The organism is Streptomyces sp. AHU1, from assembly GCF_045343905.1.
GTDB classification, from domain to species: Bacteria; Actinomycetota; Actinomycetes; order Streptomycetales; family Streptomycetaceae; genus Streptomyces; species Streptomyces triticiradicis.
In genome coordinates, this window is record NZ_CP174283.1 from 2,282,501 (window position 1) to 2,396,110 (window position 113,610).

The following is a 113,610-nucleotide window of genomic DNA, read 5'->3' on the forward strand; positions in this document are numbered from 1 at the left end:
TCTCGGGCTTTCCTCCGGGCGCTTCCCTTCGGTCTTGCGTTTCCGACTCTATCAGACCGTTTCCGGATCCGATTTCCTCGGTGCTTTCCAGGTTCCGGCTTTCGCGTTTCCCTTTCCGGCGGCTCCGACTCTATCAGATCCTTTCGGGCCTGACTCCCAGTCGGCGGGGTTCGCCTTCCGGCCTTTCGGCGCTTTCGCGTTTCGTGGCCTTTCGACATTCACTACGTTAGCCGATTCCCTCAGCGACTCATAATCGAGTTCCGCGGGTTCGAATTCGGGCATGCGGGCACGCCGAATAAACCCCGCTGCGGGGAAGTCGTAGGTAGTGGTTTGGCCGCTCTCGGCTGCTGGCTGAACGCCGTAACCGGTTCAAGCGGCTCGGGCTACATTACGGATCGCCAAGGGGCGCGTCAAGTTGAACGGCGACGGGGCGCACGGGCCCTGTACGGACTCGCCGTCGGGTGGCCGGCGGTCCGGAAACACCAGGGGGACGCCTCCGTCACCGGAGGCCCCGGTGCGTGGACCGTCGCGTACCTGGTCGGAGGGTACGGGTGTCCCCCTGAGCAGTGTCAAGGGTGAATCCCCGGAGCCGCAGACCTCCGCTTCGCCGAGCGATCGGTCCACTCCGGTGCCGCCGTAAGGCGCGTCGGCCCTTTGGCCGGTTCCTTGCCGTATCAGGCCGGGAGTCGACGTTTGCGGACGCGGTCCGCGCCCTCGGCGAGTTCCCCGGCCCGGATCAGGTTCCGCGGGGCGGCCTGGCTCTCGGGCTCAGTCGGTACGCCGAGACCGTCGGATCACCGGCGAGGTAGAAGCGGTGCTCCCAGTCGTGGGCCTTGCTCACGCCCACCCGGGGACCGACCCGGATGAGCGCGGCGGGTACCGGCTCCCCCTCGGACAGCGCGACCGAGGTGCCCGCCAGGAGATCCGTGCCGTTGTGCTCCGCCGTGATACCGAGCGCCTGGCAGAGGTTTCCCGGCCCCCGCGCGAGACGTGCGCCCTCGGCCGTGCCCCCTCGCCGCCTGCGGGCCAGGTCCTCCCCTTCGATGACCCTGCCCGCCCGGACGAGGACGGCTGAAGCGGTGCCGTCCGTCCCGGTGACGACGTTGGCGCACCAGTGGAGACCGTGGGACCGGTACACGTACAGGTGCCCCGCCGGTCCGAACATGACGGCGTTGCGGGGTGTCATGCCCCGGTAGGCGTGGGAGGCGGGATCGGTCGCGCCGGAGTACGCCTCGGTCTCCGTGATGCTGATGCTCACGGTTCCCTCGGGGGTCTCGTGGGTGAGGACGGCGCCGAGCAGTCGGGGGGCGACTTCTTCGGCGGGACGAGCGAGATCCATGACGTTCATGCTGACCGACTGGGCATGGTGCGGGCGAGATGGGTGTGCGCATGGCCGGACGGGTCCGTCCGGACGCGTCCCGGCAGGTCGGGGGCGACGTCCGGGACAGGGCGGTCGAAGAGGTCCCGCCTCGGGGGCGTACGGTCAGGGGCCGCGATCATGGCGTACGAGCGTAGTCCCTCCGGCCTCACCGGCGGGGCGGAGTCCGGGCGGTCCGGACGGATGTCCGCCTGCGGGGTGGTCAGGGGCCCTCTCCCTTGTAAGGGTGAGGGCGCGGAACCGGCCGGGGCCGGATCGCGTTTGTAGGGATCAAGGGATCCAGACAGGCAGAGAACAAACAGGCATTGCCTGGGGAGGAAGTGACGACATGGGGTTCAAGCGGCTGCTCGCGAGCCTGGGGGCCGGTGGGGCTTCGGTCGAGACGGTGCTGACCGAGGCCAACACCGTCCCGGGCGGCGTCGTCCAGGGTGAGGTGCGGATCCAGGGGGGTTCGGTCGACCAGGCGATCGAGGGCCTGAACGTCGGCCTGCAGGCCAGGGTCGAGGTCGAGGGCCACGACGACCAGGAGTACAAGCAGGACATCGAGTTCACGAAGCTGCGTCTCGGCGGGGCCTTCCAGCTGCAGGCCGGTGCCGTGCACACGGTCCCGTTCGGGCTGGAGATCCCGTGGGAGACGCCGATCACCATGATCGACGGGCAGGCCCTGCGCGGGATGAACATCGGTGTGACCACCGAGCTGGAGATCGCCCGTGCCATCGACTCGGGTGACCTCGACCCGATCAACGTGCACCCGCTGCCGGCGCAGAAGGCGATTCTCGACGCCTTCATCCAGCTGGGCTTCCGCTTCAAGAACGCGGACATGGAGAAGGGCCACATCCGCAACACGCGTCAGCGGCTGCCGTTCTACCAGGAGATCGAGTTCTACCCGCCGTCGCAGTACCGCGGGCTGAACCAGGTGGAGCTGAGCTTCGTCGCGGACGACCACGCGATGGACGTCATTCTGGAGATGGACAAGAAGCCGGGCCTCTTCAGCGAGGGCAGCGACTCCTACCGCTCCTTCCAGGTGGGTCTGCACGACTTCCACGGAACCGACTGGGCCGGATACCTGAACCAGTGGCTGTCGGAGGTCGGCAGCAAGCGGAGCTGGTTCTAGGCTCGACGCACGGAATCCGCCGTTCAGGAGGTACTGACGTGACCGAGTCCAAGAGGCCGCCGCTCCCGCACGACTTCCATCCGCCGGTGCCGGCGTTCACCCTCGTCAGCGAGGACGTCGAGCCGGGCGCGGTGCTGAAGGACGCGCAGGTCTACGCGGCCGGGAACACCTCTCCGCAGCTGAGCTGGGAGGGCTTTCCGTCGGAGACCAAGAGCTTCGCCGTGACGTGCTTCGATCCGGACGCCCCGACGGGGAGCGGATTCTGGCACTGGGTGCTGTTCAACATCCCCGCCTCGGTGACGGAGCTGCCCACGGGTGCGGGCAGCGGCAAGTTCGAGGGCCTGCCCGACGGCGCCGTCCAGGTGCGCAACGACTACGGGTCCCGGGACTTCGGCGGCGCCGCGCCGCCGGCCGGGGATCCCGCGCACCGGTACGTGTTCACGGTGTACGCCGTGGACCAGGAGAAACTCGGTCCCGACGCGGACGCGTCGCCCGCCGTGGTGGGCTTCAACCTGCGGTTCCACACGCTGGCGCGCGCCCAGTTGATCGGTGAGTACGCCGCTCCCGCAGCAGACTGACGTTCACCGAACGTTTGCCCGCCCCTGGACTTGGAAGTGATCAGGGGCGGGCACTTTTTATTGCGTTGTCCATCTCGGCGTGCCCGGCCAGAGTTGATCCCAGCCCGCCGTCGGGGGGGCCGGTGCGCAATGGAGGTGGGCTGGATGCGGGACACGCTGGTACTGAACGCGAGCTTCGAGCCGCTGTCGACAGTGACGTTGAACCGAGCCGTCGTTCTGGTGCTGCAGGACAAGGCCGTCGTCGAACAGGCCCATCCCGAACTGCGCATGCGCGGTGCCGCGCTGGACATACCCGTGCCCCGGGTGATCAGGCTCTGCCGGTACGTCCGGGTGCCGTTCCGAAGACAAGCTCCGTGGTCGAGGCGGGGTGTGCTGGTACGTGACCGGCACCGGTGCGCCTACTGCGGGCGCCGGGCCACGACCGTGGACCACGTCGTACCGCGGGCCCAGGGTGGTCAGGACTCGTGGCTGAACACCGTGGCCTCCTGCGCCGAGGACAATCACCGCAAGGCCGACCGTACGCCGGAGCAGGCCCAGATGCCCTTGCTGCGGCAGCCGTTCGAGCCGACGCCCGCGGACGCCATGCTGCTGGCACTCGGTCAGGACGACTTCGACGCACTGCCGGAGTGGCTGGCCCAGTCGGCCGCGTAGCCCGTACGGCATGACGACGGGGCCCACCTCCCGCGGGAGGTGGGCCCCGTCGTCATGCCGTCATCGCCGTGGCGTCGTCCGTGTCAGTCCGTGATGGAGGGCTTCTCGCGGCGCTCGGAGCCGCCTCCGGAGCCGCCCGCAGGGGCTCCGCTGCCCGAAGCTCCGCCCAGCCCGCCGAAGTTGCCCATGGCGCCGCTGAGGCCCTTGAGGGCGTCACCGATCTCGCTGGGAACGATCCAGAGCTTGTTGGCGTCGCCCTCGGCGATCTTCGGGAGCATCTGGAGGTACTGGTAGGAGAGCAGCTTCTGGTCCGGGTCCCCGGCGTGGATGGCCTCGAAGACCGTGCGGACGGCCTGGGCCTCGCCCTCCGCGCGCAGGGCCGCGGCCTTGGCCTCACCCTCGGCGCGCAGGATCGCGGACTGCTTCTCGCCCTCGGCGGTGAGGATCTGGGACTGGCGGATGCCTTCCGCGGTGAGGATCGCGGCGCGCTTGTCGCGGTCGGCGCGCATCTGCTTCTCCATCGAGTCCTGGATGGAGGTGGGCGGCTCGATCGCCTTCAGTTCGACGCGGTTGACGCGGATGCCCCACTTGCCGGTGGCCTCGTCGAGGACTCCGCGCAGGGCCGCGTTGATCTCCTCGCGGGAGGTCAGGGTCCGCTCCAGGTCCATGCCGCCGATGATGTTGCGCAGCGTGGTGACGGTGAGCTGCTCGATCGCCTGGATGTAGCTGGCGACCTCGTACGTCGCGGCTCGCGCGTCGGTGACCTGGTAGTAGATGACGGTGTCGATGTTGACCACCAGGTTGTCCTGGGTGATCACCGGCTGCGGCGGGAACGGCACGACCTGCTCACGCAGGTCGATGCGGTTGCGGATCGAGTCTATGAACGGGACGACGATGTTGAGGCCGGCGTTCAGCGTCCGCGTGTAGCGGCCGAACCGCTCGACGATGGCCGCGCTGGCCTGCGGGATGACCTGGATGGTCTTGATCAGGGCGATGAAGACCAGCACCACCAGAATGATCAGGACGATGATGATCGGTTCCATCGATGCTCCCCGTACCCTTCTCCACTCGGCAATTCCAAAAGATCTTATGGGTGTTGAAGATCTTGCTGGTCGAGTCTGACAGAACGTCGCCTGCCACGTGGGGCGTTCGGTTCACTTGCGTCGTACGAGGTCACATCACGATCGCCGTGGCTCCGTCGATGTCCACGACATCCACTTCCTGGCCCACCTCGTAGGCCTGTGTCCTGTCGAGGGCCCGCGCGGACCAGATCTCTCCGCCGAGCTTGACGCGGCCGGCCCCCGAACCGTCCACCCGTTCCAGGACGATGGCCTGCTTGCCCTTCAACGCCTCGATCCCGGTGGCGAGTTCGGGGAGCCGGGCACGGTGCCGGGTCGCGATGGGGCGTACGACGGCGATGAGCGCGACCGACACGACGACGAAGACGAGCACTTGGACGACGACACCGCCGCCGAGGCCCGCGGCAACCGCACCCGCGACGGCGCCCACCGAGAGCATGCCGAACTCCGGCATCGCGGTCACCACGAGCGGGATGCCGAGTCCGGCCGCCCCGATCAGCCACCACACCCATGCGTCGATGTCGTCCACACGGTCATGGTAGGACCGCGCTCCCCCCGCGGACAGAGCGCACGATCACTTCGGACACACCGGTCGAGGGGTACGCGGGTGCGCGGGTGGGGCGGTTCAGCCCATCGGCAGGCCCTGCGCGGTCCAGCGGTCGCCGACCTGCTCGACGACGAGCGGGAGGCCGAAGCAGAGGGAGAGGTTGCGCGAGGTGAGTTCGAGCTCCAGCGGACCGGCGGCGAGCACCTTGCCCTGGCGGATCATCAGGACGTGGGTGAAGCCGGGGGCGATCTCCTCGACGTGGTGCGTGACCATGATCATGGAGGGGGCGATCGGGTCGCGGGCGAGCCGGCCGAGGCGGCGCACGAGGTCCTCGCGGCCGCCGAGGTCGAGGCCGGCCGCGGGCTCGTCGAGGAGCAGCAGCTCGGGGTCGGTCATCAGGGCGCGGGCGATCAGGGTGCGCTTGCGCTCGCCCTCGGAGAGGGTGCCGAACCTGCGCTCCAGGTAGTCGCTCATGCCGAGGCGGTCGAGGAAGGCGCGGGCGCGCTGCTCGTCGATGTCCTCGTAGTCCTCGTGCCACCCGGCGGTCATGCCGTACGCGGCGGTGAGGACCGTCTGCAGGACGGTCTGGCTCTTGGGGAGCTTCTCGGCCATCGCGATACCGGCGATGCCGATGCGCGGGCGCAGCTCGAAGACGTCGACCTGGCCGAGGGTCTCACCGAGGATCGTGGTGGTGCCCGTGCTGGGGAAGAGGTAGCTGGAGGCGACGTTCAGGAGGGTCGTCTTCCCGGCGCCGTTGGGGCCGAGGATGACCCAGCGCTCCCCCTCCTTGACCGACCAGGAGACCTGGTCCACCAGAGCCCGGCCCTCGCGGACCACGGATACGTCCACCAGTTCCAGTACATCGCTCATGAGCGCGTTGTCTCCCATTGCAGTCTTGGTCGTCGCTTACGTCTGTGGACGAAGCCCCCAGGGAAAACCTACGCCACCGGTCGGCCGCACCGACCCATCGGCCGGTCCTTAGGGTGGGAGCATGCTCTCGGAACCACGCTCAGGACAGCTGGCGGCATGGGGAAATGCCCTATTGGCCGGACTTGTTTCCCCGGATGACGCCGTGCTCGCCGTCGTCGGGGACGACGCGGTGCACCGGGTCGAGGGACTGCCCGGCGAGTCGGGGCCCGTCGGGCTCACGCTCGCCCTCGGCCGGCTGCGCACGCTCGGGGTGACCGGACTGCGGGTCGCGCTGCCCGCGCCGGGGCATCCGCTCGGACTCAGCGGGCCGCCCGCGTTCAACGCGCGCGCCCTCGACGCCGAGGAGGCCGTGGTCTGCCACGGCGCGGCGCTGGGGCTCGTGCCCGAGGTGCACGAGGCCGGGCCCGCCGGCGATGTGCATGTCGAGGTCGTCTGGCACTGCCTCGCCGTACGGGAGGCGCCGCCCGCCGACGTGCCCTCGCTCGGGGAGGCCGAGCGGGAGCTGGCGGAGGCGCTCCGCGAGGCGACGGAGGTGCTGTCGCGGCTGGACGTGGCCGGGTCGGGGCCGGTCGCGGCGGCGGCGATCGACGCGTACCGGGCGCGGGCCGAGCGGGGGCGGGAGGTGCTGGCCCCGGGGTACCCGCCGCGTGCGGTGCGCGTGCTGGAGCTGGCCCAACGGGTCGGGGCGCTGATCTCCGTGGCGTACGAGAGCGGGCACGGCGGTGCGGTGAGCGCGTCGGAGATGGCCGCGCGGGCCGAGGCCCTGCGGCCGGTGGAGCGGACGGCCCGGCGGGCGCAGGTGGCCGCGTACAACGCCTTCGTGGAGGAGCGGGAGCGCGGGGCGCGCTGAGGTTGCGCGGGGCGCGCCGGGTTTGTGCGGGGCGCGGGCGCGGTTCGGTGCCGGTGCGTCGTGGGGCGGGGCCGTGCGGGTTCGCTGCGCCGGCCGTCGCGGGTTCGGTCCGGTGGGGGTCGGGGCCGTGCCGGTACATCCGCCCGCATCCGGACGGATCTCAGCGGGGTTGAAGAGGTGCGGGTCGGTTCCGATCCGTCCGGCCTGCGGGCATTCGATGTACCGGCACGGCCCCTCCCGCCGGATCCCGACTGCGGGTGCGTGATGGCTTGGGCGCGGCGCCTGCGGCCAGATCCCGGCCGCGGGTGGTCGGTGGCTCGGGTGCGGTGCCTCACGGGCGTGGCTTTCAGCCCCTCCGGCGTTTGAGGAGTGGGGGTCCGAGGGCAGAGCCCCCGGGTGGGGAGGGTAGGGGCGGAGGGGGCGAAGGAAGTCTGTGCCGGGGACGGCGTTGCCCCGTCCGGGTCAGTCCGCGATTCCGTGTCGTACGGCCCAGAGCGCGGCCTGGGTGCGGTCGGCGAGGTCGAGTTTCATCAGGATGTTCGAGACGTGGGTCTTCACCGTCTTCTCGGAGAGGACGAGGGCGCGGGCGATCTCCCGGTTGGAGCGGCCGTCCGCGATCAGGCCGAGCACCTCCCGTTCCCGCTCCGTGAGCGAAACGCCTCTCCCCTGGCCCGAGGTGGCCTCCTCCTGGGACAGCAGGGCGTTCGCGACCTCGGGTTGCAGGACGACGTGTCCCGCGTGGACCGAGCGGATGGCTCCGGCCAGCGCGTCGGGGTCGACGTCCTTGTACACGTAACCGGCGGCGCCCGCGCGCAGGGCCGGCACCACCGTGCGCTGCTCGGTGAAGCTGGTGACGATCAGCACGCGCGCGGGGTTGGCGAGTTCGCGGAGCTTTCGCAGCGCGTCGATGCCGTCCATCCCCGGCATCTTGACGTCCATGAGGACGATGTCCGGCTTCAGTTCCTCGGCGCGGGTGACGCCCTCGGCTCCGTCGGACGCCTCCCCGACGACCTCGATGTCGTCCTGCACTTCGAGGAAGGTGCGCAGTCCCCGGCGGACGACCTGGTGGTCGTCGACGAGCAGCACCTTGATTGCGTCAGCCACCAGGGACCTCCATCTCGATCACGGTGCCCTTCCCGGGCGCCGACTCCACGGTGAGTGTGCCGCCGACCCCGCTCGCCCGGTCCCGCATCGACACCAGGCCGAGATGGCGGCCGGCACTGCGTGTCGCGGCGGGGTCGAAACCGCGGCCGTCGTCGCGGACGCACAGGACGGCGCCGGGTCCGCGCCGGTCCAGGGTGACGTCGACGCGGGTGGCGCCGGAGTGCCGCAGCGCGTTGTGCAGGGCCTCCTGGGAGACCCTGAGCACGGCCTCCTCCTGGGAGGCGGGCAGTGCCCGCACACCGTGGCTGGAGAAGGCCACATGGGCGGAATGGGCGCGGTCGAGGACCTGGATCTGGGTGCGCAGGGTGGCGACGAGACCGTCCTCGTCGAGGGCGGCGGGGCGCAACTCGACGACGGCCGCGCGCAGTTCCTCGGTGGCCTCCGCGGCGAGGGCGGCCACGTGCTGGAGTTCGCCCTTGGCGCGGGAGGGGTCCCGGTCGACGAGGGTGGCGGCGGCCTGGGCGGTCAGGCGCAGGGAGAACAGCTTCTGGCTGACGGCGTCGTGCAGTTCGTGCGCGAGCCGGGAGCGTTCCTCGGCGATGGTGAGTTCGCGGCTGCGTTCGTAGAGCCGGGCGTTGGTCAGGGCGATCGCCGCGTGCTGGGCGAGGATGGTGAGGAGTTCCTCGTCGTCCTCGGTGAATCCGCAGCGGCCGTCCGGCCCGGGGCAGGGTGCCGTGCCTTCGGGGCGCACCTTGTTCGCGAGGAAGAGCGCGCCGATGATCTCGTCGCCGTCGCGGATGGGCAGGCCCAGGAAGTCGGACATGTCGGGGTGGGCCGCGGGCCAGCCCTCGAAGCGGGGGTCCTTGCGCACGTCGGCCAGGCGCTCGGGGCGGGCCTCGCGCAGCATCGCGGCGAGGATGCCGTGCTGGCGCGGGAGCGGTCCGATGGCCTTCCACTGCGCGTCGCTGACCCCGTCGACGACGAACTGGGCGAAGCCGCCGTGGTCGTCGGGCACGCCCAGCGCCGCGTACTGCGCGTCGAGCAGTTCGCGGGCCGAGGCGACGATCGTCTTGAGGACGTCGCGCACTTCGAGGTGCCTGCTCATGGCCAGCAGCGCGGAACTCACCGCGGACAGGCCCGACCGGGGTCCGTGACTCATGACCCCAAACTACCGGCGGGATGTGACAGCGCGTATCGGCCGCCGACCTCGCCCACCGGGCCATTGGGCCTAGGACGAAGGGCCCCTGATCGTTGCGGCCCGCGTACGAGGCGCCCGGGCGGTCCCCGTTCCTACGGTGAGGGCATCCGCCGGGAAGGCGGCCGGAGCGAGGGGACGGATGTCATGCCGGTAGCGATCATCACAGGGGCCTCGAAGGGACTGGGGAGGGCGCTCGGCGCGGCGCTGGCGGAGCGCGGCTGGGACCTGGTGCTCGACGCCAGGACGGCCGGGGTGCTGGAGGAGACCGCGGAGGCGCTGTCCGCGTACGGGACGCGGGTGGAGGCCCTGCCCGGGGACGTGACGGACGCCGGTCACCGTGTCGAGCTGGTGGCGGCGGCCCGGAAGCTGGGCGGTGTCGACCTGCTGGTGAACAACGCGAGCGCGCTGGGCGCGGAACCGCTGGTGCGGCTGGATGAGCTGGACCTGGAGGGACTGCGGCGGGCCCTGGAGGTCAACGTGGTCGCCGCGCTGGGACTGGTCCAGGAGGCGCTGCCGCTGCTGAGGGCGGCCGGGGCGGGCGCCGTCGTCGCCGTCAGCTCGGACGCCGCGGTGCAGGCGTACGGGACATGGGGCGGCTACGGGGCCTCGAAGGCGGCGCTGGACCACCTCTCGGCGGTGCTCGGCGAGGAGGAGCCCGGTCTGCGGGTGTGGGCGGTGGATCCGGGGGACATGGGGACGGACCTCTACGCGGCGGCGGTACCGGACGACGGTGATCCGCGGCCGACGCCGGACAGCGTGGTTCCGGCCTTCCTGCGTCTGCTCGACGAACGGCCGGCCAGCGGGCGCTACGTGGCCTCGGACCTGCTGGAGGAGCGGTGACGACGGTGACGGGGGTCTCTCGGGCGGGGCACGGCCGGGAGTGGGGAAGCGTTCCCGAGGAATTGTCGGCGCGGGTGCCCGCGGAACAGCGCGGTCCCGGGCGTGACCGGGATTCCGTACGGCTGCTGGTGTCGCGCGGTACCGAGGTCTCGCACCACGCGTTCGTGGAACTGCCCCGGCTGCTGCGGGCCGGGGACCTGTTGATCGTCAACACCTCGGCCACGCTGGCGGCCGCCGTGGACGGGCGGATCGGGCACGCGCGCGTGGTGGTGCACTTCTCCACGCGCGGCGACGACGGACGGTGGGCGGTCGAGCTGCGGGATCCCGACGGGAGAGGGACCACGCGCGCGCGTGCGGGCGGGCCCGCGGGAACGGTGGTGCGTCTGCCCGGGGACGTGCGCCTCGTCCTGGAGGAGCCGCTGAGCGAGCGGGGGGCACGGCTGTGGTGGGGGCGGGTGCCGGACACGGACGTGCCGGCTCTGCTGCGGCGGTACGGGCGGCCCATCCGCTACGCCTACACGGACCGGGACCAGCCGCTGTCCGCGTACCAGACGGTGTTCGCGCTGCCGTCGGACGACGGGGCGGGGAGCGCGGAGATGCCGAGCGCGGCGCGCCCCTTCACCTCGCGTCTGGTGGCGGAGCTGGTGAGCCGGGGGGTGCAGTTCGCACCGGTCACCCTGCACACGGGGGTCGCCTCGGCGGAGGCGCACGAGCCGCCGTATCCGGAACGGTTCGAGGTTCCGGCGGTGTCGGCCCGGCTGATCAACGCCGCGCGGGCCGGCGGGGGCCGGATCGTCGCGGTCGGTACGACGGCGGTGCGGGCCGTGGAGTCCGCGGCCTCGGAGGACGGGCTGGTCCGGGCGGCGAAGGGGTGGACGGGTCTCGTGGTGACCCCGGAGCGGGGTGTGCGGGCCGTCGACGGGCTGCTGACCGGACTGCACGAACCGGAGGCCTCGCATCTGCTGATGCTGGAGGCGATCGCGGGGGGCGCGGCGGTCGACCGGGGCTACGCCGAGGCGCTGCGCAGGCGCTACCTCTGGCACGAGTTCGGGGACGTGCACCTCGTCCTCCCCCGGGAAAAGTCCTCACTCTGAGCATTGCTCACGCAACTCCACGTCAGAATGATCAAGGACCCCTGTGAGCCCTCGCATAGGGTCCAGGTCACGTACGAAGGAACATAGGAGATAAAAGGGACAAGATGAACTGGGAAGACGTGCCAGTCTGCCCCGATTTGCCCCATACGTGTCCACTATCCGACTTCGTAGGTCACATCTTTGCCAGGGCATTTTGCGGCCGCTAAGAATTGCTCATGTCGCTCAGCGCCTCGGGTTCTCCCCCGGGGCGTTTGTTCCGGAAACACAGTCCCGACCGGGACGAAGAGCGACCTCCGCGCTATTCGAAGAGGTCTATCAGTCATGCCCAAGAACATTGCCGTCCGTGGTCGTGGTCCGAAGCTGACCAAGCTCCACAAGCTTTCGGTCGCCGGTGTGGCCACCCTCGGTGCCGCCACCCTCGCTTTCTCCCTGGCGCCGAGCGGCTCCCACACCACCACCGACGCCGCCGCCCCCGCGGCACCGGTCGCCTACAGCGGGCAGCAGATCAAGGGCGTCGAGGCCGACGTCGCCGGTACGAGCGGCGCCGCCCTGAAGGCTCAGACCATCGCGGCCAAGCAGAAGGCCGCGGCGGACTCCGCGTCCGCGGCGAAGAAGAAGGCGGCCGCCCGGGCCGCCGCCGAGAAGAAGGCCGCCGAGAAGAAGGCCGCGGCCAAGAAGGCCGCCGTCCAGGCCGCCGCGAAGAAGAAGGCCGCCGCGTCGCGCGCCGAGGCCGCCACCGCGAGCCGCTCCACGCAGCGCATCCAGATGGAGACGGTCGCCGCGAAGACGTACCCCAACAACCTCGACGGCTGGATCCGCGAGTCCCTCGACATCATGAAGGCCAAGGGCATCCCCGGCAGCTACCACGGGCTGCACAAGAACATCATGCGTGAGTCCTCGGGCAACCCGATGGCCATCAACGACTGGGACATCAACGCCATCAACGGCATCCCGTCGAAGGGCCTGCTCCAGGTCATCCCGCCGACGTTCAAGGCGTACCACGTGGCCGGCACCTCGTGGAACATCTACGACCCGGTCGCCAACATCACCGCCGCCTGCAACTACGCCGCCGACAAGTACGGTTCCATGGACAACGTCAACAGCGCGTACTGAGGACTCGGCGCGGAGTCCCCACACAGACGCCGAAGGGCGGCACCCCGGTCAGGGGTGCCGCCCTCGCGCCGTTTCCGGGTGACTACTTGCGCATGACCTCGGGCTCGTGGCGGCGCAGGAAGCGGGCCACGAAGAAGCCGCAGGCGACACCGAGGACGACCAGCGCGATCATGTCCACGGTCCAGGCCCCGGCCGTGTGGTCCCACAGCGGGTCCGTGCTGGTCGGATCGTCCTGGTTCGGGAAGATGTTGTTCAGGTCCAGCGTCGCCCCGGACGCGGCCACCGCCCAGCGGGCCGGCATCAGGTACGAGAACTGGTTGACGCCCACCGTGCCGTTCAGGATGAACAGGCAGCCGGTGAAGACCACCTGGACGATCGCGAACATGACCAGGAGCGGCATGGTCTTCTCCGCGGTCTTCACCAGCGAGGAGATGATCAGGCCGAACATCATCGACACGAAGCCCAGCAGCATGATCGGCAGCGTGAGCTCGACCTTGGGCAGGCTCTTGAGGATCAGACCCTCGGACGGCACCTCGCGGCTGCCGAAGCCGATGGCTCCGACCAGCGCGCCCTGCAGCATGGTGATCACACCGAGGACGATCACCTTGGACATCAGGTACGCCGAGCGCGACAGACCCGTCGCACGCTCCCGCTCGTAGATCACCCGTTCCTTGATCAGCTCACGGACCGAGTTGGCGGCGCCCGCGAAGCACGCGCCGACCGCGAGGATCAGCAGCACGGTCGTGGCGGTGCCGTTCGCGACATGGGCGCCCGAGGGCAGGATCCTGTCGTTGACCAGCAGTGTCTTGCCGTTGTCGATGAGCAGGCTGACCGAGCCCAGGACCGCGGGCAGGATCACCGTCAGCGCCAGGAAGCCCTTGTCCGACGCGATCACCGAGACGTAGCGGCGCATCAGCGTCATCAGCTGGGAGCCCCAGCCCTGCGGCTTCGGCGGCTTCATCGCCTGCGGGGGCGGCATCTGCGTCGACTGCGGAGCCACCGCGTCGATGTCCGCCGCGTACATCTGGTAGTGCTGCGAGCCCTTCCAGCGGCCCGCCCAGTCGTAGTCGCGGTAGTTCTCGAACGCGGAGAACACGTCGGCCCAGGTCTCGTAGCCGAAGAAGTTCAGCGCCTCCTCCGGCGGACCGAAGTAGGCGACGGCACCGCCGGGCGCCATCACGAGGAGCTTGTCGCAGATCGCGAGCTCCGCCACCGAGTGCGTGACGACGAGGACCGTACGGCCGTCGTCGGCGAGACCGCGCAGCAGCTGCATGACATCGCGGTCCATGCCCGGGTCGAGACCGGAGGTCGGCTCGTCCAGGAAGATCAGCGACGGCTTGGTGAGCAGCTCCAGGGCCACCGACACACGCTTGCGCTGGCCACCGGAGAGGGAGGTGACCTTCTTCTCCTTGTGGATGTCCAGCTTCAGCTCGCGCAGCACCTCGTCTATGCGGGCCTCGCGCTCGGCGGCCGTGGTGTCCGCCGGGAAGCGCAGCTTGGCCGCGTACTTGAGGGCCTTCTTGACGGTCAGTTCCTTGTGCAGGATGTCGTCCTGCGGGACCAGACCGATGCGCTGGCGCAGCTCGGCGAACTGCTTGTACAGGTTGCGGTTGTCGTAGAGGACGTCGCCCTGGTTGGCGGGGCGGTAGCCCGTGAGCGCCTTCAGGAGCGTCGACTTGCCGGAACCCGACGGGCCGATGACCGCGACGAGCGACTTCTCGGGCACTCCGAAGGAGACGTCCTTGAGGATCTGCTTGCCGCCGTCGACGGTGACCGTCAGGTGGCGGGCCGAGAAGGAGACCTCACCGGTGTCGACGAACTCCTCGAGCCGGTCGCCGACCAGCCGGAACGTCGAGTGGCCGACGCCGACGATGTCGTGCGGGCCCAGCAGCGCGGAGCCGCCCTTGGCGATCGGCATACCGTTGACGTACGTGCCGTTGTGCGAGCCGAGGTCGCGGATCTCGAAGCGGCCGTCCGGCGTCGCGTGGAACTCGGCGTGGTGGCGCGAGACCTGGAGGTCGGAGACCACCAGTTCGTTCTCCAGCGCACGGCCGATGCGCATCACACGGCCCAGCGAGAACTGGTGGAACGTCGTCGGGCTGCGGTCGCCGTAGACCGGCGGTGCCCCCGCGCCACCACCGGGTCCCTGCTGCTGCGGAATGCCGCCCGCCTGCTGCGCGTTCTGCGAGGCCTCCGGCGCCTGCGGCGTCGGCGGCTGGGACCAGCCGGGGCCGGCGCCCTGCGCCGCGTACGGCTGCTGCGCCACCGGGGCCGCGGCACCGGCCACGCTCAGACGCGGACCGTCGGTCGCGTTCCCGAGGTGCACGGCCGAACCGGGACCGATCTCCAGCTGGTGGATCCGCTGCCCCTGCACGAACGTGCCGTTGGTGCTCCCGTGGTCGTCGATGACCCAACTGCGGCCGTTCCAGCTGATCGTGGCGTGGCGCCAGGAGACCCTGGCGTCATCGAGCACGATGTCCCCCTGCGGATCACGTCCGAGGGTGTGAGGCCTGGACGCGTCGAGCGTCCAGGTCCGTCCATTCAATTCCAGTACGAGTTCCGGCACTCCAGCCCCACTGAGTTGTCCCCCGAGTTACCCCCATCACAGGGAGTCTAGGGATGTCGAACATCGTGGGGAACTATTTCAGTTCAGGCCCCCTGACCGAAAGTCGGGCCTTGTGAAGGATGGCAACGGGCAGGTTGTCCACATCCGTTGACGGGGTTGAAACCGGGCCGGAGAGTGGTAATCCCACACGAGGGGGACATTCGCGGGATCACCGCGGCGCGGATCGGGGGGTCTGGCGATGAGCATCGGGACCACGCATCACGGCGGGAGCACCGGCGGGAGCGCCGACGGGGGCACCAGGAGTGTGCCGTGGGGGGACGTGCTGTTGACCGCGATCGCCTCCGTGAGCTGGGCGTTGATCGGGATGGCGGGCACCGCCGCGCTCGGTCTGCACCTGCTCGGGGCGGACGCGGCGGCCTCTCTCGGTCCCATGACCGCCGCGATGGTGGCCCTCGGGGCGAACGGCACGGTGACGCCGTCCGGCGACGTCTCCGCCTTCGGGCTGAAGGGAGCGCAGGCGCACACCGCCGTCCAGATCACGCCGCTGGGGGTGGGGCTGGTCGGCGCCCTGCTGCTGTCGTGGTTCTTCCTGCGCTCCCTGCGCGGGGCGGGGGTCGTCGTCGCGCCGGCCGAGCTCCTGGCCCGGGCCGGCGCGGTGATCGCCCTGTTCGTGGCGACCCTGGGCGGGCTCGCCTGGGCCGGACACGACGTCATCACGATCGACGGCGACAAGCTCCGGCTCGACAAGGTCACGGGCGGTGGCGGCGGGCCCGGTTCCATCACGGACAAGCTCCCGGGCGGCCTCGGGAATCTCGGGGACCTCGGGGACCTCGGCGGTCTGCTGCCCGGCAGGATCGGGGACCTCGTGAAGGCGAAGGCGGCCGTGGGGTTCTCCGTCGACACCGTGCCGACCCTGCTCGGCGGAGCCGCGTGGGCCGCCTCGGTCCTGCTGATCGCGCTGCTGGCCTCCCGGCGCACGCCGTTGCCGCACGGCTGGGACGCCGTGCACCGCGTGGTGCGACCGGCCGTCTCCTCGCTCGTCGCCGTCCTGCTGGTCGCCGTCCTCGCCGGACTCGCGGCGGCCGCGTACGCGGCGGTCGGAGACGCCCACCCGAAGCGGATCGCGGGAGCCGCGCTGCTGGGCGCCCCCAACGGTGCCTGGCTCGGTATCCCGCTCGGGCTCTTCGTTCCCTGGGACGGCAGGGCCACGGGCGAGCTCGCCAAGCTGTTGCCCGACCCCCTCGACAGACTGCTGACCGTCGACACGTCCCGGCCGGTCACCCTCGGGCGGCTCGCCGAACTCGACGGGCGCGTATGGCTGTTGGCGCTCGCCACCGCCCTGATGATGCTGTACGCGGGTGTCCTGACGGCCGCGCGTACGCCATTCGTACGGGGTGGGGGTGCGGCCGGCGGCGGAGCGGCGGGGGCGCCGGGTGTACGGGGTGACACCGCGCTGCGGTTCGCGGGGCGCTGCGCGCTTCGGCTGGGCGTCGTGACCGCGCTGGCGCTGCCGCTGCTCGTGTGGCTGACGGAGGTGTCGGTGGACGCCTCCTTGTCCGTGTTCGGGTTCGACGCGTTCGGGGCGGGGATCGAGTTGCGCGGGCGCTCGGGGGTGGCGTTGGTGCTGGGGGCGCTCTGGGGGGCGGGGGCGGGGGGCGTGGGGGCGCTGCTGGCTCGGGTCAGTGGGGCTGCGGGGCGGAGGGTTGTCGGGGGTGCCGGGGGTGCCGGGGGTGCCGGGGGTGCCGGGGGCGGTGAGGTTGTCGGGGGCGGCTGGGACGGCGGGGATGTCGGGGGTGTCGGGGGTGTCGGGGTGGCACCGGGTGACGAGGGGCTCGGTGCTGTGGGTGCGGGGGCGGGGGCGGGTGCGGGCGCGGGGCTTGGTGCTGGGCCGTATCGGCCTCGGGGGTCGTACCGGGCGCCCAACCCTGACACCAATCCGTACCTGAAGGTGCCGGACGCGTTGCGGGAGCCGGAGGACCGGGCGCCGGGGGATGTGTACGGGGCGCCCACCATGGTGGGGCCGATCGGGCCGTCGTCGAAGCGGAGGCCGGACGGGCCGCCGCCGTTGCCGCCGCCTCCGCCGCCGGTTCCGCCTTCGCCGGACGAGGGGCCGCCGTCTCCGCGTCGCCCTCGGCGCTGAGCCGGGTTCGGTGCGCTGGCCGTCGCGGATTCGGTTCGGTGGGTGGGTCGGGGCCGTGCCGGTACATCCGCCCGCATCCGGACGGATCTCAGCGGGGTCGAGAGGTGCGGGTCGGTTCCGATCCGTCCGGCCTGCGGGCATTCGATGTACCGGCACGGCCCCTCCCGCCGGATCCCGACCGCAGGTGCGTCGTGGTGGCTGTTCAGTCCCGTCCGGGGAACGTTCCAGCCCCGGACGGCACAATCCAGCCCCTCCGGCGTTTGAGGAGCGGGGGTCCGGGGGCGGAGCCCCCGGGTACGGGAAGGGTAGGGGCGGAGGGGGCGAAAGAGCGGTTGTGGGGGCGCGGGGGTGTCGTGGTGGGTGTCCCGGCCGGGTGGGTGGGTGTTCGTCATCCCCGGGTTTCCGGGGTGTCATCCAGTGTTCCGTGTCCGCTAGGCGGACCGGGCGGGCGGGAGGCACTGGGTGCCGGATACGGTGGGAAATACCATGAGCGCTTCACATACCCCTGATGTGCCCACTCTTCTTGTCAAGATCTTCGGCAAGGACCGGCCGGGCATCACCGCCGGACTCTTCGACACCCTCGCCGCCTACTCCGTCGACGTGGTCGACATCGAGCAGGTCGTCACCCGCGGCCGGATGGTGCTGTGCGCGCTCGTGACCGAGCCCGCCGCAGGCCTCGAAGGCGATCTCCGGTCGACCGTCCACAGCTGGGCGGAGTCGATGAAGATGCAGGCGGAGATCATCTCCGGCCTCGGCGACAACCGCCCGCGCGGCCTGGGACGTTCACTGGTCACGGTGCTCGGACATCCCCTCACCGCGGAGTCGACGGCCGCCATCGCGGCGCGGATCACGAAGACCGGCGGCAACATCGACCGCATCTTCCGGCTGGCCAAGTACCCGGTGACCGCGGTCGAGTTCGCGGTGTCCGGTACGGAGACCGAGGAGTTGCGCACCGCGCTGGTGACCGAGGCCTCGGCGCTCGGCGTGGACATCGCGGTGGTGGCCGCGGGTCTGCACCGGCGGGCCCAGCGTCTCGTCGTGATGGACGTGGACTCCACCCTCATCCAGGACGAGGTGATCGAGCTCTTCGCCGCGCACGCCGGGTGCGAGGACGAGGTCGCGGAGGTCACGGCGGCCGCGATGCGCGGTGAGCTGGACTTCGAGCAGTCCCTGCACGCGCGCGTGGCCCTCCTCGAGGGGCTGGACGCGTCGGTGGTGCACAAGGTGCGCGAGGAGGTGCGGCTGACGCCGGGCGCGCGGACCCTGATCCGTACGCTGAAGCGGCTCGGCTTCCAAGTCGGTGTCGTCTCCGGCGGGTTCACCCAGGTCACCGACGATCTGAAGGAACGGCTCGGGCTCGACTTCGCCCAGGCCAACACGCTGGAGATCGTCGACGGGAAGCTGACCGGCCGGGTCACCGGTGAGATCGTGGACCGGGCCGGCAAGGCGCGGCTGCTGCGCCGGTTCGCCGCCGAGGCCGGGGTTCCGCTGGCCCAGACCGTGGCGATCGGCGACGGCGCCAACGACCTCGACATGCTGAACGCGGCCGGCCTCGGGGTCGCCTTCAACGCCAAGCCGGTCGTACGGCAGGCCGCGCACACCGCGGTGAACTTCCCGTTCCTCGACACGGTCCTCTATCTGCTGGGCGTCACCCGCGAAGAGGTCGAGGCCGCCGACATGCACGAGGACGACGGTGCGCGCTGAGTGAGCGTTCTTCGGTGACGTAGGGGCCCGGCACCGTGGCGGTGCCGGGCCCCTACGTCATGGGGTCACTCCGTCGGAGCCCAGTATTCGGTCAGGGTGGCCGTCGCGGGCTCCAGGGACTTCCAGGGGCCGTCGAAGGAGAGCACCGCGAAGGCCGCGGTGTGGAAACCGTGGGCGTTCATGCGTGCGCGGGTGTCGCCCTCGGCCCGGCCCGCCAGGACATCGGTCAGGGCGTGCATGCCCGGGTTGTGACCGATCAGGATCACGTTGTGCGCGTCGTCCGGGGTCTCGTTGAGCACGGCGATCAGCTCGCCGGGCGAGGCCTCGTAGATCCGCTCCTCGTAGACCGTTTTCGGCCGGTGCGGAAGCTCCTGGACGGCGTGCTTCCACGTCTCGCGGGTCCGGATCGCGGTGGAGCAGAGGGCCAGGTCCAGGGGGATGCCGGCGTCGGCCAGTCTGCGTCCGGCGACGGCGGCGTCCATGCGGCCCCGGTCGGCGAGCGGCCGCTCATGGTCGGAGATCTGTGGCCAGTCGGCTTTCGCGTGCCGGAAGAGGATGATCCTGCGGGGTTCTGCGACGCTCATGCGTCCCAGCTTCGCACGAAACATGCCATGGGGCGCAGGGAGTTGATGCGGTCCCCCGGCGAAGGCGGCGCCCTGTCCCGTCAGGGGTGATGCCGTCCCTCCCGGGAGACCGGGTGTGCGGGCGGGCCGGGCCCCGTGGCTCACGGAGCGTTGTGCAGGACCGCTTGCCGGACGCTCTCGAACAGGTGGGTGATCGCCGGGTCGCCGGTCGCGGCGTGCGCGTCCGCCGGGTTGAGGATCATGAGCAGCAGGGTGACGAAGGCGAGCGTGGGCAGGGCGAGGGCCCACCAGGGCAGCCGGATGTCGACGCGGCCCGTGGTCGCCGGGTGGGGCCGGGTGTGCGTAGGGGCCGACATGCCGCCTCCGTGAGTCTTCGAGTGGTCCCCGGACCGCGGTTCGCGGTCACGGTTCGAAGCTACGGAATCCGCGGCTCCCGGCCCATCCGGTGATCCACCCACTTGACCCTGACACTCACCCCCTAGGGGACGGGGGGTTATCCCCACCCCCGGGTCCGGAGACCCGTCGGGGACGGGGGCGCGCCGTTCACGGGGACGCGATGGACGCGATGATGCCGATGATCACGGTGATGGCCAGCATCGCGCCGAGCACGAGCAGCAGCTTCTTCTGGCCGTTCTGGGGGTTCGGGTCGAGCACAGGCATGCGGCCAGTCTCGCACCCTTCGTCCGTCGCGCCGTCCCCGGGGCCCGTTTCCCGGGGACGGGGTCATCCGGCGGCCTCGTCCTCCACCGTGCGGTCGCGGCCCGCCAGGACGCCGGCCCCGATCTGCGGGATCATCAGCCCGGCCATCATCGCGAGGGGCAGGCCCCAGCCGCCGCTGTGCTGGTAGAGCACGCCCACGAGCAGGGGGCCCGGGATCGAGATCAGATAGCCGGTGCTCTGGGCGAACGCCGACAGTCCGGCGACGCCGGGGCCCGTCCGGGCCCGCATGCCGACCATGGTCAGGGCCAGGGGGAAGGCGCAGTTCGAGATGCCGAGCAGCAGGGCCCAGGCCCAGGCGCCCGCCGCCGGGGCCAGGTAGAGGCCCGCGTATCCGGCGAGTCCGCTGAGGCCCAGGGCGACCACTATGGGCCCCTGGCGGGGCAGGCGGGTGGCGAGGCGCGGGATGACGAAGGCCAGCGGCACGCCCATCACCATGGTGACGGCGAGGAGCAGGCCCGCGGTGCCCGCGGAGACGCCCGCGTCGCGGAAGATCTGCGCCATCCAGCCCATCGTGATGTAGGCGGCGGTCGCCTGGAGGCCGAAGAAGACGGCGAGGGCCCAGGCGGTACGGCTGCGGGTGATGCGCAGGCCGTCGCCGGTGTGCCCGGGACGGGTGACGGCGGCTGCGGTCGGTTCCGGGGGGCCGGCGGGGGCCGTACCGGGCGCGGCCGGTTCACGGTCGCCGGTGCCGGGTTCGGTGCCCTTCGCGCGTACCAGCAGGATCCACGGCAGGACGGCCGCCGCCGCGAGTCCCGCCCACACCGCGAGGCCGGAGCGCCAGTCGCCCCCCAGGGCGTCGGTCATGGGGACGGTCGCCGCCGCGGCGGCCGACGTGCCGAGGGCGAGGGCCATCGAGTACAGGCCCGTCATCGAGCCGACCTTGTCGGGGAACCAGCGCTTGACGATCACCGGCATCAGGACGTTGCTGACGGCGATGCCCATGAGCGCGAGCGCGCTGGCGGCCAGGAAGCCGGCCGTGCCCCCGATGTACGGACGCACGGCCAGGCCCGTGGTGATGGCGGCCATGCCCGCGCAGACGACGGCGGCGGGCCCGAAGCGGCGGGCGAGCCGCGGTGCGGTCACTCCGAAGACGGCGAAGCACAGGGGCGGTACGGAGGTGAGCAGTCCGGCGACGCCGCCGCTCATGCCGAGGTCGTCGCGCACCTCTTCGAGGAGGGCGCCCAGGCTGGTGATGGCCGGGCGCAGGTTGAGGGCGGCGAGGACGACGCCGGCGACCACGAGCCGGGTCGTCCACGCGCGCGGGTGGGGCGTCGCGGGTGTCGTGCTCCCGGTGGGGCGGCGTGTCGCGGGGGGACGCGTCGGCGTGCGGGTTTCCTCGGGGACCATGAGCCCCATCATAGAATCATGGGATGATTGGCTGTCCAATCCCGCTGCGTTAATCTCCGGAGCCTCCGGCCCCGCGCGAACGACCGCACCCGGGCCCGTACGAAGGACCGTCATGCCGCTGAGCCATCCCCGCCGTTCGGCCCTGTCCGAGCAGGTCATCGCCGAGCTGCGGAACCAGATCACCTCGGGCGAGTGGCCGGTGGGCTCCCGCATCCCCACCGAGCCGGAGCTCGTCGACCAGCTCGGCGTGGCCCGCAACACCGTGCGCGAGGCCGTCCGGGCGCTCGCCCACAACGGGCTGCTGGACATCCGGCAGGGGTCGGGTACCTATGTCGTGGCGACCAGCGAGCTGGCGGGCGTGATGCACCGCCGGTTCGCGGACGCCGACCCCCGCCACATCGCCGAGCTGCGGTCCACGCTGGAGTCGAGCGCCGCGAGGCTGGCCGCGGAGCGGCGCACCGAGCGCGACCTCAAGCAGCTGGACACGCTCCTCGCGCGCCGGGAGGAGGCCTGGGAGTCGGGCGACGCGGAGGCCTTCGTGGCCGCCGACGCGACCTTCCACCTGGCGGTGGTGGCCGCGTCCCGCAACGACGTCATGACGGCGATGTACGCGGATCTGGGCGAGGTGCTGCGCGACTGGCTGCGCGGGGACGTCGGCGAGGAGCTGACGCCGGAGTCGTACATGGACCACGCCCTGCTCGTCGACGCGATCAGGGCGGGCGACGCGGACGCGGCGGCCGCGGAGGCCGCGAGCTATCCCTTCCAGTGCCGGCCCGGGCCGGCGTAGGCACGGGGTGCCGTCCCCGGGCCGCGCCGGCCCGGGGGCACCGGAGCTCATTCCTCGTGGGTGATCCAGACCCTGCGGATCTCCTTCCAGCAGCGGCCGGTCAGCCGGACCGTCATCGCGGGTCCGACCTCGACCGGGGCGCTGTCGCTGTCGATGTCCCACCAGCGGGCGCACTCGACGTGCAGAGCGACGCGGTCGGTGCCCACATAGGGGTTGTGGCAGTACGCGACGACGTGGGAGCCGGTGACGGTGGTACGGCACTCGGCGCCGAACGGCTGGGGCACGGCGGGCCGGGCCCCCTCGCTCACACCCTCCGCGCGCGGGTGCGGCATCGCGTCGTGCGGAACGGCCATGACCAGGGCGACAGCGGCGAACACCGGAGCAAAGCGGTGGGACAGGCGCACAAGGGGACCTCCTCGGCCGTACGGCTGCGGGGCGGGCGGTGCGTACTCCCAGCGTGCCGCTCGCGGGGTCCGGGCCGCCCGGCCGACTGGGCCGAACGGGCGACGCCCCGCTCCCCGCGCGCTGCGGGGAACGGGGCGTCGGAACGAGGGTGGAGCGGTTACGCGCCGATGGCGTGCAGACCGCCGTCCACGTGGATGATCTCGCCCGTGGTCTTCGGGAACCAGTCGCTCAGGAGGGCGACGACGCCCTTGCCGGCCGGCTCCGGGTCCTTCAGGTCCCACTCCAGCGGGGCGCGGGTGTCCCACACGGAGGCCAGCTCGCCGAAGCCCGGGATGGACTTGGCGGCCATGGAGCCGATGGGGCCGGCGGAGATGAGGTTGCAGCGGATGTTCTGCTTGCCCAGGTCACGGGCCATGTAGCGGCTGGTGGCCTCCAGGGCGGCCTTGGCGGGGCCCATCCAGTCGTACTGCGGCCACGCGTACTGCGCGTCGAAGGTGAGGCCGACGACGGAGCCGCCGTTCTGCATCAGCGGCAGGCAGGCCGTCGTCAGCGACTTCAGGGAGAACGCCGAGACGTGCATGGCCGTGGCGACCGACTCGAACGGCGTGTTCAGGAAGTTGCCGCCGAGGGCGTCCTGCGGCGCGAAGCCGATGGAGTGCACGACGCCGTCGAGGCCGCCGAGCTCCTCGCCGACGACGTCGGCCAGGCGCCCGAGGTGCTCCTCGTTGGTGACGTCGAGCTCGATGACCTTGGTGGGCTTCGGCAGCTTCTTGGCGATGCGCTCGGTCAGCGTGGGCCGCGGGAACGCGGTCAGGATGATCTCCGCACCCTGCTCCTGGGCCAGCTTGGCGGTGTGGAAGGCGATGGAGGACTCCATCAGCACACCGGTGATCAGGACGCGCTTGCCCTCAAGAATTCCGCTCATGGTTCAGTGACCCATTCCCAGTCCGCCGTCAACCGGGATGACGGCTCCAGTGATGTACGAGGCTTCGTCCGAGGCGAGGAACCGCACCGTCGCGGCGATCTCCTCGGGCTGCGCGTAACGGCCCAGCGGCACCTGCGACACGATGTTCGCGCGCTGCTCCTCGGTGAGCGCCTGCGTCATGTCGGTGTCGACGAAGCCGGGCGCGACGACGTTGAAGGTGAGGTTGCGCGAGCCGAGCTCACGTGCGAGCGAGCGCGCGAAACCGACAAGGGCGGCCTTGGACGCGGCGTAGTTCGCCTGTCCCGCCGAGCCGAGCAGCCCGACGACCGAGGAGATCAGTACGACGCGGCCCTTCTTGGCCCGCAGCATGCCGCGGTTGGCGCGCTTGACCACACGGAAGGTGCCGGTGAGGTTGGTGTCGATGACCGAGGTGAAGTCCTCCTCGGACATGCGCATCAGCAGCTGGTCCTTGGTGACGCCGGCGTTGGCGATCAGGACCTCGACCGGGCCGTGCTCGGCCTCGATCTCCTTGTAGGCCTGCTCCACCTGCTCGCTGTCGGTGATGTCGCACTTGACCGCGAGGCACCCCAATTCCGTCAGGGCGGCCGGCGGCTCACCGGACCGGTACGTGATCGCGACCTTGTCGCCTGCGTCGGCGAATGCGCGGGCGATGGCGAGGCCGATGCCCCGGTTGCCTCCGGTGACGAGAACCGAGCGGCTCAACGGATCACCCTTTCGTTAGCGGACTGAAACCCCTGCAATACAGGCTCCTTCCTCGAAAACCTATCGGTCCGCCCGGCCTCCGGGGGAATCGGGCACCGACAGTGGGTTCGGGCGGCTGCTGTCGGATCCCTACAGAAAACCGAGGCCGTACGGCCGGATGACGGACGCCTCGTGACCGAAAGACGGGCCCGGTCACGGCAAAGGCGTGGTCGCCGGGCCCGCCCGCGCGACATGATCGGACCCGACGGGCCACGACAACAGGGAGACCTCGGTGCCTCATTCCATCGACGAAGCCTTCACGGCGCTACCGCTGCGCGCACTCGCCGACGCCGCGCTCGCGCGGGCGCGGGCGCTGGGCGCCGACCACGCGGACTTCCGCTTCGAGCGGGTGCGCAGCGCGTCCTGGCGGCTGCGCGACGCCAAGCCCGCCGGGTCGTCGGACACCACCGACCTGGGGTACGCGGTACGGGTCGTGCACGGCGGGACCTGGGGGTTCGCGTCGGGTGTGGACCTGAGCATGGACGCGGCCGCGAAGGTCGCCTCGCAGGCCGTGGCGATGGCGAAGCTGTCGGCCCAGGTGATCAGGGCGGCCGGGTCGGACGAGAGGGTCGAGCTGGCCCCGGAGCCGGTGCACTCCGAGAAGACGTGGGTCTCGTCGTACGAGATCGACCCCTTCTCGGTGCCGGACGAGGAGAAGGCGGGGTTGCTGGCCGACTGGAGCGCGCGGCTGCTGGCGGCCGAGGGCGTCAACCACGTCGACGCGTCCCTGCTGACCGTCCACGAGAACAAGTTCTACGCGGACACCGCCGGGACCGTGACCACGCAGCAGCGGGTGCGGCTGCACCCCCAGCTCACCGCCGTGGCCGTCGACGAGTCCAGCGGCGAGTTCGACTCGATGCGGACGATCGCGCCGCCGGTCGGGCGCGGCTGGGAGTACCTGCTGGGCACCGGTTGGGACTGGGACTCCGAGCTGGAGCGGATCCCCGGGCTGCTCGCGGAGAAGATGCGGGCGCCGAGCGTGGAGGCGGGGGTGTACGACCTCGTCGTCGACCCCTCCAACCTGTGGCTGACCATCCACGAGTCCATCGGGCACGCCACCGAGCTGGACCGCGCGCTCGGCTACGAGGCCGCGTACGCCGGCACCTCCTTCGCCACCTTCGACCAGCTCGGCAAGCTCAGGTACGGCTCCGACCTGATGAACGTGACCGGTGACCGCACCGCCGAGCACGGCCTCGCGACCATCGGGTACGACGACGAGGGCGTCGAGTGCCAGTCCTGGGACCTGGTGAAGCAGGGGACCCTCGTCGGCTACCAGCTGGACCGGCGGATCGCGGACCTGACCGGCTTCGGGCGCTCCAACGGCTGCGCCTACGCCGACTCCCCCGGGCACGTGCCCGTGCAGCGGATGGCCAACGTCTCGCTGCGGCCGGACCCCGGCGGGCTGTCCACCGAGGACCTGATCGGGGGCGTCGACCGCGGCATCTACGTCGTCGGCGACCGGTCCTGGTCCATCGACATGCAGCGCTACAACTTCCAGTTCACCGGCCAGCGCTTCTTCAAGATCGAGAACGGCCGGATCACGGGTCAGCTGCGTGATGTCGCGTACCAGGCGACGACCACCGACTTCTGGGGTTCGATGGCGGCCGTCGGCGGCCCCCAGACGTACGTCCTCGGCGGTGCCTTCAACTGCGGCAAGGCCCAGCCGGGCCAGGTCGCCGCGGTGTCGCACGGCTGCCCCTCCGCCCTCTTCAAGGGTGTCAACATCCTCAACACCACGCAGGAGGCCGGTCGATGAGCGCCCGTACGAGCAAGCCGCACGAGGTCGTCGAGCGCGCCCTCGAACTGTCCCGGGCCGACGGCTGCGTGGTGATCGCCGACGAGCAGTCCACCGCCAACCTGCGCTGGGCGGGCAACGCGCTCACCACGAACGGGGTCACCCGCGGGCGCACGCTCACCGTGATCGCCACCGTCGACGGCCGCGAGGGCACCTCCTCCGGGGTCGTCTCGCGCTCGGCCGTGACCGCCGACGAGCTGGAGCCCCTGGTGCGGGCCGCCGAGGCCGCGGCGCGCGGCGCCGGTCCCGCCGAGGACGGCCGGCCGCTGGTGACGGGCGTGCCGGAGTCCCCCGACTTCACGGACGCGCCCGCCGAGACCTCCTCCGCCGTCTTCGCCGACTTCGCGCCGGCGCTCGGCGAGTCCTTCGCCCGCGCGCGGGCGGGCGGGCGGGAACTGTACGGCTTCGCCAACCACGAGCTCGTCTCCAGCTACCTCGGCACGTCGACGGGGCTGCGGCTGCGGCACGACCAGCCGAACGGCACGCTGGAGCTCAACGCCAAGTCCCCGGACCGGACGCGTTCGGCGTGGGCGGGGCGTTCGACCCGGGACTTCAAGGACGTCGACCCGGCCGCGATGGACGCGGAGCTGGCGGTACGGCTCGGCTGGGCCGGGCGGCGCGTCGAGCTGCCCGCCGGGCGCTACGAGACGCTGCTGCCGCCGACCGCGGTCGCGGACCTGCTGATCTACCAGATGTGGTCGGCAGCCGCCCGGGACGCGGCCGAGGGCCGGACCGTCTTCAGCAAGCCCGGGGGCGGCACCCGCATCGGCGAGCGGCTCAGCGAGCTTCCGCTGACGCTGCGCAGCGATCCGAACGAGCCGGGCCTGGAGTCCGCCCCCTTCGTGCTCGCGCACTCCTCGGGCGACGACGCCTCCGTGTTCGACAACGGGCTGCCGCTGGGGGCCACCGACTGGATCCGGGAGGGCGAGCTGCGGCACCTGTCCACCACCCGGCACAGCGCGGACCTGACCGGGCTGCCGGTGACGCCGTCGATCGGGAACCTCGTCCTCGACGGCGGTGAGGACCGCTCCCTGGAGGAGATGGTCGCCGCCACCGAGCGCGGTCTGCTGCTGACCTGCCTCTGGTACATCCGCGAGGTCGACCCGGCGACCCTGCTGCTGACCGGGCTCACCCGCGACGGCGTCTACCTCGTCGAGGGCGGCGAGGTCGTGGGCGAGGTGAACAACTTCCGGTTCAACGAGTCGCCGGTGGGCCTGCTGGGCCGGGCCACGGAGGCGGGGCGCACGGAGAAGACGCTGCCCCGCGAGTGGAGCGACTGGTTCACCCGGGCCGCGATGCCCGCGCTGCGGGTGCCGGATTTCAATATGAGTTCTGTCAGCCAGGGCGTATAACCTCGTACCTGATTCACGAGACCACCCGAGGAGATACGAGAACCGTGACGGACATCGTCGACGAGCTGAAGTGGCGGGGCCTGTTCTCCCTGTCCACCGACGAAGATGCTTTGCGCAAGGCGCTCGCGGACGGTCCCGTCACGTTCTATTGCGGCTTCGACCCGACCGCGCCCAGCCTGCACGTCGGCCACCTGGTGCAGGTGCTCACGATGCGCCGGCTCCAGCAGGCCGGGCTGCGGCCGCTCGCCCTGGTGGGCGGGGCGACGGGCCAGATCGGTGACCCCCGCCCGACGGCCGAGCGCACCCTGAACGACCCGGAGACGGTCGCGAACTGGGTGACGCGGCTGCGTTCGCAGATCGAGCCGTTCCTGTCCTTCGAGGGCGAGAACCCCGCGGTCATGGTGAACAACCTGGACTGGACGGCCGGGCTGTCGGCCATCGAGTTCCTGCGGGACATCGGCAAGCACTTCCGCGTCAACAAGATGCTGACCAAGGACTCCGTGGCCCGTCGTCTGGAGTCCGAGGAGGGCATCAGCTACACGGAGTTCAGCTACCAGCTGCTCCAGGGCATGGACTTCCTGGAGCTGTACCGCCGGTACGGCTGCACCCTCCAGCAGGGCGGCAGCGACCAGTGGGGCAACCTCACGGCGGGCCTGGACCTGATCCACCGCCTGGAGCCGACGGCGCACGTGCACGCGCTGGCGACGCCGCTGATGGTGAAGGCGGACGGCACCAAGTTCGGCAAGACCGAGGGCGGCGCCGTCTGGCTCGACCCCGAGATGACGACGCCGTACGCGTTCTACCAGTTCTGGCTGAACGTGGACGACCGGGACGTCTCGACGTACATGCGCATCCTGTCCTTCAGGTCCCCCGAGGAGCTTCAGGAGCTGGAGAAGCAGACCGAGGAGCGTCCGCAGGCCCGTGCCGCCCAGCGCGCGCTGGCCGAGGAGCTGACGACGCTGGTGCACGGCGCCGACCAGACGGCCGCCGTGATCGCCGCGTCCAAGGCCCTCTTCGGGCAGGGCGAGCTGACCGACCTGGACGAGCGCACGCTCGCCGCGGCCCTGTCCGAGGTGCCGCACATCCAGGTCGCCGAGGCCGGTCTGGTCGTGGACCTCTTCGCGGAGGTCGGTCTGGTGGCCAGCAAGTCCGCCGCGCGCCGCACGGTCAAGGAGGGCGGCGCGTACGTGAACAACGTGAAGGTCGCCGCCGAGGACGCGGCCCCGGCGAAGGAGGACCTGCTGCACGGGCGCTGGCTCGTGCTGCGCCGGGGCAAGAAGAGCCTGGCCGCGGTCGAGGTCACGGGCGCCTGAGCGCTCCTGTGACAGGGAGGGCGCGGGCCGCTTCCGGGAAGCGGCCCGCGCCCTTCGTTCCGTTCGGGCGGGGTCAGGCCCGCTGCTGCGCCTTCTTGTTCCCCCACAGGGCCATGTAGGCCATGTCGCCCAGTGCCACGATGACGATCGCGGCGATCAGCTGGAAGAGGTGGCGGGTCCAGTCGATGCCGGACGTCGCCTCGACGCCGAAGGCGCGCGCGAGGGCGTTGCCCACGATGGCGCCGAGCATGCCGAAGATGGTCGTCAGCCACAGCGGGCTGTGCTGCTTGCCCGGGATGATCAACTTGGCGATCAGGCCCAGCACGAATCCGACGATGATCGCCCACAACCAGCCCATGTCCGCCTCCTCGTACCGCTCCCGTGAGCCGTACCGTCAGTGTCCGGCCGCCCGCCGTACGGCGCATGCCGGGCCGGGCCGTACGCGCTACGGCGCACCGGGTCCGTCGGACAGGACGTGCCCCGGCCTCGAAGGCGGCGCGGACGCGGCGTACCGTGGAAGCAGTCCGGGCCCGCTTCCTCGACGGGTCCGTGCCGGGTACGGACCGGGAGTGTCCGACACAGGCGGGTGGTGGAACGTGATCAGGAAGCAGAGCAACGTCCAGGTCTTCCGGATCACCGGAGCCAGACAGAGTCTGGACGACGACGTGCGCGGCCGGCAGCGCCGCTACGTCATCTCCATGTCCATCCGCACGGTGGCGGTGATCCTGGCCGCCGCCCTGTGGAGCGTCGAGCGGCCCGTCGCCCTGGTCGCCCTGGTCCTCGGGATCACCCTGCCGTACATCGCGGTGGTCATCGCCAACGCCGGACGTGAGAACGCGCCCTCGCTGCCCTCGACGTTCGTCTCCGCTCCGCTGCGTCCGATGATCACGCCGCCCCGGCAGGACGGCCCCGGGGAGCCGCCGCCCGAGGACGCCGCGACCGCTCCCGGAGCGCGTCCGGGAGCCGAGCCGCACGACCGGGACTGATCCCCGAGCGGAGCCGCGTCGCGCACGAACTCACCCTGGGACAAAGCCGGTTCAGCCGCACGCGGACGGCGGCGCATTCCCCTGAAACGGAATGCCGCCGCGCGGGCAAGCTCAAGAAAAGCTCAGATCAATCATGTTGTTCCGGTGCCGGGCGGCGGGTTACCCGTGACATACTTCGTACGCGCTCCGCATCCCCCGTCGGAGCGACGGACCGACGCCGGGCAGCTCCCCCCGTGGCTGCTCGGCGTCGCCTTTGCGCGCACTCGGAGCCCGGCCCGCGAACGCTCCGCCCACCCGCGCGGAGCGTGTGCCGGGGGGCCTCGGCTAGGGTCGGCAGGGTGATGTTGAACGCCCCCGGCTCCGACCCCGCCTCCCCCGTCTGCTCGGCCAAGGCCTGCCGCGCCGACGCCGTGTGGGTGCTCGCCTGGAACAACCCGAAGCTGCACACGCCCGAGCGCCGCAAGACCTGGCTCGCGTGCGAGGAGCACCGCGAGCACCTGTCGCAGTTCCTCGGTGTGCGCGGGTTCCTGAAGGACGTCATGACGCTCGACGCGTGGGAGGCCTCCCGGCCGTCGGAGCGCGGCGAGGGGTAGCCGGCGGCCCCGTCAGCCGCCGATCGCCGACATGGGGCGGTCGGGCTGCACGAACGACGGGTCGTCCAGACCGGCCCCCGCCTTCTTGCCCCACATCGCGGTGCGCCAGATGCCGGCTATCTCCTCGTCGGACGCGCCCGAGCGCAGTGCGCCCCGCAGGTCGGTCTCCTCCGCGGCGAACAGACAGGTGCGCACCTGGCCGTCGGCGGTGAGACGGGTGCGGTCGCAGGCCGCGCAGAACGGGCGGGTGACGGAGGCGATCACACCGACGCGGTGCGGGCCGCCGTCGACGATCCAGCGCTCGGCGGGTGCGGAACCCCGTTCCCCGGCGCCTTCCTCGGTGAGGTGGAAGCGGGTGCGCAGCGAGGCGAGGATGTCGCCGGCGGTGACCATGCCCTCGCGCTTCCAGCCGTGCTGGGCGTCCAGGGGCATCTGCTCGATGAAGCGGAGTTCGTAGTCGTGCTCCATGGACCAGGCCAGCAGGTCCGGGGCTTCGTCGGCGTTCAGGCCCGGCATCAGGACCGAGTTGATCTTCACAGGGGTCAGGCCGGCGTCGTGGGCGGCTTCGAGGCCCTCGACGACGTCCTTGTGCCGGTCACGGCGGGTGAGGGTCTTGAAGACGTCGGGCCGCAGGGTGTCCAGCGAGACGTTCACCCGGTCGAGGCCGGCGGCCTTCAGGGCGGCCGCGGTGCGCTTGAGGCCGATGCCGTTGGTCGTGAGGGACATCTGCGGGCGGGGGGCGAGGGCCGCGACCCGCTCGACGATGCCGGGCAGCCCGGGGCGCAGCAGGGGTTCGCCGCCGGTGAAGCGGACCTCCTCGATGCCGAGGCGGGTGACCGCGATCTCCGCCAGGCGGACGATCTCGTCGTCGGTGAGCAGGTCGGGCTTGGCGAGCCACTGCAGGCCCTCTTCTGGCATGCAGTAGGTGCAGCGGAGGTTGCACCGGTCCGTCAGTGAGATGCGCAGGTCGGTGGCGACCCGGCCGTAGGTGTCGATGAGCACGTGGGCCCCCTCCCTCGTTGCCGATCTCTTTCTCCGGATACCTGTGAGCCTACGTGACGGCACCGACGGGACGGCGGCCGATCCCACCGGACGCGGCGCGGGCCCGCCGGCGGGTACCCGCCGGTGGTCCCCTCGACGGGCCCGCGCGATGCCGGTGGCTAGGGCCTGTCCGGCGGATCAGGTCGGAGGAAACCTGCGGTGCCGTACAGACCCAGGTGAGCGGGGCTTGGTGCGGTCAGCTGCAAGGCGGAGGAGGGAGTCGACGCGGTGGGGGCACCTCCCGGCCGAAGGCTGGGGGACGTCGGCGAGTGACGACAACGCCGCTGGGGGTACCCCCTGCTCGAAGAGCTCGGGGGAGGGCGTGCCAAGCCCCGCGTCTCCGACATGATCCGCCGGACAGGCCCTAGTGGGCTCCGGTGCCGGTCAGGGAGCGGACCTCCAGCTCCGCGTACTTTCCGGCGTCCGGTTCCTCCTTGGACAGCAAGGTTCCCAGCCAGCCCAGCAGGAAACCGACCGGGATGGAGATGAGGCCCGGGTTCTCCAGCGGGAACCAGTGGAAGTCGACGTCGGGGAACATCGAGGTGGGCTTGCCCGAGACGACCGGGGAGAACAGCACCAGGCCGACCGCCGTGGCCAGACCGCCGTAGATCGACCAGAGCGCGCCCGCGGTGGTGAACCGCTTCCAGAACAGGCTGTAGAGGATCGTCGGCAGGTTGGCGGAGGCCGCGACCGCGAAGGCGAGGGCGACCAGTCCGGCGACGTTCAGGTCGCGGGCGAGGGCGCCGAGCAGGATGGACACGGCGCCGATGCCGACCGTCGCGTACCGGGCGGCCTTCATCTCCTCCTTCTCCGAGGCCTGCCCCTTCTTGATGACGTTCGCGTAGATGTCGTGCGCGAAGGAGGAGGACGAGGCGAGCGTCAGTCCCGCGACGACCGCGAGGATCGTGGCGAAGGCGACGGCGGAGATGGTGGCGAGCAGGATCGCGCCCCAGTTGGAGTCCACGCCGCCGAGGTGCAGGGCGAGCAGCGGTGCCGCCGTGTTGCCCGCCTTGTTGGAGGCGATGATCTCGTCCGGTTTGATCAGCGCGGCGGCGCCGAAGCCGAGGGCGAGGGTCATCAGGTAGAAGGCGCCGATGAGGCCGATCGCCCAGTTGACGGACTTCCGCGCGGTCTTGGCGGTGGGCACGGTGTAGAAACGGATCAGGATGTGCGGCAGGCCCGCGGTGCCGAGGACCAGTGCCATGCCGAGGGAGATGAAGTCCAGCTTGGTGGTCGAGGTGGCGCCGTACTTGAGCCCTGGTTCCAGGAAGGGCGAGCCCTTGCCGCTGTTCTCGGCCGCCCTGCCGAGCAGGTCGGAGATGTTGAAGTGGAACTTCAGCAGGACCAGGAAGGTGAGCAGGACGGCGCCCGCGATGAGCAGGACCGCCTTGACCATCTGCACCCAGGTGGTGCCCTTCATGCCGCCGATGGTGACGTACACGATCATCAGGACGCCGACGAGCGCGACGATGCCGATCTTGCCGCCGTCGCTGGTGATGCCGAGGAGCAGCGAGACGAGGACGCCCGCGCCCGCCATCTGGGCCAGCAGGTAGAAGATCGACACGACGATGGTGGAGGTGCCGGCGGCGGTACGGACCGGGCGCTGGCGCATGCGGTAGGCGAGGACGTCGCCCATCGTGTACCGGCCGGAGTTGCGCAGGGGTTCGGCGACCAGGAGCAGGGCCACCAGCCAGGCGACCAGGAAGCCGATGGAGTAGAGGAAGCCGTCGTAGCCGAAGAGGGCGATCGCGCCGGCGATGCCGAGGAAGGACGCGGCGGACATGTAGTCGCCGGAGACGGCGAGTCCGTTCTGGAATCCGGTGAACTGGCGTCCGCCCGCGTAGAAGTCGGCGGCGTCCTTGGTCTGGCGGCCGGCCCAGACGGTGATGACGAGGGTCGCGGCGACGAACACCGCGAACAGGGTGATGATCAGCGGGCGGTGCTCGCTCGCCTCGCCCGCGGCCAGCACGGTCCGGTGCGCGGTGGTCCGTACGGGGCTCATGCGCCGCCCTCCATCCGGGACTTGATGGCGTCGGCCTTGGGGTCGAGTTGAGCGGCCGCGTGCCGCGAGTACCACCAGGCGATGAGGAAGGTGGTGAGGAACTGGGCGAGGCCGAGCACCAGGGCGACGTTGACGTTGCCGAACAGCTTGGTGCCCATGAAGTCACCCGCGTAGTTCGAGAGCAGCACGTACAGCAGGTACCAGAGGATGAATCCGACGGTCAGCGGGAAGGCGAAGGAGCGGTGCGAGCTGCGCAGTTCACCGAACTCGGCGCTCTCCTGCATCTCGACGAACTTCTCGGTGGACGGGAGCTGCGCTCCGGCCCGCGCGGGTGGTGGTGCGTCGGTGGCCACGGTGTCTCCTCGCGTTGCGGGTGTGGTTGCGACGGTGGGCGGGGACAGGTCGGGGCCGGCGGACGGGGACGGTTCGGGTACGGACATGGGACTTCGACCTCACATCGGCGTGCGTCTCGTGACGGACTGCAACCGCTTGCATCCTTTCCGTGATACGGGTAAAGGAATCGATCGTCCACGGGCTCCCTGCCCAAGGTCACGGCGCCACGCGTGGACCGGTTCAACTCGCCCGGCTTCTTTCGGAAGTCGTCGCCGCGGGGCTCCGGCTTCTTTCGGAAGTCGTCGCCACAAGTCATTGCTGGCCCGGTCGGCGGCGGGATAGCTTCTGCCTGCACCATTCCGTCATGTACCTGCCCGAGCACCATCCGTGTTCGGGCAGCTCCGTTTTCCGGATGATGTGGAGATCCCATGGCTCATCTGCGTCCCAGACACCGTCTCGCGCTCGCCGTGCCGGTCGTTCTGTCGCTCACCGCCTCGCTCGGCTTCCTGCCCGGCGTCGCGTCGGCCACCCCCCTCACCGCGCCCGTCGCGACGACCGCGGACGGTCCGAACCTCTCGTACGTGGTCAACACGACGACGGACCACCGCACGATCGCGTCGGTGAAGAAGGCGATCGCGGCCGCCGGCGGCAGTGTCGTCATCGCGTACGAGCAGATCGGCGTGATCGTCGTCCACTCGGCGAACCCGGACTTCGGCCGGCAGATCCGGACGGTACGCGGAGTGCGGTCGGCCGGTGCCACCCGCACCTCGCCGCTGAAGCCCGCGGGCACGACGGACGAGGGCGCGGTGCAGGTGCTGTCCGCGGCCGAGGCCGCCAAGGTCGCGAAGACCGCCGACGCGGGCCAGGAGCCCCTCGAGGCCGACCAGTGGGACCTGCGCGCGATAGGCGCCGACAAGGCGGCCGCGGTCAACCCCGGCAGCAAGAAGGTGACCGTCGCGGTGATCGACGTCGGCGTCGACGACACGCACCCCGACATCGCGCCGAACTTCTCCGCCTCGCAGTCCGCGAACTGCGTGGGCGGCAAGCCGGACACGACGTACGGTTCCTGGCGTCCGGTGGACGCCGACCACTACCACGGCACGCACGTCGCGGGCGAGATCGCGGCGGCCCGCAACGGCGTCGGCGTCGCGGGCGTCGCGCCGGGCGTGAAGGTCTCGGGCATCACCGTGGCCGAGCCCGACTCCACCCAGCTGTTCTACCCGGAGAGCGTCGTGTGCGCCTTCGTGTTCGCCGCCGACCACGGCGTCGAGATCACCAACAACAGCTACTACGTCGACCCGTGGCTGTACAACTGCCTCGACGACCCCGACCAGAAGGCCATCGTCGACGCCGTCGACCGCGCCCAGCGGTACGCCCAGCGCAAGGGCACGCTGAACGTCGCCGCGGCGGGCAACTCCAACGACGACCTCGACTCGGACGCGCTCACCGACGCCTCCAGCCCCGACGACTCCACCGCCACGACGCGGACCGTCGACCCGCACAAGTGCTTCGACATACCCACCCAGCTGCCCGGTGTCGTCACGGTCTCCTCGACCGGCGTCAAGGGCGCCAAGTCCTACTTCTCCAGCTACGGCGACGGCGTCATCGACGTCGCGGCGCCCGGCGGCGACCGTTACCAGATCCCGGACACGCCCTCGGCGAACGGCCGCATCCTCTCCACCCTGCCGAACAACACGTACGGCTTCCTGCAGGGCACCTCGATGGCGACCCCGCACGTCGCCGGAGTGGCCGCGCTCCTGAAGTCCACGTACCCCTGGGCGTCACCGGCCCAGCTCCAGCTCCTCCTCAAGGCCCAGGCGGACAACCCGGGTTGCCCGACCGCGCCGTACGACGGCAACGGCGACGGAGTCGTCGACGCGACCTGCGCGGGCGGCAAGCGCGTGAACGGGTTCTACGGATTCGGCATCGTCAACGCCCTGCGGGCGGTGAAGTAGCGCCCGCCGCACCTCTCGTGGCCCCGGCCGCCGTCCTGTGCGGCGGCCGGGGCCACGCGCCGCCGGGGCCACGCGCCGCCGGGGCCGCCTCCCGTGTTGATCGCGTCCACACCGCATAGTGCCGGTATGACGCGAACACCGATGGCCGCTGTGTGGGAGGAGCTGGGCGGCGACCCCGCCCTGCTCCCCGGGGTTTCGACCGTGGCGCGGGCGGGGGCCTTGGAAGCCGCCCTGCCCGTACGGGCGTTGGCGCGCGCCTGCGTGGGGGCCTGCGCGCTCGCCGCCGCCGAGCTGGGAGCCCGGCGGGCCGGGCTCGCGCGGGTTCCGCGAGTGAGCGTGGACGACGGCGCGGTCGCCACCGCGTTCGTCAGCGAACGGCATCTGCGCATCGACGGGCGCGCGCCGCTGAACTTCGCCCCGCTGTCCCGGTTCTGGCGGACCGCGGACGGCTGGGTGCGGACGCACGCGAACTATCCCCGTCACCGGGCCCGGCTGCTGGACGCGCTGGGCGCGGCGGACGACGCGAGCCCCGAGGACGTGGCGGCCCTGCTCGCCGGGCGCTCCGCGCGGGAGATCGAGGAGACGGTGTACGCGGCGGGCGGCCTCGCGGTCGCGCTGCGCACCCCGAAGGAGTGGTCGGCCCACGCGCAGGGCCTCGCACTGGCACAGCGCCCGCTGGTCGAGTGGGATGGGCCCGCCGGACGGTACCGACCGGTCGACCCGGGCGGGTCGGCCGGCCCCGCCGAGCAGGCCGGACCCACGGACCCGGGCGGGGCCGGCGGGCACGAAGGAGCGGGGCGGGCGGCGCGCGGGCCGGGGCTCGGGGAGCTGTCCGGGGATGGGGCGCTGCTGCCGGCCTCCGGGGTGCGCGTCCTGGACCTGACCCGGGTCATCGCCGGCCCGGTCGCCACCCGCACGCTCGCCCTGCTGGGCGCCGATGTGCTGCGCGTCGACGCGCCGCAACTGCCGGAGGACCTGGACGCGCACGCCGACACGGGCTTCGGCAAGCGCTCGACGCTGCTGGACCTGGCGGCCGACCGGCGCGCCTTCGACGAACTGCTGGCGTCGGCGGACGTCGTCGTCACCGGGTACCGGCCCGGCGCCCTGGACCGTTTCGGGCTCTCCCCCGAGGCTCTGGCCGAGCGCCGTCCGGGCCTCGTGGTGGCCCAGGTGTCGGCGTGGGGGACGTACGGGCCCTGGGGCGGGCGGCGGGGCTTCGACAGCCTGGTCCAGGTGGCGACCGGGATCGCGGTGACGGAGGGATCGCCCGAGCGGCCGGGCGCGCTGCCGGCGCAGGCACTCGACCACGGGACCGGGTATCTGCTGGCGGCGGCCGTCCTGCGCGCGCTGACCGAACGGACGGAGTCCGGCCACGGCCGCGTCGTACGGCTGGCGCTCGCACGCACGGCGATGTGGCTGACGGACGGGATCGGGCGGGCGGAGACACCCGGCGCCGTACCGGACACCTCCGCGGGGGAACCGTACGACCGCCCCGACGCCTGGCTGGCCGAGCGGACCGGCCCCGTCGGCCGGCTCCGCCACGCCCTGCCCCCCGTCTCCTTCACGGGCGGCCCCACCGACTGGTCCCGCCCGCCGGGCCGTTGGGGGACGGACCCCGCGCGATGGGCCTGAGAGGGCGCGGCACCGGGCGGACCCGGCGCGTCGCCGAGCGGCCTTCCCGCCGTCGCCTTCCCGCCGTCGCCTTCCCGCCGTCGCCTTCCCGCCGTCGCCTTCCCGGCACTCCGGGCACGGCTGCGGCGGCGCCGGGCGGGTGCCCCGCGCGGCGTCCGGCCTCCCGCGCGCGAAGACCGTGGCACCGGGCGTGGCCACGCGGTCCCGCGCCCGGGGACCGTGTATCGCGCGGTCGTCACGGGGACAGCGGCTCCGGACACGGTCGTCGCGGTCCCGGGACCGCTCACGGCGTCCGGCCGGCGTCTCCCGTCGGCCGGACGGCGGGAGGCGTCGGTCCCGTGGGGGCCGGCCGGTCCGGCCCGGTGTCAGCCGGTGACGAGGACCTTCAGCGCGGTCCGCTCGTCCATCGCCTTGTAGCCCTCGGGCACGCCCTCCAGGCCGACGGTCATGTCGAAGACCGGTGAGGGGTCGATGGTCCCGTCGAGGACGTCGGGCAGCAGCTCGGGGATGTAGGCGCGCACCGGGGCGACACCGCCGCGCAGGGCGATGTTCCGGTCGAACATGACGCCCAGGTCGAGGCCCGTACCACTGCCGTGGGGCACGCCGACGAAGCCGATGGCGCCGCCGTCGCGGGTGATGTTCACCGCGGTGCTCATGGACTGCTCGGTGCCGACCGCCTCGACGACGCAGTGGGCGCCCTGGCCCCGGGTCAGCTCGCGGACGGCCTCGACCGCGGCCTCGCCGCGCTCGGCGACGACGTCCGTGGCGCCGAAGCGGCGCGCGATGTCGGTGCGGACCTCGTGGCGGCCGAGCGCGATGATCCGCTCCGCGCCGAGCCGCTTGGCCGCGAGGACGGCGCACAGCCCGACGGCCCCGTCGCCCACCACGGCGACGGTGGAGCCCTTGCGGACCCCGGCGCCGAGGGCCGCGTGGTGGCCGGTGCCGAGGACGTCGGACAGGGTCAGCAGCGCGGACAGCAGGTGGTCGTCGGAGGCCGCCTCCTTGGGCAGCTGAACGAGCGTGCCGTCGGCGAAGGGGACGCGCACGGCCTCGCCCTGGCCGCCGTCGTAGCCGACGGAACCCCAGAAGCCGCCGTGCACGCACGACGTGGTGAGGCCGTCCCGGCAGTACTCGCAGACGCCGTCGGACCACATGAAGGGCGCCACGACCAGGTCGCCGCGCCGGACGCCGGTCACCGCGGCGCCCGTCTCCTCGACGACGCCGAGGAACTCGTGCCCGATCCGCTGGCCCGGCTGCCGGGCCGCCTCGCCGCGGTACGCCCACAGGTCGCTGCCGCAGATGCAGGACCGCAGCACCCGCACGATCGCGTCGGTGGGCAACTGCACCATGGGCTCCGGCACCTCCTCCACACGCATGTCGTACGGGGCGTGGATGGTGGTGGCGCGCATGGCGAGGATCCTTCTCGTGCGGAGCGTGGGTGAGATGCGCTCAGGGGGTGGTCGAGCGCACCTCACCGTACGCCGCCACGGTCGCGCGTCGCGCGGCGAGGGGTCCGAGCACCCCTCGGACCAGCAGGAACTGGGCCGCGATGTAGGTGAGCATGATCCAGAAGGCCGCCTTCGGCAGCTGCGGCCAGTCGGCGACGCCGGTGGCGATCAGCGTGTCCGAGAGCATGAAGAGAACACAGCCGATCGCCGCGACGAGCCCGAGGCGCGTGACCCGTGGGCCATCGCGGTCAGCAGCAGGCTTTGACGCCCTCACTTGCCCGGAGGCGGGTGATTCCGGTCCGTACTGGTTCGCAGCACCACCGTGGGTTCCTGTTTCACGGGCCTCCGCCGACCTGTGAGGGTCGGTCTTACGTGGCCTCCGCAGGCCTGACTTCCCGTCCGTCCGGCGGTAGGCCGGACAACTTTGTCGTCCGGCAAGCCGATAGTAGCCATGCCGTTGCGGCCCTTCAGGCCGCTATAAGTCAGGATGCCCTTCACCTCCACCCCGAAGGATGGAGGGTCGAACAAGGGTTCGTGCCAATGGGGCGAGCGGTGCGCGGGTTCACGCGACGGTCTCCGTGGCCGGGGCCGCGGCCGGGGCCGGCGGCGCGGGCTGCCAGCCGGGCCCGCCGAGGAGCCGTCCGGCGCGCTCGCGCCAGTTAGCCGCCGCCCGCAGGTCCCTGGCGATGGCGGTGTACTCGTGGGTGGCCACGCGCAGCGGGTTGTACGTGGAGATGTTCTTGGTGAGCCCGTAGACGGGCCGTTCGGTCTCCGCGACGAACGATCCGAAGAGGCGGTCCCAGACGATGAGGATGCCGCCGAAGTTGCGGTCCAGGTAGCCGCCCTGGGAGGCGTGGTGGACGCGGTGGTGGGAGGGCGTGTTGAGGACGGACTCGAACCAGCGGGGCATCTTGTCGATGCGCTCGGTGTGGATCCAGAACTGGTAGACGAGGCTCACCGACGAGCAGAACGCGAGCGCGGCCGGGTGCACCCCGAGGGCGATCATCGGGAGGTAGAAGGGCCACGACGTCCAGCCCGTCCAGGGCTGGCGCAGCGCGGTGGTGAGGTTGAACTTCCTGCTGGAGTGGTGCACGACGTGGCAGGCCCACAGGATGCGGATCACGTGGTGGCCGCGGTGGGACCAGTAGTAGAAGAAGTCCTGGGCGAGCAGCATCGCCGGGATCGTCCACCACAGGACCGGCACCCGCAGCGGCGTGAGCGAATGGACCGCCGTGTAGATCATGACGATCGGGATCTTCCACAGGAAGTCGAAGAACAGGCTGCCGAGACCCATGCCGAGGCTCGTCGCGGCGTCCTTCGTCTCGTACCCCGCGGCGTCGTCGTCGGGATGGAGACGGACGCTCACCATCTCGATCACGGCGAGGAGGACGAAGGCGGGTATCGACCAGAGCACGACATCGGGCAGGTTCGGCATGGGTGAACCGTAGATGCGCTGGTCGGCCGCGTACAGAGGCTGTTACCAACAAGTATTACCGGGGGTACGCGCTTGCTTCCGGTGCTCTCCGCCCGGAGCCGTCACGCGGCCGGCCCGCGCTCTCCCGCCGCGCCGGGCGGGGTTCCGGCGGGGTGTCCGTCACGCCCGCGCGGCCCCCTCCGCTCACCACACGCGCACCGACCCTCCCCTCGCGAACACCGGGCTCGTCGCGTCGGCGGGCGGGGTGTCCAGGGGTTCGGCGATCTCGGCCACGGTGGGTCCCACCTTGGCGGCGATCCCGTCGAGGTGGGCCAGGTCGAAGCCGTAGACGCGGGCCGCGTTGCCGCCGGTCATGGCGGCGACCTCCTCGCGCGGCAGGCCCGCGTAGGCGAAGCGCAGACCCTCGCGGGTGTAGGGGTGGGTGCCTTCGTCGTGCGGGTAGTCGCTGCCCCACATGATCTGGTCGAGGCCGATGCGCTCGCGCAGCGGCACCTCGTGGGGGCGCATGAAACTGGCGCCGACGAAGCAGTGCTCGCGCCAGACCTCCCAGGGGCGCTCGCCCATGGTCGCGGCCAGCCCCGCGCCGAACTTCGACTCGGCCGTCGACGCCCTGCCCGCCGCCGCGAGCAGCCGCCCGTGGTAGTAGTCCAGCATGTCGAGCACTCCGGGGATCCAGCCCGAACCCTGCTCGGTCAGCACCAGCCTCAGCCCGGGGTGCCGGCGGAACGCGCCGCCGAACACCAGGTGCCACAGCGCCCGGTGCGAGAACCAGGTCGTCTCCACCATGAAGACCGCGCGGGCCGCCGGCTCGTCCCCGAGCGGCGGCGAGGCGGAGCCCGCGTGGTGGTTCACCGGGACGCCCAGCTCGGCACAGGCCGCCCAGATCGGGTCGTACACCTGCGAGTACAGCTCGGGCAGGCCCGAACCGGGGGGTGTGCCGGGCAGCAGCAGCCCGCCCCTCAGGCCCGCGCCCGCCGACCGGTGGATCTCCTCGACCGCCGCGTCGACGTCGTTCAGGAGGATCTGGAAGACGCCCGCGCGCCGGCCGGGCGCCGCCGCGCAGAAGTCGGCGAGCCAGCGGTTGTGGGCCCGCAGTCCCGCCCAGCGCCGCTCGAACTCCGCCGCCGTCGGGGCCGGTGCCATGAGGGAGGCCGACGGGAAGAACGGCGGGATGGTGTTCGGGAAGACCACCTCCGCGACGATGCCGTCCGCCTCCAGCTCCGCGAGGCGCCGCGCGGAGTTCCAGTTCCGGTCGGCGGTGTCGGCCAGCAGGTCCTCGTACGGGTTGACGTAGACGGCCGCCCAGGCGTCGAAGTCGTCGTGGTACCGGCGCTCCAGGTAGGGCTTGTAGTCGAGGAGGTCGGCGCCCGCGTGGCAGTCGGCGGAGATGACGGTGTAGCGCTCCTCGGCACCCGGGACGCCCTCGGCACCCGCGCCGTCCCCGGTGCCCGCGCGGTGCCCGGCGGTCACGGGTTCGCTCCCAGCACGGGGAAGTCGTGGTCCGTCAGCCAGTGGCGGCCCACCTCGCGCGAGCGCGCCCAGGACGCCTCGACCGCCGGCTGGTCCTCGTCCTGGCCGAGTTCGGCCGGAGTGGGCCCGATCCGCCGGGCGACCGGGGCGAGCGCGCCGACGTCGAAGCCGAACACCTCGGCCGCCGCGAGACCGAGCATGCGGCGGGTCTCGGCGACCGGGATGTCGTGGAAGGTCCGCGCCAGCCAGGCCCGGGTGTCGGGCCAGGTGCCCTCGGGGTGCGGGAAGTCGCTGCCCCAGAGGATGTTGTCGACGCCGATCTCGTAGCGCTGGGCGAGTTCACGGCGCTTGGTGTTGGTGGCGCAGACGAACACCTGCCGGTCCAGGTACTCGTGCGGGGGCCGCTTCAGCTCCGCGAAGGGCGACAGCTTCTTGCCGCCGTGCGCGCCGAGGTACAGCCGGTCCATGAACCACAGCAGGTTGGGCAGCCACCAGCAGCCCGACTCGGCGACGCCGAAGCGGAGTCCGGGGTGGCGTTCGAAGACCCCCGACCAGAGCAGGAACCACAGGGGGCGCGCGGGCCACCAGGTGACCTCGGAGACGTAGATGCCCAGGTGGTCGCCGTACTCGTGGCGCGGGGCCGCGCCGGAGTGGGTGAGGACGGGCATCGCGCACTCGGCGGCCGCCGCCCACACGGGGTCGTAACGGCGGTCGTGGTAGGGCTCCTTGTCGACCCACATGGAGGGGATCATCAGCGCGCCGAGGCCCGACTCCTTGGCGCGGTGGACCTCGGCGACGACCTCGCCGGTCTCGCCGGTGACGGGCAGCAGGGCGACCCCGCAGTGCCGTTCGGGGTGCTCGGAGACGAAGTCGGCGAGCCAGCGGTTGTGGGCCCGGGCGCCCGCCATGCCGAGCCGCGGGTCCTGGTCGCCGGAGAGGCCGAGGCCCACGCCGAACGGGGCCGCGGTGCGGCTGTCCACGGCGTCCGCGTCGGGGAAGACGACCTCGGCCGCCACCCCGTCGCCGTCCAGTTCCTTGAGGCGCTGCGCGGTGTCCCAGCCGCCGCGCAGTCCCTCCTCGTTGTCCTGGAACCACTTGTCCGCGAACGCCTCGTTGCGGATGCCGAGGCGGTTCATCTCCTCGCGGCGCCGGCCCTGGCCCGCGAGGAAGTCGTCGAAGTCCCGGTGGAACCGGGAGTCCAGATAGGGCCGGTACTCCTCGGTGGGAAGTCCGGCGTGGCAGTCGGAGGAGATGATCAGATACGGGTCCTGTTCGCTCACCGCGCCCCCTCAGTCGAGGATGAAACTTTCCAGGTACGACGGATCAGCCCGCTCCAGCATCGACCGCGACCGGGCCCGGATCTGCCGGTCGCTGTGCTCGCTCTCGGGCAGCAGCCAGAAGCGGCCCGCGCGGATCCCCTCGGCGACGAGGTCGGCGACCTCCTCGACGGGGGTGAACCGCACCTCGTGGCCCGCCTCGTCCATCGCGGCCTCCCACTGGGCGAGGCTGCGGTACGGGGTCCTGCGGGGCCGCTCCTTCGCGTACCGCGCGGGCCGGTTGCGGTGCGACTCCCACAGGCCGGTGCGCAGCATGTGCGGCCCGGGGAACAGCACGGAGGCGCCCACGCGCGCGTGCTCCGCCCTCAGGTGCGCGTACAGCGACTCGGTCAGCGTCACCACGGCCGCCTTGGTGACGGCGTACACGGAGGCCGTGGGCAGCGGGGCGATCCCGCCGTCACCGGACGAGGTGTTGACGACGTGGCCCGGCTCGCCGCCGGCGAGCATCCGGGGCACGAACGCCTGGACGCCGTGGAAGACGCCCCACACGTTGACGGCGAAGGCCCACTTCCAGTCGTTCGGGTCGTGCTCCCACATCCGGCCCTCGGCGCCGGAGCCGACACCGGCGTTGTTGCACAGGACGTGCACCGCGCCGCAGGTGGTGTACACGTCCTCGGCCAGCGCGAGTACCTCGGAGCGCTCCGAGACGTCCACCACGCGCGCGTGGACGTCGGCGCCGTCCTCGCGCAGCTCCCCGGCCGCCTTCTCCAGCGCGGCCTCCTCCACGTCGGCGAGGACCACCGTCAGGCCGTCCGCCGCGAACCGGCGGGCCATCGCGAGCCCGATGCCGCTCGCCGCGCCGGTGACGACGGCGACCTGTCCCGCGCGCAGTTCCATCAGAGGCTCCCCTCGGGCGGACCGTCGAGGATCTGCAGCGGATCGTCGTAGCGCTGGTGGACGTACGGCAGCAGGGCCTGCGCGCTGACGCGTTCGGCGACCCTGCCGCGCTGGGCCGAGGTCTTCTCGCCGTAGGTGATCTCCACCAGCCTGCGTACGGGCAGGTCGGCGACCGGGTCGTACATCGACTCGCGCAGGACGACGTCCCCGGTGACGCGCTCCAGTGCCCGGACCTTCTCCTCGCGCAGGCAGTGCACGAGGACCGGATCGGCGTCGAACCCCGAACCGTCGACCGCGGGGAGGAACTTGAAGTAGAAGTCGGTCCTCTGCCCGGGTTCCGGCAGCGGCAGCGGCCCGCTCACCGCGCCGCGCACCTCGACGAAGGCGATGCCGTGCCGGGCGAGCACCCCGCGCACGACGAGCCCGTCGCGCTCGACGGTCACCTCGCCGAGCTTCTTGGGCTCCCCGAAGACCTCGCGGCCGCCGACGAGGGCCCGCTCGTGGGTCATCGGCATGACCAGCGGATACCAGCCCTCGACGTCCCCGTGCGCGGCGGCGACGGCGAACGAGCCCGCGCCCAGCGGGTATCCGGGCAGATCGACCTTGCTGACGGTGACCCGCACCAGGGGCCGGGCGACGGGTTTCAGCGGGGGCGGCAGGACCGCCGCGACCGCGTCCGGGTCGCTCTCCCAGACGGCCGTCACACCGGTGGACCAGATGTCGGGGAGCCTGGAGTTCGCGGTGCGCGCGGCGGCGGTCTCCGCCTCGGTCCGCGCGCCGTACCTCACTCGTGCCATGTCCGTACCGCCCTTCGTAGGCGCTACCTGCTGGGGCGCGCAGCACGCTTGCACCGCCGGGGCGAAAGGTCCATAGCCGTGCGCGGGCCGGGATCCGCGGGTCCCGCGCCGCGGCGGGACGGCCGCCTCCCGGGCCCCGGAAATAATCGGTGGCCCCACGGACCGGGGCCTGCCTGGATTCACCGACCGCAGGAGCGGCTCCGCAGGCCTCGCGGACGCCGGCGGCACACTAATCCGGCAGATCGACGCGGAACCGGGCGCCGACAGCACTCACATGCCGCTGAAGTTGCCGGCCTGCGGGCGGACACGACAAAGGCGCTGCTCCGACTGCTGGCCCGGCGGACGCCGCTGTCGCCGCAGGACCGGGACGACGTGAAGCTGCTACTGGGACACACGCCCACCTGTCTCGACCGGCTGCCCGCGGACATCCCGATCCGCGAGACGAAGGCGTTGGTGCTCGGGAACCTCCCGCTGGACCGGCGCACGCGCGCGGCCGTGCGCCCACTGCTCGCCGCGCACCTCACCACGGCGACCGACGTGCCGACTGCTGCAGGTCCGGTCGGGCGACGAGGCCGACATAGCCTTGGAGAACCTCTTCGACATCTTCGTCGGCTTCATGGCCCTGTCCTCGAAGGACGGGCGCGACGCCTCGTACGGCCCTCGCACTGTGTGCTGGCGCTACGACCCGGAGGGCGACTCACGCATCCACCCTTGCTTTCGGGCAGGGTGTCCGGTCCTTCAGGGCCGGGGTGAGTGCCCGCTCCCGCGGGGCGGGGCAGGGGAAGCCGAATCGCGGCCGGGGCGGTTCGGTGTCTCGGGCGAGACGGTGGCGAGGCCGGCCTTGAGCGGGTGCGGCAACTCGGAGTCGACGGTGGCTGGCCAGCTGGCGGCCGGTGTCGGGTGGGTCGGTGGCCAGGAACGTTCACTCGCACGAGTGATGCCGGTCGATGGTGTGGGCGGTCGGGGAACGTGCGGTCTAGGTTCACGGTCATGGCACGGTTTCGGATGTATCCGACGGACGAGCAGGCGGGCGTCATGCTCGAACACTGTGCGCACGCCCGGTACGTCTGGAACCTGGCCGTCGAGCAGCACACGCACTGGCGCAGGGGCCGTAGGGCGGCTCCCGGCTTCGCCGAGCAGTGCCGTCAGCTCACCGAGGCCCGGCATGACAACGCATGGCTGGCCGCAGGCAATGCTGATGTGCAGCAGCAGGCGCTGAAGGATTTCGCTGCGGCGAAGAACGCCCGCTTCGTGTCCGGGTTCGGTGAGCCGACCTGGCGCAGGAAGCACGTGCACGAGGGCTTCCGTGTCATCGGCACGGAGCGCGTCGGGGAGTTCGAGGCGGACGGCTCGCCGAAGCTGAACGCGAGGACCGGAAAGCAGGTCATGGGCCGGTCGGTGGTGGTGCACAAGCTCAACCGCAGGTGGGCGCGGGTGAAGGTGCCCGGCTGCGGCTGGGTCCGCTTCCGGCTCAGCCGCAACGGCAAGGGCTCCCGGCTGCCAAAGGCTAAAACTTTCCGCGTCACCTTCCGCAACGGTCAGTGGCACATCGCCTTCGCCGTCGTCCCCGCTCCCGTCGACGGGCCCGGCACGGGCGAGGTCATCGGCATCGACCGGGGCGTGGCCGTCACCGCCGCCCTCTCCGACGGGCGGAAACTGAACTGCCCCCGGCTCACCGTCAGGGAACGCGCCCGGATCCGCAAGCACCAGCGCCGGGCCGCCCGCGCCCCCAAGGGAAGCGAGCGCAAGAGCGCCGAGTACGCGAAGGCCGCCCGTATCAAGGCCCGTGAGGCGGACCGGCGCAAGGACTGGTGCGAGAAGACCAGCACGATGCTCGCCCGCAGCTACGACCTGGTGCGGTTCGAGAAACTGAACATCAAGAACATGACCCGCTCGGCCAGGGGCACCGTGACCGAACCCGGCCAGAAGGTAGCCCAGAAGGCCGGCCTGAACCGGGCGATCCTCGCCCAGGGCTGGGGCCTGCTCCGGCAACGCACCGGACACAAGGCACCCGGCCGCGTCGAGGACGTCCCCGCTCCCTACACCAGTCTGCGCTGCAGCAGCTGCGGCTGGATCGACAAGAACTCACGCAAGAGCCAAGCCGAGTTCTGCTGCTCCTCCTGCGGCTTCACCTGCAACGCCGACACCAACGCAGCAGCCAACGTCGCGGCAGGACAGGGCGGGATCCCCCGCCCCCGGCGAACAGCCGGTGCCGGAGGGGTGACAACGGCCACCAACCGCTCGAACACCCGTGAACCCCAACCCGCACGGGCTGGAATCCCCCTCTTTTAGGAGGGGGAGGATGTCAAAGCGTGTACCGGCACAGCGCCGGCCTCGGGCGCGTCGGCCGGGACTTGTTCCGGTACTACACCACGGGCCGTACGACCCTGTGGGATCTGTCGGTGTGGCACGCGGCGGCCCGGACCGACGAGGTCGTGGTGGTCCGGCGCATGCCGTGGACCGGCGAACTGTGGCACTACACGCGCGAGGAGGGCGAGACGGACGTGGCCTTCGCCGCCCGGATACGGGCCCTGGAGCCCCCGCAGTGGCGGCGGCCCACGGAGGACCCCGAGGGGCTGGCCGCCGGGGCGGCGGCGGAGAAACACGTGCTGCTCGCCCTGGTGCACGGCGGTGTCGCCCCCGAGGGCGCGAGCGGATCCGTGTACCGGCTGCTGCCCGGCCCGGCCGACGGCTGCGGTCTGACGCCCCTGACGGCCGGGGACCTGGTGGCGGCGCTCGGCTGACCGCGTCGGCACCGGCCGGAGCCGGCTGCCGGGCCCGTGCCGCGCGGGGCCCGGCGGCGGGCCCGGGAGGCACGGGAGCGGGGAAGGCGGGGACCGGAATGTCGGCCGGGGCCCGTATCCTCATTGACCATGCTCGAAGACCTCACGACCGCAGCGCCCCCTGCCTCCTGGCCGGCCACGTATCCGCAGGGATACGCGGTCGTCGACGTGGAGACCACGGGACTGGCCCGCGACGACCGGATAATCTCCGCCGCCGTCTACCGGCTGGACGCGCGCGGCGAGGTCGAGGACCACTGGTACACGATGGTCAATCCGGAGCGGGACCCGGGCCCGGTGTGGATCCACGGTCTGACGAGCGAGATGCTCGAAGGGGCGCCGCTCTTCGGGGAGGTCGCCGAGGAGTTCGCCGCCCGGCTCGACGGCCGGGTGCTGGTCGCGCACAACGCGGTCTTCGACTGGTCGATGATCGCGCGGGAGTACGCGCGCGCCGGGCGCGAGGCGCCGGTGCGCCGGCGCCTGTGCACCATCGCGCTCTCCAAGGAACTGGCCCTGCCGCTGCCCAACCACAAGCTGGAGTCGCTGGCCGCGCACTTCGGTGTCGTGCAGCAGCGGGCGCACCACGCGCTGGACGACGCGCGTGTGCTGGCCGAGGCGTTCCGGCCGAGCCTGTGGGCCGCCGCGCGGGGCGGGGTGCGGCTGCCGCTCCTCGAATGCCTGCCGCTCAAGGAGTGGTCCGACAGCGCCGCGGCTCCGCGGAGCGGACGGCAGTCCGGTGGCTACGCGTCCGGTGGCTACCCGTCGGGAAGCTGGCGCCCCTCCCGCAAGCGCCCCGCGTGCCCCTATCCGAACCCCGGGCGGTACACGGCGGACAAACCGCTCAAGCAGGGCATGCGGGTCGCCTTCTCCGGTGACACGTCCGTCGACCGCGAGCTGCTGGAGGACCGGGCCGTCGAGGCCGGGCTGCACGTCGCGACGAGCCTGTCCCGGCTCACCAGCCTGCTGGTGACCAATGACCCGGACTCCAGCACGTCGAAGGTGGTCAAGGCCAGGCAGTTCGGGACACCGGTGGTCGACGAGGCCGCGTTCGGCCAGCTGCTGCGGGATGTCGAACCCGCGTCGGAAGAGTGACGGACGTACGGGTGATTGACGGGCGACTCGCCCCGCGCCCGCTCGCCAGCACCGCCCCGGCACCCCACCCTGTGGCGCATGGCGAGATGCGAAGTATGCGGCAATGACTACGGAATGACCTTCGAGGTGCACGCGCAGGGCGCCGTGCACGTCTTCGACTGCTTCTCCTGCGCGATCCACCGGATGGCCCCGATCTGCGAGCACTGTCGCGTCCAGGTCATCGGCCAGGGCGTCGAGGTCGAGGGCCACTGGTACTGCGGCGCGCACTGCGCCCGCGCGGAGGGGAAGGCGGGGATCGTCGACAGGGTCTGAGCCACCGCCCCCGGACAGAACACCGTGCACCCCTCGGCGGGACCCTCCCGTCGGGGGCCGAATCGTGCCGAGTACCGTCAATGGGGTGTACCGCTTCCTGTTGTCCCGGCAGTGGGTGATCCTCACCCTCCTGGCCCTCGCGCTCGTCCCGACGATGATCGAGCTGGGCTTCTGGCAGCTCCACCGGCACGAGCACAAGGTCGCCCTGAACAAGGTGATCTCCGACTCGCTCGCCGCGAAGCCCGTGCCCGCGGAGACGGTCACCGCGCCGGGCCGGCAGATCCGGGGCGACGACCTGTTCCGCCGGGTGAGCGCGAAGGGGCACTTCGACACCGCGCGCGAAGAGGTCGTCCGCCGCCGCACCAACGCCGACGGCGCGGTCGGCTACCACGTCCTGACCCCGTTCGTCCTGGACGACGGCCGTGTCCTCATGGTCAACCGGGGCTGGGTCCCGGCGGACGGTGCGCAGACCGCCTTCCCGAAGATCCCGGCCCCCGCCCCGGGCGAGATCACCGTCACCGGCCGGCTGATGGCCGACCAGACGACCGCCGACAGCGGGATCAAGAACGTCCGGGGCCTGCCCGACCGCCAGGTCATGCTGATCAGCAGCGGGCAGGAGGCACGGCGGCTCGGCAAGGAGGTCCTCGGCGGCTACGTCGAGCAGACCGCGCCCGCCCCCAAGGGCGACTCCCCCGAGCTGATCCCGGACCCCGAGCACAGCGACATCGGCCCGCACATGGCGTACGCGATCCAGTGGTGGCTCTTCTCCGCGGGCGTCCCCGTCGGCTGGGTGGTCCTGGTCCGGCGCGAACGCCGCGACCGGGCGGAGGCCGCCGTCGCGGAGACCTCCCCGGAGGCGGAGCCGGCGGGCGTGTAGCGAAGGGGCGAAGCCGCGCTCTGTCCTTCCTCCCCCGCCCCTGCCTTTCCCCGCGCCCGTACCGCCACGTCATGGGCGTCCGCGCCACTCCGGCGGCTCGATTGACGTCCGCCCCGGTCGGGGACCCGTCCACCTTGTTTTCGGGCAGGGTGCCCGGTCCTTCGGGGCCGGGGTGAATGCCCGCCTCCTGCGGAGCGGGTCGGGGGAAGCGGAATCGCCACCAGGGAGGTGCGGCTTCTCGGGCGAGACGGCGGTGGGGCGGACCTCGAGCAGGTGTGGCAGCTCGGAGTCGACGGTGATCGCTTGACGGTGGCCGACTGGCTGGTGGCCGGGAGTGGTCACTCGCACGAGTGGTGTCGGTCGATGGTGTGGGCGGTCGGGGAACGTGCGGGCTAGGTTCATGGTCATGGCACGGTTTCGGATGTATCCGACGGGCGAGCAGGCGGGTGTCATGCTCGAGCATTGTGCGCACGCCCGGTACGTCTGGAATCTGGCCGTCGAGCAGCACGCGCACTGGTACCGGGGTCGTGGGGCGGCGCCGGGTTTTGCCGAGCAGTGCCGTCAGCTCACCGAGGCCCGGCGTGACAACGCGTGGCTGGGTGCGGGGAACGCGGATGTGCAGCAGCAGGCGCTGAGGGACTTTGCCACGGCGAAGAATGCCCGTTTCACCTCTGGGTTCGGTGAGCCGACCTGGCGCCGGAAGCACGTGCACGAGGGCTTTCGCGTCATCGGCACCGACCGCATCGGGGAGTTCGAGGCGGACGGCTCGCCGAAGCTGAACGCGAAGACCGGAAAGCAGGTCATGGGCCGGTCCGTGGTGGTGCAGAGGCTCAACCGGCGGTGGGCGCGGGTGAAGGTGCCCGGCTGTGGCTGGGTCCGCTTCAGGCTCAGCCGCAGCGGCAAGGGCTCCCGGCTGCCGCAGGCGAAGACGTTTCGTGTCACCCTGCGCAACGGCCGGTGGCACATCGCCTTCGCCGTCGTCCCCGCCCCCGTCGACGGGCCCGGCACGGGTGAGGTCATCGGCATCGACCGGGGCGTGGCCATCACTGCCGCCCTCTCCGACGGGCGGAAACTGAACTGTCCCCGGCTCACCGTCAGGGAACGCGCGCAGGTCCGCAAGCACCAGCGCCGGGCCGCCCGCGCACCCAAGGGCAGCGAGCGCAAGGCCGCCGAGTACGCGAAGGCGGCCAGGCTCAGGGCCCGTGAGGCGGACCGGCGCAAGGACTGGTGCGAGAAGACCAGCACGATGCTCGCCCGCAGCTACGACCTGGTGCAGTTCGAGAAGCTGAACATCAAGAGCATGACCGCCTCCGCGAAGGGGACGGCCGAACAGCCCGGCCGGATGGTCGCCCAGAAGGCCGGGTTGAACCGGGCGATCCTCGCCCAGGGCTGGGGCCTGCTCCGGCAGCGCACCGGGCACAAGGCCCCGGGTCGGGTCGAGGACGTCCCCGCCCCGTACACCAGTCTGCGCTGCAGTCTCTGCGGTTGGATCGACAAGAACTCGCGCAAGAGCCAAGCCGAGTTCGTCTGCTCCTCCTGCGGCTTCACCTGCAACGCCGACACCAACGCAGCAGCCAACGTCGCGGCAGGACAGGGCGGGATCCCCCGCCCCCGGCGAACAGCCGGTGCCGGAGGGGTGACAACGGCCACCAACCGCTCGAACACCCGTGAACCCCAACCCGTAAGGGCTGGAATCCCCCTCTTTTAAGAGCAGGGAGGATGTCAACGTGCACCGACGCATCGAGGACTACGCGCTCATCGGGGACGAGCAGACCGCCGCTCTAGTGGGCCGCGACGGCTCCGTCGACTGGCTGTGCCTGCCCCGCTTCGACTCCGCGGCCTGCTTCGCGGCCCTGCTGGGTGACGAGGACAACGGCCACTGGCGGATCGCGCCCGAGGGGGCGCAGACGTGCACCCGGCGCGCCTACCGCCCGGACACCCTGGTGCTCGACACCGAGTGGGACACCGCCGAGGGCTCGGTCCGGGTGACCGACCTGATGCCGCAGCGCGAGCACGCCCCCGACGTCGTACGCATCGTCGAAGGCCTCGGCGGCCGGGTCCGGATGCGCGGTCTGCTGCGGCTGCGGTTCGACTACGGCTCGGTCGTGCCCTGGATGCGCCGCGCGGACGGCCACCGGGTGGCGGTCGCGGGCCCGGACTCGGTGTGGCTGCGCAGCGAACCGCCGGTGCACACCTGGGGCGAGGACTTCCGCACGCACTCGGAGTTCACCGTGGAGGCGGGCGAGAAGGTCGCCTTCGTCCTGACCTGGCACCCCTCGCACCGGCCCCGGCCGCCCCTGAGCGATCCCTTCGAGGCGCTGGAGACCAGCGTCCAGGACTGGAGGGCGTGGGCGGCCCGCTGCCGTTACGACGGACCGCACCGGGACACCGTCGTCCGCTCCCTGATCACCCTCAAGGCCCTCACCTACGCGCCGACCGGCGGCATCGTGGCCGCCCCCACCACCTCGCTGCCCGAGGAGCTCGGCGGCGTCCGCAACTGGGACTACCGCTACTGCTGGCTGCGCGACTCCACCCTCACCCTCGGCGCGCTCCTGTCGGCCGGCTACCACGAGGAGGCCGAGGCCTGGCGCGACTGGCTGCTGCGCGCGGTCGCGGGCGACCCGGCCGCCCTGCAGATCATGTACGGCCTGTCGGGGGAACGCCGGCTGCCGGAGTACGAGGTCCCGTGGCTGTCCGGCTACGCCGGCTCCGCGCCCGTGCGGGTCGGCAACAACGCGGTCGAGCAGCTGCAGCTCGACGTGTACGGCGAGGTCATCGACTCGCTGTCGCTCGCCCGGCGCTCGGGCCTGCCGTCCCGGCCCCACATGTGGCGGGTGGAGTGCGCCATGATGGAGTTCCTCCGGGTGGCCTGGAAGCAGCCGGACGAGGGGATCTGGGAGGTGCGCGGCCCGCGCCGGCACTTCGTGTACTCCAAGGTCATGGCCTGGGTGGCCGCCGACCGCGCCGTACGCACGCTGGAGGACGATCCGAGCCTCGACGGCGACATCGAGGGCTGGCGGGCGATGCGCGACGAGGTGCACCGGGAGGTGTGCGAGCGCGGCTTCGACCCCGTCCGGAACACCTTCACGCAGTCCTACGGCTCGACCGAACTGGACGCCTCCCTGCTGCTCATCCCGCGCGTGGGCTTCCTGCCGCCCGACGACCCGCGGGTGGCCGGGACGATCGACGCGGTCCGCGCGGAACTCGCCCCCGGCGGCTTCCTGGTGCGCCGCTACAGCACCACGGCCACGACCGGCGTCGACGGGCTCCCGGGCGACGAGGGCGTCTTCGTCGTCTGCTCGTTCTGGCTCGCGGACGCGCTGCACATGACGGGCCGCACGCGGGAGGCGCGCGAGCTGTTCGAGCGGCTGGTCGGCCTCACCAACGACCTGGGACTGCTGTCCGAGGAGTACGACCCGGTCGCCGGACGCCAGCTCGGCAACTTCCCGCAGGCCTTCAGCCACATCGGCCTGGTGGTGTCCGCCCTCAGCCTGTTCGGCGTCGACGGGACGGAGGAAGCGGACGGGGCCGTGCCCCCGGCATAGGGGAGGATGGGGCCATGGATCTTGGACTGAAGGATCGTGTGTACGTCGTCACGGGAGCCACCCGGGGCCTGGGCAACGCCGCCGCGCGTGAACTCGTCGCCGACGGCGCCAAGGTGGTCGTCACCGGACGCGACGAGAAGAGCGCGGCCGACGCCGCCTCTTCCCTCGGCCCGAACGCGGTCGGCGTCGCGGCCGACAACGGGGCCGCCGAGACCCCGGCCCGGCTGATCGCCGGGGCCCGCAAGCACTTCGGCGGCTTCGACGGCATCCTGATCAGCGTCGGCGGGCCGCCGCCCGGGTTCGCCGCGGACAACACCGACGAACAGTGGATGGTGGCGTTCGAGTCGGTCTTCCTCGGTGCGGTGCGGCTGGCCCGCGCGGCCGCCGAGGAACTCGGCGAGGGCGGGGTCATCGGCTTCGTGCTCTCCGGCTCGGTGCACGAGCCGATCCCCGGACTCACCATCTCCAACGGCCTGCGTCCGGGCCTCGCGGGTTTCGCCAAGTCCCTCGCGAACGAGCTGGGTCCGCGCGGCATCCGTGTCGTCGGGCTGCTGCCGTCCCGCATCGACACGGACCGCGTCCGCCAGCTGGACGGCCTGTCCGCCGACCCCGAGGCCACCCGCGCGGCCAACGAGGCCCGCATCCCGCTGCGCCGCTACGGCACCCCGGAGGAGTTCGGCCGCACGGCCGCGTTCCTGCTCTCCCCCGCCGCCTCGTACCTGACGGGCATCATGCTTCCGGTGGACGGCGGGATGCGGGGCGGGTTCTAGGGCCTGTCCGAAGGAGCATGCCCGGGCGCGGTCGCCCGTCCGGGGCTTCGTCGAAGCGGGCGCCCGCTCAGGTCACGCGTTCGGCGCGGTGCTTGGCCCCGCGCAGCCGTACCTCCGCCGGGAGCGCGGCGAGGCCGGCCGAGTCCCGTGCGTGCGCCAGCGCCTCCACGGTCAGCAGACGCAGCGCGTGCCCGGGGTCCACGTGCGGTTCCAGCAGGAGCCGTACCCGTGCCTCGGGCAGGCCGCGCCGGCCGGTCAGCCGGACGGTCGCGCGGTCGACGCCGCCGAGGCGGGACGACTCGGCGGCCAGCACGCCCTCCAGGGCCCGTCCGCGCAGCAGCGCGCCCGCGCCGTCGCCGGTGTCGACGAACACCTCGGCGAGCCGTCGGCGCCGCACGACGGCGACCAGCCACCACAGGGCGAGCAGCAGGAGCACCGCGAGCCCGGCGATGACGACGGGCCACCACCAGCCCTGGTCCCGCCACCTGGTCCGTTCGGCGGTGCTGAGCAGCACGTCGTGCCGCCCGTCGTGGATCCACCACGACGGCGGCCGGACACCGAGTCCGACGGCGAGCACGGAGCCGCCGAGGACGAACAGCACGAGCCCGATGAAGCCGATCAGTACGCGGTTGACGATCCGCAGCACGGACCTCACCCCTTCCGTCCGGGACGCGCGACACGCACCGCCAGGGCGGGCGGGCGGGACAGTCCCAGCCCCTTGATGCCGTCGGCGAGCGTGTTGTCGAGGTCGGCGCGCACGTCGTCGAGTTCCCGGAAGTGCGCCACCGCGCGGACGTCGACCTTGCGGCGCTTCACGCGTACGCGGACCGACCGCACACCGGCGACCTCCATGGCCCGGTCGCGGAGGGTCAGCGCGGCGGCGTCCCGGTGCAGTCCGGCCCGGACGTCGGCGTGGGTGCGCCGCATCGGCAGCACGTCCCGCAGTCCCGGTGTGGCCGCGAGGACGATCAGCCAGAGCCCCACCACGGCGGCGACCGCGGCACCGGCGAGGACCGGGGTGTCGTCGAGCGGCCGTTCGGCGAGCTGCTCGGCCAGCCAGGTCCGCCAGCGCAGCGCGGACCGTCCGGCGCGCACGGCCACGACGTCGTACAGGAAGGCGCCCGCCGCGACGACGAGCAGGAACGCGAGGACGCCCGCCGGGACACGGCGCGCCGACCAGAACCGGCCCTGACGGCCGTCCGCGTCGCCGGCGGTGTCCAGCGGTTCGTAGGCGGCGGAGGAGGCGGACTGCCCGAGGGCGCCCGCGTCGTCCCCGCCGCCCCGCTTCTCCAGCAGGGGCGTCTTCCGGGTGTCCTCGGAGCCCTGGGGCTCGCTCATCGCGTCCTCCCCCGTGCCGCGCCGGGCCCGTGCGTCAGGTGCAGCCGCTCCACCTGGACGGCCACCTCGGGCACTTCCATCCCCGCCAACGCCTCTACCCGCTCGGCGACATGACGACGCACCTCGCCGCACCGGGCACCGATGTCGGTGGGGTAGCCGAGTTCGAGGCTGATCCGGATGCGGGCGCTGTGCGTCGGGGTGCCGTCCGTCCCCCCGGAGCCCGACGCCTGCCGCCGCACCACCACCGTCGCGTGCGGGGGCACCGCGTCGGCGGGCGGCGGGGGCAGCGCCTCGCGCGCCGCGCGCGAGGCGATCTTCGCGACGACACGGTCGGCGATCCGGGTGGCCCCCCGCTCGGGGGGCGGGACGGTCGCGAGGCCCGGCCGGGTCTCACCGGGCCGGTCGGCATGGCCTGGCACGCGTCACCGCCGCCGGTCGTCTCGGGCGCGGAAGAAGGTGCCGACGTCCAGGTCCCCCTCCAGGAGCCTTCCGACGACGAACCCGACGGCCCCCAGGGCGGCCACCAGGAGGAAGGCGCCGAAGCCGCCGAAGTACCCGGCGAAGCCCAGCGCCATTCCGGCGATCATGCCGATCACGGCCAAACTCATGGTGCGCTCCTCAGCGGTCGGGGGCCGTGTGATCACTCATGGTGCGGTGGCCGGTGTGTCCGGGGCGCTCCGACGGTCAGGGGGTCACTGGAGCCGCGACTCCGGCTCCTCTTCCTCTTCCTCGGGAAGCTTCACGTCACTCACCGCGATGTTGACTTCCACCACTTCGAGCCCCGTCATGCGCTCGACGGCGGTGATGACGTTCTCGCGCACGTCCCGGGCCACGTCGGCGATCGACACGCCGTAGTCGACGACGATCTCCAGGTCGAGCGCCGTCTGCAGCTCTCCGACCTCGGCCTTCACACCCCGCGTCACCGACTTGGCGGAACCGCCGGGCACCCGGTCGCGCACCGCTCCGATGGTGCGGCTCAGCCCGCTGCCCATCGTGTGGACGCCGAGCACGTCGCGGGCGGCGAGCCCGGCGATCTTCTCCACGACTCCGTCGGCGATCGTGGTCCGGCCCCGCCCGGCGGGATCTCCGCCGCCGCGCCTGACGGGCTTACGGGTCTGCTGGGACTCCTTCTCGGTGTCGGGGCTGTCCGTCCGGTCCCGCTCGGTCATGTCGGTCATCGCCGTACGTCCCTTTCGGTCGTCCTCCTCTGCTCACAGTAGGTCGGGTCGCGCGATCCCGCGCCGTGGATGGGGCACGCTGGAGCAATGACGGCGGACCGGTGGACGCAAGGGGTACGGCACCAGCTCGGGCTCGGCAGGCTCCTGCCGCTGGGGCTCGCGCTCGACGGCGCGTGGATCACGGAGGAGGCGGCCGGGGCGGTGCTGCGGCGCGGGACGGCGGCCGTGGCGGGGGTGCGGCTCGGCACGCTGCGGATCGCGCTCGCCGACCCGGACAGCCCCGGCACTCCGGCCGTGCCGCCCCCGCCCGGTGCGCTGCCGCCCGGTCCGCTGCGCGTCACCGCGGAGTTCCGGGCCTCGGTCGATCCCACGTCCCCGGGCGCCGAGCCGCTCCTGGCCGTCGCGGCCCGGCTGCGCCTGGCCGTGGTGTCCGCCGCGACGCGGCTCCTGGGCCTCGACGTCGCGGAGGTGGACCTGCGGGTGACGGATCTGCTGGAGGAGGACGGGGCGCCCGCGGCACACCCGGCGGACGTGGAACGGGGCACACCCGCGGCGGCCCCGGCCACCGGCGCCCGCGGGACGCGGACCGTCCCGTCGGCCGCCGGCGCGCGGGGGACGCGGACCGCGGTACCGGCCGCCGGCGCGCGGGAGAGCCGGGCCGTCGGCACCCGGGGGACACCGGCCCCCGCCCCGGGCGGCGGCGCGGGCTCCGTCCCCGCGCCACCCGGGGCGGGGACGGAGCCCGCGGCGGTCCCGCCCGCCGACGTGCCGACGGCGCCCGTGCCGAAGGAGCCCGAGGAACTCCGGATCGCGGCGGCGGCCCTGGCCGTCCCGGGCGTCACCCGTCTCACGGACGCCCTGGGCAGGTCGGTCCGCGTCGAGAGCACGCCCGCCACGGTCCCGGCCCTGCCGCGCCGTCACATCCGCGTCGAGCTGGAGGTCTCCGGCGACGAGCGGACGGTGGACGTGGCACGGGCGGTCAGGAGCGCGATCGCCGAGGCCGCACGGGACGCCCCGTCCGTGGCGGTCCTGGTGACCGCCGTGACCCCGAGCAGCCCGCCCCGACAACCGTGACCACCCCGAGCCGGGGCGACCCCCTCCGGGGAGCGCGGCCCACGCACGACGAAGCACCCGGCGCTGGAGGACGCGCCCCCGCGAACCGGGCACCCGGTCCCCGGGAGATCGACGTCCGCGCGGAGGGCAGGACCGCGGAGGGCAGGACGAAGAAACCGGTACGCGCCCGCGCACGACGGAACGCCCCTCGCCGAAAGGCGGAGCCCCGGGAACCCCGCCTCTGCGCGGCGGGAACGCCCGGCCTCATCGGACACCCCACCCCACAGGGGACGGGACGAAGAAACCGGTGCGTGACCCGCGCACGACGGAACGCCCCTCGCCGGAAGGCGTAAGCCCCGGGGGCCCTGACTCCGGGCGGTGGGGCGCCCGGCGTCATCGGGCGTTCCGCCGCGCGGAGGGCAGGGCGAAAAGGCTGGTGCGTGCCCGGAGGGCTACTCGCCCACGCCCGCGAGGTCGCGGAGCCTGCGCGCCTGGGACGCCCGCTCGGCGGAGCGCTGCTCCTCGTACGACCGTTCCTGGGCCCCGCGCAGCAGGGCCTTCGTCTCGATCACGGCGTCCCGCGGCGCGGCCAGCAGCGCCGCGGCCAGGTCGCCGACCGCCGCGTCGAGCTGGTCACCGGGCACGGCGAGGTTGGCGAGCCCGGTGCGCTCGGCCTCCTCGGCCAGGACGAAGCGGCCCGTGGCGCAGATCTCGAGCGCACGGGCGTAGCCCACGAGGCCGACCAGCGGGTGCGTCCCCGTGAGGTCGGGCACCAGGCCGAGGCTGGTCTCGCGCATGGCGAACTGCACGTCGTCGGCGACGACGCGCAGGTCACAGGCGAGCGCAAGCTGGAACCCCGCACCGATGGCATGCCCCTGGACGGCGGCGATGGACACGATGTCGCTGCGCCGCCACCAGGTGAACGCCTCCTGGTACTCGGCGATGGTCGCGTCGAGCTCGGCGTCGGAGCCGCGCGCGAGGTCGATGAACGACGGTTCCCCGTCGAAGCCCTCGGGCGTGAACGCCTGCCGGTCGAGTCCCGCGGAGAAGGACTGGCCCTCGGCGCGCAGGACGACCACCCGGACGGAGCCCGGCAGTGACCTCCCGGCCTGCGTCAAGGCCCGCCAGAGAGCAGGACTCTGGGCATTGCGCTTGGCCGGATTGGTCAGCGTCACCGTGGCGGTCGCGCCGTCGACAGTGAGCCGTACGCCGTCCTTGTCGAGTACCGGGTCGAGATCCTTGTCGAGCGAAGCCATGGGGCGCCTCCGATGGGTGCGGTCGGACCAGGCGCACACCCCGCGAGGACACGAGGAACGCACCTAAGTGACTGCACAGTAACCACCCGGTCGGTCACCCGACCGACCGGGTGGTCACCACCGAAGCCGATGGGGACGCCCGGCCTCAGGCCGAGGCGGCCTTCTTGCCCCGCGTCGCACCGCCACGCCCTCGGAGCGTGACGCCCGACTCGCTGAGCATCCGGTGCACGAAGCCATACGAGCGGCCGGTCTCTTCGGCCAGCGCTCGGATACTCGCACCGGAGTCGTACTTCTTCTTCAGGTCTGCCGCGAGCTTGTCGCGCGCGGCGCCGGTAACCCGGCTGCCCTTCTTCAGAGTCTCGGCCACCCGGTCCTCCTCATGGGAAGTGCGCTCTGGACTCTCATGATCACCCCTTTCGGGCGTCATGGCCACCCATTCGGCAAGGTCCGTAGGACAAGGTTTTGACGACAGGAGCCCGTCCCCACGAGTGGAATCGAGGATTCCGGGTGGTGCGGCTCGTACAGCCGAACGGGTTCCTCCGCGAAGTACCTGGTCAGCGACGCAGGACGGCCGAGCCCTTGCGAACAAAGGGCTCGGCCGTGAAATCGATGTACGACACACCTCGGTACGAGGAGATCTCACACAGATGATGGATCACGGATCGGCCGAATGATCCATACGCAGTGGATCAGTCAGTCGATCAAGCGGCACGGACCCCTCCCGGAGGCCGCGCGGGGCTCAGGCGAGGGCCACCAGGTCGGCGTAGTCGGCGCCCCACAGGTCCTCGACGCCGTCCGGCAGCAGGATGATCCGCTCCGGCTGGAGCGCCTCGACGGCGCCCTCGTCGTGGGTGACGAGGACGACGGCGCCCTTGTAGGTGCGCAGCGCGCCGAGGATCTCCTCGCGGCTGGCCGGGTCGAGGTTGTTCGTCGGCTCGTCGAGCAGCAGCACGTTCGCGGACGAGACGACGAGGGTCGCGAGCGCGAGCCGGGTCTTCTCGCCGCCGGAGAGGACGCCGGCCGGCTTGTCGACGTCGTCGCCGGAGAACAGGAACGAGCCGAGCGTCTTGCGGACCTCGACCAGGTCCAGGTCGGGGGCGGCGGAGCGCATGTTCTCCAGGACCGTGCGCTCGGGGTCGAGGGTCTCGTGCTCCTGGGCGTAGTAGCCGAGCTTGAGGCCGTGGCCCTCGACGACCTCTCCGGTGTCGGGCTTCTCGGCACCGCCGAGGAGCCGCAGGAGGGTCGTCTTGCCCGCGCCGTTCAGGCCGAGGATGACGACCCGGGAGCCCTTGTCGATGGCCAGGTCGACATCGGTGAAGATCTCCAGGGAGCCGTACGACTTCGACAGGCCCTCGGCCATGAGCGGGGTCTTGCCGCAGGGCGCGGGCTCCGGGAAGCGCAGCTTGGCGACCTTGTCGGAGACGCGGACGGACTCCAGGCCGGAGAGCAGCCGGTCGGCGCGCTTGGCCATGTTCTGCGCGGCGACCGTCTTGGTGGCCTTGGCGCGCATCTTGTCGGCCTGCGCGTTCAGTGCGGCGGCCTTCTTCTCGGCGTTCTGGCGCTCGCGCTTGCGGCGCTTCTCGTCGGCCTCGCGCTGCTGCTGGTAGAGCTTCCAGCCCATGTTGTAGACGTCGATCGTGGCGCGGTTGGCGTCCAGGTAGAACACCTTGTTGACGACCGTCTCGACGAGGTCGACGTCGTGGGAGATCACGATGAAGCCGCCGCGGTAGGTCTTCAGGTACTCGCGCAGCCAGACGATCGAGTCGGCGTCGAGGTGGTTCGTCGGCTCGTCGAGCAGCAGGGTGTCGGCGTCCGAGAAGAGGATGCGGGCCAGCTCGATGCGGCGGCGCTGACCACCGGAGAGCGTGTGCAGGGGCTGGCCGAGCACCCGGTCGGGCAGGTTGAGCGCGGCGGCGATGGTCGCGGCCTCGGCCTCCGCGGAGTACCCGCCCTTGGTCAGGAACTCCGTCTCCTGGCGCTCGTACTGCCGCAGGGCCTTCTCGCGGGTGGCGCCGGAGCCGTTCGCGATCCGCTGTTCGTTCTCGCGCATCTTGCGGATCAGGACGTCCAGGCCGCGGGCCGACAGGATGCGGTCGCGGGCGAGGACGTCGAGGTCGCCGGTGCGCGGGTCCTGCGGCAGGTAGCCGACCTCGCCGGAGCGGGCGACGGTTCCGCCGGCGGGCTGGCCCTCGCCCGCGAGGACCTTGGTGAGGGTCGTCTTGCCCGCGCCGTTGCGGCCGACCAGGCCGATGCGGTCGCCCTTCGTGATGCGGAAGGTGGCGGACTCGATGAGGATGCGGGCACCGGCGCGCAGCTCGATACCGGAGGCGGAGATCACGGTCAGGCTCCAGGGCGGGATGGATGGCGGGGTGGACGGCCGAGGACGTTCACGCCGTCTAATGCGCGAGGAGAATGGCCATGGGCCAAGTCTAACGGGGCGGTGCAACCAGTTTTCCGGTGTGTGATGTCCGGCACCTGTGATGCTCGCCCTCCCCGGGGAGCCGCACCCCCGTCGCCCGTTCGGACCGCGGGCCGGGGCCGGGGGCCGGGGAGCGTACGAGGATGGCGCCACGGAGCGACGAAAGCGGTGTGCCCATGCGGTTCGACGACGCCGGCCCGGACACCTCCGAGGCGCGGTACGCGCGCGGCGGTCGCGTCCCCGGCGGCAGGACGGCCGTCGGCGGCGGCCTCGCCTGTCTGGTCGCCCTGGCCCTGGGACTGCTCTTCGGGGTGGGTACCGACCGGCTCGGGCTCTCCTCGGACGGCGACCGGACCGAGGCGGGGGTCTCCTCCCTCGCCCAGGTGCGGCGGACCTGCCCGGAGGGGCGGGACGCCGACGCCCGGGAGGACTGCCGGGCCGTGGCGGTGGTCGACAGCGTCCAGGCCTACTGGACCCGGGAGTTCGCGCGCCGGGGAGGCGTCTACACCCGCGCCCCGGCGGTGTTCTTCAGCGGCCGGGTGAACACCGCGTGCGGTACCGCGTCGTCGTCCGCCGGGCCCTTCTACTGCCCCGGGGACCGCGAGGTCCGTCTGGACCTCGGCTTCCTCGACGACCTCCGTACGAAGCTCGGCTCCGGCGGACCGTTCGCCCAGGCCTACGTGGTGGCGCACGAGTACGGACATCACGTGCAGAACCTCACGGGCACGCTCGCCCGCTCGCGGGACGGCGCGGACGGCGACCCGGTGAAGGTGGAGCTCCAGGCCGACTGCTACGCGGGGGTCTGGGCGCGGCACGCGACCACCGCACCGCCCTCGTCGGCGGGCGAACCGTTGCTGGCCACGCTGACGGACGCCGACATCCGCGACGGCCTGGACGCGGCGGCGGCCGTCGGTGACGACCGGACCCGGACGGAGCGGCAGGGCCGGGCGGCCCCGGAGACCTGGGCGCACGGATCGGCCCAGCAGCGGCGGCAGTGGTTCTACCAGGGCTTCACCGGCGGCGACATGGCGCAGTGCGACACGTTCCGGTGAGCCGGGCGGGCGGTCCCGGGGCCACGGGGCGTCGCCGGTGACCGGTCCCGGACCGCTCCGGGGTCCGGCCCGCGGCGCTTCCCGGCCGGCTCCGGTCAGCTCCCCCCGGTGTGCACCTGGAAGGCGGCCCTGCGCACGGCCTTGGCGAGGGCGGGGTCCGGGTGGGCCGCGGCGAGCGCGACCAGCACCTGCACCGTGCGCGGGTGCCCGACCGCGCGCACCTCGTCCAGGAGCGCGGGCACGGTGGGCTGCACCGCGGACTCCAGATGACGGACGAGGAGCGGGGCCTCGCCGTGGTCGGCGACGGCGGCCGCAGTGTCGACCCACAGCCAGGTGGACTCGGCGCGGGTGAGGACCTCGTGGGCCTCCTCGGGGTCGTGGCCGTCGTGCTCGGCGAGCCACAGCAGGGCGTAGGGCCGCAGCGGGGTCTCCTCGACCACGGCGCGCACGTCCGGCTCCGCGGGGGCGCCGACCACGCGCAGCGCCTCGAAGGCGAGGCTGCGGGTGAGGGCGTCCTCGCCGCGGGCCGCGTCGAGGAGCTCGGTGACGGCGCTGCCGACCGGGCGGGCGGCGAGCCAGGCGCGGTACTCGGCGCGGGCGGCGTTGGGGCGCAGCTGGGCACAGCCGCGGAGCATGTCCGCGGCCGGCTGCTCGATGTTCCCGGCCGGGCTCTGCGCGGCGACGCAGATCTGCTCCAGCTTGACCCAGACCGCCCAGCTGCCGAGCGCGGTGAGGGTGGCCTGTCCGTCGCCGTAGGTCAGCGCGCCGACGGAGGCGAGGGCCTGCAGCGCCCATTCGAGGAGCGGGGCGAGGGGTGCGTCCGGGACCTCGGCGGGCTCCGGGGCGGGCTCGGCCGCGGGCTCGGGTCCGTAGGAGATCTCGCAGCGCTCGGTGCGCAGTTCCGTGACGCGCTGCCCGAGGAGGTCGAGGAGCTGCTCCACCGGGACGGGCCCGGCGGAGAGCTGGAGGAAGGAGAGCACCTGGGGCATCGCGGAGACGACCTCGGCGACGGCCGCGGGCTCGCGGTCCACCGGCTCGGGGTACGCGAGGGACCAGGCGTCGAAGAGGGCGACCCAGCCGCGCAGGACGGCGCTGTCGTCGCGGCTCCAGGCGCGCAGCCGCCATCCCGGGCGGGCGTCGTCGCCGTGCACCTCGATGAGGCCGGCCAGGCGGGCGGTGTCCCAGTCGGCGCGGACCCGGGCCGGGGTCAGTCCGAGGTCCGCGGCGGCCCGCTGCGCGGTGGCGTCGGAGAGGGTGCCCTTGCCGTCGGGGTTCGCGCCGTCGCGCCCCGGGCGCAGGGCGGCGTCGGCCCAGCGCGCCACGCGGGCCGCGTCGGACAGGCCGGTGCGCGCCATGCGGGCGAGTTCCGCGGGTGGCGGTGTGCCTTCCGGGGGCCTCGGTGCGGGGCGGCGGGTGCGGCGCTGGGTCACCGCTCGGGGAGCGGTCGCGAGGGACCGCGGGCTGACGAGTCGGAGCCTGGAGTCGCGCGGGTTACGGGACGTCACGGGTGCAGTCTTGCGGTTGACAGTCCGAAAACCCAAACGGAATGCCGCCGCAGGCCACGGGGGCGCCGGGAGCGGGACCCTGCCGAGGTGTCCGGCGCGCGGGAAGGAGTGCCGCGCGGAGTCGTCCGGGACCGAACCGGAAGCACGCCTCGCCCCGGCCGGAACGGCTCGGCCGGGGCCCGGGGTCCGTGCTCCCGGTGGGCCGCCGTCTCACATAAGGGGGGTGAGGAAGCGGCGCAGGGCCTCTTCGTAGCCCGCCGGGTCGGCGTTCCACATGGCGCCGTGCGGGGCGTCCGGGACGGTGTGCAGGGTGACCAGGTCGGGGCGGCTCGCGGCGAGGCGGCGGGAGGGGCCCCAGGGGGCGATGCCGTCGTCCGGGCCGTGCGCCAGCAGGGTCGGCACCTTGATCTGGTCGGGGTGCGCGGCGTGCGCGATGCGGTCCCCGCGCACGCCGGTGCGGCCCTGTGCGGCGCGCACCGCGAGCGGCAGCAGGAAACCCGGGGTGTGGCGGGCTCCGGCGAGGGCGCGCAGCGTGGTCTCCCAGTCGAGGACCGGCGAGTCCAGGACGAGCCCGCAGATCCGCTCGCGCAGCGCGGAGTGGGCGGCGGCGCGCAGGGCCATGGTGGCGCCGGTGGACCAGCCGTACAGGACGACCCGCTCGGCGCCGAACCGCACGGCGTACCGGATGGCCGCGTCGAGGTCGCGCCACTCGGTCTCGCCGAGGTGGTTCAGGCCGTCCGGCGGGCGGGGTGCCCCGAGGTCGCCCCGGTAGGCGAGGTCGAGGACGGGGAAGTGCCGGCCGTTGAGGAACTCCATCAGGTTCATGGGGTGTTCCCGGGTGGTGCCCAGGCCGTGCACGGTGATGACCCAGGTGTCACGGACGGCCGGCACGAACCAGGCGGGCAGGGCGCCGAGTTCGCCGGGTACGTCGACGTCGGCGTGCTCCAGCCCGAGGGCGGCCCCGGGGTCGCCGACGTACAGGTTCGGGGTGAGCCACACCTTGTCGCCGGGCTCCAGGGACCCGTGCGTGACGCGTTCCAGGCTGCGCACGACGGTGTCGGCGGTGTGGGGCACGGAGCTCTGGAGGGGGCCGACGACCGCGTGGGAGCCGTCGCCCGCGAGGCCGTAGGTTCCCGGGCGCCGGGAGGCGAGGGTCCTGGTGAGGGTGATGCCGCCCGCCGTCGTGGCGTGCACGGTGAGCCGGGGCTCGGTGGGCAGGGGCTTGCCGGGCCTCGTCTTCAGCGCGGCGTCGCTGGCGAACCGGCCCGCCGCCACGGAGGCCGCGCCCGCGGCTATGGCTACGGTGACGGCCGCTGCCGTGGCTCTCAGGGTGCGCACCCGACCAGTCTCCCGGGGGACCTGGCCATCGGCCAGCGGAAGGGTCCCCGGGAGTGACGGCGGGCGCTCGCCGGGCTTTCCGCACGGGGCGGGTCCGAAGCCGCGCCACCGCCCGCGGCGGCGGTCCGGCGGGGCCTCACGGCCGCTGGCCGTACCCCCGCAGCCGCTCCCCCGCCTCCTCCAGCTGGTCCGGCGAGAGCAGGGCGGGCGCGAGGCCGGGGACCGAGGCGGACAGGAGCCAGACGCGGCACATCCACTCCAGCTGGGCCGTACGGTCGTACGCCTGGTCCAGCGAGGCTCCGTGGGCGATGGTGCCGTGGTTCCGGAGGAGGCAGGCGGTGCGGCCGGCCAGCGCCCGGAGCGTGTTCTCGGCCAGCTCCGGCGTGCCGTAGGCCGCGTAGGGGGCGACGCGGACCGGGCCGCCCATGGCCGCCGCCATGTAGTGGACGAGCGGGAGTTCGGGGACCAGGAGCGAGACGGCCGTCGCGTGCGGCGCGTGGGTGTGGACGATCGCCCGCGCCTCGGTGGCGCGGTACACCGCGAGGTGCATCGGCAGTTCGCTGGTCGGGCTCAGCGAACCGAGCACCTGCCGGCCGTCGAGGCCGACGCCGGTGATGTCGTCGGGTGCCAGCCGGTCGTAGGGGACGCCCGTGGGCGTGACCAGGACGGTGTCGCCGACGCGGACCGAGACGTTGCCCGACGTGCCGACGACCAGCCCGTCGGCGACCGTGCGGCGGGCCGTCGCGACGAGCTCGTCCCAAGTCCGCCGGAGGGCGTCGCCCGTCTCCCGCTCGCCGGGCTCGCCCGCCGCCCCTGGGTGCTCGCGCCCGTCCCGTACGTCCCGGTGCCGCTCATTCATGACGCGATCCTGCCAGGAACTGCCGTCCAGGGCCCCGAACGGGCGCGTTCCGGGGCGAATACGGCCCATCAAAAGCCCATGGTTGTATGTGATTTACATCACATCACACCGATGAAACGTCCACGTAACCCCGATCGGACATTCACCGCGCTTCACACCCCGTGATCGGTCCATTACGACCCGATCCGCACCCGGACGTCACCCCTGAAGCGCACCTCCCGGCCCCCCGAACGGCGTGACGGGGGCTACAGCCTGGGCGTGACGGGGATCTCGCCGTTCAAACCTGCTCCGACCCGAACGGCCCACCGGGGTCCGGGAGCCCAAGCGGAGCACGGAATTCCGTATCCGTTCGAACCCGCCGGGCCCTCCCTCGACACAAGCGGAATGCCGGTCCACTGTTCGGGACACCATCAGGTCCGACCCAGTTCACCTTCCGTTCACCCAGGTTGCCTACGGTCCACCTGCCACTGACGTCCAACAGAAGCCTGGGTAAATGGAACACATCACGCTCCTCCTCGGAATCGTGATCGTCACCGCTCTCGTGTTCGATTTCACGAACGGTTTCCACGACACCGCCAACGCGATGGCCACCACCATCTCGACCGGCGCACTCAAGCCCAAGGTCGCGGTGGCCATGTCCGCCGCCCTCAACCTTGTCGGCGCCTTCCTCTCCGTCGAGGTCGCCAACACGATCTCCAAGGGCCTCGTCGACGAGACGGGCATCCGGCCAGAGGTGATCTTCGCCGCGCTCGTCGGCGCGATCCTCTGGAACCTGGTGACATGGCTCGTCGGACTCCCGTCCAGCTCCTCGCACGCCCTCATGGGCGGCCTGGTCGGCGCCACCATCGCCTCCGCCGGCACCGGCGCCGTGCACGGTGACGTCCTGGTCGGCAAGGTGCTCCTGCCCGCCGTCGCGGCCCCGATCGTCGCGGGCCTGGCGGCGATGGTCGCGACCCGCCTGTCGTACAAGCTCAGCGGTGACGCCGACACCAAGGCCACCAAGAAGGGCTACCGCGCCGGCCAGATAGCCTCCGCGGGCCTGGTCTCGCTGGCCCACGGCACCAACGACGCGCAGAAGACGATGGGCATCATCACCCTGGCCCTGGTCGCCGGTGGCGCCGTCGCTCCCGACTCCGACCCGCCGGTCTGGGTCATCCTCTCCGCCGGTCTCGCCATCGCGCTCGGCACCTACCTGGGCGGCTGGCGCATCATCCGCACGATGGGCAAGGGCCTGACGGACCTCCAGCCGCGTCAGGGCTTCGCCGCCCAGACCAGCGCGGCCACGGTCATCCTGGCCTCCTCGCACATCGGCTTCTCCCTCTCCACCACGCACTCGGTCTCCGGCTCCGTGATGGGCGCGGGCCTCGGCCGCAAGGGCGGTGTGGTCCGCTGGTCCACCGCGACCCGCATGGCCGTCGCCTGGGTGCTCACGCTGCCCGCCGCCGCCCTGGTCGGCGCGCTCGCCGAATGGGTGACCGGTTTCGGCACCTGGGGCACCGCGCTCGTGGCCGTCTTCCTGGTCGCGTCCAGCTTCGCGATCTGGCGCCGCTCGCGCCGCGAGGTGATCGACCACAACAACGTGAACGACACCGAGGAGCCCCCCGGTGTGGTGACGCAGGCCATCGCCGCCGTCACCCCGCCCCCGGCCGGCACCGTGGCCGAAGGCCTCACGGCCACCATCCCCGCTCCGGCCGAGTCCACGGTGACCCCGTCGGCGCCGTCGGCCGCGGCCTGAGACCCGAAGGAAGAAACAGCATGAGCATCGACTGGTCGGCCCTCGGATCCGTCTTCGGGGTCAGCCTCGGAGTGTCCGTGGCCCTCATCGCCCTCTTCACCCTCGGCGTCGCCGGCCTCTCCAAGAAGGAGACGTCCCAGGGCGGTTCCGCGGTCGCGGCGGCCACCGGCGCGTACGTCTGCTTCGCGGCCTGCGCCGCGGCGGTGGCGTACGGCATCTCTCTGATCATCACCAAGTAGCCCGTCAGGCGCGGCCCGGAACCGGGTCGCGCCGAGCGGACCGCGCGTGGGGCGCGGGACGGATCACCGTCCCGCGCCCCACGCGTATGTGGGCCTGCGCACACTGTCCCTCCGCAGGTCAAGAGCCAGTTGACGGCCGTTCACACCCCGTGGTGGACTGCCGGAGCCAAGTACGGCGGCATGAGAGGAAGCCGGTGCGAATCCGGCGCGGTCCCGCCACTGTCATCGGGGAAGGAACTCCCCGGGAGCCAGGAACTCTCACCGCCGGTCTCGTCGAACCAGGGCGTGGACACCCTGAGTGAGGACATATCGCCATGCGCGGCTGCCCGTTGCCCGTTCCGCTGAGTACGAAGGTTCCGCCGCACCCCACGGCCGGCTGACCCCGTGCGTGCCGATCGCGTCTTCGCGTACGGTGCCGCCGCCGGCCTCCTCGGCGACCTGCTGCTCGGCGATCCCCGCCGGGGGCATCCGGTCGCCGCGTTCGGGCGGGCCGCCGCTGCCGTGGAGCGGACCCTGTGGCGCGACCACCGCGGGTGGGGCGCCCTGCACACCGCCGTCTGCGTGGGCGGAGCCACCGGACTCGCCGCGCTCGCGAGCCGCAGCGTCCGCACCTCGCCCACCGCTTCGATCTCCCTGACCGCCGCCGCCACCTGGGCCGTCGTCGGAGGCACCTCCCTCGGCCGCGAGGCGCGGGCGGTCGGCGGCGCGCTCGCGGCCGGTGACCTCGGCGTGGCCCGGGAGCGGCTGCCGCACCTGTGCGGACGCGACCCGCAGGCGCTGGACGCCGACGGCGTCGCGCGCGCCGTCGTGGAGTCCGTCGCCGAGAACACCTCCGACGCCGTCGTGGGCGCCCTGGTCTGGGGCGCCGTCGCCGGCGTGCCCGGGCTCGTCGCCTTCCGCGCCGTGAACACCCTCGACGCCATGGTCGGACACAAGTCCCCCCGCCACCGGCGCTACGGCTGGGCCTCGGCCCGGCTCGACGACCTCGCGGGCTGGCCGGGCGCCCGGCTGACCGCCGTCCTCGCCGCCGCGGCCGGACCCGACCCGCGCGGCGCCCTGCGCGCCTGGCGCGCGGACGCCCACCGGCACCCGAGCCCCAACGCCGGGCCCGTGGAGGCCTCGTTCGCGGGCGCGCTCGGCGTGCGGCTCGGCGGCACCCTCTCGTACGGCGGACGGGTCGAGCACCGGCCCGTGCTGGGCGGCACGGGCCGCGCCGTCCAGGTCCACGACATCGAACGGGCCGTACGGCTCTCCCGGCGCGTCGGCTGGCTCGCGCTCGGGGTGAGCGCCGTCGCCCGGGTCCTGCTCAGCCGAACCGGACGGGTTTTGTCCACCAGGAAGGGACGCACCGCATGAGCGGCGGGCTGCTGATCGCCGGGACCACCTCCGACGCCGGGAAGAGCGTCGTGACCGCCGGGATCTGCCGGTGGCTGGTACGCCAGGGCGTCAAGGTCGCGCCCTTCAAGGCGCAGAACATGTCCCTGAACTCGTTCGTGACCCGCGAGGGCGCCGAGATCGGGCGGGCACAGGCCATGCAGGCGCAGGCCGCCCGCGTGGAGCCGACCGCGCTGATGAATCCCGTGCTGCTCAAGCCGGGCGGCGACCGCACCAGCCAGGTCGTCCTGATGGGCAGGCCGGTGGGCGAGATGAGCGCGCGCGGGTTCTTCGGAACGGCCGGACCCTCGGATCAGCCGGCGCCGGGCGGCGCGTCTGCCGGGGACAGACTGCGCGGGGGGCGCCAGGAGGCACTCCTCGCGACCGTCCTCGACTGTCTGGCGCAGTTGCGGGGCACGTATGACGCGGTGATCTGTGAAGGAGCCGGCAGCCCGGCCGAGATCAACCTGCGGCGCACCGACATCGTGAACATGGGGGTGGCGCGGAACGCGGGGCTCCCCGTGCTCGTCGTCGGCGACATCGACCGGGGCGGGGTGTTCGCCTCGTTCTTCGGGACGGTCGCGCTGCTGTCCCCCGAGGACCAGGCACTCGTCGCCGGGTTCCTCGTCAACAAGTTCCGCGGTGACGTCAGCCTGCTGGAGCCGGGCCTCGACATGCTGCACGGCCTCACCGGGCGGCGCACGTACGGCGTCCTGCCGTTCCGGCACGGGCTCGGCATCGACGAGGAGGACGGCCTGCGCGTCTCGCTGCGCGGGGCCGTCCGCGAGTCGGCGGTCTCCTCCCCCGTCGGCGAGGACGTCCTGCGGGTCGCGGTCTGCGCGGTCCCGCTGATGTCCAACTTCACCGACGTGGACGCGCTGGCCGCCGAACCCGGCGTCGTCGTGCGGTTCGTGGACCGGGCCGAGGAACTGGCCGACGCCGATCTGGTCGTCGTGCCCGGCACCCGCGGCACGGTCAAGGCGCTCCGGTGGCTGCGCGAGCGCGGCCTCGCGGACGCGATCGCGCACCGGGCCGCCGAGGGACGGCCCGTCCTCGGCGTCTGCGGCGGCTACCAGCTCCTCGGCGAACACATCGAGGACGAGGTCGAGTCCCGCGCCGGTCATGTCGACGGGCTCGGACTCCTGCCCGTGCGCGTGCGGTTCGCCCGGGAGAAGACCCTGGCACGGCCGGTCGGCGAGGCCCTCGGCGAGCACGTCGAGGGGTACGAGATCCATCACGGCGTCGCCGAGGTGACCGGCGGCGAGACGTTCATGTCCGACGCCGCCGGCCGGGGCCTAGACGGCTGCCGGGTCGGCGCCGTGTGGGGCACGCACTGGCACGGATCACTGGAGTCGGACGGTTTCCGGCGGGCCTTCCTGCGCGAGGTGGCCGCCGCCGCGGGCCGCCGCTTCGTGCCGGCCCCCGACACGTCGTTCGCGGCGCTGCGCGAGGAGCAGCTGGACCGGCTCGGCGACCTGATCGAGGAACACGCGGACACGGACGCGCTGTGGCGGCTCATCGAGTCCGGCGCGCCGCAAGGACTGCCCTTCATCCCCCCGGGAGCACCCGCATGAGCACTGTGTTGTTGTTGTCGACCGCCGACACGGACCTGCTGGCGGCCCGCGCCAGCGGCGCCGCCTACCGGATCGGCAACCCGACCCGGGTGGACGTCGCCGGTGAACTCCCCGCGCTCGTCGAGGGCGCGGACCTGGCCGTCGTACGGCTGCTGGGCGGCAAGCGGGCCTGGGAGGACGGGCTGGCCTTCCTGAAGGCGTCCGGGATCCCGACCGTGCTGCTGGGCGGCGAGTCCGTACCGGACGCCGAGCTGATGGCCGAGTCGTCGGTGCCTGCCGGTGTGGTCGCCGAGGCGCTGCGCTATCTCGTCGAGGGCGGTCCGGCCAACCTCGGGGAGCTGGCCCGGTTCCTCTCCGACACCGTGCTGCTGACGGGCGAGGGCTTCGAGGAGCCGCACCGGACCGCGGAGTTCGGCGTGCACGGCGAGCGCCCCTTCACCGAGGGCAGGCCGACGGTCGGCGTGCTGTTCTACCGGGCGCACGAACTGTCCGGGAACACCGCGTTCGTGGACACCCTGTGCGACGCGATCGAGGCACGCGGCGCCAACGCCCTCCCCGTGTACTGCGGTTCGCTGCGCGGAGCCGACCCGGGCCTGTACGAGATCCTCGGCCGGGCCGACGCGCTCGTGGCCACGGTCCTCGCCGCGGGCGGCACCCACGCCTCGGAGGCGTCCGCGGGCGGCGACGAGGAGGCCTGGGACATCGGGGCGCTCGCCGACCTCGACGTCCCGGTGCTCCAGGGCCTGTGCCTGACCTCGTCGAAGAGCGCCTGGGACGCCTCGGACGCCGCTCTGTCCCCCATGGACGCGGCGATGCAGGTGGCCATCCCGGAGTTCGACGGCCGTCTGATCACCGTGCCGTTCTCGTTCAAGGAGCAGGGCCCCGACGACGTCCCGGTGTACGTCGCCGACCCCGAGCGGGCCGCCCGGGTCGCCGGGATCGCCCTGCGGCACGCCCGGCTGAAGCACAAGCCCAACGCGGAGAAGAAGCTCGGGATCGTCTTCACCGCCTACCCGACCAAGCACTCGCGGGTCGGCAACGCCGTCGGTCTCGACACCCCCGCCTCCGCCGTGCGGGTCCTCGACGCGCTCCGCGACGCGGGCTACGCCCTCACCGAATACCCCGACGACGGCGACGAGTTGATCCACCGGCTGATCGCCGCCGGCGGCCACGACGTCGAGTGGCTGACCGAGGAGCAGCTCGCCGCCGCCCCGGCGCGCGTGCCGCTCGCCGACTACCGGGCCTGGTTCGACACCCTCGACCCCGCGCTGCGCGAGGGCATGCTGGAGGCCTGGGGCGAGCCGCCGGGCTCCCTCTACGTGGACGGCGACGACATCGTGCTCGCCTGCCTGGAGTTCGGGAACGTCGTCGTGATGATCCAGCCGCCGCGCGGCTTCGGCGAGAACCCGATCGCGATCTACCACGACCCCGACATGCCGCCGTCGCACCACTACATGGCCGCCTACCGCTGGCTGGAGGCCGCGACATCGGAGGGGGGTTTCGGCGCGGACGCGGTCGTCCACATGGGCAAGCACGGCACGATGGAGTGGCTGCCGGGCAAGGGGCTCGGGCTCAGCGGCGGCTGCGCGCCCGACGCCGTCCTCGGTGAACTCCCCCTGGTCTACCCGTTCATCGTCAACGACCCCGGTGAGGGCACGCAGGCCAAGCGCCGCGGGCACGCCACCGTCGTCGACCACCTCGTCCCGCCGATGGCCCGCGCCGACACCTACGGCGACCTCGCGAAGCTGGAGCAGCTCCTCGACGAGTACGCCCTGGTCTCCGACCTGGACCCGGCCAAGGCCCCGGCCGTGCGCGCGCAGATCTGGACGCTGGTCAAGGCGGCCGAGCTCCACCACGACCTGCACGTCGACGAGCAGCCGGACGACGGCGACTTCGACGAGTTCGTGATGCACATCGACGGCTACCTGTGCGAGATCAAGGACGTGCAGATCCGCGACGGTCTGCACGTCCTGGGGGGCGGCCCGGAGGCCGAGCCGCGGGTGAACCTCGTGCTCGCCGTGCTGCGCGCCTCGCAGGTGTGGGGCGGCACGGCGAACGCCCTGCCCGGTCTGCGCGCCGCGCTCGCGGAGCACTTCGGCCTGGTGGAGAAGGAGTTGCTGGCCGAGCCGGGCGCTCCGGTGAAGGCGCCCGTCGAGCTGACGGACCTCGTGGAGGGCCCGGCCCGGACGGCGGCCGACGCGATCGACCTGCTGGAGCAGCTGTGCCGCCGGGCGGCGCTCGGCATGGAGGAGCGCGGCTGGGACCCGGCCGCGGTCCCGGCGCTGGTGCGCGACCTCCTCGGTGCCGAACTCCCCGACGCCGTCGCGGTGCTGGAGTTCGCGTGCCGCGAGGTCGTGCCGCGGCTCGCCCGGACGACGGACGAGATCGCGCACATCCTCAAGGCCCTGGACGGCGGTTACGTCCCGGCGGGCCCCTCGGGCTCACCCACCCGCGGGCTCGTCAACGTCCTGCCGACCGGCCGCAACTTCTACTCCGTCGACCCCAAGGCCATCCCGTCCCGGCTGAGCTGGGAGGTCGGCCAGTCCCTCGCGGACTCGCTCGTGCAGCGCTACCTCCAGGACACCGGTGACTACCCGACGTCCGTCGGGCTGACGGTGTGGGGCACGTCCGCCATGCGCACCCAGGGCGACGACATCGCGGAGATCCTCGCGCTGCTCGGCTGCCGCCCGGTGTGGGACGACGCCTCGCGCCGGGTCACCGGCTTCGAGATCGTGTCCCTGGAGGAGCTGGGCCGCCCGCGCATCGACGTCACGGTCCGCATCTCGGGCTTCTTCCGGGACGCGTTCCCGCACGTGGTCGGGCTGATCGACGACGCCGTACGGGCGGTCGCCGAGCTGGACGAGCCCGCGGACCGCAACTTCGTCCGCGCGCACGCCGACGAGGACACCGCCGAGCACGGTGACCGGCGGCGCGCCACCTCCCGCATCTTCGGCTCCAAGCCGGGCGCGTACGGCGCCGGGCTGCTGCCGCTGATCGACGCGCGCAACTGGCGCAGCGACGCGGATCTGGCCGAGGTGTACGCCGTCTGGGGCGGATACGCGTACGGGCGTGGGCTGGACGGGCGGGCGGCGCGCGGCGACATGGAGACGGCGTTCCGGCGGATCGCGGTGGCGGCCAAGAACGTCGACACCCGCGAGCACGACCTCGTCGACGCGGACGACTACTTCCAGTACCACGGCGGCATGGTCGCGATGGTCCGCCACCTCACCGGGGCCTCCCCCGAGGCGTACGTGGGCGACTCCGCCGTACCGGACCAGGTGAAGACGCGCACGCTGGGCGAGGAGACGCACCGGGTCTTCCGGGCCCGGGTGGTCAACCCCCGCTGGATGGCGGCGATGCGCCGGCACGGCTACAAGGGCGCCTTCGAGATGGCGGCGACCGTGGACTACCTCTTCGGGTACGACGCGACAGCCGGGGTCGTGGACGACTGGATGTACGAGAAGTTGTCGGCCGAGTACGTGTTCTCGCCCGAGAACCAGGAGTTCATGCGGAAGTCCAACCCGTGGGCGCTGCGCGGGATCACAGAACGGCTGCTGGAGGCGGCGGACCGGGGCCTGTGGGCCGAGCCGGACGCGGACACCCTGGAGCGGCTGCGCGCCACCTATCTGGAGCTCGAAGGCGACCTGGAGGGCGACGACCAGTGAGCACCCCCTTCCCGTTCACGGCCGTCGTCGGCCAGGACGATCTGCGGCTCGCGCTGCTGCTGAACGCCGTCTCGCCCGCCGTGGGCGGTGTGCTGGTCCGCGGCGAGAAGGGCACCGCCAAGTCGACCGCCGTGCGCGCCCTTTCGGCGCTGCTGCCGGAGGTGGACGTCGTCTCCGGGTGCCGTTTCTCCTGCGCCCCCGGCTCCCCCGACCCCGTCTGCCCGGACGGGCCGCACGAGGCGGGCACCGGCGCACGACGCCCCGCCCGCATGGTCGAGTTGCCCGTCGGTGCCTCCGAGGACCGGCTGGTGGGCGCCCTGGACATCGAGCGGGCGCTCGCGGAGGGCGTGAAGGCCTTCGAGCCGGGACTGCTCGCCGACGCGCACCGCGGGATCCTGTACGTCGACGAGGTCAATCTGCTCCACGACCACCTGGTCGACCTGCTGTTGGACGCGGCCGCGATGGGCGCCTCGTACGTCGAGCGCGAGGGCGTCTCCGTACGGCACGCCGCGCGGTTCCTGCTCGTCGGGACCATGAACCCGGAGGAGGGCGAACTCAGGCCCCAACTCCTCGACCGGTTCGGGCTGACCGTCGAGGTGGCCGCCTCGCGGGAGCCCGACCAGCGGGTGGAGGTCGTACGGCGGCGCCTCGCGTACGACGACGACCCGGCCGGCTTCGCCGCGCGCTGGGCCGGTGAGGAGGCCGGCGTACGGGCACGGATCGTGGCGGCCCGCGCGCTGCTGCCCTCCGTGCGGCTCGGCGACGGCGCGCTGCGGCAGATCGCGGCGACCTGCGCGGCCTTCGAGGTGGACGGCATGCGCGCCGACATCGTGATGGCCAGGACCGCGACCGCGCTGGCCGCCTGGGCGGGGCGCACCGACGTGCTCGCCGAGGACGTACGGCAGGCGGCGCTGCTCGCGCTGCCGCACCGGCGGCGACGCAACCCCTTCGATGCCCCGGGCCTCGACGAGGACAAGCTCGACGAGACGCTGGAGGAGTTCTCCGGCGACGACGAGCCCGATCCCGGGCCCGATGGCGGCGGGCCGGGCGGGGGCGGCGGACAGCCCGCGCCGGACGCCGGTCCGCAGGGCGGTGACACGGCCGCCCGGCCCGAGACCGGTGAGGACGGCGAGCCGCGGGCGTCCGGTTCCGCGGAGCAGTCCCCCGCCCGCGCCGGCGAGCCCTTCCGCGCGAAGGTGCTGAGCGTGCCCGGGATCGGCGAGGGTGCCGCCGGGCGGCGTTCGCGGGCGCGGACCGAGCACGGGCGGACGACGGGGGCCCGGCGGCCGCAGGGGAAGCTGTCCAAGCTGCATCTGGCGGCCACCGTCCAGGCGGCGGCACCCCATCAGCGGGCGCGGGGCCGCTCCGGGCCGGGGCTGGTGGTGCGCCGGGACGATCTGCGGCAGGCGAACCGCGAGGGCCGTGAGGGCAACCTCGTGCTGTTCGTCGTGGACGCCTCCGGGTCCATGGCGGCCCGGCAGCGCATGAGTGCCGTGAAGGGTGCCGTGCTGTCGCTGCTGCTCGACGCCTACCAGCGGCGGGACAAGGTGGGCCTGGTGACCTTCCGCGGGTCGGCCGCCGAGGTCGCGCTGCCGCCCACCTCGTCCGTGGACGCGGCCGCCGCCCGGCTGGAGTCGCTGCCGACGGGTGGCCGCACCCCGCTGGCGGCCGGGCTGCTGAAGGCGCACGACGTGCTGCGGGTGGAGCGGCTGCGGGACGCGGCACGGCGTCCGCTGGTCGTCGTGGTGACGGACGGCCGGGCCACCGGTGGTCCGGAGCCGGTCGCCCTCGCCGGGCGTGCGGCACGGTTGTTCGCGGCCGGGGGCGTGGCCTCCGTCGTCGTGGACTGCGAGTCGGGGCCGGTGCGGCTGGGGCTCGCGGGGCGGCTCGCGGGTGAGCTGGGCGGCACGGCCGTGACGCTGGACGAGCTGCGGGCGGACAGCATCGCCGGACTGGTGAAGGACGTACAGAGGAGGGCCGCGTAGTGCCGCAGGGACAGCCGAGTGTCGTACCGGACGACGGACTGACGACCCGTCAGCGTCGCAACCGGCCGCTGGTCGTCGTGCACACGGGGATCGGCAAGGGCAAGTCCACCGCCGCGTTCGGGCTCGCGCTGCGCGCCTGGAACCAGGGGTGGCCCATCGGGGTGTTCCAGTTCGTCAAGTCGGCGAAGTGGAAGGTCGGTGAGGAGAACGCGCTGCGGGTGCTCGGCGCCTCCGGCGAGGGCGGGTCCGTCGACTGGCACAAGATGGGCGAGGGCTGGTCCTGGGTCCAGCGCGACGCGCAGATGGACAACGAGGAGAAGGCCCGCGAGGGCTGGGAGCAGGTCAAGCGCGACCTCGCCGCCGAGACGTACCGGCTGTACGTGCTCGACGAGTTCGCGTACCCGATGCACTGGGGCTGGATCGACACCGACGAGGTCGTCGCGGTGCTGCGGGACCGGCCGGGGACCCAGCACGTGGTGATCACCGGGCGCAACGCCCCGGAGGAACTGGTGGACTTCGCCGATCTGGTGACCGACATGTCCAAGGTCAAGCATCCGATGGACGCCGGCCAGAAGGGCCAGAGGGGCATCGAGTGGTGACGTCCTCGTCCGTACCCCGGCTGGTCGTCGCCGCGCCCTCCTCGGGCAGCGGCAAGACCACCGTCGCCACGGGGCTGATGGCGGCCTTCGCCGGGCGGGGGCTCGCCGTGTCCCCGCACAAGGTGGGGCCCGACTACATCGACCCCGGGTACCACGCTCTCGCCACCGGGCGCGTGGGACGCAATCTCGACGCGTACCTGTGCGGGCCGGAGCTGATCGGGCCGCTGTTCGCGCACGGGGCGCGCGGCTGCGACCTCGCGGTCGTCGAGGGCGTGATGGGGCTGTACGACGGGGCCGCGGGCGAGGGGGAACTCGCGTCCACGGCGCAGGTGGCGAAGCTGCTGCGGGCGCCGGTGGTGCTGGTCGTCGACGCGTCCTCGCAGGCGCGGTCCGTGGCCGCGCTGGTGCACGGGTTCGCCTCCTGGGACCCCGGGGTGCGGGTCGCCGGGGTGATCCTCAACAAGGTGGGGTCCGACCGGCACGAGGCCATGCTCCGGGAGGCGCTGGACGCGTCCGGGGTGCCGGTGCTCGGTGTGCTGCGGCGGGCGCCGCAGGTGGACACGCCGTCGCGGCACCTCGGTCTGGTACCGGTCGCCGAGCGGCGGACGGAGGCGGTGGAGGCGGTCGCCGCCATGGCCGCGCAGGTGCGCGCCGGGTGCGATCTGGACGCGTTGTTCGCGCTGGCGCGCGGTGCCGGTGCGGTGCCGGGTGCGGCCTGGGACCCGGCCGAGGCCGTCGAGCCGTCCGTCCACGGCCACCCGACCCGCCCGGCCGGCCGGCGGGCGCCCGTGGTGGCCGTCGCCGGTGGGGAGGCGTTCACCTTCTCCTACGCCGAGCACGCCGAGCTGCTCACCGCCGCCGGCGCCGAGGTCGTCACCTTCGATCCGCTCCGTGACGAGCGGCTGCCGGACGGGACGGACGGACTGGTCGTCGGCGGCGGCTTCCCCGAGGTGTACGCGGCCGAGCTGTCCGCCAACGAGCCGCTGCGCGAGGCCGTCGCGGCCCTCGCGGAGTCGGGCGCCCCCGTGGCCGCCGAGTGCGCCGGGCTGCTCTACCTGTGCCGGGAACTGGACGGGCGGCCGATGTGCGGGGTGCTCGACGCGAGGGCCCGGATGGACGAGCGGCTGACCCTCGGCTACCGGGACGCCGTGGCCCTCGGCGACAGCGTGCTCGCCGCGGCCGGCACCCGGATGCGCGGGCACGAGTTCCACCGGACGGTCGTGGAGCCGGGCGCCGGGGCGTCCCCCGCCTGGGGGATGCGCGCCCCCGAGCGGCGCGTCGAAGGTTTCGTGCAGCAGGGCGTGCACGCGAGTTATCTGCACACGCACTGGGCGTCCGAGCCCGGTGTGGTCCGTCGGTTCGTCGAGAGGTGCCTGGCGTCATGAGCAGCAAGCTGATCGGGGTCGGGGTCGGCCCCGGCGACCCGGAGCTGGTGACCGTCAAGGGCGTCAACGCCTTGCGCGCCGCGGACGTCGTCGTCGTCCCCGTCATGGCCGCACCCGATGGGAAGGACGGGGGCGAGCGCGGGCGGGCCGAGGCGACCGTGCTGCACTACGTGCCCGAGCAGAAGGTCGTCCGGGTGGTGTTCGCGCTCAACGAGCGCAGCGACCGGGGGCGGCGCGAGGCCGCCTGGGACGCCGCCGGGAAGCGGGTCGCGGATCTGCTCGGCCGGCACGGCACGGTCGCCTTCGCCACGATCGGCGACCCCAACGTGTACTCGACGTTCACGTATCTCGCCCACACGATCGGGGAGCTGGTTCCCGGCACGGTCGTGGAGACCGTACCGGGCATCACCGCCATGCAGGACCTCGCGGCGCGGTCGGGTGCCGTCCTCACCGAGGGGACCGAGCCGCTCACGCTCGTCCCGGTGACCGCGGGGGCGGCCGTGCTCAAGGACGCGCTGAACGGGCCCGGCACGGTGGTCGCGTACAAGTTCGGGCGGCAGGCCGCCGAGGTGGCCGAGGCGCTGCGGGACAGCGGGCGGATCGACGACGCCGTCTGGGGGTCGGCGCTCGGCCTGGAGGACGAGTCGATCCGGTCGGCCGCCGAGCTCGACGGGGAGCCGCTGCCGTACCTCTCGACGCTCATCGCGCCCGCGCGCCGGGACGGGACACGCGGTGGAAAGCTGTGACGACCCCCGTCCGCCCGGCGGGCCCGGTGGGCCTCGCGGGCTCAGCCCGCGAGGCCCACGACCAGCCAGATGAAGGCCACGCCCGCGACCGTGCACAGCAGGGTCGAGCGGGCGGGGTGCTCGTGGTGCGCCTCCGGGAGGATCTCGGCGGCGGCGAGGTAGAGGAGCACTCCGCCGAAGAGGCCGAGGTAGCCGCCGAGCAGCCGCTCGGGGATGGTGAAGAAGAGCGTCGAGGCGGCGCCGATCATGGGGGCCGCCGCGTCCGCGTACAGCATGAACAGGGCCTTGCGGCGGGCGTTCCCGTACAGGCTCGTGATCGTGTACGTGTTGAAGCCGTCCGCGAAGTCGTGGGCGATCACCGCGAGGGACACCGCGAGGCCCATGCCGCCGCCGACCTGGAAGGCGGCGCCGATCGCGACGCCGTCCATCGCGCTGTGGCCGACCATCGCGGCGGCCGCCGTGAGACCCACCTCGGGCGCGCGTCCGTCGTGCTCCCCGCCCCCGTGCGCGGCCTGGCGGTGGGCGAGGAGGCGTTCGACCAGATGGGCCAGCAGGAAGCCGGCCACGAACAGGAGCAGCGCGGCCGGTACGCCGAACACCTCGGTGCCCGCCGCGTCCAGCGCCTCCGGCAGCAGGTCGAGGCCGACCACGCCGAGCATCAGGCCGCCGGCCAGGCCGAGCACCAGATGGCGGCGGTCGGTCACCCGCTGCGCGGTCCAGCCGCCGACCAGCGTCATCAGGAACGCGCCGAGCGCGACGAGGACCGCCATAGGCCCTTGCTATCCGATGCACCCCCGTGTCCGCACATCGGGCGACGGCCGCGGGCCCGCCGAAGCGTTCGCGGCACCCCCGATGTGCGGCACCCCTGATGTGCGGCACCCCTGATTTCCCGCAGTACTCGTAGGAGAGGACCGATTCCCATGGCCGATGCCCCCACCGGCAAGGTGACCTTCGTCGGTGCCGGCCCCGGCGCCGCCGACCTGCTGACGTTCCGCGCCGCGCGCGCCATCGCCGAGGCCGATGTCGTGATCTGGGCGGCCAGCCTGGTGCAGGCCGAGGTCCTCGGCCACGCGCGCGAGGACGCCGAGATCCTCGACTCGGCGACGATGTCGCTGGAGGACGTCGTCGCCGTCTACGAGCGGGCCCGCGCCGAGGGCCTGCGGGTGGCGCGGATCCACTCCGGCGACCCGGCCCTGTGGGGCGGTACGCAGGAGCAGGTCGACCGGTGCGCCGGGATCGGCATCGAGACCGAGATCGTGCCGGGGGTCTCGTCCTTCTCCGCGGTGGCCGCGATCGCGCAGCGCGAGTTGACGATCCCCGAGGTCGCCCAGTCCGTGATCCTCACCCGGCTCGGCGGCGGCAAGACGCCGATGCCGCCCGGGGAGGACGTACGGGAGTTCGCGCGGCACGGCACGACGATGGCGCTGTTCCTGTCGGCGGCGCGCAGCGGGCAGCTGGTGCGGGAGCTGCTGGAGGGCGGCTATCCGACGACCACGCCCGTCGTGGTCGCCTACCAGGCGACCTGGCCGGAGGAGCTGGTCGTGAGGTGCACGGTCGGCACGCTGGAGGAGACCGTCAAGGAGCACAAGCTCTGGAAGCACACCCTGTTCCTGGTCGGCCCGGCGCTGGACGCGAGCGGCACCCGCTCGCACCTGTACCACCCGGGTCACTTCCACGGCTTCCGCAAGGCCGACCCGCAGGCGCGCGCCGAGCTGCGGGCCGCGCGCCGGGCCGGTGCGGGCGGTACCCAGGACCCGGCGTCGTGAGCGTGGACGTCACCGGTGCGGAGGGACGGCCGACCGGCGCGGAGGGAGCGTCCGCCGCTCTCGCGGACCGCTCCGGTGTGATCACCGTGGTCGGTACGGGGACGGGGGCGCCGCTGCCTCCGGACGCGGCGGAGGTGCTCGCCGGGGCCGGGCTGGTGGTGGGTGCCCGGCGGCACCTGGCGGCGGCCCGGCCGCCGGAGCGGGCGGAGCGGGTGGAGCTCGGGCCGCTGGCACCGGCCCTGGACCGGATCGAGCGGTACGCGGACGGCGGGGCGCGCGGGGGCCCGGTGGTGGTGCTCGCGTCGGGCGACCCCGGGTTCTTCGGGATCGTGCGGGCGCTCGCGGAGCGGTTCGGGGCCGGGCGGCTGGACGTCCGTCCCGGTGTCTCGTCGGTGGCGGCCGCGTTCGCCCGGCTCGGGCTGCCGTGGGACGACGCGGTGGTGGTCAGCGCGCACGGGCGGGATCTGCGCACGGCCGTCCTGGTCTGCCGGTCGCGGCCCAAGGTGGCGGTGCTGACCGCTCCCGGGTCCGGGCCCGCCGAGCTGGGCGCCGCCCTCGCCGACGCGGGCGCCGAGCGCGTCCTGGTGGTGGCGAGCGCCCTCGGCGACCCGGAGCGGGAGCGCGTCGAGCGGGTCACGCCCGCCGAGGCCGCCGCCCGCGACTGGGGTCCGGCGGTCAGTGTCGTGCTGTGTCTGGACGAGCGGCGGGCCCTGGCTCCCGCGCGGACCGTCGCCGGACCGGTGGCCGGTCCGGACCGCTGGGCCCTGGAGGAGGGCGAGTTCGCCCACCGCGACTCGATGATCAGCAAGTTCGAGGTGCGGGCGCTGGCGCTGGCCCGGATCGGGCCGCGGCTCGGCGACCTGGTGTGGGACATCGGCGCGGGCTCCGGTTCCGTCGCCGTGGAGTGCGCGCGGTTCGGCGCCGCGGTGACCGCGGTCGAGAAGACCGCGGACGGCTGCGAGCGGGTCCGCGCCAACGCGGCGGCGCACGGCGTGGACGTGCGGGTCGTGCACGGGTCCGCGCCCGCCGTGCTGTCCGGCCTGGACGCCCCCCACGATCCGGACGCGGTGTTCATCGGCGGCGGCGGACGGGAGCTGCCGGAGATCGTCTCGGTGTGCGCGCGGCGGGCCCGGCGGGCCGTCGTGGTCGCGATGGCCGCGCTCGACCGGGTTCCGGCCGCCCGGGACGCGCTCACCGCCGCCGGATTCGCCTGCGACGGCGCCCTGTTGCAGTCCTCGCGGCTCGCCCCGCTGCCGGGTGAGGTCTCCCGGCTCGCGGCGGCCAATCCCGTCTTCGTGCTGTGGGGCGTCCGGCCTCCGGCCACTACCGAAGGAGTCCCCCAGTGATCGGCCTGATTTCCGCCACGGCGGCGGGCGCGGCGGCCCGTGACCGGCTCGCCGCGGCCTGGCCCGCGCGTGCCCGGGTGTACGAGGGACCCGTGGCGGACGCCGTGCGGCGGGCCTTCGCGGAGTGCGACCAGATGGTGTGTTTCCTCGCCACGGGCGCGGTGGTACGGCTCGTCGCGCCGCTGCTCTCGGACAAGGGGGCGGACCCCGGCGTGGTGTGCGTCGACGAGGCGGGGCGGTTCGCCGTGTCGCTGGTCGGCGGCCACGCGGGCGGGGCGAACGAACTCGCGCGCGAGGTGGGCGGGTTGCTCGGCGCGGAGCCGGTGGTGACGACGGCGACCGACGCGGTCGGGGTGCCCGGTCTCGACACCCTCGGTCTCCCGGTGGAGGGGGACCTCGCCGGGGTCTCGCGGGCCATGCTGGACGGTGAACCGGTGGTGCTGGAGCGGGAGTCGCCCTGGCCGCTGCCCGCGCTGCCGCCGAACGTGGGGAGCCCCGCGGCGCCGGGAGCCGCCGTCGTCCGGGTGAGCGACCGTGAGCGGGAGCCCGTCGCGCGCGAGGTCGTGCTGCGTCCGCCGACCCTCGTCGTCGGTGTCGGCGCCTCCCGGGGCGCGTCCGTGGAGGAGGTCCTCGGACTCGTCGGGGACGCCCTGCGCGAGGCCGGCCTCTCCGCCTCGTCGGTGGCCGAACTCGCCACCGTGGACGCCAAGTCCGAGGAGCCCGGCATCGTCCTGGCGGCCGCCCGGCTCGGGGTCCCGCTCGTCACCCACAGCGCCGGGGAACTGGCGGCGGTGACGGTCCCGAACCCCTCCGGCGCGCCGCTCGCCGCCGTGGGGACCCCGTCCGTGGCGGAGGCCGCCGCGCTGATCGGCGGGGGCGAACTCCTCGTGCCCAAGCGGAAGTCGGTGCGGGACGACGGGCTGCCCGCGATGGCGACCTGCGCGGTCGTGCGCCGTCCGGCGCGCGGGCGGCTCGCGGTCGTCGGCCTCGGCCCCGGAGCCCGCGACCTGCTCACCCCGCGGGCGACCGCGGAACTGCGGCGGGCCGCGGTGCTCGTCGGGCTCGACCAGTACGTCGACCAGATCCGCGACCTGCTGCGGCCCGGCACGCTGATCCTGGAGTCGGGGCTGGGCGCCGAGGAGGAGCGGGCGCGCACGGCGGTGGCCGAGGCGCGCCGCGGACAGGCCGTCGCGCTGATCGGCAGCGGCGACGCGGGCGTGTACGCGATGGCCTCGCCGGCGCTGGCCGAGGCGTCGGACGACATCGACGTCGTCGGGGTGCCGGGTGTGACCGCGGCGCTCGCGGCCGGGGCGATCCTCGGCGCGCCGCTCGGCCACGACCACGTGTCGATCAGCCTGTCCGACCTGCACACGCCCTGGGAGGTCATCGAGCGCCGGGTGCGCGCGGCGGCCGAGGCCGACATCGTCGTGACCTTCTACAACCCGCGCAGCCGGGGCCGTGACTGGCAGCTCCCCGAGGCGCTCGCGATCCTCGCGGAGCACCGGGAGGCGGGGACGCCGGTGGGGGTCGTGCGCAACGCCTCCCGCCCGGACGAGTCGAGCCGGGTCACGACGCTGGGGTCCCTGGATCCGGGAATCGTCGACATGATGACCGTGGTGACCGTGGGCAACACGGCGACCCGCGAGATCGCCGGGCGCATGGTGACCCCGCGCGGCTACCGCTGGCAGAAGGAGGCCGAGTGAGCCGGACGGTCCAGACGCCGCCCGGACCCCGGGCCGCCGTACCGCCGTATCCCCCTGTACCCGAGGCCGACCGGGCCTCGAAGACCGCTGAGGCCGACCGGGCCTCGACGACCGCTGAGGCCCACCAGGCCTCGAAGACCGCCGCGGCCGACGCCGCCGAGGAGACATCGTGACCACCCCGCCCCCCGCCCTGCTCGTCGCCGGACACGGCACCCGGGACGAGGCCGGAGCCGAGGCCTTCCGTTCCTTCGTACGGGAACTGGGCCGCCGCCATCCCGAACTGCCCGTCGCCGGCGGGTTCATCGAGCTGTCGCCGCCCCCGCTGGGCGACGCCGTCGCCGAACTCGTCGGTCAGGGCGTACGGCGTTTCGCCGCCGTGCCGCTGATGCTGGTGTCGGCCGGGCACGCCAAGGGCGACATCCCGGCGGCGCTGGCCCGCGAGAAGGAGCGGCACCCCGGGATCTCGTACACGTACGGGCGTCCGCTGGGTCCGCATCCGTCGCTGCTCGCGGTGCTGGAGCGGCGGCTGGACGAGGCGCTCGGCGACGGCGCCGCGAGCCCCGAGGAGCGGGCCGGGGTGACCGTGCTGCTGGTGGGCCGCGGGTCCACCGACCCGGACGCCAACGCCGAGGTGCACAAGGCGGCGCGGCTGCTGTGGGAGGGCCGTGGGTACGCGGGCGTCGAGACCGCGTTCGTGTCCCTGGCGGCACCGGACGTGCCCGCCGGCCTCGACCGCTGCGCGAAGCTCGGCGCGCGCAGGATCGTGGTCCTGCCCTACTTCCTGTTCACCGGCATCCTCCCGGACCGGGTGCGGCGGCAGACGGAGGACTGGGCCGCCGCGCACCCGGAGGTCGAGGTGCGCTCCGCCGACGTCATCGGTCCCGAGCCCGAGCTGCTCGACCTGGTCATGGAGCGCTACCGGGAAGCCGTCGCGGGCGACCTGCGGATGAACTGCGACTCCTGCGTCTACCGGATCGCGCTGCCCGGCTTCGAGGACAAGGTGGGGCTCCCCCAGCAGCCGCACTTCCACCCGGACGACGACGGGCACGACGGACACGGGCACGACGGACACGGGCACCACCATCACGGGGGACACACGCATTCCCATGCCCACTGACGAGGCCGCCGAGGGCGGGCACGATCTGCGGCACCACGGCGACGCCGAGGTGCGCGACGACGGTTCCGAGCTGACCGATCTGGCCGTGAACGTCCGGACGGACACCCCGCCCGCGTGGCTCCTCGACCGGATCTCCGCGTCGCTGCCGTCGCTGGCGGCCTACCCGGACGGGCGGGCCGCCCGGGCGGCGGTGGCGGCGCGGCACGGGCTGCCGGTGGAGCGGGTGCTGCTCACGGCGGGCGCGGCGGAGGCCTTCGTGCTGCTCGCGCGCGCCCTGGAGGTGCGCCGGCCGGTCGTCGTGCATCCGCAGTTCACCGAGCCCGAGGCGGCGCTGCGGGACGCCGGGCACACGGTGGACCGCGTCCTGCTGCGCGAGGAGGACGGCTTCCGGCTCGATCCGGCCGCCGTCCCCGAGGACGCCGATCTCGTCGTGATCGGCAATCCGACCAATCCGACGTCGGTGCTGCACCCGGCCGGGACCCTCGCCCGACTGGCCCGCCCCGGGCGGGTGCTGGTGGTCGACGAGGCGTTCATGGACGCGGTGCCGGGCGAACGCGAGAGCCTGGCCGGGCGGACCGACGTCCCCGGTCTCGTCGTGCTGCGCAGTCTCACCAAGACGTGGGGCCTCGCGGGGCTGCGGATCGGCTACGTGCTCGCCGGGCCCGGGACGGTCGCCCGGCTGGAGCGCGCCCAGCCGCTGTGGCCGGTCTCCACGCCCGCGCTCGTGGCGGCGGAGGCGTGCGTGTCCTCGCGGGCGCTCGCGGAGGCGGGGCACGCGGCACTGCGGATCGCCAAGGACCGGGACCATCTCGTCGCGGGACTGAGGGAGTTCGCCTGCACCGACGGACTGCGGGTGGTGGAGCCGGCGGAGGGCTCCTTCGTCCTGGTCCGGCTGCCGCGGGCCGCCGGGGTGCGCCACGCCCTTCGCGATCTCGGGTTCGCGGTGCGGCGCGGGGACACGTTTCCCGGGCTCGGGGACGAGTGGCTGCGCATCGCGGTACGGGACCGGGCGACGGTCAACCGGTTCCTGCAGGCCCTGGACCGGGCGATGACCGTCGCCGGGGACGGCGGGGGCGGAGGCGGTACGGGCACCGGGGGCGGAACGGGGGTCGTTCCGCCCCGGCAGCCCCCTCCGCGCCTCCCGGGCCCTCCCGGCCCCCGCCCGGAGACACCCCCGCGGACCTCGTCCCCGGCCTGACCGCCCTGACCCCCGGACCCCGGACGGCCAGGCCCGTCCGGCCTCTCCCGGGTCCGGGGCGGGGGTACGGCCGGGCACCCGGGACGGCACCCGCGCACGGCGGGCCACCGGTCTCGGCGGCACCGGGGCACGGTGCCCATGGGCCCCGGCCCACCGGCACCCGACGGCCGTCCGCCCCGGCGCCCGTGGTCCGTCGGCCCCGTGGCGGAGAAGGACCACCGCTCCGGCACCCACCACGAGCAGGGCCCTCGTACCGTCGGCCGGACACGGCGTGGGAGCCCGACGGCCCGTCGGTACCGGCCTCGCGGGGACCCACGGCCGTCGGTCCCGGCGCGGCTCCGGGGAACGGCGGCCGTCGGTCCGGCGGCGCCGGGCCGCAGCCGGCGTCAGCCCCTGCGGCGGCGGGAGACGGCGACCGCTCCGCCGCCCGTGGCGAGCAGCGCCACCGCACCGCCGGCCAGGTACGGCGTCATGGAGCTGCCTCCGGTCTCGGCGAGGTCGCCGCCCTGCTCGTGACCGCCCTGCGGGCTCGCCTCGGACACCGGGGCGGCGGCCTCCTCGGAGGGAGCGGCCGGCTCGGGCTCCTCGGAGGGAGCGGCCGGCGCGGGCTCCTGGGCGGCGGGCGCGGCCGGCGACTCGCAGGTGGCCTTCGCCAGGGTCACCGTGCCCTCGACCGCGGCCACGCCCAGTTTCAACGGGTCGACGGACACGTTGAGTTCGAGCGCCGACGCGGCGGCCGTCCGGGAGGTCGTCGCGGTCCGGGAGAGGTCGAGCCGCACCTCGCCGACCCCGGGGACCTTCACGTGCGTCGGGCCGCCCGTCGTCAGCGTGACCTTCTTGCCGAGGACGGTGACGGAGCCCAGCAGGTTCGCGGTGGCGACGGGCCGCTCGCCCGCCTCGCAGGTCGCCTTCGAGGTCACCTGCTCGACCTCGACGAGCGACAGCAGCGGCAGCCCGGGGACGTGGACCACGGCGTGCGCGAGGTGCGTGGAGCCCTCCGCCTTGTCCGCCGACACGGTGGCCTCGGCGGTGGCGACGTCCGCCCGCAGCACGCTGAACGGACGTCCGCCGTCGACGCCGTCCAGCCGGGCGGTGAGCGAGGTCTTGTTCGCGCTCCGCGGTGCCCGCACCTCGTTCAGGGAGACCGCGAGCGGGACGTTCACGGACTTCTTGAGGAGGGACACGTCGAGCCCGGTGCGGAGCACGACGGCGCTCGCGCGGCCGTGGCCGTCGCTCGCGTGGGCGGAGCCGGCGCCGGCCAGCGCGGCGGGGCCCGCGGCGAGGACGGTGGCCGCCGCGGTGACGGCGAGACGGCGTACGGGCGTGCGGTGGTCGATGCTGTTCACGGGTGGGACCCCCATAGGAGAAAGCCTGGGACCCGGAAAGAATTACGCACTGAGAGTGAACAGTCAGGCACCTGAGGTGAGTTCACTCCTTCGTGGGTTCTCCGCGCACGCCTTCGAATCCCGGGGCACGGCTGTTCCCCGTCGTCACTCGTTCAACACACCTGGCCGAACACGCCGGTCGACGCGCCCGTCGGCGAACCGCCCACGGGCTGACGGGTCCGTTGGTGCGTAACGAGCGCGCCACCGGACCCGTCACGTTCCGTCAACCGACGACCCTCCCGTCCAGGACCACCCGGCGCGGATCCGCCAGGACCCGTACGTCCTGGCGCGGGTCCCCTTCGTAGACCACGAGGTCCGCGGGTGCCCCCTCGTCGAGGCCGGGCCGCCCGAGCCAGTGCCGGGCGCCCCACGCGGTGGCGGAGAGCGCCTCGACGGGCGGGATGCCGGCGGTGACGAGTTCGGCGACCTCGGCCGCGACGAGGCCGTGCGCGAGGGAGCCGCCCGCGTCGGTGCCGACGTAGACGGGGATCCCCGCGTCGTACGCGGCCCGCACCGTGTCGTAGCGGCGCTCGTGCAGCCGCCGCATGTGCGCCGACCACCGGGGGAACTTGGCCTCGCCGCCGTCCGCGAGCCGCGGGAAGGTGGCGATGTTCACGAGGGTCGGGACGATGGCGACCCCGCGCTCGGCGAAGAGCGGGACGGTGTCCTCGGTGAGGCCGGTGGCGTGCTCGATGCAGTCGATGCCCGCCTCGACCAGGTCCCGCAGCGAGTCCTCGGCGAAGCAGTGCGCGGTGACCCGGGCGCCGAGCCGGTGCGCCTCGGCGATCGCCGCCTCCACGGCCTCGCGCGGCCAGCAGGCGCCCAGGTCGCCGGTGCCGCGGTCGAGCCAGTCGCCGACGAGCTTGACCCAGCCGTCGCCGCGCCGGGCCTCCCCGGCGACGTACGCGACGAGGTCCTCGGGCTCGATCTCGTGGGCGTAGTTGCGGATGTAGCGGCGGGTGCGGGCGATGTGCCGGCCCGCACGGATGATCTTCGGGAGGTCGTCGCGGTCGTCGATCCAACGGGTGTCGGAGGGCGAGCCGGCGTCCCGGATGAGCAGGGTGCCGGCGTCGCGGTCGGTCAGCGCCTGCTTCTCGGAGACGTCCGCCGGGACCGGGCCGTGGGCGTCGAGCCCGACGTGGCAGTGCGCGTCGACCAGGCCGGGCAGCGCCCAGCCCTCGACGGTGCGGACGTCACGGGCGCCGCCGGGGCGCTCGTACGAGATCCGGCCGCCGACGACCCACAGTTCGTCGCGGACGTCGTCGGGTCCGACGAGGACCCGCCCCTTCACGTGCAGTACCGGGTGATCGCTCATGTCATGCACCTTAGTGAGACGACTCGCCCTCCCCGCTCCCCTCCCCGCTCCCTTCCTCGACGTCCGCCATCGCCGGGTCGAGCAGCCGGGACAGGAAGTGCCGGGTCCGCTCGTGGGCCGGCCTGCCGATCACCTGGGCCGGCGCGCCCTCCTCGACGATCACGCCGCCGTCCATGAAGACGACCCGGTCGGCGACCTCCCGCGCGAAGGACATCTCGTGGGTGACGACCATCATCGTCATGCCCTCGTCGGCGAGCATCCGCATGACGGCGAGGACGTCGCCGACGAGTTCGGGGTCGAGCGCCGAGGTCGGCTCGTCGAAGAGCATCACGTCGGGCCCCATGGCCAGCGCGCGGGCGATCGCGACGCGCTGCTGCTGGCCGCCGGAGAGCGAGCCCGGATAGGCGTCGGCCTTCTCCGCGAGCCCCACCCGGGCGAGGTTCTCCGCGGCGATCCGGGCGGCGTCGTCCTTGCTCCGGCCGAGCACCCGGCGCTGCGGAAGCGTGAGGTTCCCGGTCACCGAGAGGTGGGGGAAGAGGTTGAACTGCTGGAAGACCATGCCGATGCGACGGCGTACGGCGTCGATGTCGACGTCCGGGTCCGTGACCTCCGTCCCGCCGACGAACACCCGGCCTCCGGTGGGCTCCTCCAGGAGGTTCACACAGCGCAGCAGGGTCGACTTCCCGGAGCCCGACGGGCCGATCACGCAGACGACCTCGCCCTGGGCGATCTCCAGGTCGATGCCCTTCAGCACCTCGTTGTCGCCGAAGGACTTGTGGAGGTCCTGCACCCGGATCTCGGACGTGCTCACTTGGTGACCTCCCCCGACTTCGCTTCGAGACGCCGCACGACGAAACCGAGCGGGATCGTCACGAGCAGGTAGCACAGGCCCGCGACCAGGATCGGCGTGGAGTTGGCGGTCGTGCTGGCCAGGTCGCGGCCGTACTTGGACAGTTCCCGCTCCTCCAGGGTGACACCGAGGAACAGCACCAGCGAGGAGTCCTTGAAGAGGGTCACGAGTTCGTTGGTGAGCGGCGGGAGAATGATCCTGAACGCCTGCGGGACGATGATCGAGACCATGGCCCGGGCGTGCGAGAAGCCCAGCGAGCGGGCCGCCTCCATCTGTCCTCTGGGTACGGCCTGGATGCCCGCCCGGAACGTCTCGGCCATGTACGCGGCCCCCACCAGGCCGAGGGCGATGGCGACCTTGCCGTACGTCCCGCCCGGGATCTCCGTGCCCGGGAACGCGAGCGGCACCGCGACGCCCACGAAGATGAAGATCACCAGGGCGGGCAGACCGCGGAAGACCTCGATGTAGATCCCGGCGAACCAGCGGTAGGGACCCACCGACGACAGACGCATCAGGGCGATGACGATGCCCAGCACCAGACCGACGACGAAGCCGAACGTCGTGTAGAGGACCGTGTTCTTCAGCGCCAGCGTGATGACGTCCGGGAACATCTGCTTGACCAGGTCCCACTGGAAGAACTGGTTCTTCAGACGGCCCCAGTCCGCCGTGACCGCGAAGGCGATCACGACGGCGGCGAAGACGACGTACTGCGCGCCGCGCGAGATCCGGCGCTTCTGGCGCCGGCTCAGGCCGGACCGGCGGGGCTGCTGGGCGGGTGCACCGGCATCACTCATGAGGCGGACGGGGAGGCGGAGGCCGCGGCCGCGTCGTACGGGCCGATCCACTTCTCGTAGAGCTTCTTGTAGGTGCCGTCGGCCTTGGCGTCCGCGATGGCCTTGTTGATGGCGGCGAGGAGCTTGGTGTTGCCCTTCTTCACCGTGAAGCCGTACTGCTCACCGGTGTTGATGTTGTCGGCCACCTTGAAGGCGTCGGCGTTGGCCTTGTCCTTCAGCCAGCCCTGGACGACCGGGTAGTCGATGACGACGGCCTGCACCTGCCCGCTGCGCAGCCCGCTGAGGACCGCGTCGGAGGATTCGAAGGAGACCGGGTCGAAGCCCTGCTTCTTCGCGTAGTCCTCACCGGTGGTCTGCGCCTGGGCGCCGAGCTTGACGCCCTTCGCCTTGACGTCGGCGAGCGAGGTGACGCCGCTCTTCTTGTCGACCAGGACGGCCTGGGTGGCGTCGAAGTACGGGTCGGAGAAGTCGACGTTCTTCTTGCGCTCCTCGGTGATCGTCATACCGGCGGCGGCGAGGTCGCACTGCTCGGAGTTGAGGAACGCGCCCGTCTTGAAGTTCTCGAAGGGCGTGTCGACGATGGCCTGCTTCACCCCGAGGTCCTGGGCGACGAGGTCGATCAGCGACACGTCGAAGCCCTGCACCTTGCCGTCGATCTCCGACTGGAAGGGGGGGTAGGGCAGGTGGGTGCAGGTCGTGAGCTGACCGCTCTTGACCAGCGGGACCCCGCTCGCGGTGGTGGTCTTGCCGCCTCCGCTGTCCGAGGAGCAGCCGGCCACGAGCAGCAGCCCGGCCGTGGCGGTGGTGGCGGCCAGAATGCGGGTCCGGCGTCCGGGGACCGAGTACACGGGGACCTCCAGTGGGGGTGACAGAGGGTCGACAGACGGAACACAGAGTTCCGATTATAAGGAAAGGTTTGGGTTGCTCAAATCATTCCGATGGCCACTGGGCCGTCTGGCCTCAGAATTCGCCGGTCCGGGTATCCCGGGGGCGGCGGTTACGCTCTGATCGTCGACCCCACCGTGAGTGAAGAGAGCACCGCCGTGACCCATCCCCTTCTTGACCTGGCGCCACTGAGCGCCGCCCGCTTCGCGTCGATCGAGGACCGTGTCGCCCGGCTGCTCGGCACCGCGCAGGACGTCGTGATCATGCAGGGCGAGGCGCTGCTCCCCCTGGAAGGGGCCATCCGGGGGACGGCCGGTCCCGGCACCACCGCCCTGAACGTCATCACCGGCCCCTACGGCCAGACGTTCGGGAACTGGCTGCGGGACTGCGGGGCGACCGTGATCGATCTGGCGGTGCCGTTCCACACCGCGGTCACCGCCGCGCAGATCCGCGAGGCCTTCGCCGAGCACCCGTCGATCGACTTCGTGTCGCTCGTGCACGCCGAGGCCGCCACCGGGAACACCAACCCTGTGGCGGAGATCGGCGAGGTCGTGCGCGAGCACGGCGCGCTCTTCTACCTGGACGCCGTCGCCTCGATCGGCGCCGAGCCGGTGCTGCCGGACGCCTGGGGCGTCGACCTGTGCGTGATCGGGGCGCAGAAGGCGATGGGCGGTCCCGCCGGGGTGTCGGCCGTGTCGGTGAGCGAGCGGGCCTGGGCGCGCATGGCCGCGAACCCCGGTGCGCCGCGCCGCTCCTACCTCTCCCTGCTGGACTGGAAGGAGCGCTGGGTCGACGGGGGCCGCAAGGCGCTGCTGCACGCGCCGGCGCAGCTGGAGATGCTGGCGCTGGAGGCGTGCGTCGAGCGGATCGAGGGCGAGGGCCTCGACACGGTGACGGCCCGTCACGCCTCGGCCGCCGCGGCCACCCGGGCGGGAGCCGTGGCCCTCGGCGGGGGCCTCGCCCCGTTCGTGGAGGCCGCCTCCGACGCGGCGCCCGTCGCCACCACGCTGCGGGTGCCCGAGGGCGCGGACGCGTCCGCGGTGGTCGCGAAGGCGCTGGCCGTGGATCCCGCGCTGCCGCTCGCCGCGGGCGGCGGCGCCCTCGCGCAGTCGATGATCCGCGTGAACCACTACGGTCCCGACGCCACCCGGGACGCCGTGCACGCCTGTCTCGCGGGGCTCGGCGCGGCACTGGCCGGGTCCGGATTCCCGGTGGACCCGGAGGGAGCGCGCCGGGCCGCGGAACCGGCCTGGGGCTGACCCGCGGGCGTCCGGCGGAGGTGTCCGCGCCTCCGCCGGGGCACCGGACCGGTGCCCCGGGAGCTCCTCGGGCCCACCGGACCAGGGCCCTCGGGCCCTGGCGGCGCGCCCGCGGACGCACGGGAATCGCAAATCCACTCCTCACTGCTGTCCGCCGAAATTCGGAACGGAATTTCCCGGCATCGACCGGAAAAGCTTCCCGCGTTCTCCTGCCCGCTTCTCCCGTGAGTAAACGCAAAGATTCCGCGAACGCCGAATGGCGCGTTCGGGCGGATCCTCCCCACATTTCGTCGCTGTGACACACTCCACAGCGCACCCCTTTTCCGGGGTATTTTCCGGGCAGAAGCCCCCATAAAACCGTGGTCACCGCCACTTTCTCACGGGCGCGTGATAACACATCGCCGACGCATCCGTAACCCGGGACGACGATGCAATCCGAACTTTCCGTCGGTAAATTCAATCCGCATGACCGTCGCCCAAGCAGACCTGTCAGCGAAATTCCTGGAAATGCCCGAAGGCCTTCGGATCGACCGTCCGGAGGTGGCCGACGGGGCCGCCCTGTGGCGTATCGCCAAGGACTCCCGGACCCTCGACCTGAACTCGTCGTACAGCTATCTGCTGTGGTGCCGTGACTTCGCCGGCACCACGGCGGTGGCCCGCGACACCGACGGACGGCCCGTCGGTTTCGTCACCGCGTACGCGCGCCCCGAGCGTCCCCGGACGCTCCTCGTGTGGCAGGTGGCCGTCGACGCGGCGTACCGCGGCAAAGGACTGGCCGCACGACTGCTCGACGGGCTGACCGCGCGGGTGGCTGCCGAGCGCGGGCTGTCCGCCGTCGAGACCACCATCACCCCGGGCAACACCGCCTCCGAGCGCCTGTTCACGTCGTACGCGCGGCGTCACGGAGCGGCCGTCGAGCGCGAGGTCCTGTTCGGGACGGCGCAGTTCCCCGACGGGCCGCACGACCCCGAAGTGCTGTACCGCATCGGCCCGTTCTCCGCCTGACCCCTCCTGTCTCCCCTCCCCCCCCACACGCTTCGAGGAGCGAATCGCCTTGACCATCACCCAGCCCGACCTCAGCGTCTTCGAGACCCTGGAATCGGAGGTGCGCAGCTACTGCCGCAACTGGCCCACCGTCTTCGACCGGGCCCGGGGCAGCCGCATGTACGACGAGGACGGACACGAGTTCCTCGACTTCTTCGCCGGTGCCGGGTCGCTGAACTACGGCCACAACAACCCCGTGCTCAAACGGGCCCTGATCGACTACCTGGAGCGCGACGGCGTCACCCACGGGCTCGACATGTCGACGACCGCCAAACGCGGTTTCCTGGAGGCCTTCCAGAACCTGGTGCTGCGGCCGCGCGACCTGCCGTACAAGGTGATGTTCCCCGGCCCGACCGGCACCAACGCCGTCGAGTCGGCGCTGAAGCTCGCGCGGAAGGTGAAGGGGCGCGAGGCGATCGTGTCGTTCACCAACGCCTTCCACGGGATGTCGCTCGGTTCGCTCGCCGTGACCGGCAACGCCTTCAAGCGGGCGGGCGCCGGCGTCCCGCTGGTGCACGGCACCCCGATGCCGTTCGACAACTACTTCGACGGGCGGGTGCCGGACTTCCTGTGGTTCGAACGGCTCCTGGAGGACCAGGGATCCGGGCTGAACCAGCCCGCCGCGGTGATCGTCGAGACCGTGCAGGGCGAGGGCGGGATCAACATCGCGCGGCCCGAGTGGCTGCGCGCGCTCGCCGATCTGTGCGCGCGCCGCGACATGCTGCTCATCGTCGACGACATCCAGATGGGCTGCGGGCGGACCGGCGCGTTCTTCTCCTTCGAGGAGGCGGGGATCGTGCCCGACATCGTGACGGTGTCCAAGTCCATCAGCGGATACGGGCTGCCGATGTCGCTGTGCCTGTTCAGGCCCGAGCTGGACATCTGGGAGCCGGGCGAGCACAACGGCACCTTCCGCGGCAACAACCCGGCGTTCGTCACGGCCACCGCCGCCCTGGAGGCCTACTGGGCCGACGGGTCCGCGATGGAGAAGCAGACCCGTGCCCGCGGCGAGCAGATCGAACGGGCGCTGGTCTCCGTCACCGAGGAGAACCTCGCCGACGTCAAGGAGTACCGGGGCCGCGGACTCGTCTGGGGCATCGAGTTCAAGGACAAGGCCCGCGCCGCGCGGGTGTCCCGCCGCGCCTTCGAACTCGGGCTGCTCGTCGAGACGTCCGGCCCGGAGAGCGAGGTCGTGAAACTGCTGCCCGCCCTCACCATCACCCCCGACGAACTCGACGAGGGCCTGCGCACGTTGGCCCGCGCGGTCGCCGAGACCGCCTGACGGGCCGCCGCGCGCCACGGGGCGCGCGGACCGGGCACGAACACGGGAAACCCGGGAACGAGAGACGCGGGAACGAACGCCCCGAGCGCGAGAAGCCCCGCGAGGGACACGAGAGAGACACGAGAGAGAGGCATCGCACCACCGTGATAGTCCGTTCGCTCAAGGAACTCGAAGGAACCGACCGGCACGTGAAGGCCGCGTCCGGCACCTGGGAGAGCAAGCGCATCGTCCTCGCCGGGGAGAGGGTCGGCTTCTCCCTGCACGAGACGGTCCTGTACGCGGGTACGGAGACCCGGATGTGGTACGCGAACCACGTCGAGGCCGTGCTCTGCGTGGAGGGCGAGGCCGAACTCACCGACGAGGAGACCGGCGAGAAGCACTGGATCGCCCCTGGGACGATGTACCTGCTGAACGGCCACGAGCGCCACACCCTGCGCCCGAGGACCGACTTCCGGTGCGTCTGCGTCTTCAACCCGCCCGTCACCGGACGGGAGGACCACGACGAGAACGGCGTCTACCCCCTGCTCACCGAACCCGAGGAGGTGTGACACACCGATGACCACACTCACCGATGCGTATCCCAGCCGCGCCGCCACCGAAGTGGCCGTCCCCCGCCAGGACCCGGTCGTCTGGGGCGCGCCGGACGAACCCGGCCCGATCTCGGTCCCCGACCTCCACTCCTACGAGCGCGACGGCTTCCTCGCCGTCGAGGAGCTCCTCTCCGAGGACGAGGTCGCCGTCTACCGGCGGGAGCTGGAACGGCTCGTCACCGATCCGGCGGTCCGCGCGGACGAGCGCTCGGTCGTCGAACCGAGGACGCGGGAGATCCGGTCCGTCTTCGAGGTGCACCGGATCAGCGAGGTCTTCGCCGGCCTCGTGCGCGACGAGCGCGTCGTCGGCCGGGCCCGGCAGATCCTCGGCTCGGACGTGTACGTCCACCAGTCGCGGATCAACGTCAAGCCGGGCTTCGGGGCCAGCGGCTTCTACTGGCACTCGGACTTCGAGACCTGGCACGCGGAGGACGGTCTGCCGAACATGCGGACCGTGTCCGTCTCGATCGCGCTGACCGAGAACCTCGACACCAACGGCGGCCTCATGATCATGCCGGGGTCGCACAGGACGTTCCTCGGGTGCGCGGGGGCCACGCCGAAGGACAACTACAAGAAGTCGCTCCAGATGCAGGACGCGGGCACCCCCTCCGACGAGGCGCTCACCGAACTCGCGAGCCGGCACGGCATCAAGCTCTTCACGGGCAAGGCCGGTTCGGCGACCTGGTTCGACTGCAACTGCATGCACGGCTCGGGGGACAACATCACCCCGTTCCCGCGCAGCAACGTCTTCATCGTGTTCAACAGCGTGGAGAACACGGCCGTCGAACCGTTCGCGGCGCCCGTGCGCAGGCCGGAGTTCATCGGGGCACGGGACTTCACGCCGGTGCGGTGACGCCTCCGGCGGGATGAACCGGGAACGGCGGTCCCGGGGAGCACGTGCTCCCCGGGACCGTCCGCCGTGTCAGCCGGCCAGCACGTCCAGGAGGCGGTCGACGTCGGCGGGCGTGTTGTAGAGGTGGAACGACGCCCGCAGATTGCCCGCGCGGTTCGACACCTCGACACCGGCCCGGCTCAACTCTCCCTGACGGTGGCCCAGTCCGGGCACCGAGACGATGGCGGAGCCGGGTGCCGGCAGCGGCTGGTGGTCCAGCGCGGCCAGCCCCGCGCGGAACCGGTCCGCGAGGGCGAGGTCGTGCGCGCGAACGGTGTCCACGCCGAGTTCCTCGATCAGTTCGAGGGAGTGGCGCACCCCGGCGTAGGTGAACAGCGCGGGGCTCACGTCGAACCGGCGGGCGGAGCGGGCGAGTTCCTGCACCGGGCCGTAGCAGCTGTTCCAGGGTTCCTCCGCCGCGACCCAGCCCGCGAGCACCGGGGTGAGCCCGCCGAAGTCCTCGGGCACGACGAGGAAGGCCGCGCCGTGCGGGCCCAGCAGCCACTTGAAGGTGATGCACACGGTGAAGTCGTAGCCGTCGGCGTCGACCGGCAGCCAGCCCGCCGCCTGCGAGAAGTCGACGTAGGTGCGTGCCCCGTGTTCGCGGGCCGCCTCGCGCAGCGCGGGCAGGTCGGCGATCCGTCCGTCGGCGGACTGCGCGGCGCTGACCGCGACGAGCGCCGTGCCGGGACGCACGGACTCGGCGATCCGCTCCAGTGGTACGGCGCGCACCTTCAGGTCGCCGCGGACGTGGAACGGGTTCAGCACGGAGGTGAAGTCGTCCTCGGCGGTGAGGACTTCGGACCCGGGGGCCAGCCCGGCCGCGATCAGCGCGGTCTGCGCGGCGACGGACGGGCCGGCGGCGACCCGGGCGGCCGGGACGCCGGCCAGCCGGGCGAAGCAGGCGCGGGCCAGCTCGACGTCCTCGTAGAGGGAGTCGAGCGGCCTGCCCGCGGCCCGCAGCGCCACCGCCTCGTGCAGGGCGGCGACGGTACGGGCCGGAAGCAGGCCGTTGCTGGCCGTGTTCAGGTAGGTGTTCTCCGGGGCGAACTCGGCACGGACGAGGGTCTCGAAGGTCTCCATGGGACCACTGTGGGCCCGGACGGTGCCCAAGTCCATCGCCAACTTTTACGGGGTTTCCCCAAGCGATGCTTATGAATGGGCTCCGACCTGCGGTTTCCGGCGCCGGAGCCCCCGTACCGCGCTCACCTGTTCTGCGGAACCGCGCAGCCGTCCGGGCCACAGGCCTCGGCGCCCTCGTCCTGTACGAGCGTGAGCTGCGGACGCTCGCCCCAGGCCTGGGTCAGCGCCTGGGTGAAGACCTCGGCGGGCTGCGCGCCGGAGACGCCGTACGTGCGGTCCAGGACGAAGAAGGGGACGCCGTTCGCGCCCAGCTCGGCGGCCTCGCGCTCGTCGGCGCGGACGTCGTCGGCGTAGGCGGCCGGGTCGGCGAGCACCTCACGGGCGTCGGCGGCGTCGAGCCCGGCGGCGACGGCCAGCTCCACGAGCCGCTCGTCGTCGCCGAAGACGGTCCGCTCCTCGGCGAAGTTGGCCTTGTAGAACAGGTCGATCAGCTCGTCCTGGCGGCCGCGCGCCTTGGCGAGGTGCAGCAGGCGGTGCATGTCGAAGGTGTTGCCGTGGTCGCGGTCCCGGGTGCGGTACGCGAGGCCCTCGGCGGCGGCCTGCGTACCGAGGTTCTCCTCGCCCGCCTGCGCCTGCGCCTCGCTCATGCCGTACTTCTTGGTGAGCATCGTGATCACGGGCTGGATGTCGCCCTTGGCCCGGCCGGGGTCCAGCTCGAACGAACGGTGCACGACCTCGACCTCGTCACGGTGCGGGAAGGCGTCGAGCGCCTTCTCGAAACGGGCCTTTCCGACGTAGCACCACGGGCAGGCGATGTCGGACCAGATCTCGACGCGCATTCTTCGGCTCTCTCCAGGTCGTGCGGATACGGGACACCCTCCGGGGACGTCATTTAGGTGAACATTCAAGCGGCTCGGGTCATTCCCCGGCCGCCTCCGCGCTCCCGTCCCTCTCCGCGCCCCCGGCCACGGCGTACCGCAGATACAGGTGGTGATCACCCTCCTCGGGCGGGTTCTCCGGATCGGGGACCCAGCCCAGGCGGGCGTAGAAGGCCTGCGCGCGCAGATTGTCGGTGTGCACGTCGAGCGTCGCCGTGCGCTTCCCGTCGGCCTGCCACTCCTCCACGCAGGCCGCGTGCAGCACCGTGCCGATCCCGGCCCGCCAGCGGTCGGGGTCGACGTGGAACTGGAAGAGCTTGACCGTGTCCGCGGGCGCGCCCTCGTCCGTACGGAAGGAGGCGATGCCCGCGATCCGGCCGTCCTGCACGAGGCACAGCACATGACCGTCGGGACGCTCGATGGCGCCCCGCCAGGCGGCGAGCCAGTCGGTGCCGTCCTGGGGCACTCCGTCCGGGTAGTACGTCGCCCGGGCCCGGGCGTGCAGGTCGGCGACGGCGGCCGCCTCGGCGGGCAGCGCGGTCCTGATCACCCGGCGCACACGGTTCACACGGTCCTCGATCATGCAACTGAGGACGTGACCGCGGACGGCCCGGTTCCGTACCCGGCCGGATCCGCACGGAACGGACCCGGCACGGAACAGGCCCCGCACTGCGGGGCCGGGGCCCGGCGGCTAGCTGCCGTCGCGCAGGTCGCGCGGCCAGGACGGGCGGAACTCGATGCCGTCGTAGGTCACCACGCAGCCCTCCCCCATCGGCGACTGGGTCATGAAGCCGACCAGCGCGGCCCCGGTCTCCTTCTCGTCGGCCAGGGTGAAGAGGCGGACGAAGGTCCAGCGCTCACCGTCGCGGGAGGCGTGGAAGGCGAAGGCCCGGCCGGTGCGGCTCACCCGCAGCCAGACGGAACTTCCCTCCACGGTGAAGGAGTTGGCGTCGTCGGAGTGTCCCTGGGTGACCACCGTGCAGACGGTGGGAACGTCCGGGGAGTACTCCAGGCACAGCTTCGCCCAGGCCCGCTCCCCCACGTGGACGTAGAGCACGCCCGCGTCGAAGGCCGCCCCGAAGCCCACCGTCACGCGGGCGATCAGCTGGAAGTCGCCTTCCGGCGAGCCGAGCAGCCGGGGCGCGTCGGAGGCCGGGTCGAGTCCTTCGCCGGTGGGCGGCACGAAACGGTCCTGCCGGGGCCCGGCCCAGCCGGTGAGCACACCGTCCTCGTACGACCAGTTCCCGTCGGGGCCGTAGGTGCGGAGGGAGAAAGGGAGTTCGGGGAGTGTGACGTCCATGGGCCGAGTCTCTCAGGTCCGGGGGCGGTCCCTCGGCGATACGAAGGGGGGTCGCACGACGACCCGCACGACACCCGTCGGCGACGGCGAACAGGACCGGCCGGGTCCGGGACGGAACCGCCCCGGTACGAAACCGGCCGGGTCCGCCGCCGGACCGGCCTGCCACGGAACCGGCCCCGCCCACCGCCGAAACCGGCCCCCGGCCGAACCGGCCGGCACGGCACGAGGCCCGGCGGACCGGCACGGCACGAGACGCGGCCCGCCGCCGAACCGGTCCGGCCCGCCGCAAAGGCGCTAGCGCTCCAGGCGCCCGTCGTACCGCCGGGGCAGTCCCAGCGGGTTGTCGTCGCGCAGCTCGGGCGGCAGCAGTGCCTCGGGCACGCCCTGGTAGGCCACCGGCCGCATCCAGCGCTCGATGGCGGTGCCGCCGACCGAGGTGGACGTCGAGGTCGTCGCGGGGTACGGCCCTCCGTGGTGCTGGGCCGGGGCGACGGCGACCCCGGTCGGCCAGCCGTTCACCAGGACCCGGCCCGCGAGGGAGGTGAGTTCGGCGAGGATCTCCGCGCCGCGCCCCTCGCCCACGGCCTCCTCCGCGGAGAGCTGCACCGTGGCCGTGAGGTTGCCGGGGAGCCGGGAGAGCACCGCGCCCGCCTCGGACTCGTCCTCGTAGCGCGCCACGACCGTGAGCGGCCCGAAGCACTCCTCGAGGAGCAGGTCGTGCTCGCCCTCGGCCGCGAGCCTGCCCGCGGGCACGGTCAGGAAGCCGGGGCTCACCGTGTGCTCACCGCCCGCGCCCGGTGTCACCGGGGCCTGGACGTCCGGGAGCCCGGCGCGCTCGGCGACCCCGGCGATGAAGTTGTCCCGCATGCGGTGGTCGAGCAGGACCCCGGCGGCGGTGCCGCTCACCGCGTCGGTCAGGGACTTCAGCAGACGGTCGCCCGCCTCGCCGGCCGGAGCGAGCACCAGGCCCGGCTTCACGCAGAACTGGCCGACGCCCAGGGTCATCGAGCCGGCGAGTCCCGCGCCGATCTCCTCGGCGCGCTCGACGGCCGCGGCCTCGGTGACGACGACGGGGTTGAGGGAGCCCAGCTCGCCGTGGAACGGGATCGGCACCGGACGCGCGGCGGCCGCGTCGAACAGCGCGCGCCCGCCGCGGACGGAACCGGTGAACCCGGCCGCCGTGACCAGCGGGTGCCGGACCAGCTCGACACCGGCCTCGAAGCCGTGCACGAGGCCGACGACGCCCTCGGGGATGCCGTGCCGGGCCGCCGCGCGGCGCAGGACGGCCGCGACCAGCTCGGAGAGCGCCGGGTGGTCGGGGTGGGCCTTGACGACGACCGGGCAGCCCGCGGCCAGCGCGCTCGCCGTGTCGCCGCCGGCCACCGAGAAGGCGAAGGGGAAGTTCGAGGCCGAGTACACGGCGACGACGCCCAGCGGCACCTTGTAGCGGCGCAGGTCCGGGATCGGCGGGGTCGCCGTGGCGTCCGGGTGGTTGATCACGACGTCGAGGAAGGCGCCCTCGTCCACGATCCCGGCGAACGCGCGCAACTGGTAGCAGGTGCGGGCGAGCTCCCCGGTGAGCCGGACCGGGCCGAGCGCGGTCTCCGCGTCGGCGGCCTCGACGAGCAGGTCCTCGGCGCCTTCGAGCAGGTCGGCGGCGGTGCGCAGGAACGCGGCGCGGACGGTGCGGTCGGCGAGGGCGGGACGCGCGGCGTGCGCGGCGCGGACGGCCTCGTCCACCTCCTGGCCGGTGGCCTCCACCGCGACCTGTTCCCGCCGCTTCCCGGTACGGGGGTCGACACTCCAGACTGGTGCTGCTGCCACCGCGGGTCCCTTCACATGTGAGGCCACGTTCGTGTGTCACCCACCAGGTCCGTTCGATATGCTGAACGCTGTCTCTGATGGTGAACTTGCTGCTCGGAGACTATTTCCCGTCCAACGAAGGGGTCAAGGGCGATGTCGGCAGGCGAGACAGGCGGCGGGGCGCAGGTCAAGTCCGCGGTGCGGACCGTTGAATTGCTGGAGTACTTCGCCGGCCGGCCCGGAATGCACTCCCTCGCCGCGGTCCAGGAGGCCGTCGGATATCCCAAGTCCAGCCTGTACATGCTGCTGCGCACGCTCGTGGAGCTCGGCTGGGTCGAGACGGACGCGACGGGCACGCGGTACGGCATCGGCGTACGGGCCCTGCTGGTCGGCACCTCCTACATCGACGGCGACGAGGTGGTCGCCGCGGCCCGCCCCACCCTCGACCGCCTCTCCGACGACACCACCGAGACGATCCACCTCGCGCGCCTGGACGGCACGAACGTCGTCTACCTGGCCACCCGGCAGTCGCAGCACTATCTGCGCCCCTTCACCCGGGTCGGCCGCAGGCTCCCCGCCCACTCCACCTCGCTCGGCAAGGCGCTGCTGGCCACGTATGGCGACGAGCAGGTCCGCAAGATGCTGCCGGAGACGCTGCCCGCGCTGACCGAGCACACGATCACCGACCGGGAGAAGCTCATCGAGGAGCTGCACCAGGTGCGGGAGCAGGGCTTCGCGGTGGACCGCGAGGAGAACACGCTGGGGCTGCGCTGCTTCGGCGTGGCGATCCCGTACCGCACGCCCGCCCGTGACGCGATCAGCTGCTCGGTCCCCGTGGCCCGGCTCACCCCCGCGCACGAGCAGATGGTCAAGGACGCCCTGTTCGACGCCCGCGACCGGCTCACCCTGGCCACCCGCAGGCTCTGACGGAAGGGGCCCCGCGTCCCTCGTGAGGCGTCGGCCTCATGAGGGATCGATGAGAAAAACGGGCGGACGGGAACGATTCGTCCCCGACCGCTCGTCCTTCAGTGCGGGATGAACAAGACGATCAGGCGTACCGCCGTCTTCACTCTGCTGCTCGTGCTCTCCCTGCTGGTCAGGGCGACCTGGGTGCAGTTCTACGACGGCCGGGCGCTCGCGGACGACAAGGAAAACCGGCGGAACGCGATCGCGCTGTACGCGAACCCGCTCGGGAACATCATCGTGGCCGGGGAGGCGATCACCGGCTCCGCGCGGACGACAGGGAGCGATCTCAAGTACAAGAGGACGTACAAGGACGGCAGCCTGTACGCGGCGGTCACCGGTTACAGCTCCCAGGTCTACGGGTCCACCCAGCTGGAGGGCATCTACCAGAAGCTGCTGGACGGCTCGGACATCTCGCTGAAGAACCCGCTGGACACGCTCACGAACAAGCGCGCCGACCCCGGTGACGTGGTCACGACGATCGACCCGGCCGTGCAGAAGGCCGCGTACGCGGCGCTCGGGAGCAACAAGGGCGCCGCCGTCGCGATCGACCCGAAGACCGGCAAGATCCTCTCGGTCGTCTCGACACCGTCGTACGACCCGACGTCGATCAGCGCGGGGAACGACAGCGTCTGGAAGAAGCTGACCAAGGATCCCGACAAGCCGCTGGTCAACCGCGCGCTGCGGCAGCCGCTGCCGCCGGGCTCGACGTTCAAGCTGGTCGTGGCCGCCGCCGCGCTGGAGGACGGGCTCTACGAGGACGTGGACGCGAAGACGGACAGCCCGGATCCGTACGTCCTGCCGGGCACGACGACCCCGCTGAAGAACGAGAACGCGTCCGCGCCCTGCGAGAACGCCTCGATCCGGGTCGCGCTCCAGTACTCCTGCAACAACGTCTTCGGGAAGATGGCGGTCGACCTGGGCCAGGACAAGGTCAGGGCGATGGCGGAGAAGTTCGGCTTCAACGACACGAAGCAGGACGTGCCGGTGCGGGCGTACGCCAGCGTGTACCCCGAGGGCATGGACAAGTCGTCCACGGCGCTGACCGGCATCGGGCAGTACGACGTCACCGCGACCCCGCTCCAGATGGCCATGGTGTCCGCCGCCATTGCCAACGACGGCAAGCTGGTCTCGCCGCATATGGTGTCGCAGACCAGCGATGCCGACGGCGACGTGCTGAGGGACTACGACGACAGCGCCGGGACCGAGCGGATCGTCAGCTCGGAGACCGCCCGGCAGCTCCGCTCCGCGATGCGGACGGTCGTCGAGGACGGCACGGGCACCAACGCCCTGATCCCCGGCGCGACCGTGGGCGGCAAGACCGGCACGGCCCAGCACGGCGAGAAGAACAGCAAGACGCCGTACGCCTGGTTCACCTCGTTCGCGAAGTCCGACTCGAACGGCAAGGAGGTGGCCGTCGCGGTGATGGTCGAGCAGTCGGACGCGGCGCGCTCGGAGGTCAGCGGCAACGGACTGGCGGCGCCGGTCGCCAAGGCGATGATGCGCGCGGCCCTGAAGGACTGAGGCGCACCCGGCCCGTACGCGAGGCGGCCCCGCACCCGGTCGGGTGCGGGGCCGCCTCCTCACGTGCGGGACCCCTCGCGCGGTCCGGCCGCCTCACGTCACTTCACACCGAGCAGCTGCTCCACCGGGTCGATCGCGAAGTAGACCAGGAACAGCGCCGAGACGGCCCACAGCAGCCAGTTGACCTCCTTGGCCTTGCCCAGCACCGCCTTGATGACGACGTAGGCGATGAAACCGGCGCCGATGCCGTCGGTGATGGAGTACGTGAACGGCATCGCGGCGATGGTCAGGAACGCCGGGATCGCGATCTCGTACTTGTTCCAGTCGATGTGCTTGACGTGGGTCATCATCAGGAACCCGACCGCGATCAGCGCGGGCGCCGCGGCCTGGAGCGGGACGATGGTCAGCAGCGGGGTGAGGAAGAGCGCGAGACCGAAGAGCCCGCCGGTGACCAGGTTGGCGAAACCGGTGCGGGCGCCCTCGCCGACACCGGCCGCGGACTCGATGTAGGCGGTGTTGGAGGAGGCGGAGCCCAGACCGCCCGCGACGGCGGCCGCGCCGTCGATGAACAGGACCCGCCCGATGCCCGGGACCTGCCCCTGCTCGTCGAGCAGCCCGGCCTCGGCGCTGATGCCCACGATGGTGCCCATGGCGTCGAAGAAGTCCGACAGCACCAGGGTGAAGACCAGCAGGACCGCGGTGAGCACCCCGGCCTCGGCGAAGCCGCCGAACAGGTCGACGTGGCCGACGAGTCCGAAGTCCGGGGTGGCGACGATCTTGTCCGGGACCTTGGGAGTGGTCAGGCCCCAGCTCTTGATGTCGGCGAGGGCGTCGATGACGATCGCGACGACGGTCATCGTCACGATGCTGATGAGGATGGCGCCCTTCACCTTGCGGGCGAGCAGCGCGATGGTCAGCAGGACGCCGAGACAGAAGACGAGGACGGGCCAGCCGGTCAGCCGGCCCACGGCACCGAGCTGCACGGGCACGGTGGTGTGCGCGACGTCCGGGATGCGGCTGACGAACCCGGCGTCCACGAAGCCGATGAACGCGATGAACAGGCCGATGCCGACACCGATGGCCTGCTTCAGCTGCTGCGGGATCGCGTTCATGATCGCTTCCCGGAGGCCGGTGAGCACCAGGACGCAGATCAGGAGACCCTCGAGGACGACGAGGCCCATCGCGTCGTCCCAGCTCATCAGCGGGGCCAGCTGGAAGGCCACGACGGCGTTGAGGCCGAGGCCCGCGGCGATGGCGAGCGGAAGGTTGCCGCCGATGCCCATGGCTACGGTCATCACGCACGCCACCAGTGCGGTGGCGGTGACCAGTTGGCCGGTGTCGAGCGTGTGCCCGAACTTGTCCTTGGCGCTACCGAGGATGATGGGGTTCAGGACGAGGATGTAGGCCATGGTGAAGAAGGTGGCGAATCCGCCGCGTATCTCCCGGCCGACGGTGGAGCCTCTGGCGGATATCTTGAAGAACCCGTCGACCCCGCCTGCCGCCGGTGGTGCGGCACTTGGCCGGTTGTCGACCTTTTGCTCTTCGGACATGGCATTTCTCCTCGTCGCCTGTGTACTCGGTGCGCGGATGCTGGCTGGATTGTTCCCCTCTTCAAGCACTTTCAGGTTTTCCTTGTGTTACGGAATCAGGTTCGGTCCGCCATACGCCGTTCGAAGTCCCGTACGACCGGCTGATACGCTCACGCATCCCGCCCCGCCACAACTCCCTTTCCCCCCACCGGAATCACGGGGCCGCACACACCGCACCCGTACCGGTGCACCGGCCGAAGCGAGGGGAGGTACCCCGTGGGCACGGTCGTCGACGACGCCGCCTCCGTGGAGTTCCACGCCTTCTTCGAGCGGCACTACGCCGAACTGGCCCGACTCGCCCACCTGTTGACGGGCGAGCCGGACGCCGCCGACGATCTGGCCGCCGACGCGCTGCTCGCGCTGTGGCACCGCTGGGACCGGGTGCGGGCGGCGGAACACCCGGCGGCGTACGCGCGCGGGGTGGTCGCCAACCTCGCCCGCACCCGGATCCGTGCCGCGGTGCGCGAGCGCCGGCGGATCACCCTCTTCTGGTCGCAGCGCGAGGACAGGGCCGAGAACCCCGACGTGGCGGGCACGGTCGACGTCCAGGAGGCGCTGCGCCGGCTGCCGTTCCGCAAACGCGCCTGTGTCGTGCTGCGGCACGCCTTCGACCTGTCGGAGAAGGACACCGCGCTCGCCCTCGGGGTCTCCGTCGGTACGGTGAAGAGCCAGACGTCCAAGGGCATGGCGGAACTGAGGCGGCTGCTCGGCACCGACGAGGCGTCGGTGCGGGTGCACGCGGGGGCGCTGACCGCGGGCGGGGCCGAAGGACGAGAGCGATGAGGGAGTCACGGGAGGTGCACGACGATCTGCGTGCCCGGCTGCGCGACGCGGCCGGGGCGCACGAGCCGGACCGCGCGCGCATCCTGTCGCGGGTGGAACGCGGCATGGCGGGCCCCGGTGGGCGGCGGCCCGCGCGGCGCGCGGTACGCCCGCCGCTGCTCGACTGGTTCCGCGTCCTGGGCGCCACGGCCGCGGTCGCCGGCATCCTGGCGGCGGGCGGTTACGCGGTCGCCTCGGCGGTGAAGGACGAGGGCCCGGCGCAGCGGACCGTGGCCGTCCCGCCGACGCCCGCCCCGTCGCCGGACCCGGCCGGCCGGGCGCGGACCGCCCCCGCCCCCGGCCCCCGTTCCGGGACGCCGGAGGAGTCGGACCGGCCGCGTCCGTCGCCCTCGGACACCCCCTCGGCGACGGTGACCGCCCCCGCCCCCACGCCCCGGGCATCCGCCGGGGACACCGAGGACGGCCCGCTGCGGTCGGACGGCTCGGTCGACCCGCACAGCAACGACTTCTGGGCGCAGAGCGATGTCACCCTGAGGACCACGGAGCGGCTCACCTCGCTCACGGTCACGTTGAAGGTGCGGCAGACCGGCGGGGTGAGCGGTACGGGTGCCTGGCGCTCGCTGCCGGAGGACGACTTCACGACGACGGTCGCCGAACGGGACGGCTTCCTCGTCTACGCCTGGACGCTCAGGCCCGGTCGCACGGTCTGGCCGGGCGAATGGGTCTTCGCCGGCCAGTACGACCACGCCCGCGGCGGCCGGGACGCGAAGGACGACGGCTACACGGTGACGGCGGCCACCGAGGACGGCGAACGGTCCTCCGTGACCGGTGACTTCACGGCCCGCGCTTCGTGACGCACGGCGCCGCGAGCCGCCGGCCGAGAAAGATCCGCGGGCGCGGCAACCTTCCTCCCCGGCCGTGGCGACCAGGAGACGCACGATCTCCCCACCACACGAGGAACCCGCTTCATGACTGCACGAGTTGAACAGCGCGTCCGCCATCGCCGCCGCCTCTCCGCACGGCGTGCCGTGATCGGCGGTCTGTCCGCCCTCGCCCTCACCGGGACGGCGATCGCCACGACCGCGACGCTGGGCTCGGCCGGCGCCGCGACGACCTGGCCGCAGGCGAAGGGCAGCAGGGCCGTGACGTCGACGATCCCGGTCTCGGGCACCTTCGACGGCAGGATGACCGAGTTCTTCGGCAGCGGGGCGCTGGGGACCGGCGGCCAGGACGAGGACCAGGGGCCGGTCTTCGAACTCGCCGACGGCGTCCACTGCCTGGGCAGCTGCACCCTGCAGAACGTGTGGTGGCTGGACGTCGGCGAGGACGCGGCGACCTTCAAGGGCACGTCGTCCTCGGCGGTCTACAAGGTCCGCGGCGGCGGCGCCAAGGGCGCGGACGACAAGGTCCTGCAGTTCAACGGCGCGGGCAAACTGGTGGTCAGCAAGTTCCAGGTGGAGAACTTCGGGAAGCTGGTGCGCAGTTGCGGCAACTGCAAGAAGCAGTTCAAGCGCACCGTCATCATCGACGACGTGGACGTGACCGCTCCGGGCAAGGCGATCGTCGGGGTCAACTCCAACTTCGGTGACACCGCCTCGCTGCGTCGCGTCCGTGTCCACGGCGACACCAAGAAGAAGATCAAGACGTGCGTCCGCTTCCAGGGCAACAGCACGGGCAAGGAGCCGACGGAGCTGGGCAACGGCCCGGACGGCACCACGTGCAGGTTCACGGCGTCGGACGTCACGTACGACTGAGTCCGGATCCGTACGCCCCGCGGAGGCGACGCCGGACGAACGCCCCCGCCGGTGAGGACCGGCGGGGGCGTTCGACCATGGGGGCTCGTCAGCTCACGAAGTACGTGGGGTTCGGGAGCTTGTAGGTCTTGTCGGCGTAACCGCCCTCGAGGTCCGAGTACTGGTCGCCGAAGTTGGCGACGATGTCGTACCCGAGGGACTCGATGTGCTTGCGGGTGCCGGCCTTGTACTGCACGGTCGTGCAGTTCCAGGCCGCGGCGGTGGCGCAGTCGCTCAGGTAGGCGGGCGGGTTGGCCGCGTCCTTGAGGAACATGTGCGCGGAGTCGAGGTTGACGTCGACGCCGACCTTCTTCAGGTTCTCGACCGCGGAGGCGCGCTGCGACTCCTTCAGGCCCGAGTTGTAGAACACCTCGACGCCCTTGGAAGCGGCGTACTTGACGAGGTCGGGGCTGCCGAAGACGGCCGGACGGTCCGCCTGGGCGACATAGGCGGCCCAGGAGGCCGAGTTGTAGGTGTAGTTGGTCTTCTTCTCGTAGTCGAGGGAGAGCAGCAGCGTGTCGTCGATGTCGAAGACGACCGCGGCCTTCTCGTGCCGGTGGTGGGCCTTGCGGGCCGCCTGGTCGATGTGCCGCTTGGCGGCGGCGTCGAGGCGCGCGAGGTCCTTGGCGTACTGGCTGTCGGGGGACGCCTGGTAGACACCGTTGCTGTCGGCGGTGGTGCCGTAATAGGTGTCGATGTCCTTGACGAGGACGCCGATGTTGTAAGGCTCGTGCGTCGAGTTCGCCGTCGACTGACCGGCGGTGGCGACGCCGGTGCCGTACAGGGCGGCACCGGCGACGGCACAGGTCGCGGCGACGGCCGCGATGCGGAGTGGCTTATGCATGACAGGTTTCTACGCGCGTAACGTCTTCGGGCGCGAGGTCTTTTGCCTGATCGATACATACTTTTCGGCCGACTTGGCCCCACTCCTGTCCGGCGGGTGTCAGTTCATGGTCGCGCCGATGGTCGTGCTGCCCGTCGTGAGGAAGGTGGTCGCGGGCAATGTCCCGCCTGCCGAACGGGAGTTGCAGGCGGTGGTGTCGACGACGACGGTGGCGGCCCGCGCCTGCCCGGGCAGGACGGCGAGGCCGGCGCCCAGCGCCAGGGCGGCGCCGAGATCGAGAGCGGTACGACGGGACATGGAGTGGGGTCCTTTCGTCGTGCTGTCGGAGACAACGGTGGGGATCACGGGCACCAGTCGCCGAGATGGGCGGCACGGGTGTGCCGCTCGGCCTCCGCGTCCGTGAGCTGGGGACGGTTCTCCGGGACGGTGATCACCGCGCCGGGCCCGGTGTTGCGGTACTCGGCGAAGCGCTGGTCCTGCCACGGATGGGCGGCGGACATGTCCGTGTAGGGCGCGACCGCGTCGACGCCGGCGCCCAGGCGGGTGTCGCGGACGGTCAGCATCGGGCGGGCGGTGGGGTCCGAGCCGGGCACCCAGGGGCGGGCCAGCTTGTAGTACGCGTCCGGCGCGGCGCTGCTGACCGCGCAGCGGGTGACCAGGTATCCGCGCGGGTCGGCGACGGCCGTGGACGGCGCGAAGACGAAGCCGTACGGGGCGCCGGCCAGGTCCGTGCGGTCCAGGGCGCGGAAGTGGCAGTGCTCGAAGACCGCCGTCGCCCGCCCGAAGACGAAGTCCACGTCCCCCTCGACGTAGCAGTCCCGGTAGTACTGCCGGGCGAAGGCGGTGAGCGCGATCGAGTCGGCGTACAGGGTGTCCTGGTGGCCGAGGAAGCGGCACCGGTGGAACGCGGAGCGGTCGCCCTGCACCTTGACCGCCACGGCCTGGGTGCCGGTGACGTCCGGGTGGTCGGCGCGCAGCCAGTCGTTGGCGAAGGTGACCGCGCGGGCGGTGAAGCCGTCGGTGCGCACGGTGGTCGTCGCCGACCCGGTGGTGCCGTAGGTGCCCGAACCGTCGGGCCTGGGCGTGCCGTTGGCGTTGTCGTACACCACGACGACATCGCGCGGGTCGCCGGTGGCGCCGATCCAGGTCATCTCGGACCCGGCGGCGCCGGGCAGGCCGGTCGCCGGGTCGACCGCTCCGACCGAGACCGTCTCGCGGTACACGCCCGGTGCGATGACCAAGGTGAATCCGGTGCCGGTCGCGGCGGTCACGGCGGCCTGCACGGTGGCGTGGTCGCCGCGGCCACCGGGGTGGACGTACAGCGTCCTCTCGTCGAGCCGCGCGGACGGCGAACCGTACCGCCCGAACGGGGAACGTCCGGTGGCGCGGGCCGGGGCCGCGAGCGCGGGAGCCAGCGCGGCTCCGGCGCCCGCGGCGATGAACGCCCTTCTGCCGACGGGGTGTCCGGCCATGGTCAGCAGATCCTTCCGGCGCCGGCGCGGTGGTCGACGAGGCCGGGAACGGCCCGCGCGGGGTCGACCCTCGTCCGCAGGACCGGGGTCCAGCCGGCGCCGGACCGGAGCGTCTCGGCGGGGATCTCCGCGTTGTGCACAGCGATCAGATCGGTGAGGACGCCGTTGACGTAGTTGTCGGACGCGGTCAGCGGCGCGTCCTTCCACTTCTTCAGGATCAGCGCGGCGCTGACCGTGTCCGGCAGCGTGAACGCGTTGTGCTCGGCGACGAGCTGGGACTCCATGCCGATGCCGTAGCTGTAGCCGTAGGTGGGGTCGGCCACGAAGTGGTTGTCGTAGGAGTCCACCTGTCCGAAGCGAACGCGCGGGGCGCGCTCGACGAGGCCGGTGAACAGGTTGTGGTGGAGGGTGACCTTCAGATGGCCCCGGTCCACGGCGGCGGTCGCCGCGCTGTCGCTGTTGCCGATCAGGATGGTCTTGTCGTGGTCGGCGAAGACGTTCCAGGAGACGGTCACGTGGTCGGCGCCCTTGACGATGTCCAGTTCGCCGTCGTGCTGTTCGTAGATCCGGCCGTAGTACGACGGCAGCGAACTGTCCGGGTGGTCGCCGTCGGTGAACGTGTCGTGGTCGAGCCAGACGTGCGTGGCGCCGTACACGACCGCGCTGTCGTACTCGGAGTTCCAGTTGCCGGTGTCGCCGTCGGTGGGGTCCCACTGCGGGAAGCAGTCGAGGGGGCTCTCGAAGGTGAGGTTGCGGACGATGACGTTGTCGACGTCCTTGATCTGGAGGCTCGCGCCCTTGAAGCCCGCGTTCGCCCCGATGCCGACGATGGTGGTGTTCGCGGGGACGTACGCCTTGATGGCGGTGTCCTGTTCGGCGGCGGAGGCGGCCCGCAGGTCCTCCTGCTCACCGCTGACCACCTGGTCGTATCCCCACACCGCGGGGTCGTAGTCGGCGAGGTACCGGTCGAAGTCGTAGCCGGGGGCGGCGAAGGAGTCGCAGCCGGAGGCGTTGGCGTCGATCGTCCCCCTGACCTTGATGATCTTCGGGGCGCTGCCGCCGGCGGCGAGCGCGGCCTTGAACTCCGCCCAGGTCGTGACCGTGGTGACCCGCTCGGCCGCGGCGGCCGAGCCGCCGGTGGTGCCGGTCCCGTCGGAGGCCCAGCCGTCGCCCGCGGCGAGCGTCTGCCGGCCGAGCTCACGGGGGCGGGCCTCGGCGGTGGTGCCGGTGGCGGCGAGCACGAGGGCGGTGCAGCCGATCAGCGCGGCGGCCCTCCGCACGGTGACCGCACGCCAGGTTGTGGCATGCCCATGCCATATCCGTGTGTTCATGATGCGGTTCTCTCTCCTTCGGCTCAGAGATTCGGGAACCCGGGAACCCGGGAACCCGGACGTTCAGACGGTGGGCCAGGTGATCCAGGACTCGGGGATCTCCGCGCCGAGACGGCGCACGTCCCGGGGCGCGAGCACCCGGCGGTGCAGCAGCCCGCCGGCGACGAGACGGGCCACGGCGATGGCGCCCGGCGGGTTGAAGTGCGTGTTGTCCTGTTCGGTCGCGGTCCAGTTGAAGTACTTCTTCGTCTCCTCGGCGCCGAGCCGCTGCCACAGCGCGATGGACCGGGCCTGGATGTCGAGGAGCGGCACGCGCTCGTCCGCGGCGAGCGCGCGCATCGACGCCGGGTAGTCGCCGTGCGTCGGCACCGCGTCGCCGTCCGCGTCGAACTTCCTGCGCTCCACCGGGGTGGCGAGCACCGGCCGGGCACCCCGGGCCCGCGCGCCGTCGAGGTACTGCCGCAGACAGTCCTGGTACGTCGTCCACGGCTCGGTGTGGCGCGTCGGGTCGGCGGTCTTCTCGTCGTTGTGCCCGAACTGGACGAGCAGGAGGTCGCCGGGCCGGATCACGCCGAGGATCGCGGCGAGGCGCCCCTCGTCGATGAAGCTCTTCGAACTGCGGCCGTTCACCGCGTGGTCGACCACCACGACGTCCTCGTGGAGGAAGAACGGGAGGGCCATGCCCCACCCGGTCTCGGGCGCGGCGTCGGCGTACTTCTGGGCGGCCGTGGAGTCACCGGCGATGTACAGGCTGCGCGGCCGGCGGCGCGGGCCCGCGGACGCGGGGCCGGAGGCGGCGACGGCGAGCGGCAGGGCGGCCACGGCCGCCGAGGCGACCTGTCTGCGCGTGAGGGACACGGGGGTGTGCCTTTCGACAGGGGTTGCGGCTGAGGTGTCGGCGGGTCCGCGAGGCGGCCGCGGCGCGACGCGCGCCGCGGCCGGGCCCCGCGGGCGCCGCGGGCTAGTGGTGGGCCTTCCAGTCGGCCTGCGCCTTGTTCAGCTGGTCGGCCAGCGTGTCCAGGAAGTCCTTCACGCTCATCTTGCCGAGCAGCACCTTCTGGAAGTTCGGCTCGTTGTCGGCCTTGGAGATGGTGTTCCAGTCGGGCAGGTAGTACGGCAGCTGCACGATCTTGGTGCCGGTGCCGTTCAGCGCCTCGGCGGCCAGCCTGGTCGGCTCGGCCTGCTGGACCCAGGCCTCCTTCGCCGCGTCGGTGTTCGCCGGCACCTGGCCCGCCGACTCGTTGAACTTGGAGTTCTCCGCCGCCGAGACGGCGAACTCGATGAACTTCCAGGCGGCCGCCTTGTTCTTGCCGGACTTGAACAGGCTCAGCCCGTCGACCGGGTTGGAGATCTGCACCCGCGTGCCGTCGTCCAGCGTGGGGTTCGGGACGCCGCGGAACGTG

105 protein-coding genes, 1 pseudogene and 1 riboswitch (1 of these 107 running past the window's edge) are annotated in these 113,610 nt (G+C 72.4%); of the genes and pseudogenes, 52 read left to right on the plus strand and 54 right to left on the minus strand.

The annotated features are described in order from the left end of the window. Positions 1 to 736 precede the first annotated feature (736 nt). Complete coding sequence (locus ACICHK_RS10430; RefSeq protein WP_406836669.1) at positions 737 to 1,348, minus strand: DNA-3-methyladenine glycosylase; 612 nt, start codon at positions 1,346 to 1,348, stop codon at positions 737 to 739. Positions 1,349 to 1,706: 358 nt separating this feature from the next. Between ACICHK_RS10430 and ACICHK_RS10435 the strand changes: the two genes are divergently transcribed. The 3 genes from ACICHK_RS10435 to ACICHK_RS10445 all read left to right on the plus strand — a co-directional run bounded on the left by ACICHK_RS10435 (position 1,707) and on the right by ACICHK_RS10445 (position 3,721). Beyond that, positions 1,707 to 2,492 (plus strand): sporulation protein, encoded by a 786-nt coding sequence (locus ACICHK_RS10435; RefSeq protein WP_151470467.1) that lies wholly within the window; start codon positions 1,707 to 1,709, stop codon positions 2,490 to 2,492. Between the two features lie 38 nt (positions 2,493 to 2,530). Continuing rightward, positions 2,531 to 3,070, plus strand: coding sequence for a YbhB/YbcL family Raf kinase inhibitor-like protein (locus ACICHK_RS10440; RefSeq protein ID WP_406836670.1), 540 nt, complete (start codon positions 2,531 to 2,533; stop codon positions 3,068 to 3,070). Between the two features lie 144 nt (positions 3,071 to 3,214). Then, positions 3,215 to 3,721 carry an HNH endonuclease gene (locus tag ACICHK_RS10445; RefSeq protein WP_151470465.1) on the plus strand — a complete coding sequence of 169 codons (507 nt, stop codon included), beginning with the start codon at positions 3,215 to 3,217 and terminating at the stop codon, positions 3,719 to 3,721. Between the two features lie 83 nt (positions 3,722 to 3,804). On the opposite strand, the gene ACICHK_RS10450 is transcribed toward ACICHK_RS10445, so the two are convergent. From ACICHK_RS10450 to ACICHK_RS10460, 3 genes are all read right to left on the minus strand, one after another. Then, positions 3,805 to 4,764 carry an SPFH domain-containing protein gene (locus tag ACICHK_RS10450; protein WP_406836671.1) on the minus strand — a complete coding sequence of 320 codons (960 nt, stop codon included), beginning with the start codon at positions 4,762 to 4,764 and terminating at the stop codon, positions 3,805 to 3,807. A 130-nt stretch (positions 4,765 to 4,894) separates the two neighbouring features. After that, complete coding sequence (locus tag ACICHK_RS10455) at positions 4,895 to 5,329, minus strand: NfeD family protein (protein WP_406836672.1); 435 nt, start codon at positions 5,327 to 5,329, stop codon at positions 4,895 to 4,897. 96 nt (positions 5,330 to 5,425) lie between these two features. Beyond that, positions 5,426 to 6,217 carry an ABC transporter ATP-binding protein gene (locus tag ACICHK_RS10460; protein WP_103554464.1) on the minus strand — a complete coding sequence of 264 codons (792 nt, stop codon included), beginning with the start codon at positions 6,215 to 6,217 and terminating at the stop codon, positions 5,426 to 5,428. Between the two features lie 121 nt (positions 6,218 to 6,338). On the opposite strand from ACICHK_RS10460, the gene ACICHK_RS10465 reads away from it, so the two are divergent. Beyond that, positions 6,339 to 7,127: a hypothetical protein gene (locus tag ACICHK_RS10465; protein ID WP_406836673.1), complete on the plus strand. Its 789-nt coding sequence runs from the start codon at positions 6,339 to 6,341 to the stop codon at positions 7,125 to 7,127. Between the two features lie 462 nt (positions 7,128 to 7,589). Here the strand turns inward: ACICHK_RS10465 and ACICHK_RS10470 are convergent, their stop codons facing one another. Beyond that, the gene (locus ACICHK_RS10470; protein WP_406836674.1) at positions 7,590 to 8,231 is read right to left on the minus strand and encodes a response regulator; all 642 of its coding nucleotides are present in this window, start codon (positions 8,229 to 8,231) and stop codon (positions 7,590 to 7,592) included. Next, positions 8,224 to 9,390, minus strand: coding sequence for a GAF domain-containing sensor histidine kinase (locus tag ACICHK_RS10475; protein WP_406836675.1), 1,167 nt, complete (start codon positions 9,388 to 9,390; stop codon positions 8,224 to 8,226). Before ACICHK_RS10475 ends, ACICHK_RS10470 begins: the two co-directional genes overlap by 8 nt. A gap of 183 nt (positions 9,391 to 9,573) precedes the next feature. Between ACICHK_RS10475 and ACICHK_RS10480 the strand changes: the two genes are divergently transcribed. From ACICHK_RS10480 to ACICHK_RS10490, 3 genes are all read left to right on the plus strand, one after another. Next, positions 9,574 to 10,269, plus strand: a complete 696-nt coding sequence (locus ACICHK_RS10480) for an SDR family NAD(P)-dependent oxidoreductase (RefSeq protein ID WP_406836676.1) — start codon at positions 9,574 to 9,576, stop codon at positions 10,267 to 10,269. Beyond that, positions 10,266 to 11,363, plus strand: coding sequence for an S-adenosylmethionine:tRNA ribosyltransferase-isomerase (locus ACICHK_RS10485; protein WP_406836677.1), 1,098 nt, complete (start codon positions 10,266 to 10,268; stop codon positions 11,361 to 11,363). The genes ACICHK_RS10480 and ACICHK_RS10485 overlap by 4 nt, the downstream gene beginning before the upstream one ends. Positions 11,364 to 11,684: 321 nt before the next feature. After that, positions 11,685 to 12,476, plus strand: coding sequence for a transglycosylase SLT domain-containing protein (locus tag ACICHK_RS10490; protein WP_406836678.1), 792 nt, complete (start codon positions 11,685 to 11,687; stop codon positions 12,474 to 12,476). 82 nt (positions 12,477 to 12,558) lie between these two features. On the opposite strand, the gene ACICHK_RS10495 is transcribed toward ACICHK_RS10490, so the two are convergent. Beyond that, entirely contained in the window at positions 12,559 to 15,042 is a 2,484-nt protein-coding gene (locus ACICHK_RS10495) for an FHA domain-containing protein (protein WP_151470455.1), read from the minus strand. A 238-nt stretch (positions 15,043 to 15,280) separates the two neighbouring features. Between ACICHK_RS10495 and ACICHK_RS10500 the strand changes: the two genes are divergently transcribed. Beyond that, positions 15,281 to 17,182, plus strand: a complete 1,902-nt coding sequence (locus ACICHK_RS10500) for a streptophobe family protein (RefSeq protein WP_406836679.1) — start codon at positions 15,281 to 15,283, stop codon at positions 17,180 to 17,182. Between the two features lie 486 nt (positions 17,183 to 17,668). Further along, positions 17,669 to 18,886 carry a phosphoserine phosphatase SerB gene (gene serB / locus ACICHK_RS10505; RefSeq protein WP_151470453.1) on the plus strand — a complete coding sequence of 406 codons (1,218 nt, stop codon included), beginning with the start codon at positions 17,669 to 17,671 and terminating at the stop codon, positions 18,884 to 18,886. Positions 18,887 to 18,951: 65 nt separating this feature from the next. On the opposite strand, the gene ACICHK_RS10510 is transcribed toward serB, so the two are convergent. From ACICHK_RS10510 to ACICHK_RS10525, 4 genes are all read right to left on the minus strand, one after another. Next, complete coding sequence (locus ACICHK_RS10510; RefSeq protein WP_406836680.1) at positions 18,952 to 19,470, minus strand: SixA phosphatase family protein; 519 nt, start codon at positions 19,468 to 19,470, stop codon at positions 18,952 to 18,954. 140 nt (positions 19,471 to 19,610) lie between these two features. Next, positions 19,611 to 19,826 carry a hypothetical protein gene (locus ACICHK_RS10515; protein ID WP_151470451.1) on the minus strand — a complete coding sequence of 72 codons (216 nt, stop codon included), beginning with the start codon at positions 19,824 to 19,826 and terminating at the stop codon, positions 19,611 to 19,613. Positions 19,827 to 20,013: 187 nt separating this feature from the next. Beyond that, a complete protein-coding gene (locus ACICHK_RS10520; RefSeq protein ID WP_263974370.1) occupies positions 20,014 to 20,130 on the minus strand; it encodes an SGM_5486 family transporter-associated protein in 117 nt (38 codons plus the stop codon). A 63-nt stretch (positions 20,131 to 20,193) separates the two neighbouring features. After that, a complete protein-coding gene (locus ACICHK_RS10525; RefSeq protein WP_406836681.1) occupies positions 20,194 to 21,549 on the minus strand; it encodes a CynX/NimT family MFS transporter in 1,356 nt (451 codons plus the stop codon). A gap of 100 nt (positions 21,550 to 21,649) precedes the next feature. Between ACICHK_RS10525 and ACICHK_RS10530 the strand changes: the two genes are divergently transcribed. Further along, positions 21,650 to 22,324 carry a FadR/GntR family transcriptional regulator gene (locus ACICHK_RS10530; protein WP_406836682.1) on the plus strand — a complete coding sequence of 225 codons (675 nt, stop codon included), beginning with the start codon at positions 21,650 to 21,652 and terminating at the stop codon, positions 22,322 to 22,324. A 47-nt stretch (positions 22,325 to 22,371) separates the two neighbouring features. Here the strand turns inward: ACICHK_RS10530 and ACICHK_RS10535 are convergent, their stop codons facing one another. The 3 genes from ACICHK_RS10535 to fabG form a co-directional block, all read right to left on the minus strand. Continuing rightward, positions 22,372 to 22,728: a hypothetical protein gene (locus ACICHK_RS10535; RefSeq protein WP_406836683.1), complete on the minus strand. Its 357-nt coding sequence runs from the start codon at positions 22,726 to 22,728 to the stop codon at positions 22,372 to 22,374. A gap of 158 nt (positions 22,729 to 22,886) precedes the next feature. Then, entirely contained in the window at positions 22,887 to 23,654 is a 768-nt protein-coding gene (gene fabI / locus ACICHK_RS10540) for an enoyl-ACP reductase FabI (protein WP_406836684.1), read from the minus strand. Between the two features lie 3 nt (positions 23,655 to 23,657). Continuing rightward, positions 23,658 to 24,377: a 3-oxoacyl-[acyl-carrier-protein] reductase gene (gene fabG, locus ACICHK_RS10545; protein WP_151470447.1), complete on the minus strand. Its 720-nt coding sequence runs from the start codon at positions 24,375 to 24,377 to the stop codon at positions 23,658 to 23,660. A gap of 271 nt (positions 24,378 to 24,648) precedes the next feature. On the opposite strand from fabG, the gene ACICHK_RS10550 reads away from it, so the two are divergent. The 3 genes from ACICHK_RS10550 to tyrS are packed head-to-tail and all read left to right on the plus strand — an operon-like array spanning position 24,649 to position 28,876. Further along, a complete protein-coding gene (locus ACICHK_RS10550; protein WP_151470446.1) occupies positions 24,649 to 26,172 on the plus strand; it encodes a TldD/PmbA family protein in 1,524 nt (507 codons plus the stop codon). Continuing rightward, on the plus strand, positions 26,169 to 27,563 hold the full coding sequence (locus ACICHK_RS10555) for a metallopeptidase TldD-related protein (RefSeq protein ID WP_151470445.1): 1,395 nt from the start codon (positions 26,169 to 26,171) through the stop codon (positions 27,561 to 27,563). Before ACICHK_RS10550 ends, ACICHK_RS10555 begins: the two co-directional genes overlap by 4 nt. Positions 27,564 to 27,607: 44 nt before the next feature. Beyond that, positions 27,608 to 28,876 (plus strand): tyrosine--tRNA ligase, encoded by a 1,269-nt coding sequence (gene tyrS, locus ACICHK_RS10560; RefSeq protein WP_406836685.1) that lies wholly within the window; start codon positions 27,608 to 27,610, stop codon positions 28,874 to 28,876. Between the two features lie 73 nt (positions 28,877 to 28,949). Here tyrS and ACICHK_RS10565 read toward each other — a convergent pair whose 3' ends face one another. After that, positions 28,950 to 29,234 (minus strand): GlsB/YeaQ/YmgE family stress response membrane protein, encoded by a 285-nt coding sequence (locus tag ACICHK_RS10565; protein WP_151470443.1) that lies wholly within the window; start codon positions 29,232 to 29,234, stop codon positions 28,950 to 28,952. 211 nt (positions 29,235 to 29,445) lie between these two features. On the opposite strand from ACICHK_RS10565, the gene ACICHK_RS10570 reads away from it, so the two are divergent. Further along, positions 29,446 to 29,862, plus strand: coding sequence for a DUF3099 domain-containing protein (locus ACICHK_RS10570; RefSeq protein ID WP_406836686.1), 417 nt, complete (start codon positions 29,446 to 29,448; stop codon positions 29,860 to 29,862). A 341-nt stretch (positions 29,863 to 30,203) separates the two neighbouring features. After that, a complete protein-coding gene (locus ACICHK_RS10575) occupies positions 30,204 to 30,455 on the plus strand; it encodes a hypothetical protein (protein ID WP_406841190.1) in 252 nt (83 codons plus the stop codon). A 12-nt stretch (positions 30,456 to 30,467) separates the two neighbouring features. Here the strand turns inward: ACICHK_RS10575 and moaA are convergent, their stop codons facing one another. From moaA to ACICHK_RS10590, 3 genes are all read right to left on the minus strand, one after another. Then, positions 30,468 to 31,457, minus strand: coding sequence for a GTP 3',8-cyclase MoaA (gene moaA, locus ACICHK_RS10580; protein WP_406836687.1), 990 nt, complete (start codon positions 31,455 to 31,457; stop codon positions 30,468 to 30,470). A 403-nt stretch (positions 31,458 to 31,860) separates the two neighbouring features. Next, entirely contained in the window at positions 31,861 to 33,498 is a 1,638-nt protein-coding gene (locus ACICHK_RS10585; protein ID WP_406836688.1) for a cation acetate symporter, read from the minus strand. Continuing rightward, complete coding sequence (locus tag ACICHK_RS10590) at positions 33,495 to 33,851, minus strand: DUF485 domain-containing protein (protein ID WP_151470441.1); 357 nt, start codon at positions 33,849 to 33,851, stop codon at positions 33,495 to 33,497. Before ACICHK_RS10590 ends, ACICHK_RS10585 begins: the two co-directional genes overlap by 4 nt. A gap of 408 nt (positions 33,852 to 34,259) precedes the next feature. Between ACICHK_RS10590 and ACICHK_RS10595 the strand changes: the two genes are divergently transcribed. Together ACICHK_RS10595 and ACICHK_RS10600 are read left to right on the plus strand one after the other, a co-directional pair. After that, positions 34,260 to 35,786, plus strand: coding sequence for a S8 family serine peptidase (locus ACICHK_RS10595; RefSeq protein WP_406836689.1), 1,527 nt, complete (start codon positions 34,260 to 34,262; stop codon positions 35,784 to 35,786). A 126-nt stretch (positions 35,787 to 35,912) separates the two neighbouring features. After that, a complete protein-coding gene (locus tag ACICHK_RS10600; RefSeq protein WP_406836690.1) occupies positions 35,913 to 37,418 on the plus strand; it encodes a CoA transferase in 1,506 nt (501 codons plus the stop codon). 365 nt (positions 37,419 to 37,783) lie between these two features. Here ACICHK_RS10600 and ACICHK_RS10605 read toward each other — a convergent pair whose 3' ends face one another. From ACICHK_RS10605 to ACICHK_RS10635, 7 genes and pseudogenes are all read right to left on the minus strand, one after another. Beyond that, positions 37,784 to 38,827 carry a zinc-dependent alcohol dehydrogenase family protein gene (locus tag ACICHK_RS10605; RefSeq protein WP_151470439.1) on the minus strand — a complete coding sequence of 348 codons (1,044 nt, stop codon included), beginning with the start codon at positions 38,825 to 38,827 and terminating at the stop codon, positions 37,784 to 37,786. Positions 38,828 to 38,867: 40 nt separating this feature from the next. Next, positions 38,868 to 39,127, minus strand: a pseudogene (locus ACICHK_RS10610) (lysoplasmalogenase family protein); the annotation flags it as partial. Between the two features lie 301 nt (positions 39,128 to 39,428). Next, positions 39,429 to 40,301, minus strand: coding sequence for a sterol desaturase family protein (locus tag ACICHK_RS10615; protein WP_406836691.1), 873 nt, complete (start codon positions 40,299 to 40,301; stop codon positions 39,429 to 39,431). Positions 40,302 to 40,484: 183 nt separating this feature from the next. Further along, positions 40,485 to 41,690, minus strand: a complete 1,206-nt coding sequence (locus tag ACICHK_RS10620) for an amidohydrolase family protein (protein WP_406841191.1) — start codon at positions 41,688 to 41,690, stop codon at positions 40,485 to 40,487. 77 nt (positions 41,691 to 41,767) lie between these two features. Then, complete coding sequence (locus ACICHK_RS10625; protein WP_406836692.1) at positions 41,768 to 43,051, minus strand: amidohydrolase family protein; 1,284 nt, start codon at positions 43,049 to 43,051, stop codon at positions 41,768 to 41,770. 9 nt (positions 43,052 to 43,060) lie between these two features. Continuing rightward, positions 43,061 to 43,945: an SDR family NAD(P)-dependent oxidoreductase gene (locus tag ACICHK_RS10630; RefSeq protein WP_406836693.1), complete on the minus strand. Its 885-nt coding sequence runs from the start codon at positions 43,943 to 43,945 to the stop codon at positions 43,061 to 43,063. Further along, positions 43,945 to 44,742: an acetoacetate decarboxylase family protein gene (locus ACICHK_RS10635; protein ID WP_406836694.1), complete on the minus strand. Its 798-nt coding sequence runs from the start codon at positions 44,740 to 44,742 to the stop codon at positions 43,945 to 43,947. Before ACICHK_RS10635 ends, ACICHK_RS10630 begins: the two co-directional genes overlap by 1 nt. Before the next feature lie 990 nt (positions 44,743 to 45,732). On the opposite strand from ACICHK_RS10635, the gene ACICHK_RS10640 reads away from it, so the two are divergent. From ACICHK_RS10640 to ACICHK_RS10675, 8 genes are all read left to right on the plus strand, one after another. Further along, the gene (locus ACICHK_RS10640) at positions 45,733 to 47,034 is read left to right on the plus strand and encodes an RNA-guided endonuclease InsQ/TnpB family protein (RefSeq protein WP_406836695.1); all 1,302 of its coding nucleotides are present in this window, start codon (positions 45,733 to 45,735) and stop codon (positions 47,032 to 47,034) included. 20 nt (positions 47,035 to 47,054) lie between these two features. Beyond that, positions 47,055 to 47,486, plus strand: a complete 432-nt coding sequence (locus ACICHK_RS10645; RefSeq protein ID WP_406836696.1) for a hypothetical protein — start codon at positions 47,055 to 47,057, stop codon at positions 47,484 to 47,486. A 129-nt stretch (positions 47,487 to 47,615) separates the two neighbouring features. Then, positions 47,616 to 48,614 carry a DEDDh family exonuclease gene (locus ACICHK_RS10650; RefSeq protein WP_406836697.1) on the plus strand — a complete coding sequence of 333 codons (999 nt, stop codon included), beginning with the start codon at positions 47,616 to 47,618 and terminating at the stop codon, positions 48,612 to 48,614. Between the two features lie 78 nt (positions 48,615 to 48,692). Continuing rightward, entirely contained in the window at positions 48,693 to 48,926 is a 234-nt protein-coding gene (locus ACICHK_RS10655) for a hypothetical protein (protein WP_151470430.1), read from the plus strand. A gap of 85 nt (positions 48,927 to 49,011) precedes the next feature. Further along, positions 49,012 to 49,803 (plus strand): SURF1 family protein, encoded by a 792-nt coding sequence (locus tag ACICHK_RS10660; protein WP_406836698.1) that lies wholly within the window; start codon positions 49,012 to 49,014, stop codon positions 49,801 to 49,803. A 406-nt stretch (positions 49,804 to 50,209) separates the two neighbouring features. Next, on the plus strand, positions 50,210 to 51,511 hold the full coding sequence (locus ACICHK_RS10665) for an RNA-guided endonuclease InsQ/TnpB family protein (protein ID WP_406836699.1): 1,302 nt from the start codon (positions 50,210 to 50,212) through the stop codon (positions 51,509 to 51,511). A 19-nt stretch (positions 51,512 to 51,530) separates the two neighbouring features. Beyond that, positions 51,531 to 53,348 (plus strand): glycoside hydrolase family 15 protein, encoded by a 1,818-nt coding sequence (locus ACICHK_RS10670; RefSeq protein ID WP_406836700.1) that lies wholly within the window; start codon positions 51,531 to 51,533, stop codon positions 53,346 to 53,348. A gap of 14 nt (positions 53,349 to 53,362) precedes the next feature. After that, positions 53,363 to 54,118: an SDR family oxidoreductase gene (locus ACICHK_RS10675; RefSeq protein WP_406836701.1), complete on the plus strand. Its 756-nt coding sequence runs from the start codon at positions 53,363 to 53,365 to the stop codon at positions 54,116 to 54,118. Between the two features lie 67 nt (positions 54,119 to 54,185). Here ACICHK_RS10675 and amaP read toward each other — a convergent pair whose 3' ends face one another. From amaP to ACICHK_RS10700, 5 genes are all read right to left on the minus strand, one after another. Then, positions 54,186 to 54,773, minus strand: a complete 588-nt coding sequence (gene amaP / locus ACICHK_RS10680) for an alkaline shock response membrane anchor protein AmaP (protein WP_406836702.1) — start codon at positions 54,771 to 54,773, stop codon at positions 54,186 to 54,188. After that, on the minus strand, positions 54,770 to 55,456 hold the full coding sequence (locus ACICHK_RS10685; RefSeq protein WP_406836703.1) for a DUF6286 domain-containing protein: 687 nt from the start codon (positions 55,454 to 55,456) through the stop codon (positions 54,770 to 54,772). Before ACICHK_RS10685 ends, amaP begins: the two co-directional genes overlap by 4 nt. Continuing rightward, the gene (locus ACICHK_RS10690) at positions 55,453 to 55,875 is read right to left on the minus strand and encodes an Asp23/Gls24 family envelope stress response protein (RefSeq protein WP_406836704.1); all 423 of its coding nucleotides are present in this window, start codon (positions 55,873 to 55,875) and stop codon (positions 55,453 to 55,455) included. The genes ACICHK_RS10685 and ACICHK_RS10690 overlap by 4 nt, the downstream gene beginning before the upstream one ends. A 3-nt stretch (positions 55,876 to 55,878) precedes the next feature. Then, complete coding sequence (locus ACICHK_RS10695) at positions 55,879 to 56,064, minus strand: hypothetical protein (RefSeq protein WP_151470422.1); 186 nt, start codon at positions 56,062 to 56,064, stop codon at positions 55,879 to 55,881. Positions 56,065 to 56,148: 84 nt separating this feature from the next. Beyond that, positions 56,149 to 56,634: an Asp23/Gls24 family envelope stress response protein gene (locus tag ACICHK_RS10700; protein WP_406836705.1), complete on the minus strand. Its 486-nt coding sequence runs from the start codon at positions 56,632 to 56,634 to the stop codon at positions 56,149 to 56,151. Between the two features lie 87 nt (positions 56,635 to 56,721). Between ACICHK_RS10700 and ACICHK_RS10705 the strand changes: the two genes are divergently transcribed. Beyond that, positions 56,722 to 57,708, plus strand: coding sequence for a hypothetical protein (locus ACICHK_RS10705; RefSeq protein WP_406836706.1), 987 nt, complete (start codon positions 56,722 to 56,724; stop codon positions 57,706 to 57,708). Positions 57,709 to 58,139: 431 nt separating this feature from the next. Here ACICHK_RS10705 and ACICHK_RS10710 read toward each other — a convergent pair whose 3' ends face one another. The 3 genes from ACICHK_RS10710 to ACICHK_RS10720 form a co-directional block, all read right to left on the minus strand. Further along, on the minus strand, positions 58,140 to 58,943 hold the full coding sequence (locus ACICHK_RS10710) for an enoyl-CoA hydratase/isomerase family protein (protein WP_151470419.1): 804 nt from the start codon (positions 58,941 to 58,943) through the stop codon (positions 58,140 to 58,142). A 145-nt stretch (positions 58,944 to 59,088) separates the two neighbouring features. Continuing rightward, positions 59,089 to 59,310 (minus strand): helix-turn-helix domain-containing protein, encoded by a 222-nt coding sequence (locus tag ACICHK_RS10715; protein WP_006123601.1) that lies wholly within the window; start codon positions 59,308 to 59,310, stop codon positions 59,089 to 59,091. A gap of 372 nt (positions 59,311 to 59,682) precedes the next feature. Beyond that, entirely contained in the window at positions 59,683 to 61,281 is a 1,599-nt protein-coding gene (locus ACICHK_RS10720; protein ID WP_151470418.1) for an ABC-F family ATP-binding cassette domain-containing protein, read from the minus strand. A gap of 257 nt (positions 61,282 to 61,538) precedes the next feature. On the opposite strand from ACICHK_RS10720, the gene ACICHK_RS10725 reads away from it, so the two are divergent. Next, positions 61,539 to 62,414 carry a neutral zinc metallopeptidase gene (locus tag ACICHK_RS10725; RefSeq protein ID WP_406836707.1) on the plus strand — a complete coding sequence of 292 codons (876 nt, stop codon included), beginning with the start codon at positions 61,539 to 61,541 and terminating at the stop codon, positions 62,412 to 62,414. Positions 62,415 to 62,509: 95 nt separating this feature from the next. On the opposite strand, the gene ACICHK_RS10730 is transcribed toward ACICHK_RS10725, so the two are convergent. From ACICHK_RS10730 to ACICHK_RS10740, 3 genes are all read right to left on the minus strand, one after another. Then, complete coding sequence (locus ACICHK_RS10730; RefSeq protein WP_192582467.1) at positions 62,510 to 63,919, minus strand: hypothetical protein; 1,410 nt, start codon at positions 63,917 to 63,919, stop codon at positions 62,510 to 62,512. Between the two features lie 210 nt (positions 63,920 to 64,129). Continuing rightward, complete coding sequence (locus ACICHK_RS10735) at positions 64,130 to 65,257, minus strand: S9 family peptidase (RefSeq protein ID WP_151470417.1); 1,128 nt, start codon at positions 65,255 to 65,257, stop codon at positions 64,130 to 64,132. A gap of 136 nt (positions 65,258 to 65,393) precedes the next feature. Next, entirely contained in the window at positions 65,394 to 66,116 is a 723-nt protein-coding gene (locus ACICHK_RS10740) for a class II aldolase/adducin family protein (RefSeq protein WP_406836708.1), read from the minus strand. 493 nt (positions 66,117 to 66,609) lie between these two features. Between ACICHK_RS10740 and ACICHK_RS10745 the strand changes: the two genes are divergently transcribed. The 9 genes from ACICHK_RS10745 (at position 66,610) to cobI (ending at position 79,418) form a co-directional block, all read left to right on the plus strand. Further along, the gene (locus tag ACICHK_RS10745; protein ID WP_406836709.1) at positions 66,610 to 67,851 is read left to right on the plus strand and encodes an anion permease; all 1,242 of its coding nucleotides are present in this window, start codon (positions 66,610 to 66,612) and stop codon (positions 67,849 to 67,851) included. Positions 67,852 to 67,871: 20 nt separating this feature from the next. Continuing rightward, positions 67,872 to 68,090: a hypothetical protein gene (locus tag ACICHK_RS10750; RefSeq protein ID WP_151470414.1), complete on the plus strand. Its 219-nt coding sequence runs from the start codon at positions 67,872 to 67,874 to the stop codon at positions 68,088 to 68,090. A gap of 135 nt (positions 68,091 to 68,225) precedes the next feature. After that, positions 68,226 to 68,369: riboswitch (cobalamin riboswitch) on the plus strand. A gap of 105 nt (positions 68,370 to 68,474) precedes the next feature. Further along, positions 68,475 to 69,446: a cobalamin biosynthesis protein gene (locus ACICHK_RS10755; protein ID WP_406836710.1), complete on the plus strand. Its 972-nt coding sequence runs from the start codon at positions 68,475 to 68,477 to the stop codon at positions 69,444 to 69,446. Further along, complete coding sequence (locus tag ACICHK_RS10760) at positions 69,443 to 71,038, plus strand: cobyric acid synthase (RefSeq protein ID WP_406836711.1); 1,596 nt, start codon at positions 69,443 to 69,445, stop codon at positions 71,036 to 71,038. Before ACICHK_RS10755 ends, ACICHK_RS10760 begins: the two co-directional genes overlap by 4 nt. Continuing rightward, the gene (gene cobN / locus ACICHK_RS10765; protein ID WP_406836712.1) at positions 71,035 to 74,703 is read left to right on the plus strand and encodes a cobaltochelatase subunit CobN; all 3,669 of its coding nucleotides are present in this window, start codon (positions 71,035 to 71,037) and stop codon (positions 74,701 to 74,703) included. Before ACICHK_RS10760 ends, cobN begins: the two co-directional genes overlap by 4 nt. Then, positions 74,700 to 76,688, plus strand: coding sequence for a putative cobaltochelatase (locus ACICHK_RS10770; RefSeq protein WP_406836713.1), 1,989 nt, complete (start codon positions 74,700 to 74,702; stop codon positions 76,686 to 76,688). Before cobN ends, ACICHK_RS10770 begins: the two co-directional genes overlap by 4 nt. Next, positions 76,688 to 77,287 (plus strand): cob(I)yrinic acid a,c-diamide adenosyltransferase, encoded by a 600-nt coding sequence (gene cobO, locus ACICHK_RS10775; RefSeq protein WP_151470409.1) that lies wholly within the window; start codon positions 76,688 to 76,690, stop codon positions 77,285 to 77,287. The genes ACICHK_RS10770 and cobO overlap by 1 nt, the downstream gene beginning before the upstream one ends. Further along, a complete protein-coding gene (locus tag ACICHK_RS10780; RefSeq protein WP_406836714.1) occupies positions 77,281 to 78,672 on the plus strand; it encodes a cobyrinate a,c-diamide synthase in 1,392 nt (463 codons plus the stop codon). The genes cobO and ACICHK_RS10780 overlap by 7 nt, the downstream gene beginning before the upstream one ends. Then, positions 78,669 to 79,418: a precorrin-2 C(20)-methyltransferase gene (gene cobI / locus ACICHK_RS10785; RefSeq protein WP_406836715.1), complete on the plus strand. Its 750-nt coding sequence runs from the start codon at positions 78,669 to 78,671 to the stop codon at positions 79,416 to 79,418. Before ACICHK_RS10780 ends, cobI begins: the two co-directional genes overlap by 4 nt. Before the next feature lie 41 nt (positions 79,419 to 79,459). On the opposite strand, the gene ACICHK_RS10790 is transcribed toward cobI, so the two are convergent. Then, positions 79,460 to 80,188 carry a ZIP family metal transporter gene (locus ACICHK_RS10790; protein WP_406836716.1) on the minus strand — a complete coding sequence of 243 codons (729 nt, stop codon included), beginning with the start codon at positions 80,186 to 80,188 and terminating at the stop codon, positions 79,460 to 79,462. A gap of 150 nt (positions 80,189 to 80,338) precedes the next feature. On the opposite strand from ACICHK_RS10790, the gene cobM reads away from it, so the two are divergent. The 6 genes from cobM (at position 80,339) to cobC (ending at position 86,548) form a co-directional block, all read left to right on the plus strand. Beyond that, positions 80,339 to 81,184: a precorrin-4 C(11)-methyltransferase gene (gene cobM / locus ACICHK_RS10795; protein WP_406836717.1), complete on the plus strand. Its 846-nt coding sequence runs from the start codon at positions 80,339 to 80,341 to the stop codon at positions 81,182 to 81,184. A gap of 77 nt (positions 81,185 to 81,261) precedes the next feature. Next, positions 81,262 to 82,530, plus strand: a complete 1,269-nt coding sequence (gene cbiE, locus ACICHK_RS10800) for a precorrin-6y C5,15-methyltransferase (decarboxylating) subunit CbiE (RefSeq protein ID WP_406841192.1) — start codon at positions 81,262 to 81,264, stop codon at positions 82,528 to 82,530. Then, complete coding sequence (gene cobJ / locus ACICHK_RS10805) at positions 82,527 to 84,233, plus strand: precorrin-3B C(17)-methyltransferase (RefSeq protein WP_406836718.1); 1,707 nt, start codon at positions 82,527 to 82,529, stop codon at positions 84,231 to 84,233. The genes cbiE and cobJ overlap by 4 nt, the downstream gene beginning before the upstream one ends. Continuing rightward, complete coding sequence (locus ACICHK_RS10810) at positions 84,230 to 84,406, plus strand: hypothetical protein (RefSeq protein WP_406836719.1); 177 nt, start codon at positions 84,230 to 84,232, stop codon at positions 84,404 to 84,406. The genes cobJ and ACICHK_RS10810 overlap by 4 nt, the downstream gene beginning before the upstream one ends. Beyond that, positions 84,403 to 85,350 (plus strand): sirohydrochlorin chelatase, encoded by a 948-nt coding sequence (locus tag ACICHK_RS10815; RefSeq protein ID WP_406836720.1) that lies wholly within the window; start codon positions 84,403 to 84,405, stop codon positions 85,348 to 85,350. Before ACICHK_RS10810 ends, ACICHK_RS10815 begins: the two co-directional genes overlap by 4 nt. Beyond that, a complete protein-coding gene (gene cobC / locus ACICHK_RS10820; RefSeq protein ID WP_406836721.1) occupies positions 85,340 to 86,548 on the plus strand; it encodes an Rv2231c family pyridoxal phosphate-dependent protein CobC in 1,209 nt (402 codons plus the stop codon). Before ACICHK_RS10815 ends, cobC begins: the two co-directional genes overlap by 11 nt. A 386-nt stretch (positions 86,549 to 86,934) precedes the next feature. Here cobC and ACICHK_RS10825 read toward each other — a convergent pair whose 3' ends face one another. From ACICHK_RS10825 to ACICHK_RS10845, 5 genes are all read right to left on the minus strand, one after another. Next, complete coding sequence (locus tag ACICHK_RS10825) at positions 86,935 to 87,894, minus strand: SCO1860 family LAETG-anchored protein (protein WP_406841193.1); 960 nt, start codon at positions 87,892 to 87,894, stop codon at positions 86,935 to 86,937. 262 nt (positions 87,895 to 88,156) lie between these two features. Continuing rightward, on the minus strand, positions 88,157 to 89,248 hold the full coding sequence (locus tag ACICHK_RS10830) for an amidohydrolase family protein (protein WP_406836722.1): 1,092 nt from the start codon (positions 89,246 to 89,248) through the stop codon (positions 88,157 to 88,159). Positions 89,249 to 89,258: 10 nt separating this feature from the next. Next, positions 89,259 to 90,059, minus strand: coding sequence for an amino acid ABC transporter ATP-binding protein (locus tag ACICHK_RS10835; protein WP_151470399.1), 801 nt, complete (start codon positions 90,057 to 90,059; stop codon positions 89,259 to 89,261). Continuing rightward, positions 90,056 to 90,892: an amino acid ABC transporter permease gene (locus tag ACICHK_RS10840; RefSeq protein WP_151470398.1), complete on the minus strand. Its 837-nt coding sequence runs from the start codon at positions 90,890 to 90,892 to the stop codon at positions 90,056 to 90,058. Before ACICHK_RS10840 ends, ACICHK_RS10835 begins: the two co-directional genes overlap by 4 nt. Then, positions 90,889 to 91,740 (minus strand): transporter substrate-binding domain-containing protein, encoded by an 852-nt coding sequence (locus ACICHK_RS10845; RefSeq protein ID WP_406836723.1) that lies wholly within the window; start codon positions 91,738 to 91,740, stop codon positions 90,889 to 90,891. Before ACICHK_RS10845 ends, ACICHK_RS10840 begins: the two co-directional genes overlap by 4 nt. A gap of 195 nt (positions 91,741 to 91,935) precedes the next feature. Between ACICHK_RS10845 and ACICHK_RS10850 the strand changes: the two genes are divergently transcribed. The 5 genes from ACICHK_RS10850 to thpD all read left to right on the plus strand — a co-directional run bounded on the left by ACICHK_RS10850 (position 91,936) and on the right by thpD (position 96,805). Further along, positions 91,936 to 93,036, plus strand: coding sequence for a pyridoxal-phosphate-dependent aminotransferase family protein (locus ACICHK_RS10850; RefSeq protein ID WP_406841194.1), 1,101 nt, complete (start codon positions 91,936 to 91,938; stop codon positions 93,034 to 93,036). A gap of 465 nt (positions 93,037 to 93,501) precedes the next feature. Next, complete coding sequence (ectA, locus tag ACICHK_RS10855; RefSeq protein WP_406836724.1) at positions 93,502 to 94,041, plus strand: diaminobutyrate acetyltransferase; 540 nt, start codon at positions 93,502 to 93,504, stop codon at positions 94,039 to 94,041. A 49-nt stretch (positions 94,042 to 94,090) separates the two neighbouring features. Next, positions 94,091 to 95,362 (plus strand): diaminobutyrate--2-oxoglutarate transaminase, encoded by a 1,272-nt coding sequence (gene ectB, locus ACICHK_RS10860; protein WP_406836725.1) that lies wholly within the window; start codon positions 94,091 to 94,093, stop codon positions 95,360 to 95,362. A gap of 143 nt (positions 95,363 to 95,505) precedes the next feature. Beyond that, positions 95,506 to 95,910, plus strand: a complete 405-nt coding sequence (locus ACICHK_RS10865) for an ectoine synthase (RefSeq protein WP_406836726.1) — start codon at positions 95,506 to 95,508, stop codon at positions 95,908 to 95,910. A 7-nt stretch (positions 95,911 to 95,917) separates the two neighbouring features. Then, the gene (gene thpD / locus ACICHK_RS10870; protein WP_151470394.1) at positions 95,918 to 96,805 is read left to right on the plus strand and encodes an ectoine hydroxylase; all 888 of its coding nucleotides are present in this window, start codon (positions 95,918 to 95,920) and stop codon (positions 96,803 to 96,805) included. Positions 96,806 to 96,874: 69 nt separating this feature from the next. Here thpD and ACICHK_RS10875 read toward each other — a convergent pair whose 3' ends face one another. The 5 genes from ACICHK_RS10875 to ACICHK_RS10895 all read right to left on the minus strand — a co-directional run bounded on the left by ACICHK_RS10875 (position 96,875) and on the right by ACICHK_RS10895 (position 101,929). Then, positions 96,875 to 97,927 (minus strand): aminotransferase class V-fold PLP-dependent enzyme, encoded by a 1,053-nt coding sequence (locus ACICHK_RS10875; RefSeq protein ID WP_406836727.1) that lies wholly within the window; start codon positions 97,925 to 97,927, stop codon positions 96,875 to 96,877. Positions 97,928 to 98,049: 122 nt separating this feature from the next. Further along, the gene (locus ACICHK_RS10880; protein ID WP_406836728.1) at positions 98,050 to 98,766 is read right to left on the minus strand and encodes a DsbA family oxidoreductase; all 717 of its coding nucleotides are present in this window, start codon (positions 98,764 to 98,766) and stop codon (positions 98,050 to 98,052) included. Positions 98,767 to 98,845: 79 nt separating this feature from the next. Continuing rightward, entirely contained in the window at positions 98,846 to 99,388 is a 543-nt protein-coding gene (locus ACICHK_RS10885; RefSeq protein WP_192582466.1) for a GNAT family N-acetyltransferase, read from the minus strand. Positions 99,389 to 99,496: 108 nt separating this feature from the next. Next, complete coding sequence (locus tag ACICHK_RS10890; RefSeq protein ID WP_151470391.1) at positions 99,497 to 100,105, minus strand: DUF1349 domain-containing protein; 609 nt, start codon at positions 100,103 to 100,105, stop codon at positions 99,497 to 99,499. A 294-nt stretch (positions 100,106 to 100,399) separates the two neighbouring features. Then, positions 100,400 to 101,929, minus strand: coding sequence for an aldehyde dehydrogenase (NADP(+)) (locus tag ACICHK_RS10895; RefSeq protein WP_406836729.1), 1,530 nt, complete (start codon positions 101,927 to 101,929; stop codon positions 100,400 to 100,402). 132 nt (positions 101,930 to 102,061) lie between these two features. Here ACICHK_RS10895 and ACICHK_RS10900 point away from each other — a divergent pair, with 132 nt between their 5' ends. Further along, positions 102,062 to 102,835 (plus strand): IclR family transcriptional regulator, encoded by a 774-nt coding sequence (locus ACICHK_RS10900; protein ID WP_151470389.1) that lies wholly within the window; start codon positions 102,062 to 102,064, stop codon positions 102,833 to 102,835. Between the two features lie 108 nt (positions 102,836 to 102,943). Further along, on the plus strand, positions 102,944 to 104,395 hold the full coding sequence (locus tag ACICHK_RS10905) for a peptidoglycan D,D-transpeptidase FtsI family protein (RefSeq protein WP_406836730.1): 1,452 nt from the start codon (positions 102,944 to 102,946) through the stop codon (positions 104,393 to 104,395). Positions 104,396 to 104,493: 98 nt separating this feature from the next. Here ACICHK_RS10905 and ACICHK_RS10910 read toward each other — a convergent pair whose 3' ends face one another. Then, positions 104,494 to 105,945 carry an NCS2 family permease gene (locus ACICHK_RS10910; RefSeq protein ID WP_406836731.1) on the minus strand — a complete coding sequence of 484 codons (1,452 nt, stop codon included), beginning with the start codon at positions 105,943 to 105,945 and terminating at the stop codon, positions 104,494 to 104,496. 255 nt (positions 105,946 to 106,200) lie between these two features. Here ACICHK_RS10910 and ACICHK_RS10915 point away from each other — a divergent pair, with 255 nt between their 5' ends. The 3 genes from ACICHK_RS10915 (at position 106,201) to ACICHK_RS10925 (ending at position 108,521) form a co-directional block, all read left to right on the plus strand. Next, a complete protein-coding gene (locus ACICHK_RS10915) occupies positions 106,201 to 106,767 on the plus strand; it encodes a SigE family RNA polymerase sigma factor (protein ID WP_406836732.1) in 567 nt (188 codons plus the stop codon). After that, positions 106,764 to 107,621 (plus strand): hypothetical protein, encoded by an 858-nt coding sequence (locus ACICHK_RS10920; RefSeq protein WP_406836733.1) that lies wholly within the window; start codon positions 106,764 to 106,766, stop codon positions 107,619 to 107,621. Before ACICHK_RS10915 ends, ACICHK_RS10920 begins: the two co-directional genes overlap by 4 nt. A gap of 114 nt (positions 107,622 to 107,735) precedes the next feature. Beyond that, positions 107,736 to 108,521, plus strand: a complete 786-nt coding sequence (locus tag ACICHK_RS10925) for a pectate lyase (RefSeq protein ID WP_406836734.1) — start codon at positions 107,736 to 107,738, stop codon at positions 108,519 to 108,521. Positions 108,522 to 108,609: 88 nt separating this feature from the next. Here the strand turns inward: ACICHK_RS10925 and ACICHK_RS10930 are convergent, their stop codons facing one another. From ACICHK_RS10930 to ACICHK_RS10955, 6 genes are all read right to left on the minus strand, one after another. Beyond that, the gene (locus ACICHK_RS10930) at positions 108,610 to 109,404 is read right to left on the minus strand and encodes an HAD family acid phosphatase (RefSeq protein WP_406836735.1); all 795 of its coding nucleotides are present in this window, start codon (positions 109,402 to 109,404) and stop codon (positions 108,610 to 108,612) included. A gap of 99 nt (positions 109,405 to 109,503) precedes the next feature. Continuing rightward, positions 109,504 to 109,701 (minus strand): hypothetical protein, encoded by a 198-nt coding sequence (locus ACICHK_RS10935; RefSeq protein WP_406836736.1) that lies wholly within the window; start codon positions 109,699 to 109,701, stop codon positions 109,504 to 109,506. Positions 109,702 to 109,745: 44 nt separating this feature from the next. Then, positions 109,746 to 110,876, minus strand: a complete 1,131-nt coding sequence (locus ACICHK_RS10940; RefSeq protein WP_406836737.1) for a pectinesterase family protein — start codon at positions 110,874 to 110,876, stop codon at positions 109,746 to 109,748. Positions 110,877 to 110,878: 2 nt separating this feature from the next. Further along, complete coding sequence (locus tag ACICHK_RS10945; protein WP_406836738.1) at positions 110,879 to 112,207, minus strand: polysaccharide lyase family 1 protein; 1,329 nt, start codon at positions 112,205 to 112,207, stop codon at positions 110,879 to 110,881. Between the two features lie 63 nt (positions 112,208 to 112,270). After that, complete coding sequence (locus ACICHK_RS10950; protein ID WP_406836739.1) at positions 112,271 to 113,065, minus strand: rhamnogalacturonan acetylesterase; 795 nt, start codon at positions 113,063 to 113,065, stop codon at positions 112,271 to 112,273. Positions 113,066 to 113,168: 103 nt separating this feature from the next. Further along, on the minus strand, positions 113,169 to 113,610 hold the final stretch of the coding sequence (locus tag ACICHK_RS10955) for an ABC transporter substrate-binding protein (protein ID WP_406836740.1). Its footprint extends 968 nt past the window's final position; 442 of the gene's 1,410 nt are visible here — the last part of the coding sequence; the start codon falls outside the window, past its right edge — the gene reads right to left on this strand; the stop codon is at positions 113,169 to 113,171.

Coding starts and splice junctions, on each gene's coding strand:
- ACICHK_RS10430 (WP_406836669.1), bottom strand. CDS start 1,348: ATGAACGTCATGGATCTCGCTCGTCCCGCCGAAGAAGTCGCCCCCCGA.
- ACICHK_RS10435 (WP_151470467.1), top strand. CDS start 1,707: ATGGGGTTCAAGCGGCTGCTCGCGAGCCTGGGGGCCGGTGGGGCTTCG.
- ACICHK_RS10445 (WP_151470465.1), top strand. CDS start 3,215: ATGCGGGACACGCTGGTACTGAACGCGAGCTTCGAGCCGCTGTCGACA.
- ACICHK_RS10450 (WP_406836671.1), bottom strand. CDS start 4,764: ATGGAACCGATCATCATCGTCCTGATCATTCTGGTGGTGCTGGTCTTC.
- ACICHK_RS10460 (WP_103554464.1), bottom strand. CDS start 6,217: ATGAGCGATGTACTGGAACTGGTGGACGTATCCGTGGTCCGCGAGGGC.
- ACICHK_RS10465 (WP_406836673.1), top strand. CDS start 6,339: ATGCTCTCGGAACCACGCTCAGGACAGCTGGCGGCATGGGGAAATGCC.
- ACICHK_RS10475 (WP_406836675.1), bottom strand. CDS start 9,390: ATGAGTCACGGACCCCGGTCGGGCCTGTCCGCGGTGAGTTCCGCGCTG.
- ACICHK_RS10480 (WP_406836676.1), top strand. CDS start 9,574: ATGCCGGTAGCGATCATCACAGGGGCCTCGAAGGGACTGGGGAGGGCG.
- ACICHK_RS10490 (WP_406836678.1), top strand. CDS start 11,685: ATGCCCAAGAACATTGCCGTCCGTGGTCGTGGTCCGAAGCTGACCAAG.
- ACICHK_RS10500 (WP_406836679.1), top strand. CDS start 15,281: ATGAGCATCGGGACCACGCATCACGGCGGGAGCACCGGCGGGAGCGCC.
- serB (WP_151470453.1), top strand. CDS start 17,669: ATGAGCGCTTCACATACCCCTGATGTGCCCACTCTTCTTGTCAAGATC.
- ACICHK_RS10510 (WP_406836680.1), bottom strand. CDS start 19,470: ATGAGCGTCGCAGAACCCCGCAGGATCATCCTCTTCCGGCACGCGAAA.
- ACICHK_RS10515 (WP_151470451.1), bottom strand. CDS start 19,826: ATGTCGGCCCCTACGCACACCCGGCCCCACCCGGCGACCACGGGCCGC.
- ACICHK_RS10520 (WP_263974370.1), bottom strand. CDS start 20,130: ATGCCTGTGCTCGACCCGAACCCCCAGAACGGCCAGAAGAAGCTGCTG.
- ACICHK_RS10525 (WP_406836681.1), bottom strand. CDS start 21,549: ATGATGGGGCTCATGGTCCCCGAGGAAACCCGCACGCCGACGCGTCCC.
- ACICHK_RS10530 (WP_406836682.1), top strand. CDS start 21,650: ATGCCGCTGAGCCATCCCCGCCGTTCGGCCCTGTCCGAGCAGGTCATC.
- fabI (WP_406836684.1), bottom strand. CDS start 23,654: ATGAGCGGAATTCTTGAGGGCAAGCGCGTCCTGATCACCGGTGTGCTG.
- ACICHK_RS10555 (WP_151470445.1), top strand. CDS start 26,169: ATGAGCGCCCGTACGAGCAAGCCGCACGAGGTCGTCGAGCGCGCCCTC.
- ACICHK_RS10565 (WP_151470443.1), bottom strand. CDS start 29,234: ATGGGCTGGTTGTGGGCGATCATCGTCGGATTCGTGCTGGGCCTGATC.
- ACICHK_RS10575 (WP_406841190.1), top strand. CDS start 30,204: ATGTTGAACGCCCCCGGCTCCGACCCCGCCTCCCCCGTCTGCTCGGCC.
- ACICHK_RS10585 (WP_406836688.1), bottom strand. CDS start 33,498: ATGAGCCCCGTACGGACCACCGCGCACCGGACCGTGCTGGCCGCGGGC.
- ACICHK_RS10595 (WP_406836689.1), top strand. CDS start 34,260: ATGGCTCATCTGCGTCCCAGACACCGTCTCGCGCTCGCCGTGCCGGTC.
- ACICHK_RS10600 (WP_406836690.1), top strand. CDS start 35,913: ATGACGCGAACACCGATGGCCGCTGTGTGGGAGGAGCTGGGCGGCGAC.
- ACICHK_RS10605 (WP_151470439.1), bottom strand. CDS start 38,827: ATGCGCGCCACCACCATCCACGCCCCGTACGACATGCGTGTGGAGGAG.
- ACICHK_RS10615 (WP_406836691.1), bottom strand. CDS start 40,301: ATGCCGAACCTGCCCGATGTCGTGCTCTGGTCGATACCCGCCTTCGTC.
- ACICHK_RS10630 (WP_406836693.1), bottom strand. CDS start 43,945: ATGGAACTGCGCGCGGGACAGGTCGCCGTCGTCACCGGCGCGGCGAGC.
- ACICHK_RS10635 (WP_406836694.1), bottom strand. CDS start 44,742: ATGGCACGAGTGAGGTACGGCGCGCGGACCGAGGCGGAGACCGCCGCC.
- ACICHK_RS10640 (WP_406836695.1), top strand. CDS start 45,733: ATGGCACGGTTTCGGATGTATCCGACGGACGAGCAGGCGGGCGTCATG.
- ACICHK_RS10650 (WP_406836697.1), top strand. CDS start 47,616: ATGCTCGAAGACCTCACGACCGCAGCGCCCCCTGCCTCCTGGCCGGCC.
- ACICHK_RS10655 (WP_151470430.1), top strand. CDS start 48,693: ATGGCGAGATGCGAAGTATGCGGCAATGACTACGGAATGACCTTCGAG.
- ACICHK_RS10665 (WP_406836699.1), top strand. CDS start 50,210: ATGGCACGGTTTCGGATGTATCCGACGGGCGAGCAGGCGGGTGTCATG.
- ACICHK_RS10675 (WP_406836701.1), top strand. CDS start 53,363: ATGGATCTTGGACTGAAGGATCGTGTGTACGTCGTCACGGGAGCCACC.
- ACICHK_RS10685 (WP_406836703.1), bottom strand. CDS start 55,456: ATGAGCGAGCCCCAGGGCTCCGAGGACACCCGGAAGACGCCCCTGCTG.
- ACICHK_RS10695 (WP_151470422.1), bottom strand. CDS start 56,064: ATGAGTTTGGCCGTGATCGGCATGATCGCCGGAATGGCGCTGGGCTTC.
- ACICHK_RS10700 (WP_406836705.1), bottom strand. CDS start 56,634: ATGACCGACATGACCGAGCGGGACCGGACGGACAGCCCCGACACCGAG.
- ACICHK_RS10705 (WP_406836706.1), top strand. CDS start 56,722: ATGACGGCGGACCGGTGGACGCAAGGGGTACGGCACCAGCTCGGGCTC.
- ACICHK_RS10710 (WP_151470419.1), bottom strand. CDS start 58,943: ATGGCTTCGCTCGACAAGGATCTCGACCCGGTACTCGACAAGGACGGC.
- ACICHK_RS10725 (WP_406836707.1), top strand. CDS start 61,539: ATGCGGTTCGACGACGCCGGCCCGGACACCTCCGAGGCGCGGTACGCG.
- ACICHK_RS10740 (WP_406836708.1), bottom strand. CDS start 66,116: ATGAATGAGCGGCACCGGGACGTACGGGACGGGCGCGAGCACCCAGGG.
- ACICHK_RS10745 (WP_406836709.1), top strand. CDS start 66,610: ATGGAACACATCACGCTCCTCCTCGGAATCGTGATCGTCACCGCTCTC.
- ACICHK_RS10750 (WP_151470414.1), top strand. CDS start 67,872: ATGAGCATCGACTGGTCGGCCCTCGGATCCGTCTTCGGGGTCAGCCTC.
- ACICHK_RS10760 (WP_406836711.1), top strand. CDS start 69,443: ATGAGCGGCGGGCTGCTGATCGCCGGGACCACCTCCGACGCCGGGAAG.
- cobN (WP_406836712.1), top strand. CDS start 71,035: ATGAGCACTGTGTTGTTGTTGTCGACCGCCGACACGGACCTGCTGGCG.
- cobI (WP_406836715.1), top strand. CDS start 78,669: ATGAGCAGCAAGCTGATCGGGGTCGGGGTCGGCCCCGGCGACCCGGAG.
- ACICHK_RS10790 (WP_406836716.1), bottom strand. CDS start 80,188: ATGGCGGTCCTCGTCGCGCTCGGCGCGTTCCTGATGACGCTGGTCGGC.
- cobM (WP_406836717.1), top strand. CDS start 80,339: ATGGCCGATGCCCCCACCGGCAAGGTGACCTTCGTCGGTGCCGGCCCC.
- cobC (WP_406836721.1), top strand. CDS start 85,340: ATGCCCACTGACGAGGCCGCCGAGGGCGGGCACGATCTGCGGCACCAC.
- ACICHK_RS10830 (WP_406836722.1), bottom strand. CDS start 89,248: ATGAGCGATCACCCGGTACTGCACGTGAAGGGGCGGGTCCTCGTCGGA.
- ACICHK_RS10840 (WP_151470398.1), bottom strand. CDS start 90,892: ATGAGTGATGCCGGTGCACCCGCCCAGCAGCCCCGCCGGTCCGGCCTG.
- ectA (WP_406836724.1), top strand. CDS start 93,502: ATGACCGTCGCCCAAGCAGACCTGTCAGCGAAATTCCTGGAAATGCCC.
- thpD (WP_151470394.1), top strand. CDS start 95,918: ATGACCACACTCACCGATGCGTATCCCAGCCGCGCCGCCACCGAAGTG.
- ACICHK_RS10875 (WP_406836727.1), bottom strand. CDS start 97,927: ATGGAGACCTTCGAGACCCTCGTCCGTGCCGAGTTCGCCCCGGAGAAC.
- ACICHK_RS10880 (WP_406836728.1), bottom strand. CDS start 98,766: ATGCGCGTCGAGATCTGGTCCGACATCGCCTGCCCGTGGTGCTACGTC.
- ACICHK_RS10885 (WP_192582466.1), bottom strand. CDS start 99,388: ATGATCGAGGACCGTGTGAACCGTGTGCGCCGGGTGATCAGGACCGCG.
- ACICHK_RS10890 (WP_151470391.1), bottom strand. CDS start 100,105: ATGGACGTCACACTCCCCGAACTCCCTTTCTCCCTCCGCACCTACGGC.
- ACICHK_RS10900 (WP_151470389.1), top strand. CDS start 102,062: ATGTCGGCAGGCGAGACAGGCGGCGGGGCGCAGGTCAAGTCCGCGGTG.
- ACICHK_RS10905 (WP_406836730.1), top strand. CDS start 102,944: ATGAACAAGACGATCAGGCGTACCGCCGTCTTCACTCTGCTGCTCGTG.
- ACICHK_RS10910 (WP_406836731.1), bottom strand. CDS start 105,945: ATGTCCGAAGAGCAAAAGGTCGACAACCGGCCAAGTGCCGCACCACCG.
- ACICHK_RS10920 (WP_406836733.1), top strand. CDS start 106,764: ATGAGGGAGTCACGGGAGGTGCACGACGATCTGCGTGCCCGGCTGCGC.
- ACICHK_RS10925 (WP_406836734.1), top strand. CDS start 107,736: ATGACTGCACGAGTTGAACAGCGCGTCCGCCATCGCCGCCGCCTCTCC.
- ACICHK_RS10930 (WP_406836735.1), bottom strand. CDS start 109,404: ATGCATAAGCCACTCCGCATCGCGGCCGTCGCCGCGACCTGTGCCGTC.
- ACICHK_RS10935 (WP_406836736.1), bottom strand. CDS start 109,701: ATGTCCCGTCGTACCGCTCTCGATCTCGGCGCCGCCCTGGCGCTGGGC.
- ACICHK_RS10940 (WP_406836737.1), bottom strand. CDS start 110,876: ATGGCCGGACACCCCGTCGGCAGAAGGGCGTTCATCGCCGCGGGCGCC.
- ACICHK_RS10945 (WP_406836738.1), bottom strand. CDS start 112,207: ATGAACACACGGATATGGCATGGGCATGCCACAACCTGGCGTGCGGTC.